98 protein-coding genes, 3 tRNA genes, 1 pseudogene and 2 riboswitches (2 of these 104 running past the window's edge) are annotated in these 112759 nt (G+C 70.2%); of the genes and pseudogenes, 28 read left to right on the top strand and 74 right to left on the bottom strand.

Features of this window, described 5'->3' with window-relative positions:
- From infB to rimP, 4 genes are all read right to left on the bottom strand, one after another.
- A protein-coding gene (gene infB, locus AB0O44_RS10560) for a translation initiation factor IF-2 (RefSeq protein WP_364137139.1) crosses the window boundary here: on the bottom strand, positions 1-1492 show its 5' portion. The gene continues 1352 nt to the left of window position 1, outside the view; the window shows 1492 of its 2844 coding nt (coding positions 1-1492); its start codon is at positions 1490-1492; its stop codon lies off the left edge, out of view.
- Between the two features lie 152 nt (positions 1493-1644).
- Complete coding sequence (locus AB0O44_RS10555; RefSeq protein ID WP_364137137.1) at positions 1645-1986, bottom strand: YlxR family protein; 342 nt, start codon at positions 1984-1986, stop codon at positions 1645-1647.
- Between the two features lie 214 nt (positions 1987-2200).
- The gene (gene nusA / locus AB0O44_RS10550; RefSeq protein ID WP_290258361.1) at positions 2201-3181 is read right to left on the bottom strand and encodes a transcription termination factor NusA; all 981 of its coding nucleotides are present in this window, start codon (positions 3179-3181) and stop codon (positions 2201-2203) included.
- Entirely contained in the window at positions 3181-3795 is a 615-nt protein-coding gene (rimP, locus tag AB0O44_RS10545; protein WP_290258362.1) for a ribosome maturation factor RimP, read from the bottom strand. The genes nusA and rimP overlap by 1 nt, the downstream gene beginning before the upstream one ends.
- A 157-nt stretch (positions 3796-3952) precedes the next feature.
- Here rimP and AB0O44_RS10540 point away from each other — a divergent pair, with 157 nt between their 5' ends.
- The 3 genes from AB0O44_RS10540 to AB0O44_RS10530 all read left to right on the top strand — a co-directional run bounded on the left by AB0O44_RS10540 (position 3953) and on the right by AB0O44_RS10530 (position 7035).
- Complete coding sequence (locus AB0O44_RS10540) at positions 3953-5128, top strand: DUF4439 domain-containing protein (protein ID WP_364137134.1); 1176 nt, start codon at positions 3953-3955, stop codon at positions 5126-5128.
- Between the two features lie 114 nt (positions 5129-5242).
- Entirely contained in the window at positions 5243-5974 is a 732-nt protein-coding gene (locus AB0O44_RS10535) for a VIT family protein (RefSeq protein WP_364137132.1), read from the top strand.
- A 23-nt stretch (positions 5975-5997) separates the two neighbouring features.
- The gene (locus AB0O44_RS10530) at positions 5998-7035 is read left to right on the top strand and encodes an aminoglycoside phosphotransferase family protein (protein WP_364137130.1); all 1038 of its coding nucleotides are present in this window, start codon (positions 5998-6000) and stop codon (positions 7033-7035) included.
- 36 nt (positions 7036-7071) lie between these two features.
- Here the strand turns inward: AB0O44_RS10530 and AB0O44_RS10525 are convergent, their stop codons facing one another.
- The 10 genes from AB0O44_RS10525 to dxr all read right to left on the bottom strand — a co-directional run bounded on the left by AB0O44_RS10525 (position 7072) and on the right by dxr (position 18044).
- Complete coding sequence (locus tag AB0O44_RS10525) at positions 7072-8520, bottom strand: pyridoxal-dependent decarboxylase (RefSeq protein WP_364137128.1); 1449 nt, start codon at positions 8518-8520, stop codon at positions 7072-7074.
- Positions 8521-8610: 90 nt separating this feature from the next.
- Positions 8611-9405, bottom strand: a complete 795-nt coding sequence (locus AB0O44_RS10520) for a TSUP family transporter (RefSeq protein ID WP_364137126.1) — start codon at positions 9403-9405, stop codon at positions 8611-8613.
- A gap of 12 nt (positions 9406-9417) precedes the next feature.
- Positions 9418-11229: a proline--tRNA ligase gene (locus tag AB0O44_RS10515; RefSeq protein ID WP_364137124.1), complete on the bottom strand. Its 1812-nt coding sequence runs from the start codon at positions 11227-11229 to the stop codon at positions 9418-9420.
- A 475-nt stretch (positions 11230-11704) separates the two neighbouring features.
- On the bottom strand, positions 11705-12592 hold the full coding sequence (locus AB0O44_RS10510) for a GNAT family N-acetyltransferase (protein ID WP_364137325.1): 888 nt from the start codon (positions 12590-12592) through the stop codon (positions 11705-11707).
- Positions 12555-13721 carry a flavodoxin-dependent (E)-4-hydroxy-3-methylbut-2-enyl-diphosphate synthase gene (gene ispG / locus AB0O44_RS10505; RefSeq protein ID WP_290258369.1) on the bottom strand — a complete coding sequence of 389 codons (1167 nt, stop codon included), beginning with the start codon at positions 13719-13721 and terminating at the stop codon, positions 12555-12557. The genes AB0O44_RS10510 and ispG overlap by 38 nt, the downstream gene beginning before the upstream one ends.
- Before the next feature lie 48 nt (positions 13722-13769).
- Positions 13770-14063 carry a YciI family protein gene (locus tag AB0O44_RS10500; RefSeq protein WP_290258370.1) on the bottom strand — a complete coding sequence of 98 codons (294 nt, stop codon included), beginning with the start codon at positions 14061-14063 and terminating at the stop codon, positions 13770-13772.
- Positions 14064-14113: 50 nt separating this feature from the next.
- Positions 14114-14656, bottom strand: coding sequence for a hypothetical protein (locus AB0O44_RS10495; protein WP_364137121.1), 543 nt, complete (start codon positions 14654-14656; stop codon positions 14114-14116).
- Positions 14653-15399: a MarR family transcriptional regulator gene (locus AB0O44_RS10490; RefSeq protein WP_364137119.1), complete on the bottom strand. Its 747-nt coding sequence runs from the start codon at positions 15397-15399 to the stop codon at positions 14653-14655. The genes AB0O44_RS10495 and AB0O44_RS10490 overlap by 4 nt, the downstream gene beginning before the upstream one ends.
- An 87-nt stretch (positions 15400-15486) precedes the next feature.
- Positions 15487-16818: a site-2 protease family protein gene (locus AB0O44_RS10485; RefSeq protein ID WP_364137117.1), complete on the bottom strand. Its 1332-nt coding sequence runs from the start codon at positions 16816-16818 to the stop codon at positions 15487-15489.
- 11 nt (positions 16819-16829) lie between these two features.
- On the bottom strand, positions 16830-18044 hold the full coding sequence (dxr, locus tag AB0O44_RS10480; RefSeq protein WP_364137115.1) for a 1-deoxy-D-xylulose-5-phosphate reductoisomerase: 1215 nt from the start codon (positions 18042-18044) through the stop codon (positions 16830-16832).
- Between the two features lie 74 nt (positions 18045-18118).
- Here dxr and AB0O44_RS10475 point away from each other — a divergent pair, with 74 nt between their 5' ends.
- Positions 18119-19615 (top strand): lipase maturation factor family protein, encoded by a 1497-nt coding sequence (locus AB0O44_RS10475; RefSeq protein WP_364137113.1) that lies wholly within the window; start codon positions 18119-18121, stop codon positions 19613-19615.
- 105 nt (positions 19616-19720) lie between these two features.
- On the opposite strand, the gene AB0O44_RS10470 is transcribed toward AB0O44_RS10475, so the two are convergent.
- The 3 genes from AB0O44_RS10470 to AB0O44_RS10460 are packed head-to-tail and all read right to left on the bottom strand — an operon-like array spanning position 19721 to position 22807.
- Entirely contained in the window at positions 19721-21253 is a 1533-nt protein-coding gene (locus AB0O44_RS10470; RefSeq protein WP_290258377.1) for a tripartite tricarboxylate transporter permease, read from the bottom strand.
- Positions 21246-21785: a tripartite tricarboxylate transporter TctB family protein gene (locus AB0O44_RS10465; RefSeq protein WP_290258378.1), complete on the bottom strand. Its 540-nt coding sequence runs from the start codon at positions 21783-21785 to the stop codon at positions 21246-21248. The genes AB0O44_RS10470 and AB0O44_RS10465 overlap by 8 nt, the downstream gene beginning before the upstream one ends.
- 2 nt (positions 21786-21787) lie before the next feature.
- A complete protein-coding gene (locus tag AB0O44_RS10460; RefSeq protein ID WP_364137110.1) occupies positions 21788-22807 on the bottom strand; it encodes a tripartite tricarboxylate transporter substrate-binding protein in 1020 nt (339 codons plus the stop codon).
- A gap of 172 nt (positions 22808-22979) precedes the next feature.
- Between AB0O44_RS10460 and AB0O44_RS10455 the strand changes: the two genes are divergently transcribed.
- Positions 22980-24650, top strand: a complete 1671-nt coding sequence (locus AB0O44_RS10455; RefSeq protein WP_364137108.1) for a sensor histidine kinase — start codon at positions 22980-22982, stop codon at positions 24648-24650.
- Positions 24647-25438 carry a response regulator gene (locus AB0O44_RS10450; protein WP_364137106.1) on the top strand — a complete coding sequence of 264 codons (792 nt, stop codon included), beginning with the start codon at positions 24647-24649 and terminating at the stop codon, positions 25436-25438. The genes AB0O44_RS10455 and AB0O44_RS10450 overlap by 4 nt, the downstream gene beginning before the upstream one ends.
- A gap of 400 nt (positions 25439-25838) precedes the next feature.
- Here AB0O44_RS10450 and AB0O44_RS10445 read toward each other — a convergent pair whose 3' ends face one another.
- From AB0O44_RS10445 to AB0O44_RS10415, 7 genes are read right to left on the bottom strand one after another with little or no spacing between them, the layout of a single operon-like run.
- Positions 25839-26672 carry a CoA ester lyase gene (locus AB0O44_RS10445; protein WP_364137104.1) on the bottom strand — a complete coding sequence of 278 codons (834 nt, stop codon included), beginning with the start codon at positions 26670-26672 and terminating at the stop codon, positions 25839-25841.
- Positions 26669-27262 carry a MaoC family dehydratase gene (locus tag AB0O44_RS10440; RefSeq protein ID WP_364137323.1) on the bottom strand — a complete coding sequence of 198 codons (594 nt, stop codon included), beginning with the start codon at positions 27260-27262 and terminating at the stop codon, positions 26669-26671. Before AB0O44_RS10440 ends, AB0O44_RS10445 begins: the two co-directional genes overlap by 4 nt.
- Before the next feature lie 17 nt (positions 27263-27279).
- A complete protein-coding gene (locus AB0O44_RS10435; protein WP_364137102.1) occupies positions 27280-28062 on the bottom strand; it encodes a CoA transferase subunit B in 783 nt (260 codons plus the stop codon).
- Positions 28063-28064: 2 nt separating this feature from the next.
- Positions 28065-28847, bottom strand: a complete 783-nt coding sequence (locus tag AB0O44_RS10430) for a CoA transferase subunit A (RefSeq protein WP_364137100.1) — start codon at positions 28845-28847, stop codon at positions 28065-28067.
- 20 nt (positions 28848-28867) lie between these two features.
- Positions 28868-30043: an acyl-CoA dehydrogenase family protein gene (locus tag AB0O44_RS10425; RefSeq protein ID WP_364137098.1), complete on the bottom strand. Its 1176-nt coding sequence runs from the start codon at positions 30041-30043 to the stop codon at positions 28868-28870.
- 5 nt (positions 30044-30048) lie between these two features.
- Positions 30049-32214 carry a biotin carboxylase N-terminal domain-containing protein gene (locus tag AB0O44_RS10420; RefSeq protein ID WP_364137096.1) on the bottom strand — a complete coding sequence of 722 codons (2166 nt, stop codon included), beginning with the start codon at positions 32212-32214 and terminating at the stop codon, positions 30049-30051.
- Positions 32215-32222: 8 nt separating this feature from the next.
- Positions 32223-33830: a carboxyl transferase domain-containing protein gene (locus AB0O44_RS10415; protein WP_364137094.1), complete on the bottom strand. Its 1608-nt coding sequence runs from the start codon at positions 33828-33830 to the stop codon at positions 32223-32225.
- Between the two features lie 205 nt (positions 33831-34035).
- Here AB0O44_RS10415 and AB0O44_RS10410 point away from each other — a divergent pair, with 205 nt between their 5' ends.
- Complete coding sequence (locus AB0O44_RS10410; protein WP_364137092.1) at positions 34036-34656, top strand: TetR/AcrR family transcriptional regulator; 621 nt, start codon at positions 34036-34038, stop codon at positions 34654-34656.
- Between the two features lie 108 nt (positions 34657-34764).
- Here the strand turns inward: AB0O44_RS10410 and AB0O44_RS10405 are convergent, their stop codons facing one another.
- The 3 genes from AB0O44_RS10405 to pdhA are packed head-to-tail and all read right to left on the bottom strand — an operon-like array spanning position 34765 to position 38347.
- Positions 34765-36162: a dihydrolipoamide acetyltransferase family protein gene (locus AB0O44_RS10405; RefSeq protein ID WP_364137090.1), complete on the bottom strand. Its 1398-nt coding sequence runs from the start codon at positions 36160-36162 to the stop codon at positions 34765-34767.
- The gene (locus tag AB0O44_RS10400; RefSeq protein WP_364137088.1) at positions 36159-37169 is read right to left on the bottom strand and encodes an alpha-ketoacid dehydrogenase subunit beta; all 1011 of its coding nucleotides are present in this window, start codon (positions 37167-37169) and stop codon (positions 36159-36161) included. Before AB0O44_RS10400 ends, AB0O44_RS10405 begins: the two co-directional genes overlap by 4 nt.
- Complete coding sequence (pdhA, locus tag AB0O44_RS10395) at positions 37169-38347, bottom strand: pyruvate dehydrogenase (acetyl-transferring) E1 component subunit alpha (RefSeq protein WP_364137086.1); 1179 nt, start codon at positions 38345-38347, stop codon at positions 37169-37171. Before pdhA ends, AB0O44_RS10400 begins: the two co-directional genes overlap by 1 nt.
- Positions 38348-38544: 197 nt before the next feature.
- Between pdhA and AB0O44_RS10390 the strand changes: the two genes are divergently transcribed.
- Entirely contained in the window at positions 38545-39018 is a 474-nt protein-coding gene (locus tag AB0O44_RS10390; protein WP_290258394.1) for an Lrp/AsnC family transcriptional regulator, read from the top strand.
- A 78-nt stretch (positions 39019-39096) separates the two neighbouring features.
- On the opposite strand, the gene AB0O44_RS10385 is transcribed toward AB0O44_RS10390, so the two are convergent.
- Together AB0O44_RS10385 and AB0O44_RS10380 are read right to left on the bottom strand one after the other, a co-directional pair.
- Positions 39097-40725, bottom strand: coding sequence for a cation acetate symporter (locus AB0O44_RS10385; protein ID WP_290258395.1), 1629 nt, complete (start codon positions 40723-40725; stop codon positions 39097-39099).
- Complete coding sequence (locus tag AB0O44_RS10380; RefSeq protein WP_364137321.1) at positions 40722-41102, bottom strand: DUF485 domain-containing protein; 381 nt, start codon at positions 41100-41102, stop codon at positions 40722-40724. Before AB0O44_RS10380 ends, AB0O44_RS10385 begins: the two co-directional genes overlap by 4 nt.
- 197 nt (positions 41103-41299) lie before the next feature.
- Here AB0O44_RS10380 and AB0O44_RS10375 point away from each other — a divergent pair, with 197 nt between their 5' ends.
- The 4 genes from AB0O44_RS10375 (at position 41300) to AB0O44_RS10360 (ending at position 45141) form a co-directional block, all read left to right on the top strand.
- Entirely contained in the window at positions 41300-42511 is a 1212-nt protein-coding gene (locus tag AB0O44_RS10375) for a histidine kinase (RefSeq protein ID WP_364137083.1), read from the top strand.
- Positions 42512-42576: 65 nt separating this feature from the next.
- Positions 42577-43296, top strand: coding sequence for a LytTR family DNA-binding domain-containing protein (locus AB0O44_RS10370; RefSeq protein ID WP_364137081.1), 720 nt, complete (start codon positions 42577-42579; stop codon positions 43294-43296).
- Positions 43293-43667, top strand: coding sequence for a hypothetical protein (locus tag AB0O44_RS10365; RefSeq protein ID WP_364137079.1), 375 nt, complete (start codon positions 43293-43295; stop codon positions 43665-43667). Before AB0O44_RS10370 ends, AB0O44_RS10365 begins: the two co-directional genes overlap by 4 nt.
- Positions 43668-43674: 7 nt before the next feature.
- Positions 43675-45141: a cation acetate symporter gene (locus AB0O44_RS10360; protein WP_364137077.1), complete on the top strand. Its 1467-nt coding sequence runs from the start codon at positions 43675-43677 to the stop codon at positions 45139-45141.
- A gap of 36 nt (positions 45142-45177) precedes the next feature.
- On the opposite strand, the gene AB0O44_RS10355 is transcribed toward AB0O44_RS10360, so the two are convergent.
- The 6 genes from AB0O44_RS10355 to rpsB all read right to left on the bottom strand — a co-directional run bounded on the left by AB0O44_RS10355 (position 45178) and on the right by rpsB (position 50180).
- A complete protein-coding gene (locus AB0O44_RS10355) occupies positions 45178-45756 on the bottom strand; it encodes a DivIVA domain-containing protein (protein ID WP_290258577.1) in 579 nt (192 codons plus the stop codon).
- 144 nt (positions 45757-45900) lie between these two features.
- Positions 45901-46821: a phosphatidate cytidylyltransferase gene (locus AB0O44_RS10350; protein ID WP_364137075.1), complete on the bottom strand. Its 921-nt coding sequence runs from the start codon at positions 46819-46821 to the stop codon at positions 45901-45903.
- Positions 46821-47378 carry a ribosome recycling factor gene (gene frr / locus AB0O44_RS10345; RefSeq protein WP_290258401.1) on the bottom strand — a complete coding sequence of 186 codons (558 nt, stop codon included), beginning with the start codon at positions 47376-47378 and terminating at the stop codon, positions 46821-46823. Before frr ends, AB0O44_RS10350 begins: the two co-directional genes overlap by 1 nt.
- 75 nt (positions 47379-47453) lie before the next feature.
- A complete protein-coding gene (pyrH, locus tag AB0O44_RS10340; protein ID WP_290258402.1) occupies positions 47454-48191 on the bottom strand; it encodes a UMP kinase in 738 nt (245 codons plus the stop codon).
- A gap of 153 nt (positions 48192-48344) precedes the next feature.
- Positions 48345-49181, bottom strand: a complete 837-nt coding sequence (gene tsf, locus AB0O44_RS10335) for a translation elongation factor Ts (protein ID WP_364137073.1) — start codon at positions 49179-49181, stop codon at positions 48345-48347.
- Positions 49182-49319: 138 nt separating this feature from the next.
- Complete coding sequence (gene rpsB, locus AB0O44_RS10330) at positions 49320-50180, bottom strand: 30S ribosomal protein S2 (protein ID WP_290258404.1); 861 nt, start codon at positions 50178-50180, stop codon at positions 49320-49322.
- A 644-nt stretch (positions 50181-50824) separates the two neighbouring features.
- Here rpsB and AB0O44_RS10325 point away from each other — a divergent pair.
- Positions 50825-51325: pseudogene (locus tag AB0O44_RS10325) on the top strand (M23 family metallopeptidase); the annotation flags it as partial.
- Between the two features lie 24 nt (positions 51326-51349).
- On the opposite strand, the gene AB0O44_RS10320 reads toward AB0O44_RS10325, so the two are convergent.
- The 6 genes from AB0O44_RS10320 to AB0O44_RS10295 all read right to left on the bottom strand — a co-directional run bounded on the left by AB0O44_RS10320 (position 51350) and on the right by AB0O44_RS10295 (position 56768).
- On the bottom strand, positions 51350-52540 hold the full coding sequence (locus AB0O44_RS10320) for an acyl-CoA dehydrogenase family protein (protein ID WP_364137071.1): 1191 nt from the start codon (positions 52538-52540) through the stop codon (positions 51350-51352).
- A 235-nt stretch (positions 52541-52775) separates the two neighbouring features.
- Positions 52776-52852, bottom strand: a tRNA-Ile gene (locus tag AB0O44_RS10315).
- Positions 52853-52952: 100 nt separating this feature from the next.
- Complete coding sequence (locus tag AB0O44_RS10310) at positions 52953-54152, bottom strand: glycosyltransferase (protein ID WP_364137319.1); 1200 nt, start codon at positions 54150-54152, stop codon at positions 52953-52955.
- Positions 54153-54252: 100 nt separating this feature from the next.
- Positions 54253-55158 carry a DMT family transporter gene (locus AB0O44_RS10305; RefSeq protein ID WP_364137069.1) on the bottom strand — a complete coding sequence of 302 codons (906 nt, stop codon included), beginning with the start codon at positions 55156-55158 and terminating at the stop codon, positions 54253-54255.
- Positions 55158-55826: a CDP-alcohol phosphatidyltransferase family protein gene (locus AB0O44_RS10300; RefSeq protein WP_364137067.1), complete on the bottom strand. Its 669-nt coding sequence runs from the start codon at positions 55824-55826 to the stop codon at positions 55158-55160. Before AB0O44_RS10300 ends, AB0O44_RS10305 begins: the two co-directional genes overlap by 1 nt.
- A 54-nt stretch (positions 55827-55880) precedes the next feature.
- Entirely contained in the window at positions 55881-56768 is an 888-nt protein-coding gene (locus AB0O44_RS10295; protein ID WP_364137065.1) for a phage holin family protein, read from the bottom strand.
- 261 nt (positions 56769-57029) lie between these two features.
- On the opposite strand from AB0O44_RS10295, the gene AB0O44_RS10290 reads away from it, so the two are divergent.
- Together AB0O44_RS10290 and AB0O44_RS10285 are read left to right on the top strand one after the other, a co-directional pair.
- The gene (locus AB0O44_RS10290) at positions 57030-58253 is read left to right on the top strand and encodes a multidrug effflux MFS transporter (protein ID WP_364137063.1); all 1224 of its coding nucleotides are present in this window, start codon (positions 57030-57032) and stop codon (positions 58251-58253) included.
- A gap of 154 nt (positions 58254-58407) precedes the next feature.
- Complete coding sequence (locus AB0O44_RS10285; RefSeq protein ID WP_364137061.1) at positions 58408-58815, top strand: hypothetical protein; 408 nt, start codon at positions 58408-58410, stop codon at positions 58813-58815.
- Positions 58816-58869: 54 nt separating this feature from the next.
- Here the strand turns inward: AB0O44_RS10285 and AB0O44_RS10280 are convergent.
- From AB0O44_RS10280 to AB0O44_RS10255, 6 genes are all read right to left on the bottom strand, one after another.
- Positions 58870-58942, bottom strand: a tRNA-Asn gene (locus tag AB0O44_RS10280).
- A 125-nt stretch (positions 58943-59067) separates the two neighbouring features.
- A tRNA-Asn gene (locus AB0O44_RS10275) sits at positions 59068-59140 on the bottom strand.
- 82 nt (positions 59141-59222) lie between these two features.
- On the bottom strand, positions 59223-61250 hold the full coding sequence (dnaG, locus tag AB0O44_RS10270) for a DNA primase (protein ID WP_364137059.1): 2028 nt from the start codon (positions 61248-61250) through the stop codon (positions 59223-59225).
- A gap of 25 nt (positions 61251-61275) precedes the next feature.
- On the bottom strand, positions 61276-62565 hold the full coding sequence (locus tag AB0O44_RS10265) for a deoxyguanosinetriphosphate triphosphohydrolase (RefSeq protein ID WP_364137057.1): 1290 nt from the start codon (positions 62563-62565) through the stop codon (positions 61276-61278).
- Positions 62558-63736, bottom strand: a complete 1179-nt coding sequence (gene dusB, locus AB0O44_RS10260; RefSeq protein WP_290258413.1) for a tRNA dihydrouridine synthase DusB — start codon at positions 63734-63736, stop codon at positions 62558-62560. Before dusB ends, AB0O44_RS10265 begins: the two co-directional genes overlap by 8 nt.
- A gap of 47 nt (positions 63737-63783) precedes the next feature.
- Positions 63784-65244: a YibE/F family protein gene (locus tag AB0O44_RS10255; RefSeq protein WP_364137055.1), complete on the bottom strand. Its 1461-nt coding sequence runs from the start codon at positions 65242-65244 to the stop codon at positions 63784-63786.
- A 187-nt stretch (positions 65245-65431) separates the two neighbouring features.
- On the opposite strand from AB0O44_RS10255, the gene AB0O44_RS10250 reads away from it, so the two are divergent.
- The 4 genes from AB0O44_RS10250 to AB0O44_RS10235 all read left to right on the top strand — a co-directional run bounded on the left by AB0O44_RS10250 (position 65432) and on the right by AB0O44_RS10235 (position 69484).
- Positions 65432-66178, top strand: coding sequence for an alpha/beta fold hydrolase (locus tag AB0O44_RS10250; RefSeq protein ID WP_364137053.1), 747 nt, complete (start codon positions 65432-65434; stop codon positions 66176-66178).
- On the top strand, positions 66178-67029 hold the full coding sequence (locus tag AB0O44_RS10245) for a DUF1295 domain-containing protein (RefSeq protein ID WP_364137051.1): 852 nt from the start codon (positions 66178-66180) through the stop codon (positions 67027-67029). The genes AB0O44_RS10250 and AB0O44_RS10245 overlap by 1 nt, the downstream gene beginning before the upstream one ends.
- On the top strand, positions 67029-67859 hold the full coding sequence (locus AB0O44_RS10240) for a lysophospholipid acyltransferase family protein (protein ID WP_364137049.1): 831 nt from the start codon (positions 67029-67031) through the stop codon (positions 67857-67859). Before AB0O44_RS10245 ends, AB0O44_RS10240 begins: the two co-directional genes overlap by 1 nt.
- 176 nt (positions 67860-68035) lie before the next feature.
- Positions 68036-69484, top strand: coding sequence for a TIGR00366 family protein (locus tag AB0O44_RS10235; protein WP_364137047.1), 1449 nt, complete (start codon positions 68036-68038; stop codon positions 69482-69484).
- 82 nt (positions 69485-69566) lie between these two features.
- On the opposite strand, the gene AB0O44_RS10230 is transcribed toward AB0O44_RS10235, so the two are convergent.
- The 3 genes from AB0O44_RS10230 to AB0O44_RS10220 all read right to left on the bottom strand — a co-directional run bounded on the left by AB0O44_RS10230 (position 69567) and on the right by AB0O44_RS10220 (position 73080).
- Entirely contained in the window at positions 69567-70592 is a 1026-nt protein-coding gene (locus tag AB0O44_RS10230; protein WP_364137045.1) for a GNAT family N-acetyltransferase, read from the bottom strand.
- Positions 70593-70594: 2 nt separating this feature from the next.
- The gene (locus tag AB0O44_RS10225; protein WP_364137043.1) at positions 70595-71980 is read right to left on the bottom strand and encodes a glycine--tRNA ligase; all 1386 of its coding nucleotides are present in this window, start codon (positions 71978-71980) and stop codon (positions 70595-70597) included.
- A 125-nt stretch (positions 71981-72105) separates the two neighbouring features.
- A complete protein-coding gene (locus AB0O44_RS10220; protein ID WP_364137041.1) occupies positions 72106-73080 on the bottom strand; it encodes a DMT family transporter in 975 nt (324 codons plus the stop codon).
- 33 nt (positions 73081-73113) lie between these two features.
- On the opposite strand from AB0O44_RS10220, the gene AB0O44_RS10215 reads away from it, so the two are divergent.
- On the top strand, positions 73114-73350 hold the full coding sequence (locus AB0O44_RS10215; RefSeq protein WP_290258422.1) for an RNA-binding S4 domain-containing protein: 237 nt from the start codon (positions 73114-73116) through the stop codon (positions 73348-73350).
- Between the two features lie 20 nt (positions 73351-73370).
- Here AB0O44_RS10215 and AB0O44_RS10210 read toward each other — a convergent pair whose 3' ends face one another.
- Positions 73371-74033 carry a phospholipase gene (locus AB0O44_RS10210; protein ID WP_364137039.1) on the bottom strand — a complete coding sequence of 221 codons (663 nt, stop codon included), beginning with the start codon at positions 74031-74033 and terminating at the stop codon, positions 73371-73373.
- A 148-nt stretch (positions 74034-74181) separates the two neighbouring features.
- Here AB0O44_RS10210 and AB0O44_RS10205 point away from each other — a divergent pair, with 148 nt between their 5' ends.
- Together AB0O44_RS10205 and AB0O44_RS10200 are read left to right on the top strand one after the other, a co-directional pair.
- Entirely contained in the window at positions 74182-75021 is an 840-nt protein-coding gene (locus tag AB0O44_RS10205; protein ID WP_364137317.1) for an SGNH/GDSL hydrolase family protein, read from the top strand.
- 65 nt (positions 75022-75086) lie between these two features.
- Entirely contained in the window at positions 75087-75671 is a 585-nt protein-coding gene (locus AB0O44_RS10200; RefSeq protein WP_364137037.1) for a hypothetical protein, read from the top strand.
- A gap of 19 nt (positions 75672-75690) precedes the next feature.
- Here AB0O44_RS10200 and AB0O44_RS10195 read toward each other — a convergent pair whose 3' ends face one another.
- The gene (locus tag AB0O44_RS10195; protein ID WP_364137035.1) at positions 75691-77175 is read right to left on the bottom strand and encodes a CoA-acylating methylmalonate-semialdehyde dehydrogenase; all 1485 of its coding nucleotides are present in this window, start codon (positions 77173-77175) and stop codon (positions 75691-75693) included.
- 30 nt (positions 77176-77205) lie between these two features.
- Positions 77206-78108 carry a 3-hydroxyisobutyrate dehydrogenase gene (gene mmsB, locus AB0O44_RS10190; RefSeq protein WP_364137033.1) on the bottom strand — a complete coding sequence of 301 codons (903 nt, stop codon included), beginning with the start codon at positions 78106-78108 and terminating at the stop codon, positions 77206-77208.
- A 171-nt stretch (positions 78109-78279) separates the two neighbouring features.
- Here mmsB and AB0O44_RS10185 point away from each other — a divergent pair, with 171 nt between their 5' ends.
- Positions 78280-79179, top strand: coding sequence for a LysR family transcriptional regulator (locus AB0O44_RS10185; RefSeq protein WP_364137031.1), 900 nt, complete (start codon positions 78280-78282; stop codon positions 79177-79179).
- Positions 79180-79260: 81 nt separating this feature from the next.
- On the opposite strand, the gene AB0O44_RS10180 is transcribed toward AB0O44_RS10185, so the two are convergent.
- From AB0O44_RS10180 to AB0O44_RS10170, 3 genes are all read right to left on the bottom strand, one after another.
- Positions 79261-80643, bottom strand: coding sequence for an MFS transporter (locus AB0O44_RS10180; RefSeq protein ID WP_364137029.1), 1383 nt, complete (start codon positions 80641-80643; stop codon positions 79261-79263).
- A 191-nt stretch (positions 80644-80834) separates the two neighbouring features.
- A complete protein-coding gene (locus tag AB0O44_RS10175; protein WP_364137027.1) occupies positions 80835-81983 on the bottom strand; it encodes a homoserine O-acetyltransferase in 1149 nt (382 codons plus the stop codon).
- Positions 81984-81996: 13 nt separating this feature from the next.
- Positions 81997-82112: riboswitch (SAM riboswitch) on the bottom strand.
- 183 nt (positions 82113-82295) lie between these two features.
- Entirely contained in the window at positions 82296-83612 is a 1317-nt protein-coding gene (locus AB0O44_RS10170) for a bifunctional o-acetylhomoserine/o-acetylserine sulfhydrylase (protein WP_364137025.1), read from the bottom strand.
- Between the two features lie 85 nt (positions 83613-83697).
- A riboswitch (SAM riboswitch) is annotated at positions 83698-83814 on the bottom strand.
- 192 nt (positions 83815-84006) lie between these two features.
- Here AB0O44_RS10170 and AB0O44_RS10165 point away from each other — a divergent pair.
- Positions 84007-84645, top strand: coding sequence for a VOC family protein (locus AB0O44_RS10165; RefSeq protein ID WP_290258432.1), 639 nt, complete (start codon positions 84007-84009; stop codon positions 84643-84645).
- A gap of 148 nt (positions 84646-84793) precedes the next feature.
- Here AB0O44_RS10165 and AB0O44_RS10160 read toward each other — a convergent pair whose 3' ends face one another.
- A complete protein-coding gene (locus AB0O44_RS10160) occupies positions 84794-85561 on the bottom strand; it encodes a type II CAAX endopeptidase family protein (protein ID WP_290258433.1) in 768 nt (255 codons plus the stop codon).
- Positions 85562-85641: 80 nt separating this feature from the next.
- Between AB0O44_RS10160 and AB0O44_RS10155 the strand changes: the two genes are divergently transcribed.
- Complete coding sequence (locus AB0O44_RS10155; RefSeq protein WP_364137315.1) at positions 85642-86298, top strand: histidine phosphatase family protein; 657 nt, start codon at positions 85642-85644, stop codon at positions 86296-86298.
- Between the two features lie 5 nt (positions 86299-86303).
- Here the strand turns inward: AB0O44_RS10155 and hutI are convergent, their stop codons facing one another.
- Genes hutI through tdh form a run of 4 tightly spaced genes read right to left on the bottom strand, consistent with a single transcriptional unit; the run spans position 86304 to position 91016 of the window.
- Positions 86304-87515 carry an imidazolonepropionase gene (gene hutI, locus AB0O44_RS10150; RefSeq protein WP_364137023.1) on the bottom strand — a complete coding sequence of 404 codons (1212 nt, stop codon included), beginning with the start codon at positions 87513-87515 and terminating at the stop codon, positions 86304-86306.
- A gap of 11 nt (positions 87516-87526) precedes the next feature.
- A complete protein-coding gene (locus AB0O44_RS10145) occupies positions 87527-88642 on the bottom strand; it encodes an FAD-dependent oxidoreductase (RefSeq protein ID WP_364137021.1) in 1116 nt (371 codons plus the stop codon).
- Positions 88643-88700: 58 nt separating this feature from the next.
- Positions 88701-89912 carry a glycine C-acetyltransferase gene (locus AB0O44_RS10140; RefSeq protein WP_364137020.1) on the bottom strand — a complete coding sequence of 404 codons (1212 nt, stop codon included), beginning with the start codon at positions 89910-89912 and terminating at the stop codon, positions 88701-88703.
- Positions 89913-89969: 57 nt separating this feature from the next.
- On the bottom strand, positions 89970-91016 hold the full coding sequence (tdh, locus tag AB0O44_RS10135; protein WP_364137019.1) for an L-threonine 3-dehydrogenase: 1047 nt from the start codon (positions 91014-91016) through the stop codon (positions 89970-89972).
- Between the two features lie 144 nt (positions 91017-91160).
- On the opposite strand from tdh, the gene AB0O44_RS10130 reads away from it, so the two are divergent.
- Entirely contained in the window at positions 91161-92069 is a 909-nt protein-coding gene (locus AB0O44_RS10130; RefSeq protein ID WP_290258438.1) for a LysR family transcriptional regulator, read from the top strand.
- A 3-nt stretch (positions 92070-92072) separates the two neighbouring features.
- Here AB0O44_RS10130 and gatB read toward each other — a convergent pair whose 3' ends face one another.
- From gatB to AB0O44_RS10110, 4 genes are all read right to left on the bottom strand, one after another.
- Positions 92073-93578: an Asp-tRNA(Asn)/Glu-tRNA(Gln) amidotransferase subunit GatB gene (gene gatB / locus AB0O44_RS10125; RefSeq protein ID WP_364137017.1), complete on the bottom strand. Its 1506-nt coding sequence runs from the start codon at positions 93576-93578 to the stop codon at positions 92073-92075.
- A complete protein-coding gene (gatA, locus tag AB0O44_RS10120) occupies positions 93578-95158 on the bottom strand; it encodes an Asp-tRNA(Asn)/Glu-tRNA(Gln) amidotransferase subunit GatA (RefSeq protein WP_364137015.1) in 1581 nt (526 codons plus the stop codon). Before gatA ends, gatB begins: the two co-directional genes overlap by 1 nt.
- Before the next feature lie 3 nt (positions 95159-95161).
- Positions 95162-95458 (bottom strand): Asp-tRNA(Asn)/Glu-tRNA(Gln) amidotransferase subunit GatC, encoded by a 297-nt coding sequence (gene gatC, locus AB0O44_RS10115; RefSeq protein ID WP_364137013.1) that lies wholly within the window; start codon positions 95456-95458, stop codon positions 95162-95164.
- A gap of 412 nt (positions 95459-95870) precedes the next feature.
- Complete coding sequence (locus AB0O44_RS10110) at positions 95871-97394, bottom strand: CitMHS family transporter (protein ID WP_364137011.1); 1524 nt, start codon at positions 97392-97394, stop codon at positions 95871-95873.
- A gap of 132 nt (positions 97395-97526) precedes the next feature.
- On the opposite strand from AB0O44_RS10110, the gene AB0O44_RS10105 reads away from it, so the two are divergent.
- A complete protein-coding gene (locus tag AB0O44_RS10105) occupies positions 97527-99263 on the top strand; it encodes an ATP-binding protein (RefSeq protein WP_364137009.1) in 1737 nt (578 codons plus the stop codon).
- Complete coding sequence (locus AB0O44_RS10100; RefSeq protein WP_364137007.1) at positions 99256-99921, top strand: response regulator; 666 nt, start codon at positions 99256-99258, stop codon at positions 99919-99921. The genes AB0O44_RS10105 and AB0O44_RS10100 overlap by 8 nt, the downstream gene beginning before the upstream one ends.
- Here AB0O44_RS10100 and AB0O44_RS10095 read toward each other — a convergent pair.
- From AB0O44_RS10095 to AB0O44_RS10055, 9 genes are all read right to left on the bottom strand, one after another.
- Complete coding sequence (locus tag AB0O44_RS10095) at positions 99911-100432, bottom strand: hypothetical protein (protein ID WP_364137005.1); 522 nt, start codon at positions 100430-100432, stop codon at positions 99911-99913. The two genes, AB0O44_RS10100 and AB0O44_RS10095, sit on opposite strands and share 11 nt — an antisense overlap.
- 55 nt (positions 100433-100487) lie before the next feature.
- Positions 100488-100991: a GNAT family N-acetyltransferase gene (locus tag AB0O44_RS10090; RefSeq protein ID WP_364137003.1), complete on the bottom strand. Its 504-nt coding sequence runs from the start codon at positions 100989-100991 to the stop codon at positions 100488-100490.
- Between the two features lie 64 nt (positions 100992-101055).
- Positions 101056-101886, bottom strand: coding sequence for an inositol monophosphatase family protein (locus AB0O44_RS10085; protein ID WP_364137001.1), 831 nt, complete (start codon positions 101884-101886; stop codon positions 101056-101058).
- Complete coding sequence (ligA, locus tag AB0O44_RS10080; RefSeq protein ID WP_364136999.1) at positions 101883-104168, bottom strand: NAD-dependent DNA ligase LigA; 2286 nt, start codon at positions 104166-104168, stop codon at positions 101883-101885. The genes AB0O44_RS10085 and ligA overlap by 4 nt, the downstream gene beginning before the upstream one ends.
- Positions 104169-104320: 152 nt before the next feature.
- Positions 104321-104587, bottom strand: a complete 267-nt coding sequence (locus AB0O44_RS10075; RefSeq protein ID WP_290257160.1) for a hypothetical protein — start codon at positions 104585-104587, stop codon at positions 104321-104323.
- An 87-nt stretch (positions 104588-104674) separates the two neighbouring features.
- Entirely contained in the window at positions 104675-105952 is a 1278-nt protein-coding gene (locus AB0O44_RS10070; protein WP_364136997.1) for an LssY C-terminal domain-containing protein, read from the bottom strand.
- A 79-nt stretch (positions 105953-106031) separates the two neighbouring features.
- Positions 106032-110489 (bottom strand): FtsK/SpoIIIE domain-containing protein, encoded by a 4458-nt coding sequence (locus AB0O44_RS10065; protein WP_364136995.1) that lies wholly within the window; start codon positions 110487-110489, stop codon positions 106032-106034.
- Entirely contained in the window at positions 110486-111190 is a 705-nt protein-coding gene (locus tag AB0O44_RS10060) for a hypothetical protein (protein WP_290258450.1), read from the bottom strand. The genes AB0O44_RS10065 and AB0O44_RS10060 overlap by 4 nt, the downstream gene beginning before the upstream one ends.
- A gap of 25 nt (positions 111191-111215) precedes the next feature.
- Positions 111216-112759, bottom strand: the 3' portion of a protein-coding gene (locus AB0O44_RS10055) for a serine/threonine-protein kinase (RefSeq protein ID WP_364136992.1). The gene runs 166 nt beyond the window's last position; the window shows 1544 of its 1710 coding nt (coding positions 167-1710); the start codon falls outside the window, past its right edge; it ends in the stop codon at positions 111216-111218.

The following is a 112759-nucleotide window of genomic DNA, read 5'->3' as shown; positions in this document are numbered from 1 at the left end:
TGAAGGTGATCTTCCGGTCGGTGCCCTCGTGGTTGTGGGTGACCTGGTAGGCACCGATGTGCTGGGTGATGCCGCCGTGTTCGCCCGCCATGACGTCGGACTTGCGGATGGCATCGAGCAGCCGGGTCTTACCGTGGTCGACGTGGCCCATGACGGTGACAACCGGAGGACGTGCCTCGAGTTCCTCATCGCCCTCGGCCTCAAGCTCCGCGTCGAAGTCGATGTCGAAGCCGGAGAGCAGCTCGCGCTCCTCGTCTTCCGGCGAGACGACCTGCAGCTTGTAGCCCAGCTCCTCGCCGAGCAGCGCGAAGGTCTCTTCGTCCAGGGACTGCGTGGCCGTAGCCATCTCGCCCAGGTGGAAGAGGACCGTCACCAGTGCGGCGGGGTTTGCCTCGATCTTGTCGGCGAAGTCCGTGATGGACGAGCCGCGGCGCAGGCGCACCACGGTGTTGCCGTCGCCGCGGGGTACGCTCACGCCACCCAGCGACGGAGCGCTCATCTGCTCAAGTTCCTGGCGCTTGGCGCGCTTCGACTTGCGCTGCTTGCCGCGGCCTGCGCCGCCCTTACCGAAGGCACCCTGGGTGCCACCGCGTCCGCGGCCACCCTTGCCGAAGCCGCCGCCGGCCGGGGCGCCGCCGCCACCGGGACCGCCGGTGCCGGGAGCACCCGGACGGCCCGGGCCGCGACCGCCGCCGGGACGGCCTGCACCGGCGGGTGCGGGACGCTCGGTGCGGTTGGGCATCATGCCCGGGGTCGGACGGTTTCCGCCGGCACCCGGACGGGCGCCGGGGGCACCAGCCGGACGCGGTGCGCCCGGACGGGGACCGGCAGCACCGGCGGGACGCGGAGCACCCGGACGGGGTCCACCGGCACCGGCTGCGGGGCGGGGGCCGCCGGGGCGGTCGCCCTGGCTGCCACCCGGACGCGGCATCCCCTGGGACGGCGCGAACGGGTTGTTACCCGGACGGGAGGTACGTTCGGAGTCGCCGCCACGGCCGCGGGGCATGCCCTGCGAGGTGGCGAACGGGTTGTTACCCGGGCGGGGACCGCCGGGTCGCGGCGCGGAGCCACCCTGGCGGGCCGGAGCGGCGGGCGCTTCAGCCTTGGGGGCCGGGCGTGCGCCGGGCTTGGCAGCGGTGGACGGCGCGGCGGGTGCCTCGGCGGCCGGAGCGGCAGCGGGGGCTGCCGGGGCGGGAGCCGACGGCGCCGGAGCGGCGGGGGCTGCGGGAGCTTCGGCCTTGGGCGCGGCCGGAGCCGGCGCGGGGGCCGGGCGGTTGGCGGCGGGGCTGGCCTTGGGGGCGGACGCGGGCGCTTCGGTCTTGGAAGCGGCGGGAGCGTCGGGGAAGGCGTTGCGGAGTTTCCGCACCACCGGTGCCTCAATTGTGGAAGAGGCGGAGCGAACAAATTCGCCCAGTTCCTGCAGTTTTGTCACTGCATCTTTGGAAGTAATACCGAGCTCTTTGGCGAGCTCATGTACGCGGACCTTGGCCACATTTCTCCTGTCTCGGTCCGCACCGAGCCAGGCACGAACCGTCTACTTCTTACTGCGGGCCTCCGCCGCGGGTGCAGCTGAAAGGCCCATTGCAGAGCGCAACAAAGTTGTCATCGTTGCGTACTCATCGCTGGGAACTCATCGGGTTTCCATCAGTTTTCTGACCCGCTTTCAGGTTGGACGGTTGTTGCTGCGGCCACCGGGGTGTCTGCAGCGTGCGTGCCTGCCAGGATCCGGCGTTCGACGTCGTCCGTTCCGGCGACGCCGTTGAGGGCGCGTCCGAACGCACGGCGTTTGACCGCCAGTGCCAGGCACTTTTCGCTGGGGTGCAACCATGCTCCCCTGCCTGCCATCCGGCGTCGTTCGTCGACCACGACGGCGGTTGACCCGCCGGCGCCGGCGACCAGCCGGAGCAGTTCCGACCGCGTTCCCTTCTTGCGGCACCCGATGCAGGTACGTTGCGGCTGATTCCCGAGCTGCTGAGTTTCTGCCACTGCGAGTATCTTCCTGCCGTAACCACCTGCCGGCCCGGCACGTCCGCTGGGAAAGCCGCACGCGCCGAGGGCACAAGGATGCCGGCCCGAAGGCGCGGTCACTGTCTATTCTAGCCCTCCGGCGCCCCGGTCCCGAAACGGGCAGGTCCGGGGAAACGGCGTTCGGCCCCGGGCAGGGGCTGCGCCGGGGCCGAACGTGGAGATGAGGGAGGGACTACTTGTCCTTGTTCTCCGCCGCGTCCGAGACGATGTCGATCCGCCAGCCGGTGAGCTTGGCGGCCAGGCGGGCGTTCTGGCCCTCCTTGCCGATGGCGAGGGAGAGCTGGTAGTCCGGGACCACCACGCGGGCGGACCGGGTGGCCTCGTCCGTGATGGTGACCGAATTCACCCGCGAGGGCGAGAGCGCACTGGCGATGAAGGTGGCCGGATCGTCGCTGTAGTCGACGATGTCGATCTTTTCCTCGTTCAGCTCGGTCATGACGGCGCGGACGCGGGAGCCCATCTCGCCGATGCAGGCACCCTTGGCGTTGACGCCCGGGATGTTGGCCTTGACCGCGATCTTGGTGCGGTGTCCGGCTTCACGGGCCAGCGCGACGATTTCGACCGAGTGGTCCGCGATTTCCGGGACCTCGAGTTCGAAGAGCTTGCGGACCAGGCCGGGGTGGGACCGGGACAGCGTGATGGACGGGCCCTTGGTGCCGCGGTGCACGTCGATGACGAAGGCGCGGAGCCGGTTGCCGTGGATGTACTTCTCGCCGGGGACCTGTTCGGGCGGCGGCAGCAGCGCCTCCACCGTGCCGAGGTTCACCTGGATCATGTGCGGGTTGTTGCCCTGCTGGATGGTGCCGGCGACGAGTTCGCCCTCGCGGCCCTTGAACTGGCCCAGGACGTTGTCGTCCTCGGCGTCGCGCAGGCGCTGCAGGATGATCTGCCGGGCGGTGCTCGCGGCGATCCGGCCGAAGCCGGCCGGGGTGTCCTCGAACTCCCCGACGGGTTCGCCGTCGTCGTCGATCTCGGTGGCCCAGATGGTCACGTGGCCGCTCTTGCGGTCCAGCTCGGCGCGGGCCTTCTCGAAGGCGCCAGGCGTCTTGTGGTAGGCCACCAGGAGGGCCTGTTCGATGGTGGGGATCAGGAGATCCAGCGGGATTTCACGCTCACGCTCCAGGAGTCTCAGCGCGCTCATGTCAATATCCATTAGGCCTCCTCGGAAGGTCCATTGTCGTTCTCCAGCGGCGCCTCTTCGAGGTGGCTGAACTCTATCTCGACTTTTCCACTGCGGATCCTGTCGAAAGGAAGCTTCACGGGGTCGCCCTGCTTGGGCTTCATCCCCTTCTTGACGGCCAGTTCGGGCACCAGCGTAACGCCGGAGCTGTCCACGGACTGGATCCGGCCGGTGACGTTGTCACCCTGGATGACGTTGACGGTGACCATCCGGCCGCGGGCGCGGTGCCAGTGCCGCTCTTCGGTGAGCGGGCGGCCGACGCCGGGCGAGGACACCTCGAGCTCGTACGGCCGGGAATCCGTGCTGGGGTCCTCGTCCAGGATGTCCGAAAGGGTCTTGGAGATCTCCGCGATCACGTCGAGGCTGACGCCGCCGGTTTCCTCCTGGGGCAGGTCGACGACGACGTGGACCACCCGGTTGGCGCCGGCAATGTGAATGGAGACATCTTCCAGGTACAGCCGGTTGGCCTGGACCGCGGGGGCGAGGAGCGCGTAGAGCCGCTCGGCCTCCAGGTTGTGTGCGGGGGCGGCGTCAGCCTTCCCCGATCCGGTCCGGCCTGTCGAAGTCGTGGCTTCTGCGTTGGTCATGATGCCGCCCGCCTCCTGCTAGATGATGTTGTGAGTACTAGCGTAGCGACAATCGCGGCCGGTGGCGCACTCCAGTTCCGGCCGCCGCACCGCCGCCGGGCCTCTCCAGACCCCCACCGCGGTGGCTCGCGTGCGGGCCGTGCCAAAATGGTCTGTTGTGAATGAGGAGACCAGCGGAGAACGACGGCGGGCCCGGCTGCCCCGCAACCTTCCCCGGCTGGCGTTGATCGTCGTCCTCGCCGTGGTGGTGCTGACTTTGGGGCTGGTGGTACGCCCCGGCAAGCCCGCGGAACCGGCTCCGCCGACCACGTCGGAGAAGGCCCTGGCCGCCGCCCTTACCGACACCCTGGAGCTCCGTTCCGACGCGGAACGGCTCACCGGCGCGGGGACCGCCGCGTACGGCACTGTGAGTTTCCTGACAACCCAGGCCAGGGCGCTCTGGCGGCCCGGGTCGGCCACCGCTTCGGCGTCCCCGTCTCTGGCGCCCTCCGGCGCGGCGTCCCCGTCCCCGTCCACCGCGTCCCCGTCCCCGTCCACCGCGTCGGCGTCCCCGGGCCAATCCCCCGCGTCTGCGTCCCCGTCAGCCGCGCCCGTGACGGCCGCGTCGCTCGTCACCGCACTGGACGCCAGCGGGCGGCAACGCCTGGCCGACGCCGCCTCCGCGGACCCGGGGACAGCCCGCCTGCTCGCCTCGATCGGCACCGGCCAGCTGCTGCAGGCCTCCGCGGTGGCCGCCGCGACCGGCACGCCGGACCCGGCATCGACGGGCGCCGCAGCGTCGGCCCCCGCCAGCGCCGCCCCGGCCCCCGGGTCCGCGACACCGGCCCCTTCGGCCTGCCCGTCCGCGACGGTTTCCTCCTCAGCCACCCCCTCCGCGTCGGCGTCACCGGCGCGCGCGGACCTGGCGAACGCCCTCGCCGAGGTGATCAGCACCGAAAGGGAAACCGTTTACGCCTACCAAGTGGCCCTGACGCGTCTGGACGGCCCCGGGGCCGCCGCGGCCGCCACGCGGCTAACCCGCCACGAGGCCCTCGCCGCGGCCGCCGAGTCGCTGGCCCGGCAGCACTGCGCCGCCGCTCCCCCGCGGCAGGCCGGCTATGCACTGGACCCCGCGTTCCTGGTCTCGCCGGCGGCCGGGCTGCGCGGGCTGGAATCCGGCTCGCTGGCGGCCTATGCCGACCTGGTGGGCCTCAGCGACGGGGCCACCCGCCAATGGGCCGTGTCCGGGCTGCTGGAAACCGGCCGCCGCGCCGCCGCCTGGGGCGCCGCGCCGGAGCCGACCCCGGGCCTGTCGGTGGACCCCGCGGAACTGCCCACGCTGCCTGCAAAATAGGCTGGCCGGGCGGGAAATAAGCCTGGATGTGCCACGAATCAGGGTAGGCGCTGCTTACTTTACTTAGCCTCCGAATACTGGCGGCGGTTGCGGCGCTGATGGTTGGCTGTTCGCATGGAAACCAGCCAGGCACCCGTCTTTCAAGAAAATGAACCGCACCGCAACGACCTCGCGCACCGGCTGAACTGGTTGCGCGCCGGCGTCCTCGGCGCCAACGACGGGATCGTCTCGGTCGCCGCGATCGTGGTGGGCGTCGCTGGCGTGACGACCGACTCCGGCCCCATCCTGATCGCCGGTGCCGCCGGCGTCGTCGGCGGTGCCATCTCCATGGCCCTGGGTGAATACGTGTCTGTCAGCAGCCAAAAGGACAGCCAGGAGGCGCTGATCGAGAAGGAACGCCGCGAACTGGCCGAACAGCCCGAGGAGGAGCTCGCCGAGCTCACCGCCATCTACCAGGCGAAGGGCCTCAGCCCGGAAACCGCCGGCGCCGTGGCCCGGGAACTGACCGCCCACGACGCGCTCGGCGCACACCTCGCGGCCGAACTGAACATCGACGAAACCGACATCGTCAGCCCCTGGCACGCCGCCCTCGCGTCCGCCATCGCCTTCCTGGCCGGTGCCATCCTGCCGATGCTGGCGATCCTGCTGCCGCCGGAAAACATCCGCGTGCCGCTCACCTTCGCCGCGGTGCTGGTCGCGCTGGCCGTGACGGGAGCCGTCGGCGCCTGGATCGGCGGCGGCTCAAAGGCCAAGGCCGCCATCCGGGTCGTGATCGGCGGCGCCGCGGCTCTGCTGGCCACCTTCCTGATCGGCAACTGGCTGGGCACCAGCGGCTTCGCCGGCTGAATCGCCGACACTACGCTGGGACGGTGACTTCGCCCAGCCCCGTCCCGATCCCCGCCGCCCTCACCCGCAGATACTCCCGGACCGCCGAGGGCCGCGCCTGGCTGGCGTCCCTACCGGGCGTGATCGCGGACGCCCTTGAGGCGTTTTCGCTGGTCCTTGACCTGGCGCCCGGCGCGGAACCGTGGAGCGGGCACGGCGCCGTGGTCGTCCCGGTGCGGCTGAACGACGGCACGCCGGGTGTACTGAAGGCCGCCTACCCGCACGAGGAATCCCGGACCGAACACGTCGCCCTCGGGCTCTGGGAGGGCCGGGGCGCGGTCCGGCTGATCGCCGCCGACCCGGAGGCGGGCGTGCTGGTGCTGGAGCGCCTGAAGGCTACCCGTTCGCTGCAGGAGGTGCCCCTTGCGGCGGCCGCCGCGGTCTGGGGCGGCCTGGTCCGCCGGCTCTCGATCGCCCCGGACGGCCGCCCCGCCTGGCGCGGCTTTGAACAGGTCGCCGCCGTGGCCGAGCGGTGGAGCGACGAGTTTCCCGAGCGCTGGGAGGCCCTGGGCCGGCCCTTCCCCCGCTGGCTCCTGGAGGCCGCCCTGGAGGTCTGCCAGACCCGGGGCGTGGTGGGCCGGCGCTCCGGCGTCGACGTCCTGGTTCACGCCGACCTGCACTTCCTGAACATCCTGGCCCGTCCCGGGACAGCGGCCGGGTCCGGGGATCCGGACGATTACCGTGCCATCGACCCGCACCCGCTGGTGGGTGAGGCGGAGTTCGCGGTGGCGCCGCTGCTCTGGAACCGGCTGGCCGAATTGTCCGCCGCCGATCCGGCCGCGGCGCTGCTGGAACGCTGCCAGGAGTTCAGCGCGGCCGCGGGCCTCGACGGCGACGTTGCCCGGCAATGGGCCCTGGCGCGGGAAGTCGAGAATGCGCTCTGGTACACGGAGGAACGGAACGACGGCGGCCGGACTCGGTCGCTCTGGGTCGCCAGCACCCTCGCCGGGCGGACCCTCGACGGGCTGCCCATGCCCGCCGACCTGCCGGTCCCGGGCGCCTCCGGCCCCTCCCGCGGCTAGGCAACAACGACGAGGTTGCCGCGCCAGGCGTCCGCGCTAGGTGCCCGCCTGCTCAGTCGCCTGCTCACCGGCGTCCCGGACGGCGGCAAGCGCGTCCCGGACCGCCGCCACCGCTGTGGCCACGTCGCCGTCGTCGGTGCTCCAGTTGCTCACCGAGATCCGCAGGATGTCCCTGCCCCGCCAGCGCGAACCGGACATCCAGACCCGGCCGTCGGCGATGATCCGGTCCGTTACCGCCCGGGTGGTGGCGTCATCACCGAAGGCCAGGGAGACCTGGGTGTAGACGACGTCGTTGAGCACCTCGACGCCCTCGAGCGCGGCCAGCGCCTCGGCCAGTTGGCGGGCACGGAGCACCAGCCCGCGGACCTGCCCGGCGACGCCGTCGCGGCCGAGGGACTTCAGCGCGGCCCAGACCGGCACGCCGCGGGCCCGCCGGGACAGCTCCGGCACGGTCTCGAACGGATCGGCGGCCCCGTCGGCGGCCTGGATGAGGTAGCTGGTGTGCAGGCCCATCGCCGCCCGGAGCGCGGTGACGTCCCGGACCACCGCGATCCCGCAGTCGTAGGGCACGTTGAGGGTCTTGTGCGCATCGGTCCCCCAGGAGTCTGCCCTGTCCAGCCCGTCGGTCAGGGCGGCCAGTTCCGGCACGGCGGCGGCCCAGAGGCCGAAGGCCCCGTCCACGTGCACCCACGCGCCGTGGGACTTGGCGACGGCGATGGCCTCCCGGAACGGGTCGAAGGCACCCGAATGCAGGTTGCCGGCCTGCAGGCAGACCAGCAGCGGCACGGATCCGGTACCCGGACCACCCTCGGCAACCGCCGCCCCGAGGGCGCGGTCCAGGGCCGCCGGGTCGATCCGGCCCTCCGCGTCCGCCCGCACGGCGGTGGGCCGGCCGAGCCCGAGGTAGCGGAGCCCCAGGTCAATGGTGTCGTGGCGCTCGGCACCCGCGAAGCAGCGGATCCGCGGCGCGCCGGAGAGGCCGTCGGCGTCGGAGTCCCAACCGGCGTCCTGCAGCAGGCGCCAGCGCGCGGCGGCCAGGCCGGTGAAGTTGGCCATGGTGGCGCCGGTGGCGAACCCCACCCCCGACTCCTGGGGCAGGCCCAGCAGCTCGAGCAGCCACCGGCCCGCGGCCTCCTCGATGGCGGCGGTGGCGGGGGTGGCGAAACGGAGCCCGGCGTTCTGGTCCCAGGCACTGACCAGCCAGTCCGCGGCCAGGGCGGCGGGCAGCGTCCCGCCGATCACCCAGCCGAAGAACCGGCCGGAGGGCATGGCCATCAGCCCGGGTTCGGCCTTTTCCGCGAGGTAGTCCACCACCTCGGCAGCGGGGGTGCCGCCGGACGGGAGCGGGCCGCCGAAGTCGGCCGCGAGTTCGGCGGCGCTCCGGGCGGGGCCGATGGGACGGGACTGCTGGCTCTCCAGCCACCGCCGGGCGTGCCCGGCCGCGGCGGCCAGGGCGTCGCGGTAGCGCTCACCGGGTGCTGACATAGCTGCATGCTACGCCCGGCCCCGACACCGCGGCAGGGCCCTGCGGTCCCCGGGAGCCCGGCGCCCGGCACGGAGCCCTTAGCCGAAGTCTCAGCCGAGGGTGTCGTGCCAGACGTCGGAGCCGAGCTTGATGATGAGCACGCCCACGACCACCAGGAACACGATCCGGATGAACTTGCTGCCCCGGCTGACGGCGGTCCGGGCACCGAGGTAGCCGCCGGCCATGTTGGCCCCGCCGAGGACCAGGCCCAGGCCCCAGAGCAGGGAGCCGTGCGGCAGGAAGAACAGCAGCGCCCCGGCGTTGGTGGCCATGTTGACGATCTTCGCCTTGGCGCTGGCCTCGAGGAAGGCGTAGCCCATGGCGGACACCAGCGCGATGATCAGGAAGGACCCCGTTCCGGGGCCGATCATGCCGTCGTAGAAACCGATGACGCCGCCGATCAGGCAGGCGATGACGTAGTGGCGGTGCCCGTTGTGGCGGAGCTTGGTCAGCTCGCCAACGTTGGGCTGCAGCGCCGTAAACAGGGCCACGGCCACCAGCGCGGCCACGATGATCGGTTTGAAGACGCTCGCCGGCAGGGTGGCGGCCAGGATAGCCCCGCCGAAGCTGCCGGCCAAGGCGATCACCGCCATGGGGATGGCGGTGCGCAGGTCCGGCCGCACCCGTCGGTAGTAGGTCACCGCGCTGGTGGTGGTGCCGAAGATGGAGCCCATCTTGTTGGTCGCCAGCGCCTGCACCGGGCTGATGCCCGGCACCAGGAGCATGACCGGCAGCTGGATCAGTCCCCCGCCGCCCACGACGGCGTCGATCCAGCCGGCCGCGAAACCGGCCACCACCACCAGGATCAGGGTGGTGAGCTGGATTGATTCAAGACCCGAAAGCATCCCCGGGCCGGGTCAGGCGTTGCGGACGGCGTTGACCACGTGGTCGACGGCCCGATCCACGGCGATGTTCTCGGCGTTGCCGCTGCGGCGGTCCTTGATCTCGACGACGCCGTCCACCAGGCCGCGGCCGACGGCCAGGATGGTGGGCACGCCGACGAGTTCGGCGTCGCCGAACTTGACGCCCGGGGAGACCTTGGGACGGTCGTCGTAGATGACCTCGAGGCCGGCGGCCTCCAGTTCGAGCGCGAGCTTCTCGGCGGCGGCGAAGATCTCCTCGCCGCGTCCGACGGCGACGACGTGTACGTCGGCGGGGGCGACGGCGCGGGGCCAGACCAGGCCCTTCTCGTCGTGGTTGGACTCGGCCAGGGCGGCCACCGCGCGGGTGACGCCGACGCCGTAGGAGCCCATGGTGACGACGACCTGCTTGCCGTTCTGGTCCAGGACCTTCAGGTCCAGGGCCTCGGCGTACTTGCGGCCGAGCTGGAAGATGTGGCCCATTTCGATGCCGCGGGCGGTTTCCAGCGGGCCGGAGCCGTCCGGGGCGGGGTCGCCGGCGCGGACTTCGGTGGCCTCGATGACGCCGTCCCAGCCGAAGTCGCGTCCGGCCACCAGGCCGAAGACGTGCTTGCCGGCCTCGTTGGCGCCGGTGATCCAGGCGGAGCCGCTGACCACGCGGGGGTCCACCAGGTAGAGCAGCTTCGACGCGCCCTCGGAGCCCAGCAGCGGGGCGTCCGGGGACAGGCCCGGCCCGATGTAGCCCTTGACCAGCAGGGGCTGCTTCTTGAGGTCCTCCTCGTTGGCGGCCTCCAGGGTGATCTCACCGGCGATCGGCAGGAAGGATCCGATGGTGGCCTCGACGCGCTTGAGGTCCACGCCGCGGTCGCCGGGGACGCCGATGACGACGAGCTGGCGCTCACCGGTGGGCAGGGTGACGGCGAGCACGACGTTCTTCAGCGTGTCCGCGGCGGTCCAGGCGCCGCCGTCGGCCTCGCTGCGGGGCGCCAGGGCGTTGGCGGCCGCCACGAGGGTGTCGATGGTGGGGGTGTCCGGGGTGTCGCGCACCTCGGCGGCGGGGGCGTTGGTGAAATCGATGTCCGCGGGAACCACGGTGGTGACGGCCTCGACGTTCGCCGCGTAGCCGCCGGCGGACCGGACGAAGGTGTCCTCGCCGATCTCGGTGGGGTGCAGGAACTCCTCGCTCTTGGACCCGCCCATGGCGCCGGCCGTCGCGGTGACCGGGACGACCTCGAGGCCGAGGCGCTCGAAGATCTTCAGGTAGGCGCTGCGGTGGGCGGCGTAGCTGGCGTCCAGGCCGGCGTCGTCGACGTCGAAGGAGTAGGAGTCCTTCATGATGAACTCGCGGCCGCGGAGCAGGCCAGCCCGGGGGCGTGCCTCGTCGCGGTACTTGTTCTGGATCTGGTAGATACTCAGCGGCAGGTCCTTGTACGAGGAGTACAGGTCCTTGACCAGCAGGGTGAACATTTCCTCGTGCGTGGGGGCCAGCAGGTAGTCGTTGCCCTTGCGGTCCTTGAGCCGGAAGATGCCCTCGCCGTACTCGGTCCAGCGGTTGGTCGCCTCGTAGGGTTCCTTCGGCAGCAGCGCCGGGAAGTGGACCTCCTGGGCGCCGATCGCCGTCATCTCCTCGCGGATGATCTGCTCCACCCGGCGCAGGACGCTCAGGCCCAGCGGCAGCCAGGTGTAGATACCGGGGGCCGCGCGGCGGATGTAACCTGCTCGGACCAGCAGCCGGTGGCTGGCCACCTCGGCGTCGGCGGGGTCTTCACGCAGGGTGCGCAGGAACAGCTGGGAGAGTCGAAGGACCACTGGAGGGGTATCCGTTTCTGAGAAATGCGGGGCCTCCGGGGAGGCACGAAATGTCCAGCTACCAATCTACCGCCTCGCCGCGGCGCGGGTTCCCGGGCGACGCGGGTTGTGCGGGTGGCATGTGTCCGGGCGGGAGGCGTCAGGGAATGGGACGGGCCGCGCCCCGGCGTGGAAGCCCCTGGCCGTTTCCGGCTGGTCATCCGTCGTGGCGCGGCCCCGCGACCCCAGTGCCGCTTTTATCAAGGCTGTTAACCCTGGCCCGAGCCTGCCCTTCCGGGCGGCTGCGGGGCCAGTTGGTGGTTCCCCCTGAGACCGCTCGCGCCTTCTCGGCGCGGCTAGCTAGAACCTATGTGATCCCCGTCGCCAAAACAAGAGTGTGCCCTTATATTTTTGTCACAAGTCGGTGACATGACGTGTCTCGGGCGGGGTGGAACGGCGCCGTCCTTGGACAGCGCCGTCCTAGAAGAGCGCGGTTTTAGAAGAGCACCGTCGCGAAGCTGCCGGCCTGTTCGAAGCCCACCCGCTCGTAGCTGGCCCGGGCACGGACATTGAAGTCGTTGACGTAGAGGCTGGTCACCGGAGCGAGCCGCTGGGCCAGGAGCACGACGGCAGCCATGTACCCGGCGCTAAGGCCGAGCCCGCGGTGGGTGGGGTTCATCCACACGCCCTGGACCTGCGTGACGGCGGATGTGACGGCGCCGAGTTCGGCCTTGAAGATGACCTCGCCGTCGGGCCCGAGGTGGACCATGGAGTGCCCGGCCCGGATCAGCCCCTTGACCCGCCGGCTGTAGAACTCGCGGCCGCCGAGGTAGGGCGAGTAGCCCACCTCCTCCTCGAACATAGCGGCGCAGGCGGGGAGGATGCGGTCGAAGTCGGCCATCTGCCCGAAGCCTAACGCCGGATTGGGCTCGATCAGCGGCGTGCCGCTGATGGTCATGAGCGGTTGGTCCGCCCTGATCTCCTGGGCGGTGTGCCCGAGGTCCTCCATGGCCGCGTGCAGCGCCAGTACGGCCTCGGCGGGGCCGAAGATGGAGGCGTAGCGGCGACCGGCGCGGTGTGCCGCGGCCGCGATGAGGGGTGCGAGGTCGGCATCCAGTTCGACCGGCACCAGGTTGGCCCCGGCCCAGCAGGCCGAGACGAGGGCCCCGCCGTCGAACACGCCGAGGATGCTGGCGCCGCCGGCGGTTGGCGCGGCGGTGCCGGCGGATTCGAGGTGGGACAGGATGAAGACGTTCGCGACGGGGTCGCGCCGCGCGAGATCGCGGAGGGTGCCGGTGTCGCCGGCGCCGAGGAGGCGGACGGCGGCACCGGCCTGGGTACCGTCCTTACGAAACGCTAACCACGGGGCCACCCTTGACAGCATCTTCGCCATCGGCTTCCCCCATCTCTTCGGCGAGGCGCATAGCCTCTTCGATCAGTGTTTCGACGATCTGGTTCTCGGGGACGGTTTTGATGACCTCGCCCTTGACGAAGATCTGGCCCTTGCCGTTGCCGGACGCCACGCCGAGGTCAGCCTCGCGGGCCTCGCCGGGTCCGTTCACCACGCAGCCCATGACGGCCACTCGCAGCGGCACCTCCATGCCCTCCAGGCCGGCGGTGACTTCCTCGGCGAGGGTGTAGACATCCACCTGGGCGCGTCCGCAGGACGGGCAGGAGACGATCTCGAGCTTGCGGGGGCGCAGGTTCAGCGACTGCAGGATCTGGTTGCCCACCTTGACCTCCTCCACCGGCGGGGCGGAGAGGGACACGCGGATGGTGTCGCCGATACCGCGGGAGAGCAGCGCGCCGAAGGCGGTGGCGGACTTGATGGTCCCCTGGAAGGCGGGGCCAGCCTCGGTCACGCCGAGGTGCAGGGGCCAGTCACCCTTTTCCGCGAGCATCTCGTAGGCGGCCACCATGACGACGGGGTCGTTGTGCTTGACCGAGATCTTGAAGTCGTGGAAGCCGTGCTCCTCGAACAGCGAGGCTTCCCAGACGGCGGACTCGACGAGCGCCTCCGGGGTGGCCTTGCCGTACTTCTTCATGATGCCGGGCTCCAGCGAGCCGGCGTTGACGCCGATCCGGATGGAGGTGCCGTGGTCCTTGGCGGCGCGGGCGATTTCCTTGACCTGGTCATCGAACTTGCGGATGTTGCCGGGGTTGACCCGGACCGCTGCGCAGCCGGCCTCGATCGCGGCGAAGACGTACTTCGGCTGGAAGTGGATGTCCGCGATCACCGGGATCTGCGACTTCTTCGCGATGATGGGCAGCGCCTCCGCGTCGTCGGCGGAGGGGCAGGCCACGCGGACGATGTCACAGCCGGAGGCGGTGAGTTCGGCGATCTGCTGCAGGGTGGCGTTGATGTCCGTGGTCGGCGTGGTCGTCATGGACTGCACGCTGATCGGGAAGTCGGAGCCGACGCCGACCGAGCCGACCTTGATCTGGCGGGTTTTCCGGCGCGGGGCAAGAACGGGGGGCGGTGCCGACGGCATTCCGAGGCTGACCGAGGTCACGGGGACTCCTCTGGGATCGAAGCGTAGTGCGAAGGGTGGGCGGGCCGCTTAGGCGGAGTGGCCGGCCAGCAGGCCGGTCACCGGCGCCCAGGCCGTGGTGCGGATACCGGAGATGGCGCTGGCGGCGGCGAACGGGTCCTGCTTGAGCAGCTCGCTCAGGGCCTGCTCGTCGGCTGCCTTGAGGATCAGCAACGCGCCGGCGCCGTCGGAGTACGGGCCACTGGCCAGCAGGGTGCCGTCCTCGGCCAGGCCGGCGGTCCATTCCCGGTGGGCGGGGCGGGCGGCGGCGCGGGATTCGGCGGACTCGGCGTCGTAAACGTACTCAACAGCAAAAACAGTCATACGGCTACCCTATCCCCCAGTCCGCCGGGTTCCCATCCATCGGCCCGGTTTCAGGCCTGCAGCAGAACCCTCGCCAGCGCGGCCACGCCGGCGGCCCACAGCATCGAGGTGAGGGTGCCGATGATGAACCTCTCGGCCGCGACCGGGGTTTCCTTCAGTTCGGCGAACCGGCCCAAGCCCTTGATGGCGACCACGTAGGCGATGGCCACGGGCTGCCCGGCCAGAATGGCGAGGGCGACGGCGAGGCGTTCCAGCACGCCGATGATCGCCCCGCCGCGCAGGATGCGGGTGCCGACGGCGGCCGCCGGGACGGGCGCGGGGGCTGGGGTCTCGGGGGTTGGAGTCTCAGTGCTTGGTGCTGCCGGTACTTCCGGGGTTCCGGCCGCCGTGGTTGCCGCCCCGTCCGTGGGATCGTCGCTCCAGCCGGGACCGGCGTCGGAGTCGCTGCCCGTGGTGCCGTCAACCGCGTCGGCCGCCTGCCCGGCGTCGGCCCTGTCGTCGATGGTGCGGGCCAGGCGGAAGACCAGGGCGGTGACCGGCCAGCCGGCAAAGCCTGCCGTCACCAGCGCCAGTGTGATCCAGAGGGCGTTCACCGGTCTCCTTCGCTCGGGGTGCGCGCGGCGTGGCCGTCCGCGCCGGCGGTCTGGCCGTCGGCCAGGGCCAGCAGCATTTCTGCCGCTGGCCGTGCCGCCCATTCTTCCTGCCAGCCGGAGCGAAGCAGGGCACGGCTCACCGACTGCTCCGTGATTCCCAGCGCGGCGGCGGCGGCCTTCTGGCTGCCGTGGGTGCCGGCGCGCCCGTCGCGGACGTTTCGGAGGGCGTCCACCACCTTCCACTGGGCCGCGGTCCGGTCCTGGACCAGGCGGCCGATCAGCCGCAGGACCGCCTCGGCGTTGGCAGCCTCCCGCTCCCCCGGCGGCGCGGCCGGTGTCCCGGAGGCGCCGTCCCCGGCGCCGGCCGGGCGGGAGGCCGCCCCTCGGCGCGGGGTCCCCTCGGTGCCGGCTTCGACGGCGAGGGGAACATGCCCGGCGGCCTTGGCCCGCTCCACCGCGAGCCGGGCCGCCACGAACGCCGGCCCGGAGCCTTCACGGGGGCTGGCCGGCAGCGGTTGGTCCACGGCCCCGACGCCGATTCCGACGTACCAGTGGCCGTCCCGGAGGGCGTGCAGGGCGGTGTCCACCACCTCGGCAGGCGACTGCAGCACCCCCTGCAGCTCGTCGCCCACGGAGCGTTCGAAGGTGGCTCCGGGGACCAGTCTGGCCAGCTCCGCCAGCAGGCCGGGGACCCGGTCCACATCAGTGCTGCTGCCGCGCTGGTCGATCGTCAGGACGTACATACCGCAACCCTAGGCGGCTGATTCATAAAGATCAACCATCTAAAGCTGATTATCAAAAATCAGTTCAAAATGGCTTAGTAGCGGGAATCAACCGAAAAGGTTCACCGGTTTGACGATGTCCGCGTAAATCAGCAGCGCTGACATGCCCATCAGCAGCGCCGCCACCACGTACGTCACGGGCAGCATCTTGGCGATGTCGAACGCCCCCGGATCCGGCCGGCCGAAGAGCTTGGCGATCCGGCGCCGGGCACCCTCGTACAGCGCGCCCGCCACGTGGCCGCCGTCGAGCGGCAGCAGCGGGACGAGGTTGAAGACGGCCAGGGCGAAGTTCAGCCCGGCGAGCAAGCCCACCAAGGTGGCGAGCCGGCTCTGAAGCGGCACCTGTTCCATGGCGGCGACCTCGCCGGCCACCCGGCCGACGCCCACCACGCTGATGGGGCCGTTGGGGTCCCGGGGCTCCGAACTGAAGGCCGCCTGCGCCACGCCCACCACGCGCGCCGGGAGGTTCAGGACGACGCCGGCGATCTGCTTGATGTTCTCCCCGGCCATCGGGAGCACCGCCGACGCCGGCTGCTGCACCAGCGCCGACTGCGGGCCGATGCCGAGGAAACCGACGTCCTGGTAGCGGAGCTTGCCGTCCGCGTCCTTGGCCTGGCGTCCGTCGGCGCCGACCACCGGGCGGGAGGAGAGCACCGGGGTCACCGTGGTGGTGACGGGGGCGCCGTCGCGCTGGACCGTGACGCTCACGGTCTTGCCGGCCGAGGCCCGGATCCAGCCGGTGAGCTCGTCCCAGTTGGTGACCTGCCTGCCGTCGAAGGAGGTGATCGTGTCGCCCGGCTTCAGTCCGGCGGCGGCCGCGGGGGTGAGCTTGCAGTCCTGCGAGTTCGGGTCCACGGTTTCCCCGGCCTTGACCTGGCACTTGGAGACGTCGGCAATGGTGGTGGTGGAGCCCGCCACGCCGAAGCCCATCAGCAGCACGGCCGTCAGCACGAGGCCGATCAGCAGGTTCATGGCCGGGCCGCCGAGCATGATGATGATCTTCTTCCAGACCGGCAGCCGGTAGAACACCCGGTCCCGGTCTTCGGGGCCGATCTCCTCGTGCGCCAGCGACCGCGCGTCGGCGGCCAGGGACTGGAACATGCCGGTGCTGGAGGCCCGGACGGTGCCGTCCTCCGGGTTGGGCGGGTACATGCCGATCATCGAGACGAAGCCGCCGAGGGGGATGGCCTTGACGCCGTATTCGGTCTCGCCGCGGCGCCGCGACCAGAGAGTGGGACCGAAGCCGATCATGTATTTGGTGACGCGGACCTTGAACAGCTTGGCCGGCACCAGGTGGCCCACCTCGTGCAGGGCGATGGACACGGCGATGCCGATCACGACAAAGACGACGCCGAGGATGAAGAGGAGAACGGGGCTCATGCTGGGTCTGGCTACTTCCTGGGCACGGACTGGCTGGGGGTGGCGGGGGTTCCTACGGCCAAACGCTCGAGGGTCCGCGCGCGTGCCCACTTTTCAGCATCCAGCACGGCCTCGACCGTCAGCCCGGAGGATCCTGTGTGCTCGCTGAGGACGGCCTCGACGGTGTCCACGATGTCGGGGAAGCGGATCCGGCCGGCGTGGAAGGCCATCACGGCTTCCTCGTTGGCGGCGTTGAAGACCGCCGGGTAGGTGCTGCCGCGGCGGGCGGCGTCCTTGGCCAGGCCGACGGCGGGGAACGCGCCGGCGTCCAGCGGTTCGAACGTCCAGCTGGTGGCCCGGGTCCAGTCGCACGGGGACGCGGCGCCGGGAACCCGGTCCGGCCAGCCGAGGCCCAGGGCGATCGGCAGGCGCATGTCCGGCGGGGAGGCCTGGGCGATGGTGGATCCGTCGGTGAACTGCACCATCGAGTGCACCACGGACTGCGGGTGGACCACGACGTCGATCTTCTCCAGTGGGATGTCGAAGAGCAGGTGCGCCTCGATCACTTCAAGGCCCTTGTTGACCAGGGTGGCGGAGTTGGTGGTGACCATCAGGCCCATGTCCCAGGTGGGGTGGGCCAGGGCGTCCTGCGGGGTTACGTCCAGCAGCTCGGCCCGGGTCCGGCCGCGGAACGGACCGCCGGAGGCCGTCAGGACCAGGCGGTCCACCTCGGCGGCGGTGCCGGAGCGCAGGCACTGGGCGATGGCGGAGTGTTCGGAGTCCACCGGGACGATTTGGCCCTCGCGGGCGGCGGCCTTGACCAGGGCGCCGCCGACGATCAGGGATTCCTTGTTCGCCAGGGCGAGCGTGGCGCCGGACTTCAGGGCGGCGAGGGTGGGTGCCAGGCCGATCGAGCCGGTGATGCCGTTGAGGACGACGTCGGCGGGGATCTCCGCGATCCGGGTGGCGGCGTCCGGGCCGGCGAGGATCTCCGGACGGTACCCGGTCACCCCGGCAGCGCGCGCGGCGTCGTCAATCAGGCGCTGCAGCCCGGCCGGGTCGCCGGCGGCGATGCCGACGGCGCGGGCCCGGGTGTGGACCGCCTGCCGGGCCAGGAGTTCAAGGTTGCCGCCGCCCGCGCTGAGCGCCACGATCTCGAACCGGTCGGGCGCCCCGTCGACGACGTCGAGGGCCTGGGTACCGATGGACCCGGTGGATCCGAGGAGGACAATGCTGCGCGGCTTCATGCCTCCAGTATCCCGCACCGGCACTGCCCCGGCCGCGCCTTGACGCCCTCCGGCGGCGGCGTACCGTGGGAATCGTGGAGTGGACGGCCTGGTTTGACGCGCCGGACTACGGATTCGCCCGGCAGGTACTGCAGCGCGGCGTCGCGGCCGTTTTTGTGGTCGCGTTCCTCTCCTCGCTGAACCAGTTTCCGGCGCTCCTCGGCGAGCGCGGACTACTCCCGGTCCCCTCGCTCCTGGCCCGCGCCCGGCGCCCGCTTCGACCCACCCTGTTCGCCTGGCACTATTCGGACCGTTTGCTGCGCGCGGTCTGCGCCGTCGGGATGCTGATCGGCGCCGCCCTGGTACTGGGCCTGCCGCAGCAGGGGCCGCCGTGGCTGCCGCTGCTGGCTTTCCTGGCGCTCTGGTTGCTGTACATGTCGATCGTGAACGTGGGCCAGACGTTCTACGGGTTCGGCTGGGAGATGCTGCTGCTGGAGGCTGGGTTCACCGTGGGGTTCCTCGGCTCGGAGCAGACTCTCCCGCCGCGGACCGTCCTGCTCCTGCTGGTGTGGCTGCTGTTCCGGCTGGAATTCGGGGCGGGGATGATCAAGATCCGCGGCGGCCGGGAGTGGCGGGACCTCACCGCGCTGTACTACCACCACGAAACCCAGCCGATGCCCGGGCCCCTGAGCCGCCAGGCCCACCTGATGCCGAAGGCCTGGCACCGGCTGGAGGTCCTGGGCAACCATGGCGCCCAGCTGGTCGTGCCGTTCTTCCTGTTCGCCCCGCAGCCGCTGGCGTCCGTGGCCGCGGGGATCGTGGTGTTCACCCAGCTGTGGCTGGTGGCCAGCGGCAACTTCGCGTGGCTGAACTGGATGGCGATTCTGCTGGCTTTCGCGGCGGTGAGCGATCCGGTGCTGCACGCCCTGTTCCCCGGCCTGCCGTCCGGCTGGCGGCCCCCGGGTGCGGCGGAGGGAGCAGTGCCGGCGGGAGGTGTCGTGTCAACGGAGGGCTCGCAGGCGCCGCTGCCCTGGCTGGTGCTGGTAAGCCTGGCCACCGTGTTGCTGCTGGTGCTCAGCTACCGCCCGGCGGCGAACCTGGTCTCGTCGTACCAGCTGATGAATGCCGCGTTCAACCGGTGGCAGCTGGTCAATGCCTACGGGGCGTTCGGCTCGGTGACCAAGCAGCGGATCGAGATCGTGGTGGAGGGGACCCTGGACCCCGAGCCGGACGAGGCGGCGGACTGGCGGGAGTACGGGTTCCGCGGCAAGCCCGGTGATGTCCGGCGCGTGCCGCGGCAGTGGGCGCCGTACCACCTGCGGCTGGACTGGCTGATGTGGTTCCTGCCGCTGCGCAGCGTGCACGAGCAATGGTTCTACGCGTTCCTGGCGAAGCTGCTGGAGGCAGACCGGCCCACGCTGCGGCTGCTGCGGGAGGACCCGTTCGACGGCGCCCGGCCGCGCTGGGTGCGGGCCCGGAGTTTCCACTACCGCTTCGCCACCCGGGCGGAGTTCCGCGCCACCGGCCAGCGCTGGGTCCGGATCCTGCTGGAGGAGTCCATCCCGCCGCTGTCCCTGCCGCCGGAGGACTGAGTGCCCGCCGGGACCGCAGCGATCTGACACGAATGGCCGGAATGGTGGGTACCATTCCGGCCATTCGTGGCAAACAGGCGCGGTGGCCTGGCTAATGCTCCCGCCCTAGACGGACACGGATTCCTTCTCGGTGACCGCCTCCAGGGCGGCCTGCCGGCGGCGCAGCCACCAGGAACCCAGGAAGATCAGCGCCATGGTCGCGTAGACCACGACTGCGAACGGGGTGGAGAACAGCGCGGTGGGGTCGTTCTGGGAGAGCTGCAGCGAGCGCCGCAGCTGCACCTCGAACATCGGCCCCAGGATCATCGCCACCACCATGGGCGCCACGGGGTAGCCGTAGCGGCGCATGAAGTAGCCCAGGATGCCCACCACCAGCAGCACCCCGACGTCGATCGGCGAGAAGTTCACCGAGAACGCCCCGAGGGCCGCGAAGACCAGGATGCCGGCGTAGAGGAACGGCCTCGGGATCTGCAGGATCTTCACCCAGAGGCCCACCAGCGGCAGGTTCAGCACCAGCAGCATCAGGTTGCCCACGTACAGGGAGGCGATCAGGGTCCAGACCAGGGCGCCCTGGTTTTCGAACAGGAGCGGCCCGGGCTGGATCTGGTAGCGCTGGAACGCGGTCAGCATCATCGCCGCGGTGGCGGTGGTGGGGATGCCGAGGGTCAGCAGCGGCACCAGGACACCGGCGGCGGCGGCGTTGTTGGCCGCCTCGGGACCGGCGACGCCCTCAATCGCGCCCTTGCCGAACTGGCGCCGGTTCTCGCCCTTGGCCAGCCGCCGTTCCGCCGCGTAGGACAGGAACGTGGAGACGTCCGCACCGCCGGCGGGGACCGTGCCGATCGGGAAGCCGATGAACGTTCCGCGCAGCCACGGCTTCCAGGACCGCTTCCAGTCCTCCTTGGACAGCCAGGCGTTCTTGCCCTTGCTGACCGGGATGACCTCCACCGGACCGTGCCGGAGCTTGGAGGCGACGTAGAGCGCCTCGCCCAGGGCGAAAAGGCCCACGGCCACCAGCACCATGTCGATGCCGTCCACCAGGTTGGGGTTGTCGAAGGTGAAGCGCTGCTGGGCGGTGCTGTCGTCGATGCCGATCAGGCCGATGAACAGGCCCAGGGCCAGGGACGCGAGCCCGCGGAGCACCGAGGCGCCCAGCAGCGCGCCGACGGTGAGGAAGGCCACCACCATGAGTGCCACGTAGTCCACCGGGCCGAGGCCGACGGCGAATTCCGCCACGACGGGGGCCAAAAAGGACAGCAGCACAGTGGCGATGGTGCCGGCGATAAACGAACCGATCGCCGCCGTCGCCAGCGCCGCCGCTCCCCTGCCGGCCTTGGCCATCTTGTTGCCCTCGAGGGCGGTGACGATCGAGGCGGATTCACCGGGGGTGTTGAGCAGGATCGACGTCGTCGACCCGCCGTACATGCCGCCGTAGTAGATGCCGGCGAACACGATCAGCGCCGCGGCCGGATCCAGGGCATAGGTGATGGGCATCAGCAGTGCCACGGTCATGGCCGGGCCGATGCCCGGGAGGACACCGACGGCGGTGCCGACGAAGACGCCGCCCAGGGCGTAGAGCAGGTAGACCGGCTGGAGGGCGTTGGCGAAGCCGTCAAGCAGGAACGTAATGCTATCCATGGAAGAACGGCACCCCCTCGAACAGCGGGCCCGGGGGCAGGGACACGCCCAGCAGGCCGCCGAAGACGTACTGCAGGAGCAGTGCCATGATCACGGCGACGACGATCGCCTTCCAGAGCGGCTTGGCCTCAAGGGTCCAGGCCGCCCCGCTGAACAGGACCGCCGCGGCCACGGGCCAGCCGGCGGGTTCGATCAGGACGATGTGCAGCACCACGAAGCCGACCAGCTTGGCCAGGGCCACCCAGTCTGTGGAGGCATCTGCGTCGAGGTCCTCGCCCTCCTCGGCCTGGCCCACCTTGCCGCGCAGGACCTGGATGACGATGCCGGTGCCGACGGCCACGAGGGTGCCGCAGACGATGTAGGGGAAGGCACGGGGGCCGATGCCGGTCTCCGACGGCGGGATCGGGATGGATCCCGCCGTCAGGAGTCCCGCCGCGCCGATGCTGACGAACAGGAGGGCGAAGAGAATCTCCCCGAGAGGCCGCTTGGCGGGCGCCTCCACGTGGGTGGACTCTGTTGTTGGGGCGGACACTGTTACTTGACCAGGCCGATTTCGGTCAGCGTGGTCTTGACCTTCGTGATGTCCTCGCCCAGGAAGGTCTTGAAGCCGTCGCCGGCCAGGAATGCGTCGTCCCAGTTGTTCTTCTTCAGGGTGGACTTCCAGGCCTCGGTCTCGTGCAGCCTGGTGACGAGTTCGGTCAGCTTGGTCTTCTGGGCGTCGTCGATGGAGCCGGGGGCCACCACGCCGCGCCAGTTGGTCAGCACGACGTCGATGCCCTGCTCGGTGAGCGGCTTGATGCCGGGCAGCGCCGGGACCTCGCCCTTGCCGGAGACGGCGAGCGCGCGGACCTTGCCGGCCTTGACCTGTTCGGCGTATTCGCCGATGCCGGAGATACCGGCCTGGACCTTGTTGCCCAGCAGCGCGGCAATGGACTCGCCGCCGCCGGAGTAGCCGATGTAGTTCAGCTTGTCCGAGCCGACGCCCTGGGACTTGAGGATCTGCCCGGCCAGGATGTGGTCCGCGCCGCCGGCCGAGCCGCCGGTGATGGCGACGCCCTTGCCGTTGGCCTTGATGTCGTCCACCAGGTCCTTGACGGACTGGTACTTCGAGGACGCCGGGACCACCAGGACCAGGGGCTCCTCGGTGAGGCGGGCGATCGGGGTGGTGTCCTCCAGGCGGGACTTGGCGCCGTTGGTCTCGACGGCCCCGACCATGACGTAGCCCATCACCATCAGGGTGTTGGCGTCCTTTTCGGTGGCCAGCTTGGCCAGGCCGTTGGTGCCGCCGCCGCCGCCGATGTTGGTGACCTGGGCGGAGCTGACGAGCTTGTTGGACTGCAGGTCCGCCTGAATGGCCCGGCCGGTCTGGTCCCAGCCGCCGCCGGGGTTGGCAGGGACGATGATGCTGAGCTTCTTGACCGGTTCGGCGGCGGATCCGTTGCCGGCGGCGCTGCCGGTGCCGGTGCCGCCGCCGCAAGCCGCGAGGGTGAGGGCGAGGCCTGCCGCTCCGGCGGTGAGGGCGGCGCGGCGGGTGAAGGTGTGGTGGAACGTCATGATCTCTCCTTGGACACATGTGATGCACATCATTGGAATCACTTCCCCGACCCTAGGAGCGGCCACGGTGGCGGGACAGTATTAGGACGTAGAGGTAGTAGTGGTCATATTGGTCACGGATCGTGGCCGGCTTCCGGCACCGGGCGGCGGTCCCGGGTGGCAGACTTGTGAGGTGTTTCACAGCGTCCCGCTCCGCTTCCAGCTGGTGGCCCTCCAGCTGGCCATCGTCCTGGCCGTGCTCACCGCCGTCGGCGTCGTGACAATCCGCATGCAGGAGGCGCAGCTGCGCGACGCGTACAAGAGCCGGCTGATCGGCGTGGCCGAGAGTGTGGCCCGGCTGCCGTCGGTCATCAACGCCTTCGGCACGCCCGCCCCCGCGGAGACCATCCAGCCGATCGCCGAGGTGATCCGGCAGGCCTCCAACGTCACCTATGTGGTGGTGACGGACAAGTTCGGCGTGCGGCAGTCCCACCCGAACCCGGAGGAGATCGGCAAGCACGTCTCCACGGACCCGTCCGTCCCGCTCGCCGGGGACATCTACGTGGGAACCCAGACCGGCACGCTGGGCGAGTCCTGGCGGGTCAAGGTGCCCATCTTCGACCGGAACGGGGCGGTGATCGGGTCGGCCTCCGTGGGGGTCCTGGAGAGCACCCTCGCCGCCGACCTCTACGAGGACCTGCCGCAGCTCTTCGGCTGGCTGGTGGGCGCCGCGCTGCTGGGGTCCCTCGGCGCGATGTACATCTCCAAGCTGGTCTGGCGGCAGATCTACAAGCTGGAACCGGAGGACATCGCTGCGCTGCTCGAGACCCGGGACGCCATGCTGCACGGCCTGGGTGAGGGGCTGGTGGCGGTGGACGCCGACGGCACCGTGGTGCTGGTCAACGACGAGGCCCGGCGGCTGCTGGGCGTGGGCGAGGAGATCCTCGGCTCCCCCGCCACCGCCTCCCTGGAGCCGGGCATCCACCGGCTCCTCGCGGCCGGGTCCAGCACCGAGGAACTGGTCCTCTCCGGCGAGCGGATCCTCCTGGGCAAGGTGAACGCCGCCACGGTGGACGGCCGGGAGGTGGGCAAGGTGCTGATCCTGCGGGACCGGACCGAGCTGCACGCCATGCTGCGGGACCGGGACGGCGCCCTGGACGTGACGCTGGCGCTCCGGGCCCAGGCGCACGAGTTCGCGAACAAGCTGCACGTCGTCTCCGGGCTGCTGGAACTGGGCCAACAGTCGAAGGCGGTAGAGTTCCTGGGCCGCAGCGCCGCCGATGCCGGCTTCGTGAACCGTCCGCTGGCGGCCGGCATCACCGACGACGGCGTCCGGGCCCTGCTGATCGCCAAGTCCACGGTGTGCGCCGAGCGCGGGATCGACATCGAGGTCGCGGAGGACTCGGTCTGCGCCCCGGACGGGACCGACGACGTCATCACCGTGCTGGGGAACCTGATTGACAACGCCGTCGACGCCGCCGGCTACGACAGCACCGTGGCCGTCGCCCTGGCCGAGACCCCGGCCGGCGGCCGCGTGCTCACCGTCGAGGACGACGGCCCGGGCGTGCCGGACGCGGACCGGCAGGCGGTGTTCGAACCCGGGGTCACGAGCAAGGATGCCGACGGCGTGAACACCCGCGGATTCGGGCTGGCCCTGGTCCAGCGCGTTGCCCGGCGGCGCGGCGGGACGGCGGCGGTGACCCGTTCGGACCTGGGCGGGGCGCGGTTTACGGTCACGTTCAGCACAATTACTTCACACACGGTTACTTCACACACAGTTACTTCAAACACGGCGGGGAGCGCCGCGGCGGCTTCCCCGGCGGGGCCGGACGCCCCACGGAAGGCGGCACTGGAACGGCTATGAGCGGCATACGCACCCTCATCATCGACGATGACGTGGCGGTTGCGGGGATCCATCACGGGTTCCTGCTGGCCCGCGGCGGCTTCGACGTCGTCGGCACCGCCCACTCGGGACGGCAGGGACTGGACCTCGCCGCGGAGCTGCTGCCGGACCTGGTCCTGCTGGACATCCACCTTCCCGACATGTCCGGGCTGGAGGTGCTGCGGCAGCTGCGGAACCGGCCGCACCAGCCCACGGACGTCCTGGTGATCACCGCGTCCCGGGAGTTGGAGACGGTCCGCGCGGCGATGGCCGGAGGGGTGCTGCACTACCTGGTCAAGCCGTTCACCTCGCAGGCCCTGAACGAGCGCCTGGACGAGTACGTGGCGCTGCGCGACGAGCTGGCCGCAGGGTCCTCGGCCGGGCCGCTGGACCAGGACCGGATCGACCGGTTGGTGGCACCCTCCCGGCGTGCTACCGCGGCGGCCGGGGCCGGGCAGGCTGCCGAGGGTCACGCGGCAGGTCAGGCGTCAGAGGCCGACGGCGGCGGGACCGGCGCGGGGGTCAGTGCCGGTGCGGACGGGGTGCGACTGCCCAAGGGGTTGTCCCGGCCCACCCTGGACGCGGTGATCGAGGCGCTGCGGGCCAGTCCCGAGGACGTGTCCGCGGCCGGGCTCGCTCTGAGGCTGGGCCTCTCCCGGGTCAGCGCCCGGCGCTACCTCGAGTATCTGGTGGTCAACGGCTTCGCCCGGCTCACCCCGCGGTACGGCGCCGCCGGCCGGCCGGAGAACCGCTACCTCTGGCGCCGCTGAGCACGCCCATACCCCACCAGCTGCGACGAGCATGCCCATTCTTCGCGCCAGCCGCCATGCGGATGCCCATACCCCACCAGCAGCGATGAGCATGCCCATTCTTCGGGTGGATCGGGGCAGGTTTCGTCCGTAACCTGCCCCATTTGCCGGAGTTGGCCGCTATAGACCCTCGCATTTCGGCCATCTGTGGCGAATCGATGAGAATTCAGGCGTGGCCGGGAGGGCACCATGGCTTTCCGCGCGGTCGGGCCGGGCCACGCCAGCAGCAACGCCGGTGACACCCGCCTACGCCCATTTGACGGAGTTGGCCGCTATGGACCCTCGCATTTCGGCCATCTGTGGCGAATCGATGAGAATTCAGGGCGAGGCCAGCAGGTCCCGCCCCCAGCGGGCCTGAAGGCTAGTGCCCGGCGCGGCGGAGCGTGGCCTCGGCGTGCTTGAGGATAGGCCCGTCGATCATGCTGCCCTTGTGCTGGAAGACGCCCGTTCCGGCGGCTGCGGCGGCGTCGAGCAGCTCGCGCGCCGTGGCCACTTCTTCCTCGGACGGGGCGTACGCCTCCCGGACCACGGCCACCTGGTTCGGGTGGATGCAGGCCTTGGAGCCGAAGCCGGAGGCGACGGCGTCGCGGCTCTCGGCGGCCAGGCCGTCCAGGTCCGGAATGTTGACGTAGACCGAGTCCACCGCTTCCTTGCCGGCGGCGCGGGCGGCCAGCAGCACCGTGGAGCGGGCGTGCAGGGCGACGGCCCGGTAGCCGCCGTCGTCGTTCCGGCTGGACGTCCCGCCGAGGGAGGCGATCAGGTCCTCGGCGCCCCACATCAGGCCCACCACGTTGGGTTCGGCCGCGATGGCCGCGGCGTTGACGATCCCGGCCGCCGTCTCGCACAGGGCGATCACGCTGAAGCCCTCTAGCTCGCGGAGCTGGGCGGCGCTTTCGGCCTTGGCGAGCATCACGTGCCGGTAGGGGGTGTGCTTGAGGCAGTGCAGATCCTTCCCGAACTCCTCGGTCCCGGCCGGGTTGATCCGGATGATGGTCCGGCTGGGATCCAGTTCGGGCACGTCACCGGCCGAGCCGAGCTGGGCCAGGATGGCCCCGCGGGCGCGCTGCTTGTCCGCGGGGGCGACGGCGTCCTCGAGGTCCACGATCACCGTGTCCGCGCGGTCGGCGGCCTTTTGGTAGCGCTCGGGCCGGTCGGCGGGGCAGAAGAGCAGGGCGGGGCCCATCAGGAAGGTCATGCCTCGATTCTCCCCTTTTCGGCGGCTTCCGGTGACGCGGCTTCCCGCGACCCATTCTGCTGCGTCGCCGGCTGCGATCCCGCCTGCTGCGAAGTGTGCGCGTCGCGGGTCCACATCAGGCAGCTGCGGGTGGCGCGGGCCACCACGGTGCCGTCCTGGTTCCGGCCGGTGTGCTCCATGGTCACGATGCCCTGGCCCGGCCGGGACGAGGAGAGCCGCTTCCCTGTTACCACCGTCTCCGTGTAGAGCGTGTCCCCGTGGAAGAGCGGGTGCGGGAAGGACACATCCGTCAGGCCCAGCTGGGCGATGATGGTCCCCTGGGTCAGCTGCGGCACGGACTGGCCCACCATGGTGGCCAGGGTGAACATGGAGTTCATCAGCCGCTGGCCGAAGGGCTGCCCGGCGCTCCAGGCGGCGTCCAGGTGCAGCGACTGGGTGTTCATGGTCATGGTGGTGAACAGGACGTTATCCGTCTCGGTCACGGTCCGGCCGGGCCGGTGCGCATAGGCGACGCCTTCCTCAAGCTCGTCGAAGTAGAGGCCGCGCTGTTCGATAACGCGGCGGCCCGCGCCGCCGGCGTCGGCGTCCATGTGGGAGTGGCTGGTGGTCATACGGAGAGTTCCTGGTCTTCCTCGAAAAGTTCGGCGCCGGTGGCCGCGGCCACCTCTTCCGCGGTCACGTCCGGAGCCAGTTCCCGCAGCACCAGCCGCGAGGTCCCGCCCTCGGTCACGACGTCGATGACGGCGAGGTCGGTGATGATCCGGTCCACGCAGCCCTTGCCCGTAAGCGGCAGGGAGCAGCGCTCCACGATCTTCGGGTTGCCGTTGCGGTCCACGTGCTCCATCATCACGATCACCTTCTTGGCCCCGAAGACCAGGTCCATTGCCCCGCCCATGCCCTTGACCATCTTGCCCGGGATCATCCAGTTGGCGAGGTCCCCGTTCTGCGCCACCTCCATGGCGCCGAGGACGGCGACGTCGACGTGGCCGCCGCGGATCATCCCGAAGGATGCGGCGGAGTCGAAGAAGGCGGCGCCCTTGTTGACCGTGACGGTCTCCTTGCCGGCGTTGATCAGGTCGGGGTCGACGTTGTCCTCGGCCGGGTAGGGCCCGACGCCGAGGATCCCGTTCTCCGAGTGCAGCACCACCTCGACGCCGTCCGGAATGTAGTTCGGGATCAGCGTGGGCATGCCGATGCCGAGGTTGACGTACTGGCCGTTGTGCAGCTCCCGCGCCACGCGGGCGGCGAGCTCGTTCCGGGTCCAGCCCTTGGCCGGCGCGGCAAAGTCGGCGCCGCCGGGAACGGCGCCGTGTTCGACGGCGGGCGGCCGGTATTCGTGCCGGACGGTTTCGGGCCGGGCGGGGCCGTCCGGGGTCTGGGTGCTCTCCACGGTCAGGCTCCTGTCGTTCCGGCGGGCCCGGCGGATGCGGCGGCCACGGTCCGTTTCTCGATGCGTTTCTCCGCCTCTGGGGCCAGGACCACGCGCTGGACGAAGATGCCCGGGACGTGGATCTGTCCCGGATCCAGCTCCCCCGGTTCCACGAGCTCCTCCACCTCGGCGATGGTGATCTTCCCGGCCATGGCGCAGAGCGGGTTGAAGTTCATCGCGGCGGCATGGAAGACCAGGTTGCCGTGCCGGTCCCCCTTCCAGGCGTGGACCAGGCCGAAGTCCGGCGTCAACGCCTCCTCCAGCACGTAGTCGGCGCCGTGGAAGCTCCGGACCTCCTTGGCCGCGGAAGCCACCGCGACGTTGCCGTCGGCGTCGTACTTCTGCGGCAGGCCGCCCTCGGCGACCTGGGTGCCGACGCCGGCGGGCGTGTAGAACGCGGGGATGCCGGCCCCGCCGGCGCGCAGCTTTTCGGCCAGGGTGCCCTGCGGGGTGAGGACCACCTCGAGTTCGCCGGACAGGTACTGCCTGGCAAACTCCTTGTTCTCCCCCACGTAGGAGCTGATGGTCCGGCGGATCCGGCCGTCCTTGAGCAGGATGCCCAGGCCCCAGTCGTCCACGCCGCAGTTGTTGCTGACGGTCTCCAGGTCCGTCGCGCCGCGCTCATGCAGTGCCGCGATCAGCGCCACGGGGATGCCGCAGAGGCCGAAGCCCCCGACGGCAAGCGAGGCGCCGTCGGAAATGTCCGCCACGGCCTCGGCGGCGCTGGCAACAACTTTGTCGATCATCGAAAGGTCCTTCCGTGCGGCTACAGGCCCAGTTCGCGGGCGATCAGCATCAGCTGGACCTCCGTGGTGCCCTCGCCGACCTCCAGGATCTTGGAGTCGCGGTAGTGGCGTGCCACGGTGAACTCGTTGATGAAGCCATAGCCGCCGAACACCTGGGTGGCGTCCCGCGCGTTGTCCATGGCTGCCTCGCCTGCGATCATCTTAGCGATGGCCGCCTGGGTCTTGAACGGCTTGCCGGCGAGCATCCGGGCGGCGGCGTCGTAGTAGGCCAGGCGGGCGGTGTGGGCCCGGGCCTCCATGCGGGCGATCTTGAACGCGACGGCCTGGTACTTGCCGATGTTCTGGCCGAAGGCGCTGCGTTCCTTGGCGTACTTCACCGACTGGTCCACACAACCCTGGGCGGCGCCGACGGCGAGCGCGGCGATGGCGATGCGGCCCTCGTCGAGGATGGAGAGGAAGTTGGCGTAGCCGCGGCCGCGGGTGCCGAGGAGGTTCTCCTCCGGGACCCGGACGTTGTCCAGCGTCAGCGGGTGGGTGTCCGAGGCGTTCCAGCCGACCTTATTGTAGGCCTTCTCCGCCGTGAACCCGAGCGTGCTGGTGGGCACCAGAATGGTGGAGATTTCCTTCTTGATGCTGCCGTCCGGGCGTTCCTGCTGGCCGGTGACCGCGGTGACGGTAACAAGTTTGGTGATGTCGGTGCCGGAGTTGGTGATGAACGCCTTGTTGCCGTTGATTACCCAATTTTTTGCGTCTCCGACGCCTTCCAGCCTGGCGGTGGTCTTGGTTCCGCCGGCGTCGGAGCCGGCCTCGGGTTCGGTCAGGCCGAACCCGGCGAGCGCCTTGCCGGAGGCCAGCAGCGGCAGCCACTCCTCCTTCTGCGCGTCGGTGCCGAAGCGGTGGATCGGCATGGCGCCGAGCGAGACGCCGGCCTCCAGGGTGATCGCGACCGACTGGTCCACCCGGCCAAGCTGCTCCAGGGCCAGGGCCAGGGCGAAGTAGTCCCCGCCCATGCCGCCGGCTTCCTCCGGGAAGGGCAGGCCGAAGAGGCCCATGTCGGCCATCTGGGAGACGACCTCGTAGGGGAAGCTGTGTTCCTCGTCGTGCTTGGCGGAGACCGGGGCAACCACCTGGTCGGCGAAGTCGCGGACGGTGTCGGAGAGGTCCTGGTAGTCCTCGCTGAGTTCAAAATCGGGCATGGGGATCACTCCTGTGGGTGGATGGTGGCGAGGACCTGGTCTGCCTTGACCAGGTCGCCGGTGGTGATGCTGAGGTGGACGGTGCCGTCCAGGGGTGCGGTGAGCTGGTGCTCCATCTTCATGGCCTCCACGGCCACCAGGGCCTGGCCCGCGGTGACGGCGTCGCCGTGGGCCACGGAGACGGACACCACGGTGCCGGGCATCGGCGAGCGCACCGCGGGGTCCGCGGCGCCCTCTTCGCGTTCGACGGCGGCGAGCACCCGGGCGAGCCGGGCTTCCCGGGTCAGCGGCTCGAGCCGGCAGGACCAGCCCTCGTTGCCGACGAAGAGGAACTCGGGCGGGTCTTCCCGAAGGAAGTCGTGCCCGGACTGCGCGAGCGCGAACCGGTGCTCCACGCTGTCGATGTCGAAGAGGATGTTGTCGTCGGAGAGGCCGATCACGGCCACGTCATGCTCGGTGCCGCCGTCGACCCGGACCCGGGCGCGGCCGAGGTCGATGTTCTCCACGAACGTGACCGCCACGGTGGCGAGCCCGCCCCCGGGAATGCCGAAGCTCATGGTCCACGCCGCCGGTGCCCCGATCCGCCAGCCGCGGACGCTGTCCCAGGGCGAGCCCAGGCCCGCGGGACCCTCGGCGAGGACCCAGAACGGCAGGGCCGCCGCCATCAGCTCCGCGTCGCCGGCCCGGCGGAAGGTGAAACCCGGCATTTTGCGTTCGATCAGGCCGGTGTCGAGCCGGCCGGCTCGGACGTCCTCGTCGTTGATCAGCATCCGCAGGTATTCGACGTTGGTCTCAGGACCCAGCACCGTGTACCGGGAGAGGGCCGTGTCCAGCTTCGCGAGGGCCGCGGCCCGGTCCGGACCGCGGGCGATAACCTTGGCGATCATCGGGTCGTAGTCGCTGGAGATCTCGGCGCCGGGCCGCAGCGAGGAGTCGATCCGGATGTCCGGGTCCGCCGCTGCCGGGACCCCGGCGTCCAAAACGGCGGCGTCCGCGTCCTCGAGCGCGGTGAAGATCTCCCCGCGCTCATCCAGCAGCAGCACCTCTCCCCCGGAGGGCAGGAAGTTCTTCTCAGGCACCTCGGCGTAGACCCGGGCCTCCACGGAGTGGCCGGTGAGGACAACGTCGTCCTGGGCCACGGTGAGTTCCTCCCCGGCGGCGATGCGGACCTGCCATTCGACCAGGTCGATGCCGGTGACCATCTCGGTGACCGGGTGCTCGACCTGCAGGCGGGTGTTCATCTCCATGAAGAAGAATTCGTCCGGGGCGTCGTCGGAGACCAGGAACTCCACGGTGCCGGCACCGGAGTAGTTGACGCTGCGGGCGGCGTTGCAGGCGGCCTCGCCGAGCCGTGCGCGGATGGCGGCGCCGTCGGGAAGGCCCTCCAGCAGCGGGGACGGGGCCTCTTCGATCACCTTCTGATGCCGGCGCTGCAGGGAGCATTCGCGCTCTCCTAGGTGGATGACGTTGCCGTGGTTGTCGGCGAGGACCTGGACCTCGATGTGCCGCGGGGTGGTGACCAGCCGCTCCAGGAACAGGGTGTCGTCGCCGAAGGCGCTGGCCGCGACCCGGCGGGCCGTCGCGAGGGTGGCTTCGAGGTCCTCGGGCCGCTCGACCACGTGCATGCCCTTCCCGCCGCCGCCGGCGGAGGGCTTGATCAGCAACGGGTACCCGACGCCGGCAGCGGCCTCGATCAGCTGGGCGTCGCTCATGCCGGGTTCGGCGACGCCGGGGACCACGGGGACGCCGTAGCCGGTGACGTGGTTTTTGGAGCGGATCTTGTCGCCCATGATGTTCAGGGATTCGACGCCGGGGCCGATGAAGGTGATGCCTGCCCGCTCCAGGGCGCGGGCGAAGTCGGCGTTCTCGCTGAGGAAGCCGTAGCCGGGGTGCACGGCCTCGGCGCCGCTGCGGCGGCAGGCATCGATGATGGCCTCGATCTTGAGGTAGCTCTCGGTGGCGGCTGCAGGCCCGATCCGGACGGCGGCGTCGGCCTCCCGCACGTGGCGGGCGCCGGCGTCGGCGTCGGAGTAGACGGCGACCGAGCGGATGCCGAGGGCGCGGAGGGTGCGGATCACGCGGCAGGCGATCTCGCCGCGGTTGGCGACCAGGACGGCGCCGAAGAGCGGCGCGGAGGTCGAAACGGCGGGGGTGCTGGTGGTTGCTGTCACGGCGGGGCTCACATCCGGAAGAGGCCGAAGGAGGTCTCCGGCAGCTGGGTGCGGGAGACGACGTCGAGCGCCAGTCCCAGGACGGTGCGGGTGTCCGCGGGGTCGATGATGCCGTCGTCCCACAGGCGGGCGGTCGAGTAGTAGGGGCTGCCCTGGTCCTCGTACTGCTGCTTGATCGGGGCCTTGAAGGCCTCCTCGTCCTCGGCAGACCATTCCTCGCCGCGGGCCTCGTACTGGTCGCGCTTCACCGTGGCGAGGACGCTGGAGGCCTGGTTGCCGCCCATGACGGAGATCCGGGAGGCCGGCCACATCCACAGGAAGCGCGGCGAGTAGGCCCGGCCGCACATCGAGTAGTTGCCGGCGCCGAACGAGCCGCCGATCACCACGGTGAGCTTGGGCACCCGGGCGGTGGCGACGGCGGTGACCATCTTGGCGCCGTTCTTGGCGATGCCGCCCTGTTCGTAATCCTTGCCGACCATAAAGCCGGAGAGGTTCTGCAGGAAGATCAGCGGGATCCCGCGCTGGTCGCAGAGTTCGATGAAATGTGCACCCTTGAGGGAGGACTCGCTGAACAGGACGCCGTTGTTGGCCACGATGCCCACGGGGTGGCCGTGCAGCTTGGCGAAGCCGGTGACCAGGGTGGTGCCGTAGTTCTTCTTGAACTCGTGGAAGCGGCTGCCGTCCACCAGCCGGGCGATGACCTCGCGGACGTCGTACTGGGCGTTGACGTCGGTGGGGACGGCGCCGTAGAGCTCGACCGGGTCCGCTTCGGGTTCGACAACCGTGTCGATCTCCCAGGCGGGGGCGGCCGGCCGCGGCAGGGTGGAGACGATGTCGCGGACGATCTGCAGGGCGTGCTCGTCGTTCTCGGCCAGGTGGTCGGTGACGCCGGAGATCTTCGAGTGCACGTCGCCGCCGCCGAGTTCCTCGGCCGTGACGATCTCGCCGATCGCCGCCTTCACCAGCGGCGGGCCACCGAGGAAGATGGTGCCCTGGTTGCGGACAATCACGGTCTCATCGCTCATCGCGGGCACGTAGGCGCCGCCGGCGGTGCAGGAGCCCATGACGGAGGCGATCTGCGGGATCTTCGCCGCGGACATCTGCGCCTGGTTGTAGAAGATCCGGCCGAAGTGCTCCTTGTCCGGAAAGACCTCGTCCTGGCGGGGCAGGAACGCCCCGCCGGAGTCCACCAGGTAGATGCAGGGCAGGCGGTTCTCCAGCGCGATCTCCTGGGCGCGGAGGTGCTTCTTGACCGTCATCGGGTAGTAGGTGCCGCCCTTGACGGTGGCGTCGTTGGAGATGACCAGCACCTGGCGGCCGTGGACCAGGCCGATGCCGGCGATCACACCGGCGCCGGGCGAATCACCGTCGTACATGCCGTCCGCGGCGAGCGGGGCGATTTCCAGGAAGGGGCTGCCGTCATCGAGCAGCCGGTCGATGCGTTCGCGCGGCAGCAGCTTGCCGCGGGCGACGTGGCGTTCGCGGGACTTTTCCGGCCCGCCGAGCGCGGAGGCGGCCAGGCGCTCCTTCAGTTCCCGGGCCAGGCCAAGCTGGGCCTCCCGGTTGGCGGCGAAGCCTGCGCTGCCGGGATCCACCCGGCTGGCGATTGTCTCCATTGACTGCTTCCATCCCCGGCCGGACCGGGGCCCTGGGGCTGCCGGTCCGGCCATTTCGGTTAGTAACGCATAACTGAGTTTTAGGTTAGTCTCTACTAACTGTGATGTCCAACACAGGATCGCCGGTGCGGCGGGTTGCAGCCCGCTGTACGGAGCCCGTACAGCACAGTTAATACCCAGACCAGCCGAGAAGAAGGGTGAGCCGGTGACCGAGTCCAGCCAGCCAACCCAGCGCAGCCGGGCCAAGGAGAGCCGCCGGCAGGCGCTGCTGCAGGCCGCGGCCGCCCTCTTCGCCGCCGAGGGCTTCAACCGCGTCTCCCTGGAGGATCTCGGCGCCGCGGCCGGAGTCAGCGGCCCCGCCGTCTACCGGCACTTCGCCGGCAAGCAGGCGGTGCTGGGGGCAATGCTGCTCAGCGTCAGCCAGGACCTGCTCGACGGCGGCCGCGCCGTGGTGGCCGGCGCCGGGACCGCGGAGACCGCCCTCGCCGGGCTGGTGGAGTTCCACGTGGACTTCGCCCTCAGCCACCCGGACGTGATCCGGGTCCAGGATCAGGACTTCAGCAACCTCGCCGACGAGGACCAGGCCGAGGTCCGGACCCTGCAGCGGAACTACGTAGAGCTGTGGGTGGACGTGCTCTCCGGACTGCACCCGGACACGGACCCGGCCGAACTGCGGATGCGCGCCCACGCCACCTTCGGCCTGATCAACTCCACCCCGCACTCGGTCCGCACCCAGGGCCGCCGGATGGCACTCAAGCGTGCCCGGCCGCTGCTGGAGGGCATGGCCCTGGCCGCCCTTACGGCCCCGGGCAACGGCACGCGCTAGGCGAACTCCCCTGGGCGGGTCTCCCCCGGACGGCCCTGCCCCCCGAACGACAAAGGGCCGGGCGCCCCTCCGGCAAAGGAGGGATGCCCGGCCCCGTGGGCTGGGAACCTAGGCCATGGCGAGTGCCATGCCGGGGTCGGACAGCAGCGCACCTACGTCCTGCAGGAAGCGGGAGCCCTGTTCGCCGTCGACCAGCCGGTGGTCGAAGGAGAGGCTGAGGGTCATGACCTGGCGCAGCGCCACCTCGTCCCGGTACTCCCACGGCATCTTCCGCACCGCGCCGACGGCCAGGATGGCGGCCTCGCCCGGGTTGAGGATGGGGGTCCCGGCGTCGATGCCGAAGACGCCGATGTTCGTGATCGAAATGGTCCCGCCGGAGAGGTCCGCGGGGGCGGTCTTGCCCGCGCGGGCGCTCTCGGTCAGCCCGGTGAGCGCGGTGGAGAGCTGGGTCAGCGACATCCGGTCCGCGTCCTTGATGTTCGGCACGGTCAGCCCGCGCGGCGTGGCGGCCGCGATGCCGAGGTTGACGTAGTTGAACTGGACGATCTCCTGGTTGGCCTCGTCCCACCGGGCGTTGAGCGTGGGGTGGCTGCGCAGGGCGATCAACACGGCCTTGGACACCAGGGTCAGCGGGGTGAGCTTGTACCCGGAGAAGGCCCGGCTGTCCTTGAGCCTGGCAAGCAGTTCCATGGTGGGCGTGACGTCCAGGGTCAGGAACTCGGTCACGTGCGGCGCGGTGAAAGCGCTGGAGACCATGGCCGCGGCGGTGAACTTCCGGACGCCCTTGATCGGGGTCCGGGTTTCCCGTTCGCCGGCCGCCGGGGCAGTAGCCGGCCGCGCGCCGGCCAGTTCCTGCGGGGCGACCGGGAGGTCCCCGCCGCCGACGAAGTTCCGCACGTCCTCCCGGGTGATCAGGCCGTGCTCCCCCGTGCCGGTGACGGCGGCGAGGTCGACGCCGAGGTCCTTGGCCAGCTTGCGGACCGGCGGGGTGGAGCGGGGCCGCTCGGCAGCAGGGGCGCCACTCGGCGGGACGGCGACGGCGGCGGGTGACGGTGCCGGGGCAGGTGTGGAAGCGGCAGCAGGAGCCGGAGCGGGTGCGGCCGCCGAAGCAGCCGGTGCAGCCGCGGCGGAAAAGGTCCGTGCCCGGCGGGCCGGCCGGCCGGAGCCCTCCGGCATGGCGCCGTAGCCCACCAGCGTCGGTTCCCGCTTGGCGGGCGCCTCGCCCGAATTCGCACTGGCGCCGCCGTCGTCGTCGCCCTCGATCTCGAAGGAGACAATCGGCTTGCCGACCTCCACCACGGTGCCGGGCTGTTCGTGCAGCGCGGTGACGACGCCGGCGAACGGCGAGGGCAGCTCGACGACGGCCTTCGCGGTCTCCACCTCGGCGATGATCTGGTTCAGGGTGACGGTGTCCCCCACGCCGACCTTCCAGGCGACGATTTCAGATTCCGTCAGGCCTTCGCCGAGGTCCGGGAGGCGGAATTCCTTGATCATGGTTGCGCTCATCCTTCCAGCCCGCTCAAAGAGTTGGGGCGGCCCAAGGCCCGGTCCACGCCGTCGAGGATCCGGTCCAGTCCGGGCAGGTGGTGCATTTCCAGCTTGGAGTAGGGGTACGGGACGTCGAAGCCGGTGACCCGGACGGGGGCGGCCTCGAGGTGGTAGAAGCAGCGTTCGGTGATGCTCGCGGCGACCTCGGCGCCGAGGCCGCCGGACTGGCTGGCCTCGTGCGTGATGACCAGGCGGCCGGTCTTGCGGACCGAGGCCTCCAGCGTGGCGAAGTCCACCGGGGCGAGGGAGCGCAGGTCGATGACCTCGACGAAGACGCCCTCGTCGGCGGCGGCGAGCGCGGCGTCACGTGCGGTCTTGACCAGCGGGCCGTAGGCCACCAGGGTCACGTCGGTGCCCTCGGTGACCACCCGGGCCTTTTCCATCGACGGGGCAGCGGAGAGGTCCAGGGACTCGTCCACCTCGCCCTTGTCGTGGTAGCGGCGCTTGGGCTCGAAGTAGAGGACCGGATCGTCCCAGGCGATGGCCTGCTGGATCATCGTGTACGCGTCCTGCGGGTTGGAGACGCTGACCACGCGCAGGCCGGAGGTGTGGGTGAAGTACGCCTCGGGCGACTCGGAGTGGTGTTCGGGTGAACCGATGCCGCCGCCGAAGGGCACGCGAATGGTGATGGGCATCTTCACGGCACCCATGGTCCGGTAGTGCATCTTGGCGACCTGGCTGACGATCTGGTCGAAGGCCGGGTAGATGAAGCCGTCGAACTGGATCTCCACCACCGGGCGGTAGCCGCGGTAGGCGAGGCCGACGGCGGTGCCGAGGATGCCGGATTCGGCGAGCGGGGTGTCCACGACGCGGTGCTTGCCGAAGTCCTTCTGCAGCCCGTCGGTGACGCGGAAGACGCCGCCGAGGGTGCCGATGTCCTCGCCCATGAGGATCACCTTGGGATCGTTGTCGAGGGATTTGCGCAGGCCGGAGTTAATCGCCCGGGCAAAGGTCATCTGCGTCATCAGCGAGCACCTTCTTCGGAGGGGGCACCTGCGGGATCGCCGAAGGAGGCCAGGTAACGGGTGTAGTGGTCCTGCTGGCGGTCCAGCCAGGAGTGCGGGGTGCTGTAGACGTGCTCGAAGATCTGCAGCGGCTGCGGTTCGGGCATGTTGATGGTGCCGGAGCGCAGTTCCTTGGCCACGGCGTCGGCCGTGGCGGCGACGGCGGTTTCCACGTCTGCGGTCAGCAGGCCCTTGCGCTCCAGGAGCACCTTGAGGCGGTGGATCGGGTCCTTGGCGGCCCAGTCCTCGAGCTCGTTGGCGTCCCGGTACCGGGTGGGATCGTCCGCCGTCGTGTGCGGGCCCATGCGGTAGGTGACGGCCTCGATGAAGGTGGGGCCGCCGCCTCGCCGGGCCCGGTCCAGGGCGATCCGGGTGGCGGCCAGCACGGCGAGGACGTCGTTGCCGTCCACCCGCATGCTGGGGATGCCGAAGCCGGAGGCCCGGTCCGCGATCTGGATGTGGGACTGCAGCATCACGGGCTCGGAGATGGCCCAGTGGTTGTTCTGGCAGAAGAAGATGACGGGGGCCTGGAAGCTGGCCGCGAAGACCATCGCCTCGTTGACGTCGCCCTCGCTGGTGGCGCCGTCGCCGAAGTAGGCCACGGCCGCGGAGTCGGCGCCGTCGTTCTGGATGCCCATGGCGTAGCCGGTGGCGTGGAGGCTCTGCGCGCCGATGATGATCTGCTGGGTGGCGACGTTCACGGTGTACGGGTCCCAGCCGGCGAGGGCGTTGCCGCGCCAGGCCTTGACGATGTCCGCCGGCTTGACCCCGCGGACGTAGGCGACGCCGTTGTCCCGGTAGCTGGGGAAGACGAAGTCGTCCTCGCGCAGGGCCCTCGCCGAGCCGATCTGGGAGGCTTCCTGGCCCAGCAGCGGCGGCCAGAGGGCGAGTTCGCCCTGGCGCTGGAGGGCGGTGGCCTCGGCGTCGATCCTCCGGATGGCCACCATGTCCTCGTAGAGGGAGGTCAGCACGTCATCGCCGATGTCCTGGACCCAGGGGTCGAACTCGGGATGGCTGACGCGTTCACCCCCCGGGGTGATGAGCTGGACGAGATCCCCGCCCGTGCGCCTGTTCGATCCTGCACTGTTTCCGGGGCCGCCGGGGGCTGCGCCGCCCTGGCCCGCGTCGTCGGTAAACACAGTTTGTCCGCAACCTTCTGACGTCGTCTGACCCCTGCCCGCGGGACTCGTGATCCCAGCGCGCGGCGGCCACCCGGGCGCCGTTGCCCCGGATAATTGTGACCCTACTCACAAGTGCCATTGGGTACAACCACCCACTGATATTTTGAGCATCCTGCCCGGTTCAGACGTTCCGGACCGTGCTAACCTTGCGCACTATGCAACCCTTGGATGGCACCGACACCCGCTTGCTTTCGGCCATGGCGCGGGACCCGCGCGGCACCGTCGTGGCCCTCGCACAGAAGCTGGGACTCTCCCGCAACACGGTGCAGGCCCGGATGGCCCAGCTGGAGAAGAAACACGTATTCCTCTCCTTCGAGCGCCGGATCAATCCGGCCACGCTGGGCTACCCGCTGATGGCCTTCATCTCGGTCCACGTCCAGCAGCAGAAGCTGGGCAGGCTGGCGGTGGAGCTGGCCGCGGTCCCGGAGATCCTGGAGGGCTATGGCCTGACCGGCTCGGCCGACCTGCTGCTGCGCGTGGTGGCGCGCGACGCCGAGGACCTGTTCCGGATCAACGGCAAGATCCTCTCCTGCGACGGGGTGGACCGGACGGACACGGCTCTGGCGATGAGCGAGATGATCCCGTTCCGGATCCAACCGCTGCTCGAACGCGGCCCGGCCGAGGGCTGACCCGGAACGCACAGGACCCCCGCGCCGGGCGGCGCGGGGGTCCTGTGTCGTTCGGTGATGCAGCTACGCGGTGATGCGTTAGTGGTTGGTGGCCTTCTCGGCGCCCACCCCGGTCAGGGAGCGGACCTCCATCTCGGCCTGCTTGGTGGTGTCCTCGCGCCGCTTGTCCAGCACGGTGCCCAGCCAGCCCAAGAAGAACGCGAGCGGGATGGAGACGATGCCGGGGTTGCTGAGCGGGAAGATCGCGAAGTTCGCGCCGGCGATCATCGAGGTCTTGGTGCCGGAGACCACCGGGGAGAGGGCGATCAGGATGATGGCGGCGGCGAGGCCGCCGTACATGCTCCAGATCGCGCCCTGGGTGGTGAACCGGCGCCAGAACAGCGAGTACACGATGGTGGGCAGGTTCGCGGAGGCGGCGACGGCGAAGGCCAAGGCCACCAGGAAGGCGACGTTCTGGCCGTTGGCGAAGATGCCGCCGGCGATGGCGAGGATGCCGATGACGATCACCGTGCGGCGCGCCACCTTGACCTCGGTCTCGGCGTCGGCCTTGCCCTTGGCGATCACGTTGGCGTAGATGTCGTGGGCGAAGGATGCCGCCGCGGTGATGGTGAGGCCGGCGACGACGGCGAGGATCGTGGCGAACGCCACCGCCGAGATGAAGCCCAGCAGCAGCGGGCCGCCGAGGTGGAAGGCCAGCAGCGGGGCGGCGGAGTTCACGCCGCCGGGGGCGCCCTTGATGGTGTCGGCGCCCACGAGGGCCGCGGCACCGTAGCCCAGGACCAGGGTGAACAGGTAGAAGATGCCGATCAGCCAAATGGACCAGACCACGGACTTGCGGGCTTCCTTGGCGGTGGGAACCGTGTAGAAGCGCATCAGCACGTGCGGCAGGGCAGCGGTGCCGAGCACCAGGGCCAGGCCCAGGGACATGAAGTCCAGCTTGGACGTGTCCGACTTGCCGTACTGCAGTCCCGGGTTCAGGACGGCCGGGTTCTTGGCCGTCTCCGCGGCGCCGCCAAGCAGGTCCGAGAGGTTGAAGCCGTAGATCGCGAGGACCCAGAAGGTCATCACGGCGGCACCGGCGATCAGCAGCATGGCCTTGATGATCTGCACCCAGGTGGTGCCCTTCATGCCGCCGATCAGGACGTACATGATCATCAGGGCGCCGACGACGATGATCACCAGCGCCTGTCCGCCCCAGTCGCTGATGCCCAGCAGCAGGGAGATCAGGCTGCCGGCGCCGGCCATCTGGGCGAGCAGGTAGAAGAAGCAGACGGCCAGGGTGGAGATGGCCGCGGCGATCCGGACCGGACGCTGCCGGAGCCGGAAGGAGAGCACGTCGGCCATGGTGAACTTGCCCGTGTTGCGGAGCAGTTCGGCCACCAGCAGCAGCGCCACCAGCCAGGCGACGAGGAAGCCGATGGAGTACATGAAGCCGTCGTAGCCGTTGACCGCGATCGCGCCGGTGATGCCCAGGAAGGACGCGGCGGAGAGGTAGTCGCCGGCGATGGCGGTGCCGTTCTGCGAACCGGTGAAGGACCGGCCGGCGGCGTAGTAGTCGGCGGCGGTTTTGTTGTTCCGGCTGGCGCGGAACACGATCACCATGGTGACCGCGACGAAGAGGGCGAAGATGCCCATGTTCAGGAGGGTGGTGTCCTTGAGCGCGGCGACGTTGACCGCGGGGACCGTCAGGGATGCGTGCAGTGTCATTGGGCCGTTCCGCTCACTCGGTTGCCGTGCTTGTCGAACTCGTGGCCTTCGATCTCCTGGCGGATCTCGGAGGCGATGGGGTCCAGCTTCCGGTTCGAGTAGCTGACGTACCAGCCCGTGATCGCGAACGTGGACGCGAACTGCAGCAGGCCCAGGATCAGGCCGACGTTGATGTTGCCCCAGACCTTGGTGGACATGAAGCCCACCGCATAGTCGGCCAGCAGGACGTAGGCGAAGTACCACAGCAGGAACGCGATGGCCATCGGAAAGACGAAGCTGCGGTGACGTTTGCGCAGTTCCTGGAACTGCTCCGTCGACTGGACTTGCTTGAAGTCCACGGACGCCGCTGCGTCCGTATGCTGGGCGTCGTGACCCATCATTCCTCCTCATTGAGACTGGCGAGTCACCGCCGGGCATTCCGGCCTCCGGACAACACTCCCCCGGGATTGTGTGACTGGAATCACTGTGCAACGTGACGTGGGCTACATTCCAGCACCGGCGCGGGCGGCGTCGCCCAGCGGTCGCCGCGCTGCGACAAACGGCGGACCGCACGGCCGGGCGCTACGCTGGCAGCATGCCGGACTCCCCCCTGGTCAGCGCCGCGGCCATCGCCGTGATCGCGCTGGCGATCGCCGTCGTCATCGCCGTCGGGCTCAAGGTCCTGCGCTCCTTCCGCGACCTTGGCACCGACGCCGAGCGCGCGACCTATAAGACCCTGCACGCCGCGTCCCGGGCCGGCCAGCACCTGCGGACCGGCCTGAACCCCGCCGGCGCGGGCAAGGCCAGCCGGCAGCTGCGCGGGCTGCTCGGCTGCGACGGGTTCGCCATCACGGACACCACGGGCGTCCTGGCCTGGGACGGCGCGGCCGAGGAACTCCGCCCGGTCCTGATGGAGGTGGCCGCGACGGTGCTGGCGGGCGGCCATACCGCCGTGATCCCAGCCGGGGAGCTGCGGGCCCCGGGCGGCCGCTCCCCCGCCGGCTCTCCCGGAGCCGGCTACGCGGCTGTCATCGCGCCCATCCGGGTGGGGTCCGGGGTGGCCGGAGTGGTGGCCGCATTCGCACCCGAGGCGGGGTCCGGCCTGGTCCGGGCAACCGGCGAGGTGGCGGACTGGGTGGCCACCCAGGTGGAACTGGCCGAACTCGATGCCTCCCGGACGCTGCTGATGGAGGCGGAGGTCCGGGCGCTGCGGGCCCAGATCAGCCCACACTTCATCTACAACTCACTGAACGCGATCGCATCCTTCATCAATACGGACCCGGTCCGGGCCCGGGAGCTGGTGGTGGAGTTCGCCGACTTCACCCGCTATTCGTTCCGCCGGCACGGGGACTTCACCACCCTGGCCGAGGAGCTGCGCTGCATTGACCGGTACCTGCTGCTGGAGCGCGCCCGCTTCGGCGAGCGGGTGCAGGTCAGCCTCCGGATCGCGCCGGAGGTGCTAAGCACCGTGATCCCGTTCCTGAGCCTGCAGCCGCTGGTGGAGAACGCCGTCCGGCATGGCCTGGAGGCCAAGGAGGGGCCCGGGCACATCAGCATCACGGCCAACGATTCGGGCGCGTTCGCCGAGGTGACGATCGAGGACGACGGCGTCGGCATGGACCCGGATCAGCTGCGCTCGGTCCTGGCCGGGCACAGCGGCGGCGACCACGTGGGCCTGCACAACGTGGACGCGCGGCTGCGGCAGGTCTACGGCGAGGACAACGGCCTGGTGATCGAGACGGCGCCCGGCGAGGGCACGCTGATCACCCTGCGCGTCCCGAAGTCCCAGCCCCGCCACGACGCCTGAGCCAACGCCCGGCCCACGCCGCCATGGCGCCCGTCGGGGCTCCGGCACGGCGGTACCCTAGGACCATGATTAACGTCCTCGTCGCCGACGACGAGCTGCCCGCCGTGGAGGAGCTGGCGTTCCTGCTGGGCCGGGACGACCGGATCGGCACCATCCACCGCGCCTCCTCCGGCGCCGAGGCGCTCCGCACCCTGGAGAGCGCCGACGTCGACGCCGTCTTCCTCGACATCCACATGCCCGCCCTCTCCGGCCTGGACATCGCCCGGGTGATCGCCCGCAGCGCCCGGCCGCCCGCCGTCGTCTTCGTCACCGCGGACGAGGACTGCGCCCTCGAGGCCTTCGAGCTCGCCGCCGTGGACTACCTGCTCAAGCCCGTCCGCGCCGAGCGGCTGGCCCGCTCTGTGGGCCGGATCAGTGAGCTGCTGCGCGACGGCGGACCGGCCCCGGAGATGATCACCGTGGACCTGGGCGGCACCACCAAGATGATCCGCCGCGACGACGTCACCTACGTTCAGGCCCAGGGCGACTACGCCCGGCTGCATACCGCCGATGCCAGCTACCTGATCCGGGTGCCACTGGCGGACCTGGAGCAGCAGTGGGCCGGGGCCGGTTTCCTGCGCATCCACCGCTCCTACCTGGTGTCGCTGGCCCACGTCGGTCACCTGAAGCTGGCGGCGGGCCGGCCCAGCGTGGCGGTGGCTGGCGCCGAACTGCCGATCAGCCGCCGGCACCTGCCCCCGGTCCGCGAAAAGCTGGAGGCCACCCGGATCCGGCCGCAGGCATGACCCGGGTCAGGGTCACCGCCCCGCGCCGCGTCACCACGGGCGCCGGTTCCGGGCGTGGCAGAGCCGCGGCTGAGGCACGGAAGGCGGCGGAAGAGACCGACGCCGGTCAGGTGTTCGTCCGCGCGCTGATCCGGTCCCAGCTCCGGCTCGGGATCGTGGTGGCCGCCGGGTTCCTGCTAATCATGCTGGGCTTCGCGCTGCTGCTCGGCCTGGTGCCGGGACTCGCCGAACTGCGGATCGCCGGCCTGCCCTTCGACTGGGTGCTGCTGGGCGCCGGGATCTATCCGGTGATCGGGCTGAGCGCCTGGCTCTACGTCCGGACCGCGGCACGCAACGAGGCCCGCTACCGCGACCTCGCCGGCGAGCGGTGAGGCGGCCATGAACCCGGTGGTCGGCGTCGCCGCCTTCGCCGCCGTCACCCTCGCCACCGCCGTGATCGGTTTCTACGGCCTGCGGATCTCCCGCACCACCGGGGACTTCTACGTCGCGTCCCGCACCGTCCGGCCGTGGTGGAACGCCTCGGCCATCGGCGGCGAATACCTCTCCGCGGCCAGCTTCCTGGGCGTGGCCGGCCTGATCCTGCTCTCGGGTACCGACGCCCTCTGGTATCCGGTGGGCTACACCGCCGGTTACCTGATGCTGCTGCTGTTCGTGGCGGCCCCGCTGCGCCGCTCCGGCGCGTACACCATCCCGGACTTCACCGAGGCGAGGCTGGAATCCCGGGCCGTCCGCCGGGTCACCAGCCTGGTGGTGGTGATGGTGGGCTGGCTGTACATCGTCCCGCAGCTGCACGGCGCGGCGCTGGCCATCCGGATCACCACCGGGCTGCCGGCCTGGGTGGGCCAGGTGGCCGTGATCGCCGTCGTCTGCGTCACCGTGATGGCCGGCGGGATGCGCTCCATCACCTTCGTTCAGGCCTTCCAGTACTGGCTGAAGCTCACCGCGCTGGCCGTGCCGCTGCTGTTCCTGCTGCTGGTGCTCGCCGGCACCGGCACCCCCGCCGTGGCCGAGGCGCCGGTGAACCCCACCGGGATGCCGCCGGCCGGCCCGTACCAGAACATCTCGCTGCTGGTGGCGCTGCTCTTCGGGACGCTGGGCCTGCCGCACGTGCTGGTGCGCTTCTACACCAACCCGGACGGCCAGTCGGCGCGGCGGACCACCCTGATCGTGCTGGGGCTGCTGTCCGTCTTCTACCTCTTCCCCACCGCGTACGGGCTGATCGGGCGGGTCTTCGCCCCCGGCGCCGCGGGGGCGGGGCAGGCCGACGCGCTGGTGCTGCTGCTGCCGGGCCGGATGATCGGCGGCCTCGCCGGGGACCTGCTCTCCGCGCTGGTGGTGGCCGGGGCGTTCGCGGCGTTCCTGTCCACCACCTCCGGGCTGGTGGTCTCGCTGGCCGGCGTGATCAGCCAGGACATCCTGGGCGGCAGCGTCCGCGGCTTCCGGCTCGCGGCGCTGTTCTCGGCCGTGGTGCCGCTGGGGATCGCCGCGACGACGGATTCGACGGCGCTGGCCGGGAGCGTGGGGCTGGTGTTCGCCTTCACCGCCTCGACCATCTGCCCGGTGCTGCTGCTGGGGATCTGGTGGCGCGGTTTGACCGATGCCGGGGCGATCGCGGGGATGCTGACCGGGGCGCTGGCGTGCGGCGGTTCGATGCTGGCCGGCGCGGTGCTGGGCGCGGCGGGGACGCCGTCGTGGCTGGCGCAGCCGGCGGCGTGGACGGTGCCGGCCGCGTTCGCCGTCATGGTCCTGGTGTCCCGGGCCACCCGGGGCCGGGTGCCGAGCAGCATCACCCGGCTCATGACCCGGCTGCACACCCCCGAGCGGCCGCTCGTGACGGAGCGCTAGCTGCGGGTCAGTTGGCGGCCGGTCGCTAGGGCCGCGTCAGTCGATGGCGGCCATGAGTTCGACGACTTTGTCCAGGAACGCATCCACCTGGGTTTCCTCGTAGCCGTCGCGGCCGACGGCAGGCCGGAAGGTGGCGCGGCGGACGTTGTCCACGCTGAGCGGCTGGTCCTCGTCCAGGTAGCCGATCAGCTCGTGGCAGAGGCCGTCGACGTCGGCGATGTTGTAGCTGCGGACTTTGGCCTTCGCCGGCCGCCGGAAGCGCTGCCCGTCCGGGCGGTGCAGCCGGCCGCGGAGCAGCCCGGCCAGCCGGCCGATCTCACGCAGCCAAGCGTCCTCACCGCGTTCGCCGACCAGTTCGTCGCGTTCCCGGCGGGCCAGGGCGTCCTCGAGCCGGTCCAGGGCCGCGTCCACGGCCGCGGCCGCGTAGCCGCCCTTGACCGGGTCGAAGGTGACGGCGCGGACATCGGCGCTCTTGACCACGCGCTCGGCCGCCTGCGGGGTCTCGAAGGAGACCCTGGCCTGCCGCAGGAACTGGTCCACCTGCTTGGCGTTGTAGCCGTACTGGTTGCGCTGGACGCGGTCAAAGGAGGCAGGGATCTGCCGGTTGAGGTCCACTCGGTTGCTGTCCACTGTTTACTTCTTATCCTTCGAGGCCGTGCGGCTCTTGTTGTTCGGCGCTGGTTGTCCGGCTCTGGCCGATCCGGTACGGCGCTTTTTACGGGCACCATTGTAGGCGCCGGGGCCGGGTTGTCCGCCCGCTCAGCCGCCCGCGGCGGCAGAGAAAATCATGAAGGCCACCGGCGAGGCGAAGACGATGGAGTCCAGCCGGTCCATCACTCCCCCGTGGCCCGGCAGGCTGTTGCCCATGTCCTTGATGCCAAGCTCACGCTTGACCATGGACTCGGCAAGGTCACCGGCGGTCGCCGCTCCCACCATGCCCACGGCGAGGGCGGCACCAAACCACCACGGCTCACCGAGGACAAAGATCGAGGCCAGGACGCCGACGACGACGGCCCCGCCCACAGACCCGGCGAAGCCCTCCCAGGACTTCTTCGGGCTGATCTTGGGGGCCATCGGGTGTTTGCCGAGGGACGCGCCGACGAGGTAGCCGAAGGTGTCGTTGGAGACCACCAAGAGCAGCAGGGTGCCGATCTGCCAGGCCCCGACGGGCACCACGCCGTTTGGCCAGAAGCCGACCGGAGTGATCCCGCCGGAGGCGTGCAGCGGCAGGACCGCGAAGCTGATCAGGAAGGGTACCCACGCCATGGTGAAGACGCCGGCGAAGATGCTGCGGGCCGAGCCCGCGGCGCCCTCCAGCGACCGCCACAGCAGCACCGCGACGCTGCTGAGCAGGAACGCGAACATGAGGCTTTCCGGGCCGCCGAAGTAGGCGGAGACCGGCATCGCCACGGTGCCGGTCATCGCGGGGATGATCGGCAGCCGGGTGCCGGAGGCCTCCAGGGCCCGGTAGACCTCCCAGACGCCGAAGACGGCGAAGGCGGTGACGATCAGGACGAAGGCCAGGGGCAGGAACAGCAGGCCGCCGAGCACCGCAAAGAGCATGGCGAGGCCGACGGCCGTCGCGGCGGGAAGATTCCTGCCCGCCTTGGGCGTCGGGTTCTTCCGCTCTTTCCCCCTCACCCGGACGCGCGGCCCGGGTGCCTGCTGTTCGCCTGTCATCAGACCTCGAGCAGCTCGGCTTCCTTGCGCTTGAGCAGCTCGTCGATGCCGTCGACGTGAGACTTGGTCAGGGCGTCCAGTTCCTTCTCGGCACGGGTTCCCTCGTCCTCGCCGGCCTCGCCGTCCTTGACCAGCTTGTCCAGGGTTTCCTTGGCCTTGCGGCGGATGTTGCGGATGGACACCTTGGCGTCCTCGCCCTTGGACTTGACGATCTTGACGTATTCCTTGCGGCGTTCCTTGGTCAGTTCCGGGATGGTGACCCGGATGACGTTGCCGTCGTTGGAGGGGTTGGCGCCCACCTCGGAGTCACTCAGGGCGCGTTCGATGTCGCGCAGCGCGGTCTTGTCGAACGGGGTGATGAGGATGGTGCGGGCGTCCGGCACGGCGAAGGACGCCAGCTGCTGCAGCGGGGTCGGCGAGCCGTAGTACTCCACCATGACCTTGTTGTACAGGCCCGGGGTGGCGCGCCCTGTGCGGATCGAGGCGAAGTCTTCCTTGGCAACCTCGACCGCCTTGTCCATCTTGTCGCCGGCTTCGAGCAAGGTCTCTTCGATCACGTTCTCTCCTCAGAAATTTGGTGCGCGCCCCAGAGCCCGGGGAGCTGAACTGTCCTCAAACCATCCTAGCCGGAGCTAGGGGGTGACCACGGTGCCCAGGTCCTCGCCGCGGATGGCGCGGGTGACGTTGCCCTCGCCCTCCATGCCGAAGACGACCATGGTGAGGTTGTTGTCCTTGCACATGGTCATGGCGGTCTGGTCCATGACGCGGATGTCGCGGCGCAGGGCCTCGTCGTAGCTGAGCTTGTGCAGCTTCTCCGCGGTGGGGTCCTTCTTCGGGTCGGCGGTGTAGACGCCGTCCACGCCGCTCTTGGCCATCAGGACGACGTCGGCGTGTACCTCCATGGCGCGCTGCGCGGCGACGGTGTCGGTGGAGAAGTAAGGCAGGCCTGCGCCGGCGCCGAAGATCACGACGCGGCCCTTCTCCATGTGGCGGATGGCGCGGCGCGGGATGTACGCCTCGGCGACCTGGCCCATGGTGATGGCGCTCTGCACGCGGGTCTCGACGCCGGCCTGCTCCAGGAAGTCCTGCAGCGCCAGGCAGTTCATGACCGTGCCGAGCATGCCCATGTAGTCGGCGCGGGAGCGGTCCATGCCGCTCTGCGAGAGCTCGGCGCCGCGGAAGAAGTTTCCGCCGCCGACGACGATCGCGACCTCGACGTCCGGGACGGCCGCGGCGATCTGCTTGGCGACCCCGCGGACGGTATCCGGGTCGACGCCCAGCTTGCCGCCGCCGAAGACCTCGCCGGAGAGCTTGAGGAGGACGCGGCGCCGCGTCTTCGTTGGCTGGGCGGAATTGTTGACGGTATCCATGGTGCCTTCCCGTTGGTGAGCTCTCAAAAGGTTATCGTGCCGGGGCCCGGCGGCGGCATTCCCTGCCGACCGGGGCCCGGCGCAGGCGCCCGGGGGTCTCCTGCGCATGCAAAAGGGGTGGCCACCGAAGTGACCACCCCCTGGCGTTGCCGGTTAGGAACCGACGCGGAAGCGTGCGAAGCCGGTAGCCTTCACGCCGGCCTCTTCGAGGACGGCGGCGACGGACTTCTTGGCGTCCTTGGCGAATGCCTGGTCAACCAGGACCTCGCCCTTGTAGAAGCCGGTGACGCGGCCTTCGACGATCTTGGTCATCGCGGCTTCGGGCTTGCCCTCGGCCTTTGCGGTTTCCTCGGCGATGCGGCGCTCGGACTCGACCAGCTCGGACGGGACGTCCTCGCGGGTCAGGTAGTTCGGGGCCATGGCGGCGATGTGGACGGCGACGTCGTGGGCGGCGGCGGCGGCGGCTTCGCCTTCACCGTCGACGGCGAACAGGACGCCGACCTGGGCCGGGAGGTCCTTGGACGTCTTGTGCAGGTACGCGTCGACGGTCGGGGCCTCGATGCGGGCGATGCGGCGGACGACGACCTTCTCGCCCAGGATGGCGCCTTCTTCGACGACAACCTCGGAGAGCGGCTTGCCGTCAACGTCGGTAGCCAGGAGGGCCTCGAGGTCGGCGGCACCGGACTCGACGGCGACGGTCAGGACCTTGTCGGCCAGCTGGATGAACTTGTCAGCCTTGGCAACGAAGTCGGTCTCGCAGTTGACTTCGACCATCACGCCGACGCCGTTGGCGACCTTGGCGGCAACCAGGCCCTCGGCCGTGGAGCGGCCTTCGCGCTTGGTGGCACCCTTGAGGCCCTTGATGCGGATGATCTCGATGGCCTTCTCGGCGTCGCCGTTGGCCTCGTCGAGAGCCTTCTTGACGTCCATCATGCCGGCGCCGGTGCGCTCGCGCAGGGCCTTGATGTCAGCAGCAGTGTAGTTCGCCATGTGAACCCCTCTGTCTAGAAAATTTTGTCTGGTGTACGGACCGACAGGACGGCTGCTCACGCTAGGTGAGCGGCCATCCTGTCGGTACCCCCGCACGCTGCGGGCAGCGCGCGGGGAAGTGCGGCTAAGCCGGGGTGACTACTTGGCGTCGTCCGCGGCCGGGGCCTCGGCGGCTTCCGGAGCAGCCTCGGCTTCCGGTGCAGCTTCGGCGGCCGGGGCAGCCTCTTCGGCCTTGTTGCCTTCGAGGAGCTCACGCTCCCACTCGGCCAGCGGCTCTTCCGGGGCTTCCGTGGTGCCCGTGGCGCGCTGGTTGCGGGCGATCAGGCCCTCGGCAACGGCGTCGGCAACGACGCGGGTCAGCAGGTTCACGGAGCGGATAGCGTCGTCGTTACCCGGGATCGGGAAGTCAACTTCGTCCGGATCGCAGTTGGTGTCCAGGATGGCCACAACCGGGATGTTCAGCTTCTTGGCTTCGTCGACGGCGAGGTGTTCCTTCTTGGTGTCGACAACCCACAGGAGCGAAGGCGCCTTGGTCAGGTTGCGGATACCGCCGAGGTTGGTCTCCAGCTTGGTCAGCTCGCGACGCAAAAGCAGCAGTTCCTTCTTGGTGTAAGCGGAACCGGCGACGTCGTCGAAGTCGATCTCTTCGAGTTCCTTCATGCGCTGGATGCGCTTGGAAACCGTCTGGAAGTTGGTCAGCATACCGCCGAGCCAACGCTGGTTGACGTACGGCTGGCCGACGCGGGTGGCCTGCTCGGCGATGGCTTCCTGTGCCTGCTTCTTGGTACCGACGAAGAGGACGGTGCCGCCGTGTGCAACGGTGGCCTTCACGAACTCGTAGGCACGGTCGATGTAGGACAGCGACTGCTGCAGGTCGATGATGTAGATGCCGTTGCGCTCCGTGAAGATGAAGCGCTTCATCTTCGGGTTCCAACGACGGGTCTGGTGTCCAAAGTGGACGCCGCTGTCAAGCAGCTGGCGCATGGTTACGACGGGCATGCCGACGCTCCTTCCGGCAGGTCATTCATGAGAGAGCCGTGAGGCCCTCTTACCCTGCCAATAGTTGACGGTTGATTAGCAGCACCCGGTTCCGGGGGCTCCTCCTGGTATCCACCGCGCTCCTCATCCGGGCCATGGGGTCCGGACCGCAAGGGGCGCAGTCCTCGTCGTCCGGAGCGGGGCTTCGGCTGCAGAGGGCTGGATACGCGTAGTCAGCAAGCGTTCCCGCACTCCTGAATGAGATGTGCTGCCTTCCGCGGCACGTCCGGGAAGGACAGCGCAACGAATCGGGGCATGAGGGAACAGCAAACTGCTCCACTTAGTGTACTACAGCGGGCCCCGCCCGACGGACGCGTTCGGGGCGCCGGGCTGGGGTGCTTCGGGGCGCCGACGGGGCGCCGACTGCGGTGTCTTGAAGGGCGAATCCGGGGGCCTCGGTGGGGTTGTCCACATGGCGTCCCGGGCGCCTGTTCCGGCGCGGCCCGGGTCCCCATGCTGAAACCATGACCCTGTTCCCTGTGCTCCCGCTGCTGCTCGCCGTTGCGCTGGCCCAGTCCCTAGCGCCGACGGCACCGCCGCGCCCTTCGGCAGCGTTTTCCGGCCAGGCGGCCGTCCGTGCCGCGGCCATCGGAGCCGCGACGGCGTTGGCTTCTGGCCCCAAGTCGACGGCGGGCGGCGGGGCTTCGACCCGCGGGGCGCGGGCGGTGCCGGCACGCGCGGCGCCGGCACGGGGCTGGGCCTGGCCGCTCTCCCCCAGGCCCGCGGTGGTGCGCGGCTTCGATCCGCCGGACCGGCCATGGCTCAGCGGCCACCGCGGGGTGGACCTGCGGGCCGAGGCCGGGGCTGTGGTCAGCGCACCGGCTCCGGGACGGGTCAGTTTCGCCGGCATCGTGGTTGACCGCCCGGTGCTGACCATCGATCACGGGGACGGTCTCCGGAGCAGCTTCGAACCCGTCGAGACGAGCCTGCGGGCCGGGGACCCGGTGGCGGCCGGATCCCCGGTGGGTGCGGTGGCAGCCGCGCAGCCCGGACCGCCCGGCCACTGCAGCGGCACGCCCTGCCTGCACTGGGGCGTCCGCCGCGGCGAGGAGTATCTGAACCCCCTCGGGTTCGTCCTGGACCTGCGGCCCTCGGTGCTGCTGCCGCCGGTCCGGGCGGCGGCGTCGGGTTTAGACGATCGCAGAGATTCCGGTGATGGCCCGGCCAGTGACCAGGGTGTTGATCTCGTGGGTGCCCTCGTAGGAGTAGATGGCCTCGGCGTCGGAGAAGACCTTCGCCATCTCGTAGTCGGAGACAATGCCGTTGCCGCCCAGGAGGCTGCGGCCAATCGCCACAGTCTCCCGCATCCGGGCCGTGGTGAAGGCCTTGGCCAGGGCGGACTGTTCGTCCTTGGCCTGGCCGGCGTCCTCGAGCTGGGAGAGCCGGACCATCATGCCCATCGAGCTGACGGTGTTGCCGAGCATCTGGACCAGCTGGTTCTGCACGAGCTGGAAGGAGGCGATCGGCCGGCCGAACTGGCTGCGTTCGACGGCATAGCGGCGGGCGACGTCGAACGCGGCCAGCTGCTGGCCGACGGCCTGCCAGGCCACGGAGAGGCGGGTGACCTTCAGGACCTTGTTGGTGTCGCGGAAGCTGTTGGCGTTCGCGAGCTTGAAGAAGTCGGGAACCACGACGTTTTCCAACGTGATGTCCGCGTTCTGGACCGTGCGCAGCGAGATCTTGTTCTCGATCTTGGTGGCGCCGTAGCCCTCGGTCTTCGTGTCCACCAGGAAGCCCTTGACCTGGTTGTCCTCGACGTCGCGGGCGTAGATGACCACCCAGTCGGAGAAGGTGGCGTTGCCGATCCAGCGCTTGGCGCCGTTGAGGACCCAGTGGTCACCCTCGCGCCGGGCGGTGGTGCGCGTGCCACCGGCGACGTCGGAGCCGCCCAGCGGTTCGGTCAGGCCGAAGGCGCCGATCTTCTTCATCGAGTAGATCTCCGGCAGCCAGGCCTCCTGCTGCTCCTCGGAGGCCAGCGCCTCGATGGAGCCGGTGAACAGTCCGTCGTGGACGCCCATGAAGGTGGCGATCGAGGTGTCGGCGCGGGTCGTCTCGGCGTGCAGGATGCCGGCGAAGAGGTTCGAGTAACCCTGGCGCTTGACCGGGCTGACCAGGTCGATTTCGGCCAGCTTGGGGATCAGGTCCATCGGAAACTCGGCGCGGTTCCAGCAGTCGACGGCGATCGGCTTGACCTCGCGGGCCAGGAACTCGCGGACCTCGGCCAGCCGGTCGCGCTCCTTGTCGCTGAGCAGTTGCTCGAAGGCGAAGAAGTCGCCGTCGGCGTACGGGAGGTTGTTGAAGTCGATTGCAGCCTTGGACATGGTGTTCCCTCACTTATGATCAGCGGCGACCAGAAGGGCGCGGGGAGGCCCGCGCCGATATGTTACTGGGCAGTAACTTACCGTGCGCGCAGGGGTGCCGCAAGTGACCTGGCCCACCCGCGGGGACCACGGCATACAAAAAGAGCCGCGTCCGGGAGGCGGGCTTCCGGACGCGGCCTGGGAAATGAAGCGTCTGATGGTGGGAGGTGATGCGGACCGGCCGGGAGACCGGCGATGGTAGGGCTACTCGGACTTGAACCGAGGACCTTAGGATTATGAGTCCCGCGCTCTAACCAGCTGAGCTATAGCCCCGTGGGACCCGGGGCACCGGCCGTAGCACGGCGGGCCCCGGGGCAAAACACTCTAGCAATAGTAGTCGCACCGGCCGGGCGCTCAGGCCCGTGCCGGAGTGCTAGACCACCAGGTCGTCGTAGCTGGCGCCGCGGTAGATGTCCTCGAACGTCTGGAGGGTCCGCTCGATGCTGTGGTTCTCCACCATGCTGCGGCTGACCTTGCCCATGGCGGCGCGCTCGTCGGCCGGCAGGGACAGCACCGCGGTGATCTTGGCGGCCAGGTCGTCGCTGTCGTTCGGGGTGAACAGGTAGCCGTTCTCGCCGTCGCGCACCAGGTGCGGCAGGGCCATCGCGTCGGCCAGGACCACGGGCGTGGAGGCAGACATGGCCTCAAGGGTCACCAGGGACTGCAGCTCCGCGGTGCCCGGCATGCAGAACAGGTCGGCGCCGAGGTAGGCGCGGCGCAGTTCCTCGTCGCTGGCCAGGCCCAGGAAGCGCACCCGGTCCCCCAGGCCCAGGCGCTTGACCTGGGCCTCCAGGGCCGGTCGGACCTCACCGCCGCCGACCACCTGCAGGTGGACGTCGAGGTTGGCCGGGGTCTTGGAGATGGCGTCGATCAGGACGTCGATGTGCTTTTCCTCGGCGAGGCGGCCCACGAAGAGCACGGTGGGGCTGGCGTTGACGGGAACCTCCTCCCCCGGCTTCAGCTCGTAGGCGGCGGCGTCGATGCCGTTGGAGAGCGGCAGCACCTTGCGCAGGAAGGCGTGGTCGTGCATCGCCTTGGCCGCGAGCGGAGTGGGGGTGGTCACGACGTCGGCCTGGCCCATGACCTTGCCCATGTCGCGCCAGGAGACGCGGCCAACGATGTCCTTGAACCACTGCGGGAACGGCAGGAAGGGGTTGAGATTCTCCGGCATAAAGTGGTTGGTCGCCACGATCCGGACGCCGCGGCGCACCGCCTCGTAGAGGACGTGCTCACCGATCATGTAGTGGCTCTGGATGTGCACAACGTCAGGCTTGACCCGGTCGAAGAGCAGCGCGATCTCCTTCTTGATCTCCCAGGGGAAGGTGATCCGGAAGCTCTCGTGCGTGGGCACGGAGTGGGAGCGCACGCGGTGCACGGTGGCCTCGTCGCGGAACTCGCTGTAGCTCTTGCCCTTGCTGGGGCGGGTGGCCAGGACGTGGACGTCGTGGCCGCGCCCGGTCATGCCCTTGGCGAGACGGTAGCCGAACTGGGCGGCTCCGTTGACGTCCGGCGGGTAGGTTTCGGCGGCGATCAGGATCGTCAGTTTCCTGCCGGGGTTGTCGGTCTGGGGCATGGTCACGGGGATGGCTCCTGGTGGTCACGGTGGGTAGCGGCGGCCGGCCGGCCGCCGGCGCAGGCGCGGCCAGTCGGCGCCTGAAGTCTGTGGCGTCGCCCTAGGGTCTCCGCGCCGCGGCCTTTCGCGCGTCTTTCTTGCGCTTGGTGACCTCGGGGTGGTGCCTGGACAGGGCGATCACTCCCACGATAGCAAGGAGAGCCGCGGCACCCATGGCGATCGCGGTCACGGCGTGGACATCGGGGCGCAGTTCGCCAAGGACCACGACGCCGATCGCGATGCCGATCATGGGATCGATCACGGTCAGGCCCGCGATGACCAGGTCCGGCGGACCGCCCGAGTAAGCGCTCTGCACGAACCACGACCCGAGGCCGCCGGCGGCGAGGATCGCCAGCAGGGTGTACCACTGCACGTTGAGCAGGAACAGCCCGTTGGGGTCCAGCAGGTGCCGGCCGATGATGCGGGTCAGGACGGCAACGAAGCCAAACAGCATGCCGGCGCCAATGATGTAAACGAAGGCGCTCATCCGGTGCTTGAAGAGCAGGGCCAGGGTGCCGAACAGGGCCACGACGAGGGCCAGCAGCAGCACCACCGTGAGCTCGTCCGCGGCGCTGACGTGGTGGTTCTCCTGGGTGACCGTGACGGCCAGGATCACAAACAGGGCGGAGCCGGTGACGCAGCAGCTGATCGCCACCACGGTGGCCCGGTTCATGCTCAGGCCCTGGTCCTTGGCGTTGATGACCGTGGTGATGACCAGCGCGATGGCGCCGATCGGCTGCACGACCGTCAGCGGCGCGGACACGAGGGCGATGGCGTTCATGGCCGTGCCGACGCACAGCAGCAGGAGCCCGAGGATCCAGCGCCGGTTGCGGATCAGCCGCAGCAGGCCGTTGGAGCTCAGAGCCAGGCCCCCGGTGTCTGCCTTGACCGCACTGCCCTGCCGTTGCGCGCCGAAAGCGAGGAAGAAGGCGCCGGCGACGGCCAGCACGACTGCCAGCCAGACCATCAGCGGGGCCCGCCGTCGTCGTTGGAACGTTCCTGCGGGTTCACGGCGGTGCTGCTTTCTGCGGCGGGCCGCTGTCCACGGCCCTTGCGGATGATGGCCCAGAAGTAGTTGTAAGCGGCGATCCAGTGCCCGATCAGGCCGAGGCCTAGGCAGACCCAGGCCGCCACGAAGTAGCTCTCGGCGCCGGGCAGCTGCAGCTTCGAGAGCACCAGCAAGGGTGTGCCGAGGAGCAGCAGCGCGGTCCGGATCTTGCCGACCCGGCTGACCGGGAGGTCGGGGTGGCTGTGGAAGTAGTAGAGCGAGATGGCCATCAGGATCAGGTCGGGCACGAGGAGGGCGGTCAGGTACCACCACTCGACGACGCCGGCGATCACGAGGGTGACCGCGACGGCGATCAGGGCCAGCCGGTCCGCGATCGGGTCCATGATCCGGCCGAGGTTGGACATCTGGTTGAAGCGGCGTGCGATGTAGCCGTCCACCCAGTCGGTGCTGCCCATGAGGGCCAGGACCAGGGCTGCGGCGCCGTACTCCTGTTTCGCGAGAACCAGCCAGATGAACAGCGGAACGCCGAGGAACCGCACCACGGTGAGGAGATTGGGGACGGTGAAGACCACATCCGAATGGATTGGGGGTTGGCCGGGCCGCGCGCCAGCGCCGATGAACCTCATTCGGCCTCCCTTTCCGCTGCCGGTGTCCATTCGTTGTCGGGGTTTACGGTCCTGTCAGCCCTTGAGCAGGCGGCGCAGCAGGACGACGAAGGTGGTGGCGGCCGCCGCGAAGGCTGCCAGCGGCTTCCAGCGCTTGGCCAGTTCCGCGGCCGGAGCCGTGCCGGAGCTGCCGGTGGAGGGCCGGGCGCCGGGAGTGGTGGCGGAGGGGCCGCGAAGGGCGGCGATCCGGTCGTCGACCAGTTCCTTGCCCTCTTCGACGCGCTGCTGGCCGGCGGAGAGGAGGATCTGCGCCTGGGCCTTGAGGTCCAGTTCTTCGCCGAGTTCGTCGCGGACGCCGGTGAGGTGGCGGCGGCGCTGGTCCAGCCGGCGGCGCAGCTCATCTTCGGAGGGAGCGGGGCCGAGGTCGGGCTGTTCGGCCGCCTTCTTGGCTTCTTTCTCCGCCTTGGCTCGGGCTGCGGCCGCTTCCTTGGCGGCCTTCGCTGCCTTGGCCTGCGGGGTGTTCGGGTCCAGCACGGCCGGGTCGAAGGAGGAGCCCTCCTTGGCGATGCCGAGATCGTACTTCAGCCCGCGGATGGTCTCCTCGGGGACCAGCGGCATGGCCTTCTTGAAGCGGCTGACGCCGATCAGTCCCACGATCAGGGCGATGACCAGGAACAGGGCGCAGACCAGCAGGGCCGCGAGCCAGGCCGGCATGATCGTGGCGAGGCCCATGATGGCCGCCACGACGAGCCCGATGACCAGCAGCAGGACGAAGATCAGGGCGACGACGGCGAAGGCCGCCGCGATGCCGAGCTGGATGCCCTTGCGCTTGAGTTCGGCCTTGGCGAAGGCAATCTCATCGTTGAGTTGCCGCGGTGCCAGCTTAAAGATCAGTTTCAAGGTCGTGGGCAACGCGGAAAGGCGCAGCCCCCCGCCGGTCCTGCCGGTGTGCCGTCCGCTCATCGGTTCCGCCTAACTGGTGCCATCTGTCGTTCTGCTTCCGCTGAAATGCCCGGGGCTGCGCGGCTGATTGCACGCCCAGGTGTCAAAACTATCATTCGGGGCGCCGACGGCGGCCAGCGGAGGGCGCGGGCGCCTGCGCGTCGGGTTTAGGCGACGCGCGCCGCGTCCTGCGCGGCGCCCGGCGTCGTGCCGCGCGTCATGCCGGCGGCGGCGGCCGGAGGCGCTGTCCGTGCCGCCGCCCCGGCCCTAGGATTGACCTCTGTGCAGACACCCAGCAATCCGGGCGATTCCCTGACCCGCCGCCGCAAGCTTCTCTACATCCTCATGCTGGGTGCCCTGACGGCGCTGGGACCCTTCACGGTGGACCTGTACCTGCCGGCCTTCCCGGCTCTGGAGGCCAGCCTCGGCGTCAGCGAGGCGGCGGTCCAGCTGACCCTGACCGGTACCACCGTGGGCTTCGCGCTCGGCCAGCTGGTGGTGGGACCGCTCAGCGACCGGTTCGGCCGCCGGATGCCGCTGATCCTCGCCACCGCCCTGCACATCGGCGCGTCCCTGGGGGCGGCGTCGGCCACGGACATCGGGACCCTCGGCCTGTTCCGGGTGCTAATGGGCATCGGCGCGGCGGGCGGCGGCGTCGTCGCCATGGCCATGGTTCGCGACCTGTTCAGCGGCTACGCCATGGTGCGGATGTTCTCCCGGATGGCACTGGTCAACGGTCTGGCCCCGATCCTGGCGCCGGTGATCGGCTCGCAGCTGCTCCTGCTGACGGCGTGGCCGGGCATCTTCCTTTTCCTGGCCGGCTACGGCAGCTGCGTGATCATCGCGGCGCTGTTCCTGGTCCGCGAGACGCTGCCGGCGCACCTGCGCGGCGCATCGGGCATGACGATGCGCCAGCGCTACCGGGTGTTGTTCGCGGACCGCATCTTCGTGGGCACCCTGTTGCTGGGCGGCATGAACTTCGGTGGCCTCTTCACCTACCTCTCGGCCTCGCCCTTCCTCTTCCAGGACGTCTTCGGCTTCTCGGCCCAGCAGTACGGCCTGCTCTTCGGCATCAACTCCTTGGGGATCGTGGCCGGGGTGCAGACCAGCGCCCGGCTGATCAAGCGCGTCCCGCCGCAGTGGATCGTGGCCTGCTCCACGGCCTGGATGTTCCTGATGGCCCTGCTGATCGTCGTCTTCGACCGGGCCGGCCTGGGGCTGTGGGGCGTGATGGTGCCGCTGTGGTTCTACATCCTGGGGGCCGGCTTTACCTTCCCGTGCGTCCAGGTCCTGGCGCTGGCCAACCACGGCGCCCAGGCCGGCACGGCGGCGTCCCTGTTGGGTGCCGCGACCTTCCTCATGGCCGGGATCATCTCCCCCGTCGTGGGCTGGCTGGGCGTCGAGTCGGCGACGCCGATGGGCGCCGTGCAGGCCGGCTGCATTCTGCTGGCGGCGGCCGCGCTCTGGTTCGTGGTCCGGCCGCGGACGGTACCCTCCATCCACTGATCCGGCGCTCCGCGGGGGACTCTCCGGCTACGCGAGAGTGTCCGGCCCGACGGCCCGCCGGGTCCGGCCCTGGTGTTCGCCGGGACGCTCCGGCTGCCCCTCGGGGCCGGTCCCGGCCCTGTTCCCGCCCGGCGGCGGGCGATAAGGTTGTGGTGTGCCCGAACGGCAGGATCTCCCTCCCCTCCCGGCCACGTGGCAGCGGTGCGATGACGGCATCCTGCCCCTGTGGTGGGAGCGGCTGTGTTCGCAGACAAGCCCCCAATCGGCGGCGCTCTACGCGGCAGGGCTCTTTACCGAGGATCGCCGTCGGCCGATCGCGCAGTGGTACAACCCCGCCTTCGACGCCGCCCTTCTGGTGGCTCCCGAGACGTCCCCGGAATGGCCGGTGCAGCGCTTCGGCATCTTCTACGCCCCGCCGCGCGGCGGGTTCACCCGGGTCCACTCCGGCGCCCACGAATGGCACCCCCGCGAACCCCGGCAGTCCCCCACCGAGGAAGAGGCCTTCCAAGCCGCCGTCGGCGAGGCGGAACGCTTCCTGCAGGTGGAAATGTTCTTCGTCTGAGCGCAAGAAAAAAGGCCCCGCGGCCGGCTGTTCGCCGGCCGCGGGGCCTGTCCGCTCCTCCTGCTGGACTTGAACCAGCAACCCTTCGATTAACAGTCGAATGCTCTGCCAATTGAGCTAAGGAGGAATGAAGCAGGTATGACATTAGCAAAGGTTTTACCACTAAGGAAATCGGCCCCCGGCGCCCCGACAGATACCCCCGCCGGGTATAAAAAAGTCCCCGCTCCGGCGGACCGGAACGGGGACTGTGCGCTCCTCCTGCTGGACTTGAACCAGCAACCCTTCGATTAACAGTCGAATGCTCTGCCAATTGAGCTAAGGAGGAATGAAGCGGGTACTAGCCTAGCAAACCCGCGGCCCGGAAGCGAAATCGGGGCCGGTCGGTCCGCCGGCCGCGGGGCGAAACCTCAGGAATCGGCGCGCAGCGACCGCCGCTGCATCTCCAGTTCCATCAGCTCGCGGTTGAGCCGTTGGAACTCCTCCGGGTTCGCCGCGGCGTCGAGGCGCTGCAGCTGGCCCATCTTGTCCGCCTTGACCCGCGTGATCTGCAGTTCGAACAGCCGCGCCAGGATGTCCCGGCAGTAGCGCTGCACGGCTTCCTCGGTGCTGGCCGGCAACGGCACCACCGAGAGCTCGGAGACGAGCGGACGGAGCGGTTCCGGAACCTCCTGGAGCAGCTCGGCGACCCAGCGGGCCGGATCCGCGGCCGAGGCCAGGCCCGTGGCGCGGATGGCCTCGTGGATTGCGAGGTAGGCGGGGGTGGAGAACCGCGCCTCTGAGAAGCGCTCCCAGGTGGTTCCCTCCAGCATTGACGGCTGCTGCAGCACCACTTCCAGCGCCTGCCGTTCCATCGCCGCGACGGGGTCCCGGGGATCGGGCCGGTTGAACGCCGGCAGCGCGGCCGACGGCGGCAGCGGCGCCACGCCGGGCGCTCCCGCGCCGGGGTTCTGGCCTTGCTGCGGGTAGCCGCCCTGGTTCTGGTAGCCGCCCTGGTTCTGGTAGCCCTGCTGGTTCTGCTGGTACCCACCCTGCTGACCGATGGAACCGAAGCCGTTGCCCTGGCCCGCTCCCCCGCGGCCGCCCTGCTGACCGGGACCGCCCTGGGTGCCGCGCTTCATGGCCGCGCCTACTGCCCGGCTGACGTCCTCCACGGGCATGCCGAGCCAGCCGGCGAGCTCGCGGGCGTAGGCCGGGCGCATGCCGGCGTCGCGGATCTGCGCCACGACGGGCGCGGACTCGCGCAGCGCCGAGATCCGTCCCTCCACGGTATCCAGGTTGTGCCGGCGCAGGGTGGCCCGGATGGCGAACTCAAAGAGCGGGCGCCGGGTGCCGATCAGGTCGCGCACGGCGGCGTCGCCCTTGGCCTGGCGCAGTTCGCAGGGGTCGGCCCCGGTGGGCTCAACCGCCACGTACGTCTGGGCCACGAACCTCTGGTCCTCCTCGAAGGCGCGCAGGGCGGCCTTCTGGCCGGCGGCGTCGCCGTCGAAGGTGAAGATGACCTCGCCGCCGCTGCCGTCGTCGGAGAGCAGCCGGCGGGCGATCTTGATGTGGTCCGTGCCGAAGGCGGTGCCGCAGGTGGCCACCGCCGTCGTCACCCCGGCCAGGTGGCAGGCCATGACATCGGTGTAGCCCTCCACCACCACCAGTTGCCGGTCCTTGGCGATGGTGCGCTTGGCCAGGTCGATCCCGTAGAGGACCTGGGACTTCTTGTAGAGCGCCGTCTCCGGGGTGTTGAGGTACTTCGGGCCCTGGTCGTCCTCGTAGAGCTTCCGGGCGCCGAAGCCGATGGTGTCCCCCGCGATGTCGCGGATGGGCCAGATCAGCCGGCCGCGGAAGCGGTCATAGATACCCCGGTTGCCTTCGGAAAACATCCCGGTCAGCTTGAGTTCAGCATCGGTGAAGCCGCGGCCGCGGAGGTGCTTCAGCAGCGAGTCCCAGCCCTGCGGGGCGTAGCCGACGCCGAACTGCTCGGAGGCCGCCCGGTCGAAGCCGCGGCCGTAGAGGAAGTTCCGGCCCTCGGCGGCACCCGGGGTCAGGAGCTGGGTGCGGAAGAATTCGTCGGCGATCTTGTGCGCATCCAGGAGCCGCTGGCGGCGGCCGATCTCCTCGCGGTTGGGGCCGGAGCCGCCGTCCTCGTAGCGGAGCTCGTAGCCGATCCGGGCGGCGAGCTTCTCGACCGCCTCGTGGAAGGTGGTGTGGTCCAGCTTCTGCACGAAGGAGATCACGTCCCCGTCCTCGCCGCAGCCGAAGCAGTGGTACCGGCCCACTTGGGGGCGGACGGTGAAGGAGGGGGAACGCTCGTCGTGAAATGGGCAGAGGCCCTTGTAGGAGCCGAGGCCGGCGCCCTTGAGCGTGACGTAGCCGTCGACGACTTCCTTGATGTCAGTGCGCTGGCGCACCTCGTCGATGTCTTCGCGTTTGATCAGGCCGGCCACGGAGCCATCCTAGTCACTCCCGCTGTCACCACAGTGACGGTAGGCTGCCGACCAGCCGTTCATACATGGCCAGCGCGGAGCCATCGGTGAGCGAGGCTACCTGGTCGATGACGACGCGCAGCCGCGCCCCGTCGTCGGCGGCGGCGCGCCAGTCCGCGGCGAACATCGGCTCGAGGTGCCGGTCGCCGGTGGCGTTCAACGCGGTCACCAGGGCGTGCAGGACCTCGCGCTGGCGTTCGTAGATCGGCTGCCGGTGTTCGGTGGTCATCACGAAGGTGGTGGCCAGGCCCTTCATCACCGCGATCTCCATCACGGTCTCGTCCGGGACGATCAGTTCGGCGTTGTAGCGGGTGAGGTTCTCCGGCCCGTACACGGCGCGGGTGGTCTCCAGGGCGCTCTGGCAGAACCTGCCGATTAGCTGGCTGGTCATGTCCTTTAGGGCCGCCATGGACTTGCGGCTGCCGTCGGCCTCGCGGACCCAGACGCTGGTGGCCTCGAGGCGGGCCAGGGCGGCGTCGATCGCGGCGGGGTCGTTGTGCGGCAGGTACCACTGCTTGGCGTAGCCGACGACGCGGGCGCGGTGGTCCGGATTGTCCATCCAGCGCAGCTGGAAGTGCCCCGCGACGATCGCGTCCTCGACGTCGTGCACCGAGTACGAGATGTCGTCGGCCAGGTCCATGACCTGGGCCTCGAGGCAGGAGCGCCGCTCCGGGGCCCCCTCCCGGATCCAGTCGAAAATGGGCAGGTCGTCCTCGTAGGCGCCGAACTTGCTGGTGCGCTGGCCGTGGATGACGGGCGCGTTTTCCGCCGACCAGGGGTACTTCGCGGCGGCGTCGAGGCTGGCCCGGGTCAGGTTCAGCCCGGCCGGGCGGCCGTCCGCGGCGAGGACCTTCGGTTCCAGCCGGGTCAGCAGGCGCAGGGTCTGGGCATTGCCCTCGAAGCCGCCGATGGCGTGCGCCACCTCGTTCAGGGCGGACTCGCCGTTGTGCCCGAAGGGCGGGTGGCCCAGGTCGTGGCTGAGGCAGGCGGTGTCCACGACGTCGGGATCGCAGCCCAGGGCGCGGCCCAGTTCGCGGCCCACCTGGGCGACCTCGAGGCTGTGCGTGAGCCGGGTGCGGACGAAGTCGTCGGTATCCGGGGCGACCACCTGGGTCTTGGCGCCGAGCCGGCGCAGCGCCGAGGAGTGCAGCACCCGGGCACGGTCCCGTTCGAAGTCGGACCGGTAGGTGCTCTTGGGCGGCTCCTCGACCCAGCGGGCGGTGTCGCTCTCCACGTAGCCGTCCAGCACGGGGGCGGCGGTCCGGGTCTCAGCCACCGGAGACGTCCAGTTCGGCGGCGGCGATCTCCTGGGACTGCTCCGCGTTCAGGCGGCGGTCCAGTAGCCAGTCCTTGGGCAGGGCGGGTTTCTTCGGCGAGCCAGCACGGCCGCGGGGCCCCTCGGCGTCGACGCCCGGGTAGGGCGAGTCGAGGTCCAGCTCGTCCAGGGTGCCGCGGAGCACCTCCAGGCTGGTGACGAGGGCCAGCCGGTGGCGCAGGTCGCTGCCCACCACGTAGCCCTTGAGGTACCAGGCCATGTGCTTGCGGATCTCGCGCAGGGCCTTCCCCTCGTCACCGAAGGTCTCGACCATCAGTTCGGCGTGCCGGTAGATACCCTCGGCGACCTGCCGCAGTCCCGGCTTGTGCCGGACGTCGCTGCCCTCGAAGGCGGCCATCAGGTCGCCGAAGAGCCAGGGCCGGCCCTGGCACCCGCGGCCGACGACGACGCCGTCGACGCCGGTTTCCCGGACCATGCGGACGGCGTCCTCCGCGGACCAGATGTCGCCGTTGCCCAGGACGGGGATGTCCGGGAGGGCCTCGCGCAGCCGGGCGATGGCGGACCAGTCGGCCTGGCCGGAGTAGAACTGGGCGGCGGTGCGCCCGTGCAGGGCGACGGCGGCGACGCCCGAATCGCGGGCGATCCGGCCGGCGTCGAGGTAGGTCAGGTGGTCATCGTCGATGCCCTTGCGCATCTTGATGGTCAGCGGGATGTTGCCCTTGGAGGCTTCCTTGACGGCGGTCTGGACGATCGAGGTGAACAGGTCGATCTTCCAGGGCAGGGCGGAGCCGCCGCCGCGCCGGGTCACCTTGGGCACCGGGCAGCCGAAGTTGAGGTCGATGTGGTCCGCGCGGTCCTCCTCGACGAGCATCCGCACGGCCGCGCCGACGGTGACCGGGTCCACGCCGTAGAGCTGGACGGAGCGGACCTTTTCGTCGTCGTCGTGGGAGATGATGCGCAGCGATTCGGGGGTGCGCTCGACGAGGGCACGGGAGGTGACCATCTCCGCGACGTAGAGGCCGCCGCCGTATTCACGGCAGAGCCTGCGGAAGGCGGAGTTGGTGATGCCTGCCATCGGGGCGAGGATCACGGGCGTGTCCACCGTGATCGGGCCCAGCTTCAGGGGCGGCAGTTCCAGCTTGGGGGCGGGAGGGGTTGCTACAACAGTCACCCCTCCATTGTCTCAAAGCCGGACAAATCGAGGCCGCGCCGTGCCCGCTATGTGGAAACCGGGGCCGCGCGCCGGCCCCGGCGCTTCTCCGGCGGGGCATCCGGACCGGCGTCGACGGCCGGGGCCGGTTCCCGGCCGGCGGCGGGGCGCGGGTCCCGGTTGTCGGCGGGTCCCGGACTGCCGGCAACCGGCGCCGCGGGCCCGCCCGAACGGAGCCCGGTGGCCTTGACCACCAGCACGGCGATCAGGGTGGTCACGGGGATCGCCAGGACGAGCCCGATCGACCCGACCAGGGTGCGGACCACCTCTTCGGAGAGTTCGGCGCTGGTCAGTGCGTCCCCCAGCGGGCGCTCGTAGAGCATCACGATGATCAGGATGGGCAGCGCCGCGCCCGCATAGGCGAACGCGATGGTGTAGACGGTGGAGGCGATGTGGTCGCGGCCGATCCGCATGGCCGAGGCGAAGAGCTTCCGTGCCGAGGTCTCCGGTGCCAGTTCCCAGAGCTCCCAGACGGCGGAGGACTGGGTGATGGTGACGTCGTTGAGGACGCCGAGGCCGGAGATGATCAGCCCGCAGAGGATGATTCCGGAGATCGAGATGTGGTCCGAGACGTTGGCGAGCGTGGCGGCGTCGTGGTTCCCGACGCCGGCCAGGTTCGCCGCGTCCGTGGCCCAGGCTGCGAGCGCGGCGGTGATCGCCAGGCCGAACATGGTGCCCAGCAGCGCCGTCGAGGTCCGGGCGGTGAACCCGTGCGCGAAGTAGAGCACCCCGATCATGATCACGGTGGATCCGACCAGGGCCAGCAGCAGCGGCGGTTTGCCCTCCACGAGGCCGGGCAGCATGAAGGAGACCAGCACCGCATAGGCACCCACGAGGCCGATGAGCGCCCGCAGTCCGCGCCAGCGGGCGACGGCGATCACGACGACGGCGTAGAGCACCGCGAGCAGGATGATCGGCAGGGTCCGGACGAAGTCGACGAAGACGAACGCCGGGGAGCCGCCGGCGTCGGCGCCCTGGACCCGGGAGAGGTTGAGGTAGCGAATGTTGTCGCCGACCTTGACGCCGTGGGACTTGGCGACGTCGGGGTTGATCACCACCTTGACCGGGTTGCCGCCCTGGTCCGGATCCGTCCAGGCGAAGGTGCACTGCGAGCCCGTTCCCGGAGCTTGGGGCTGGGCGGACTGCCCGTCGGCGGGCTGGCCCTGCTGGGCCGGCTGCTGCCCCTGCGCTGGCGTTTGACCCTGTGTGGTGTCCATGCAGCTGCCGGTCACGACGCGCTGGATCTTGCCGGTGTCGAAGGTGACGCCCGGGGCGGCGGCGTAGGGGCTGGCGAGGGTGAGGCCTTCCTTGCTGCCCGAGGGCCAGAGGAGGATCATCGCCACAATGGTCAGGACGGTCAAAGGCGCCAGGACCGCCGCCAGGATCCAGTTGGCTTTGCGGCGGGCCGCGAGGGCACGGGGCGACGGCGGTTCGGCCGGGTGCGGGGCGTGCGAGTGTCCGGCGCCCATCAGCAGGTGATCTCCATGCCGAAAATCCTACGGGGAGAACGTTGCCGCCCGGGCACGGTGGCACGGCGCACCCATCCCCGCCGTGGCGGGTTCCGAATCACCGCGGGACATAAACTCGGCGTGCGGGAACTTCGCCCGCGGGCCCGGTGTTGGTATGGGCAGGACAAGCAGGGTGGAGGACACTATCGTGGCCAGGCGAATTGCAGACGAGCGCGAACACACGGGCCCGGGCCCGGAGGCCCGGGCGGAGCTGAGCGTCGCCGACGCCGAGGGGCAGACCCGCGGCGTCGCACTGGTGCTGCACGGTGGACGGGCGGACAGCTTCGACCAGGTCCGTGCCCGGCACCTCAGCCCGGCCCGGATGCTGCCCTTCGCCCAGGCCCTGCGCAGCCAGGGCGGACCGCATGGCCTGGCGGTCTGGACCATGCGGAACCGGTACCGCGGCTGGAACGGCCCGGACATGTCCCCCGTGCAGGACGCCCGCTGGGCCCTGTCGCAGATCGCGCGCGAACACCCGGGCGTCCCGGTGTTCCTGCTGGGCCACTCCATGGGCGGCCTCACGGCCCTCTGCGTCGCCGACGATCCGCAGGTTGCCGCCGTCGTCGCCCTCGCCCCCTGGCTGACCGCCGCGACGCCGGTGGAGCGCGTGGCGGGCCGCCGCGTCCTGATCGTCCACGGGGACGAGGACCGCTGGACCAGCCCGGTGAACTCCCTGGCCTACGCCCGCCGTGCGGAGGGGATCGCCGCCTCGATTGACTACGTCTCGCTCACCGGCGCCGGGCACTTTATGTTCCGCCGGGTGGGGCTCTGGAACTCCCTGGCCAATGGCTTCATCCTGGACTCGTTTGCCGCCAGCACCGGCGCCAGGCCTGCCGGAACCGATGCTCTCCGCCAGGTGCTGCCGGCCGCGGCTGCGCTGCCGGTGGTTCTCTAATGCAGGCTTTCCCGCCGCTGGACTTCCCGCTGGAGGCCTTCCTGGCCAGCCTTCCCTGGGCCGCACTGGCCGTGGCGGCACTGCTGGCCGTGACCTTCGCAGTCGCCGTCCGGCAGCGCCGGCACTCGGTGATGGACGTCGTGTGGGGGCCCGGCTTCGTGGTCGTGGCGGCGGTGTCCTGGCTGCTCTCAGCCGGGCACGGCGACGGCGGCCGGCGCCTCCTGCTGCTGGTGCTCGTGGCAGTCTGGGGCCTGCGGCTGGGAGCGCACATCGGCGTCCGGGCGCGCGGCGGGCACGAGGACCCGCGCTACACCGCCATGCTCGACGGCGCGCCCGGCTCCCGGGATGTCTACGCCCTGCGCCGCGTCTACCTGCCCCAAGGCATCGTGCTCTTTTTCGTCTCCCTAACGCTGCAGGTGGGGATGTTCGCCACCGCTCCGCTGGGCTGGCTGGCGCTGGCCGGGGCTCTGCTGTGGGCCGTCGGCTTTGTCTTCGAAACCGTCGGCGACCGGCAGCTGGCGCAGTTCAAGGCCGATCCCGCCCGGCGCGGGACCGTTTTGGACACCGGCCTCTGGCGCTACACCCGGCACCCGAACTACTTCGGTGACGCGGCCGTCTGGGCCGGCCTGTTCCTGGTGGCGGCGGACTCCTGGCCGGGCATCCTCACCGTCCTCTCCCCCGCCCTGATGATCTGGACCCTGTCCGGCAAGACCGGCAAACCGCTGACCGAGAAGGCCATGGCCGGCCGGCCGGGCTACCGGGAATACGTTGAGGCGACCTCGGGCTTCCTGCCGTGGCCGCCGCGGACCCGCCGCGCCGCAACGGGCACGGGCACGGGTAGGGGGCAATAATGGGACGGTTCCCGCACTGGCGTCCGGCGCCTAACGACCGCTTCTACCGCTCGATCGTGCGCACCGGGCAGGCCCTCCGCTGGTTGTTCCAGATCCGGATCATCGTCACGGGCCAGGAGCACCTGCCGGCCCCGGACCACCGCGGCACCGCCTCCCGCACCCCGGTTCCCGGCTCCGGGGCCGTCGTCGCGATCACCCACTTCGGGTACCTCGACTTCGCCGCCGCCGAACTGCTGCTCTGGGCCCGCAACAGGGCGCAGATGCGCTTCCTCATCACCCAGGGCGCGGCTGACCACTGGTTCGCCGGCCCCGCCGTGAGCGCCGCCGGGCACGTCGTCGTCGGCTACGAGACCGGCTCCCACGCCTACGACGCCGCCGTGCAGAAACTCCGCGCCGGCGAGTACGTGGCGATCCTGCCCGAGGCCGGCGTCAGCCGCAGCTTCAAGGTCCGCGAGTGCAAGACCGGCGCGGTGCGGATGGCCGCCGAGGCGGGTGTCCCGGTCATCCCGGTCTCGGTCTGGGGCGCGCACCGGATCATGACCCGGCACCACGGCTTCTCGCCGCTGCGGGCCTGGCGCGCCCCCGTTCGGGTCCATGTGGGCGAACCCCTCGCTCCCGGGCCGGGGGTGGACGTCGCCGCCGCCACCGAGGCGCTGCGGACGGCACTCCAGGACGGGATCGACGTCGCCATGGCCGATTTCCCCCTGCGCCCCGCGCCCGGGGCCTGGTGGATGCCCGCTGACCACGGCGGCGGCGCTCCCACGGAGGAACAGCGGCGCCGGCTGGACGAGGCCGAGGGCCCCCGCCGCGCCCGCGCCCGCCGCCGCTGAGCTCCAACGCTGTGCTTCGCCGCCGCTGACCGCGGCAGATCGACCGCTCGGCGCTCCGCCGCCCGCCTGAGAGCCTAGGCCGGGGCCAACACGCGCCGATGAACCCGGGCCGGGGCGGGGCGCTGGCTAAACTCCATCGGGTAGAAAAACGCACTCAATGGAGAGGTACACCCCCGGTGGCAAACACAGCCCTGACCACAAGCACGATCGGCGAGGAACGCGGTCTCGCCCGGATCGCCCAACGGATGGCCGCCTGGACGGAGAAGTGGTTCCCGGACGCCTACATCTTCGCCCTCGCCGGGGTCATCATCATCGCCCTCGCCGCACTGGCCATCGGCGCCTCCCCGCAGTCGATCGCCGACTCGTTCGGCAACGGCTTCTGGGACCTGACCGCCTTCACCCTGCAGATGGCCATGGTGGTCCTCACCGGCTACGTCGTGGCAACGTCCCCGCCGGTGGCGCGCCTGATCAGCCGCCTGGCCATGGTCCCGGCCACCGCGCGCACCGCCGTCAGCTTCGTGGCCCTGATGTCCATGTCCGTGTCCTTCCTCAACTGGGGCCTGAGCCTGATCTTCGGCGGCCTGCTGGCCCGCGCCATCGCCCGCCGCAAGGACCTCACCGTCGACTACCGGGCCCTCGGCGCGGCAGCGTTCATGGGCCTCGGCGCCGTCTGGGCCCTCGGCTTGTCCTCCTCCGCCGCCCAGCTGCAGGCCACCCCGGCCTCGCTGCCGCCGGCGCTGCTGAAGATCACCGGCGTCCTGGACTTCGGCACCACCATCTTCACCTGGCAGTCGCTGCTGACCCTGGCCATCCTGATGCTGCTGACCACCGTGATCGCGCACTTCTCCGCCCCGCAGGGCGGCTCGATCCGCACCGCGCAGGACCTGGGCGTGGACCTCGACGACGCCCCGACCGAGCCGGCGCCCCGGTCCCGTCCGGGTGAATGGCTCGAATACAGCCGGATCCTGCCGATCCTGGCCGGGCTCCTGACCCTGGGTTGGCTGGTCTCCCAGTTCCTGACCAAGCCGTTCCTGTCCGTGGTCAGCAGCCTCAACGGCTACCTGCTGGTCTTCCTCATCCTGGGCCTGGTGCTGCACGGCACGCCGCGGAACTTCCTGCAGGCAGTCACCAAGGCTGTCCCGGCCACCGCCGGCATCCTGGTCCAGTTCCCGCTCTACGCCGCGATGGCCGCGATCCTGACCAAGGCCACCGGCGCCGGCGGCATGTCCATCTCCGGGCACCTGGCCGAATTCTTCGCCCAGATCGGCAGCGGCGGCGGCTTCGCCGTCGTTATTGCCCTCTACACCGCGGTGCTGGGCCTGCTGGTCCCCTCCGGCGGCGGCAAGTGGCTGGTGGAGGCCCCGTACGTGATGCAGTCCGCCACGGACGTGCAGATGAACCTGGGCTGGACGGTGCAGATCTACAACATCGCCGAGGCGCTGCCGAACCTGGTCAACCCGTTCTTCATGCTGCCGTTGCTCGCGGTGCTGAAGCTGCGGGCCCGCGACCTGGTGGGCTTCACCTTCCTGCAGTTCCTCTTCCACCTCCCGGTGGTGCTCCTGCTGGTCTGGCTGCTGGGCATGACCTTCGACTTCGTCCCGCCGGTAATTCCTTCGGGAAAGTAGCGGGTAAGTAGCCCTTAACCCTACTGACCCGCAGCCGTTGTCATCATGACAACAGCTGCGGGTCAGTGTATTTTAAGGCGGCTTAGGCGGGGTCCGAGAGGATCAGCGTATCCGCCTCGGCCAGCCGGGCGGTGCCTGCCGCCAGCAGGGGTTCGACGACGGCGGTCAGCGCCTCCATCGAGTCGTCAAGTTCCAGCAGCACGGGGTACTGGTAGGCGATCAGAGCCAGCAGGTCCCGGACGGCGGCCCGCGCGTCCTCCGCGGACAGCTCCGGGTCGTGGCCCAGGAACACGTCCGAGGGCTCGGCCCCGCCCGCACCGGCCGCGCCGGCATCGGGGGTGCCCGTCTCCAGTGCACCCGTCTCCAGAGCGCCCTGCGCGTAGCTGACGGCGAAGGCCTGCAGCTTTCCCTTCCTGCTGGCCGGAACGCCTGCGCCGAAGGCACTGGCCTTCGGTGCGCGCAGCACGATCGCCCCGCGGGCCCCCGTCAGGTCATCGAGGAACAGCCGCTGAACCGTGGCGACGCTGAGCTCCCCCGGGCTGTCCCAGTGGTGCACGGCAGTGTAGTACCGGCCCACGACGTCGCTCAGTTCCACCGAACCGGTGGCCAGGTCCTCAACCCGCTCGGAAGCCGCGGCCTCTGAGCCGTCGCCGAAGACGGGCAGCTTCAGGGCGCCGGGTTCGACCACCACCAGGCGGGACCGCTGGATGGGTGTCAGGCCGGCGGCCTCGGCGAAGCCGGCGCCGGGGGTGCCGGGTTCAACCTTGGTCCGCAGCCGGGTCACGCCGGAGGGCGACTGCTGGGCCTCGTGCCGGAGCATGGCCAGCAACGTCGAGCCGATGCCGGCCCGGCGGTGGTCCCGCGCCACCTCGACGTACACCCAGAGGCGTTCCGGGTGCAGCGTGGCCTCGTGCACGACGCCGGCCGCGACCGGGATGGCCACGCCGTCGACGACGTCCTCGGCCACGATGCAGCGGCGCCACGGGGTGTTGCTGGAGGGCGCCAGGGCGGCGCGGAACTGCCGGGCCTGGTCCGTTTCCGGGCCGCCCCAGATTTCCAGCAGCGCCAGGTCGTCGCCGTCGCGCCAGGGGCGGTACTCGATCGCCATGCTCAGGCGCCGATCAGCCGCGCGGCGAGGTAGCCCTCCACCTTGTCCAGGGCGACGCGCTCCTGGCTCATGGTGTCGCGCTCACGGATGGTGACGGCCTGGTCCTCGAGGGTGTCGAAGTCCACGGTGATGCAGAACGGGGTGCCGATTTCGTCCTGGCGGCGGTAGCGGCGGCCGATCGCGCCGGCGTCGTCGAAGTCGATGTTCCAGTTCTTGCGCAGCTGCGCGGCGAGGTCCTTGGCCTTGGGCGAGAGGTCCTCGTTCCGGCTCAGCGGCAGGACGGCGGCCTTGACCGGGGCCAGGCGCGGGTCCAGCTTGAGCACGGTGCGGATGTCGACGCCGCCCTTGGCGTTGGGGGCCTCGTCCTCGACGTACGCGTCGATCATGAACGCCATGAAGGACCGGGTCAGGCCGGCGGCGGGCTCGATCACGTACGGGGTGTAGCGCTCGTTGGTCGCCTGGTTGAAGTAGCTCAGGTCCTGGCCGGAGGCCTTCGAGTGGGTGGAGAGGTCGAAGTCGGTGCGGTTGGCGATGCCCTCGAGCTCGCCCCACTCGGAGCCGGAGAAGCCGAAGCGGTACTCGATGTCCGTGGTGCCCTTGGAGTAGTGGCTGAGCTTTTCCTTGGGGTGTTCGAAGAAGCGCAGGTTTTCCTCGCGGATGCCCAGGCCGGTGTACCAGGCCATGCGCTCCTTCATCCAGTACTCGTGCCACTGCTCGTCGGTGCCCGGCTCGACGAAGAATTCCATTTCCATCTGCTCAAACTCGCGGGTGCGGAAGATGAAGTTGCCCGGCGTGATCTCGTTGCGGAAGGACTTGCCGATCTGGCCGATGCCGAACGGCGGCTTCTTCCGGGAGGTGGTGAGCACGTTGTTGAAGTTCACGAAGATGCCCTGGGCGGTTTCGGGGCGCAGGTAGTGCAGCCCCTCTTCGCTGGCCACCGGGCCAAGGTAGGTCTTGAGCAGGCCGGAGAATTCCTGCGGCTCGGTCCACTGGCCGCGGGTGCCGCAGTTGGCGCAGACGATGTCCTTGAGGCCGTTCTCGGCCGGGCGGCCCTTCTTCTCCTCGTACTCTTCCTCGAGGTGGTCGGCGCGGTAGCGCTTGTGGCAGGAGAGGCATTCGACCAGCGGGTCGGAGAAGACCTCGACGTGGCCGGAGGCTTCCCAGACCTGGCGGGGCAGGATGACCGAGGAGTCCAGGCCGACGACGTCCTCGCGGCCGCGGACGACCGACTGCCACCACTGCCGCTTGATGTTTTCCTTCAGCTCGGCACCGAGGGGACCGTAGTCCCAGGCAGAGCGTGAGCCTCCGTAGATTTCGCCGGCCTGGAAGACGAATCCCCGTCGCTTGGCGAGGGAGATGATCTGGTCGAGTACGGATTTTGCTGCCATGGGAACTCCATTTTCTACAGGGCCGCTGGGTGCGGTCCGCGCTGTTGGCCCCGGGTCACCGGCTGGTTGCCGGGCGGGGTGGTACGAACGGGGTGATTCAAGGTCCTAGCCTACCCGTGTGGCCCCTACCGTTTCAGCGCGTTCCGGGACCAGGGCAGGCTGGCCAGGACGATCGCGGCGAGGGTGAGCAGGGTGCCCAGCACGGTGGGGAGGGCGACGACGGTGCCGGGGGCCGGCAGCGCGAGGTCCAGGCCGAGCGAGCCGAGGAGCTGCCCGGCGATCATGCCGAGGCCGGTGACCAGCACGCCCAGGCTGCGGACCAGGAACGCGGCGACGGCGATGAAGATGCAGCCCATCGGGCCGCCGAGGTAGTACCACCACTGTCCGGGCAGGCCGTTGCCAGCCCCGGCGATGGCCAATTTGATAGCCCAGGCCAGCCACAGCAGCACGCTGCCGGCGATGAAGTTCACCAGGGTGGCGGTGATGGGGGTGCCGTAGTGGACGGTGGCGGTGCCGTTCATCGCCTGCTGGAAACTCATCAGGAAACCGGCCAGCACGGGCAGCAGCACCGGGAGGATGAGCTGCAGCGGGTCGAGGGCGCCGTCGCCCCCGGAGAACCGGGGTGAGACGGCCCAGGCGACGGCGGCGACGGTGAGGACGCTGCCGAGGACTCGGATGCCGGTGATGGGCCGCTTGCCCGCCGGGCCGATGCCCATCCGGTCCACCAGCAGGCCGCTGAGGGTCTGGCCGGTGACGGCGGCGACGGTGAACAGCGCCACGCCGAGCAGGCCCACGGTGAAGGACTGGGCGAAGACGAAGAGTCCGCCGATGGCACCAGCCAGCACGTAGTAGCGGGGGAAGCGGCGTTCCCGCAGGGCCGGCAGCACCTCCGCCAGCCCTGCCCTGCCCCTGGGCAGCGCCAGGGAGATGGCGATCATCAGGATCAGGCCGGTGGTGAAGCTCACCACAGCGGCGGCGAGGCCGTCGGCGAGCGCCGTGCCGAGGGCGCCGTTGACGCGGGCCTGGACGGGGACCAGGAGGCCGGCGGTGACGGCGGCGAGGAGTCCGAGCGGCAGCGGCAGCCGGGGCGTGTGGGTCATTGGTGGCACCTTTGGTCAGGCATTATTGCTTGTATGAGCAACCCGGAAATTGATGAGGTCCCGATCCGCGACGAGATGATCCGGCTGGGGCAGCTGTTGAAGCTGGCCAGCCTGGTCGAGGACGGGGTGGAAGCGGCGGAGCTGATCAAGAACGGGCTTGTGAAGGTCAACGGGGAGATCGAGGAGCGCCGCGGCCGGCAGTTGCACCACGGCGACGTGGTCACGGTCAACGGCGAGTCGGTCCGGATCAGCACCCCCGCGGGAGCCTAGCGCGGCGTCACGGCAGTCCCCTAGGCGGTGAGCACCTCGTGGGTGAGGAACTCCCCCACATGGCCCACCTCCTGCTGGTTGATGCCGTGCCACATGCCCGTATAGAGCACCTTGGTGAGCTTGACGTGCCTGCGCACCCAGCCCATGGTGAATTCGATCTTGTCCGGGGTGATCACCGGGTCCTGCTGGTCCCGCCCCCAGAACATCGGAACGGTGCCATCCAGATCGGCGTCGTGGAAGGTGGGGTCACCGGCGGCGTCCACGGCGAAGCCGGAGAGGCCGACGACGGCGGCGTAGGCCCCGGGGCGGCGGCGCAGCAGCGTGGTGGCCAGGGCCATCCCCATCGAGAAGCCCAGCAGCGTCACCGACGGGTGTTCCCCGCTGACCGAGTCGATCCAGTGCTCGGCGTAGGCGGCGGCTTCCTTGACCGCGTCGAGGGAGTACTCGATGGACGCCGTCAGCGGGAACCACGTGAAGCCGGGGCCGGTGGGCAGCGGTGCCCGCAGCGCGGCCACGACGAACTCCTGCGGCAGCATGTCCGCGAGGCTCATCAGGTCCTGTTCGTTGGCGCCGTAGCCGTGCAGCAGCACCAGCAGGGGCCGCCCGGCCCGCTCGGATTCGGGCCGGGACCAGAGGACGACGGGTTCGGGAAAGGTTGCCGGGTAGCCGGCGGCGTCAGTCATGGCTCCATTCTTGCAGTTACCAATCAGTAACATGCGACGGTGGCGCGATTTGCGGGGCAGGGGGCAGGATGGAACGGTGAGCGAAACAAAAGCAACGGAGAACGATCCGGACCGCACGGTCAACCACCCCTGGACCCGCTACGTGGCGATGGGCGATTCCTTCACCGAGGGGATCGGCGATCCGGAACCCGCAAGCCCCGGCGGCCACCGCGGCTGGGCGGACCGAGTGGCCGAGGAACTCAGCCGGGGGCACGACGACTTCGCCTACGCCAACCTGGCGGTGCGCGGCCGGTTGCTGCAGCAGATCGTGGACCAGCAGCTCGCCAACTGCCTCTCGCTGAAGCCGGACCTGGTCACCCTCTCCGCCGGCGGCAACGACCTGATCCGCCCCGGCGGCGACCCCGACGTGCTGGCCGAGCGGCTGGACTCGGTGGTGCAGATCCTGAGCCTGAACGGCGCCACGGTGGTGCTGTTCAACGGCCCCGACACGGGGTCCTCGGTGCTGGGCCGGATCCGGAGCAAGGTGGCGATCTACAACGAGAACCTCCGGACGGTGGCGGCCCGGCACGACGCGGTCATCGCGGACATGTGGTCCCTCCGGCAGCTGAGCGACCCTCAGATGTGGGATGCGGACCGGCTGCACTTCTCCCCGCTGGGCCACCACACGATCGCCGCGATGGTGCTCGATTCCCTGAACGTCCGGCACACCCTGGAACCTCTCTCCCCCAAGCCGCTGCCGCCGCAGACGTGGCGCGAGGCGCGCACCGGGGACCTGATCTGGGCCCGGGAGCACTTCGTGCCGTGGGTGGTGCGCCGGCTGCGGCACCGCTCCTCCGGCGACGGCATCACCGCCAAGCGTCCGCTGGCGGGGCCGGTGTTCGGTCCCGGCGTGCCGCTGGGCTCCGGTGAGGGCCCCAAGGGCACCGGGACCGGTGCCGCCGGGGGTTCGGTCGGCAGCGCGGACGCCGCCGACGCCCTGCGGTCCTGAGTCCGGCACCGGCCGCGGGTGCCGGGCGTTAAGCTGGGAGATCATCTTCTGAGAGGCCCGGTACCGTGAGTATTTTCTTCTGGATCATCATCCTGTCCCTCGTGATTCCTGCCGCCATGCGCTACTACCGGCGCTCGGTGCAGAACAAGAACCGGGACCAGGGCCCGTACCAGGGCATGCCGGGCGGCTTCGGAGGTTTCCCCGGCACCGGCCCGGGGCCCGGCGAGAGCAACCAGCCGCGGGACGGCTTCACCCAGCGGGACTACTACGGCGGCTTCGGCCAGCTCAATCCCCCGCAGCCGCCCGCCGGCCAGCCCTACCCTGAGCAGTACCCGGGAAACCAGTACCCCGCCGGCCAGCAGTACCCCGGAAATCCTGCCCAGGGTAGCCAGTACCCGGGCAGCCCGTACCCCGCCAACCAGTCCCCCGCGCCGCAGCCGCCGGTCCCCTACGAGGACAGCGAACAGTACCGGAACAACCCGCCCCGGCCCGCCCCGCAGCCGCAGGACGTGCCCCCGGTCCTGCCGCCGTCGTCGAACGCGCAGGGCTACCGCGCCCGCAAGCTCGCCGAGCTGGACCAGATGTACAGCAACGGCGAGCTTGCCATGGAGGATTACATGGCCCGGCGCGCGGAGATCATGAAGGGCTGATCGCGACGGGTCCGCTGCCCTAGTCGACCTGAGGGAAGCCCAGGTCGATCACCGAGGTGGAGGGGTCGGGCCAGCGGGTGGTGACCACCTTGCCGCGGGTGTAGAAGCGGATGCTTTCGGGCCCGTACATGTGGGTGTCGCCGAAGAGCGAGTTCTTCCAGCCGCCGAAGGAGAAGGTCCCTACCGGCACCGGGATCGGGACGTTGACGCCCACCATGCCGGCCTCGACGTCGAACTCGAACTGGCGCGCCGCTCCGCCGTCGCGGGTGAAGATCGCCACACCGTTGCCGAACTCGTTGTCGTTGACCAACTGCACCGCGTCGGCGTAGGTCTCGACCCGGACGACGGAGAGCACGGGGCCAAAGATCTCGTCGTCGTAGACCTTCATGCCGGGCTTGACGTGGTCGATCAGGCTGACGCCGATGAAGAAGCCGTTGGAGTCGAACTCCTGCTCGCGGCCGTCCACCACCACGGAGGCGCCCTCGTCCGCGGCGCCCGCCACGTACGATGCGACCTTGTCGCGGTGCTCGGCGGTGATCAGCGGCCCCATCTGCGAGGCCGGGTCGGTGCCGGGACCGATCTTCAGGGTGGCCATCCGGGTCTTGATCGCGCCGACCAGGTCGTCGGCAATGTTGCCGACGGCCACCAGCACGCTGACGGCCATGCAGCGCTCACCGGCCGAGCCGTAGGCGGCGGAAACCGCGGCGTCGGCGGCCATGTCCAGGTCTGCGTCCGGGAGGACCACCATGTGGTTCTTGGCGCCGCCGAGGGCCTGGACGCGCTTGCCGTGGTCGGCGGCGCGCTTGTAGATGGACTGGGCGATCGGCGTCGACCCGACGAAGCTGACGGCCTTCACGTGCGGGTGTTCCAGCAGCACGTCCACGGCCTCCTTATCGCCGTGCACCACATTCAGGACGCCGGCGGGCAGCCCCGCCTCGGCGAAGACCTGCGCGATGAAGACGGCGGAGGACGGGTCCTTCTCGCTGGGCTTGAGCAGCACGGTGTTGCCGCAGGCCAGGGCGCTGCCAATCATCCACAGCGGCACCATGGCGGGGAAGTTGAACGGGGTGATGCAGGCGACGACGCCGACGGGTTGGCGGACGGAATGGACGTCGACGCCGCCGGAAACCTGCTCGGAGCGTTCGCCCTTGAGGGCATGGGAGAGCCCGGTGGCGAACTCGATGTTCTCGAGGCCGCGGGTGATCTCGCCCTCCGCGTCGGAGAGGACCTTGCCGTGCTCGCTGGTCAGCAACGCGGCCAGCTCCGGCCGGCGCTGCATCAGCAGCTCGCGGACCCGGAAGAAGATGGCGGTGCGGCGGGCCAGGCTGGTGGCGCGCCAGCCGGGCAGGGCGGCGCGGGCGGCCGCGATGGCTTCCTCGACCCGGGCGGCGGAGGCGAGGGCGACTTCCTTCTTCTGCTCGCCGGTGGCCGGGTTGAAGACGGGGCCGTAGCGCTCGGCGTCGGAGACCAGTTCGCCGTTGATGACGTGGGGAATGCGTTCCATGGTGGTTCTCTTTCTTGGGGGGTTCCGGCGCTACTTGGCGGCTTCGAAGGAGCCGTCGACCAGCTTCACGATCGCGGAGCAGTCGGTGCCGGACTGGCCGCCGTCGATCAGCCGCTGGAAGAGCTGCTGGACGTGCTGGCCGATCTCCAGCGGGGTGCCGGTGTCCTGGGCGGCGCTGATGGCCAGTCCGATGTCCTTATTGGCCAGTTCCGCGGTGAAGGTGGGGGCGAAGTCGTTGTTGGATGCGGCGGTCGAAACGACGCCGGCCACCGGGTACCAGGTGCGCAGCGCCCAGCTGTCGCCGGAGGAGACGGAGGCGATGTCCCAGAAGACCTGCTTGTCCAGGCCCAGCCGGTCGGCCAGGACGGCGCCCTCGGCGGTGGAGGCGAGGTTGATGAAGAGCATCAGGTTGTTGCAGATCTTGGCGGCCTGGCCGGTGGTGGCGCCGCCGGTGGGGATGATGTTCGCGGCCATCGGCCGGATGAACTCGGTGGCGTCGGCGACGGCGTCGGGCTTGCCGCCGATCATGAAGGTCAGGGTGGCGGCCTTGGCGCCGCTGATGCCGCCGGAAACCGGGGCGTCGACGAAGCGGAAGCCGGCCTCGGCCGCGGCGTCGTGCAGGGCCTGCGCGGAGGCGATGTCAATCGTGGAGGAATCCACCAGCAGGGTTGTGGCGTCCGCATGGGCCAGGACGCCGTCCTCGCCGAGGTAGACGGCGCGGGCGTGCTCGCCCTTGGGCAGCATGGTGAAGACGACGTCGGCGCCCTTGACGGCCTCGGCGATGCTGCCGGCGGGGGTCACTCCCCCGGCCTCGGCGGCGGCGACGGCGTCCGGGTTGAGGTCGAATCCGCGGACCTCGTGTCCGGCCTTGGCGAGGTTGACGGACATGAATCCGCCCATGTTTCCCAGTCCGATCCAGGCGACAACTGCCATGGCTAAAGCTCCTTTGCTTGGTGTGGCTGATGGTTCCGTGCGGAACTCCCCGCGCTTCGGCGGGGCACTGTGTCCACCATCACACCCTGTTACAGTGCAATCAAGACAAAAAAGTGAAGATGCCATGTGCAGCCATGCACATAGCATCCGAAGCACCGAGAGGCCCGGACCGTGAACCGCCTGCCCAGCCCCGATGACCTGCTGATCCTGCTGACCGTGGCGCGGCTGGGCCGTTTCAACGCCGTCGCGGAGACCCTGGGCACCACGCACACCACCATCTCCCGCCGGATCCTGGCGCTGGACAAACAGCTGGGCGGCCGGACCCTCGAGCGCACCCCGCAGGGCTGGGAACTGACCGAACTCGGCGGCCAGGCGGTGGCGGCGGCGGAGGCGATCGAGGGCACCCTGGGCGCGCTCAGCGGCCGGATCGCCCGGCGGGATGACGTGCTGGCCGGGCTGGTCCGGATCAGCACCCCCGACGGTTTCGGCGCCGAGTTCGTCACGCCGGCTCTGGTCCGGCTGCAGCGCGAGCACCCGCAGCTGAACGTGGAGGTGCTCAGCGCCACCCGCAAGGTCAGCCAGAACCGCTCGGGTGTGGACCTGGAGGTGGTGGTGGGCAATCTGGAGGTCAGCAGCGCCCAGACGATCTTCCTGGCCAACTACTTCCTGCGGCTGTACGCCAGCCCGCAGTACGTCCGCGAACACGGGACGCCGGAGACGCTCGACGACGTGCGCCGGCACGGCTTCGTCTCCTACGTGGAGTCCGCCCTGCAGGTGGCCGAGCTGGGCCACCGCTCAACGCAGCTGCCGTTGCCACGGTCAAGCTTCCAGGCCACCAGCATTTTCGCCCAGCTGGAGGCGGTCCGGCGGGCGGCCGGGATCGGGCTGCTGCCGAACTTCCTGGTGGCGGGCAAGGAGGGCTTCGTCCCGGTCCTGCCGGCCGACTTCCAGCGCCAGCTCCCCATCTGGGCCGCCGCGCGGGCCGAGTCGCTCCGCTCGGCACCGGTGCAGGCCGTGCTGGCCGCCCTCCGGGCCGAGATCGCCGAGCGGCAGGACGTGCTGACGGGATAGCCCCGAACAGCGGCAGCCCCCGTCCCGCGGTGCGGGGACGGGGGCTGCCGGTGAAGCTGGTCGTTCGTTACGTCTTGCCTGCTATTTTTTGCCTGCGGCAAGGAGGTCGGCCGTGCCCTGGGCGTCGGCGGCGTCGACGTCGTGCAGGGAGATGCCGCGGGTTTCCTTCAGGAAGAGCACCGCGACGGCGGTGATCGCGCAGGCGATCGCCAGGTAGATGGCAACCGGGACGGAGGACTTGTACTCGCCCAGCAACGCCACTGCGATGATCGGGGCGAGCGAACCGGCCACGATCGAGGTCACCTGGTAGCCGAGGGAGACGCCGGAGTAGCGCATCCGGGTCGGGAACATCTCGGCCATGATGGCCGGCTGGCCGGCGTACATCAGGGCGTGGAACAGCAGGCCGATGATGACCGAGGCAAGGATGATGAAGTCGTTGCCGGTGTCCATCATCGGGAAGGCGAAGAAGCCCCAGGTGGCACCGAGGACGGCGCCGGCCATGTAGACCGGGCGGCGGCCCAGGCGGTCGGACAGCCGGCCCACCATCGGAACCACAGAGAAGTGAATGGCGTGGGCGATCAGCAGCAGCATGAGGATGCGGGTGGTGTCGGCGTGGACCACGGTCTTCAGGTAGGTGATGGAGAAGGTGACCACGAGGTAGTAGAGGATGTTCTCCGCGAAGCGCAGGCCCATGGCGGTGAAGACGCCGCGGGGGTAGCGGCGGAAGACCTCGGCAACGCCGTAGCCCTTGTGGCCGGCTTCGACTTCCTTGCGGGCCTCGAGGAAGATCGGCGCATCGTTGACCTTGGTGCGGATGTAGTAGCCGATCAGGACGATCACGGCGGAGAGCCAGAAGGCCACACGCCAACCCCAGCCGAGGAAGTCGGCGGAGGACAGGACCGAGGAGAGGATGAACAGCACCGCGGTGGCGAAGAGGTTACCCAGCGGCACGGCGGACTGCGGCCAGCTGGCCCAGAAGCCGCGGGACTTGCTGGGGCTGTGCTCGGCCACCAGCAGGACGGCGCCGCCCCACTCACCGCCGACGGCGAAGCCCTGGGCGAAGCGCAGGAAGACCAGCAGGGCCGGAGCCCAGTAGCCGATCTGGGCGAAGGTGGGCAGGCAGCCCATCAGGAAGGTGGAGACACCCACCAGGATGATGCTCAGCTGCAGCAGCTGCTTGCGCCCGAACTTGTCACCGAAGTGGCCGAAGACGATGCCGCCGATGGGGCGGGCGACGAAGCCGACCGCGTAGGTCAGGAAGGCGGCCAGGATGCCGTCCAGTTCGGTCTGGGAATTGGGGAAGAAGGCCTTGCCGAAGACCAGGGTTGCGGCGGAGGCGTAGAGGAAGAATTCGTACCACTCCACCACCGTGCCGGCCATGGAGGCGGCGACGACTTTCTTGAGGCCGGACGCCTTGACGTCGGTTTCCTCTGCGCGCCTCGCGGCGGCGTTTTCCGTGCTCATAAGAACTCCTTCGGTGTCGCCATCGACACCCTGCGGCTTACTGGGCTGACTCCGTGTGAGTTGGACCACACGCGGTCATTCTCCACGAGTATGGAGTGTCACCGCCGCAGCCTCAACGACCAATCGCGCAGAGCCTATCTGCAAAATTGCACACCAGTCCCCGGCAAGAGCCAGCGAAGAAGCCTTGATGCTCAGGCGAAGAACGCCTCCCGGAGGACGCCGCCGAGCTGGCCGATCTCGGTCAGGAACCCGTCGTGGCCGATCGGGGCCGAGATGACGTGCATGGGCACCTCCCCCGGCAGGGCCGCCGCGAGCTCCCGGGACTGTTCGGGAAAGTACAGCCGGTCCGAGTCCACGGCGGCGATGAAGAACTCGGCGGTAGCCCCGGCGAGCGCCTGCTGCAGGTTTCCGCGGCCACGGGCGACGTCGTGGCTCATCAGCGCTTCGGTGATCGCGATGTAGCTGTTGGCGTCGAAGCGCTGCACCAGTTTATTGCCCTGGTGGTCCAGGTAGCTCTCCACCTGGTAGCGGCCGCGGCCGGACAGCGGCCCGGGCGCGAGCGGTGTCTCGCCGTCCTGACCGGTCCGGCCGAAGCGGCCCTCCAGTTCGGCGGCCGAGCGGTAGGTGATGTGCGCGATCCGCCGGGCCAGCGCCAGGCCCTCATGCGGCTCGGGGCCGCCGTAGTAGTCGCCGCCATTGAAGCGCGGGTCCTGACGGATCGCGAGGGTCTGGGCCTGGGCGAAGGCGATCTGTTCGGCGGTGCTGTAGGCGCCGACGGCGATCACGGCGCAGCGGCGCACGCGTTCCGGGTAGCTGACGGCCCACTCCAGGGCCCGGGCGCCGCCGAGGGAGCCGCCGAGCACGGCGTGCCATCGGTGGATGCCCAGCGCGTCGGCCAGCCGGGCCTCGGCGGCGGTGCTGTCGCGCAGGGTGACGAGGGGGAAGCGGGATCCCCAGGGCCGGCCGTCGGGCGCCGGCGTGGACGGGCCGGTGGAGCCGTAGCAGCCGCCGAGGATGTTGATGGACACCACGAAGTACCGGTCCGTGTCCACGGGCGCGCCGGGGCCGGCGAGCTGTTCCCACCAGCCAGGCTCCCCGCCGGCGCCGCGGGTGACGTGGGTGTCCCCGGTCAGGGCGTGCTCGATCAGAACGGCGTTGGAGGCGTCCGCGTTCAGGGTGCCCCAGGTCTCGTAGGCCAGCACCACGTCCGGCAGGACGGCGCCGGATTCGAGTTCCAGGGCGCCGACGGACAGGTACCGCACGGTGCCTTCGGGGGCGGCGGCGTTTCCTGCTGCGGGGCTGGTGGCGGGTACACCCGTTCGGGTGACGGCAATCGTCATGTTAAAAGACCTCACTTCGCGCTTGCCTGCCGTCAATTGACCGGCAGGCCAGGTCTTCACCCGGGGCACCCCGCCGCAAAAGGAGGGTTGCCGGCCAGCAAGCCGGGGCTGTCGCTGGCACTCATGACCTGCACCGAGTCTACGAAAGAGGGCGGCGTCGTGGCGAAGATTGTGACTTCCATGTGACAGCCGCCCGCCCCGCCGCCCCGTTTCCCCACCTTTGAAGGCCAAGGCGGGCGGGTCGCCGCGGACACGCCGCGCCGGCCGCCGTCGGGCCCGCAAAGGTGGGGAAATCCGGCAGGGGTCCCGGACCTAGCCGGTCTTCGCGGCGCGGAAGCCGGCGTCGAGGTCCGCCAGGATGTCGTCGATGTGCTCCAGGCCCACCGAGAGCCGGACCAGGCCCGGGTGGACGCCCGCCACCGCCTGCTGCTCCGGGCTGAGCTGGCTGTGCGTGGTCGACGCCGGGTGGATCACCAGCGAGCGCACGTCGCCGATGTTCGCCACGTGCGAGTGCAGCTCCAGGGCATCGACGAAGCGCTTGCCGGCCTCCACTCCCCCGGCGATGACGAAGGAGACGACGGCGCCCGTACCGCGGGGACCGTACTTCCGGCCGCGCTCGTACCAGGGGCTCGAGGGCAGCCCCGCGTAGGCGACCGATTCGACGTCCTCCCGGCCCTCCAGCCATTCGGCCACCCGGGTGGCGTTGGCGACGTGCCGCTCCACCCGCAGGCTCAGCGTCTCGATGCCCTGGGCGATCAGGAAGGCGTTGAAGGGCGCGACGGCGGAGCCGAGGTCGCGCAGCAGCTGGACCCGGGCCTTGAGGATGTAGGAGAGGTTGGCCCCCAGTGCGCCGTCCGCGCCCAGGTCCCGGGCGTAGACCAGGCCGTTGTAGCTGGGGTCGGGGGTGTTGAAGCCGGGGTACCGCTCCGGGTCCGCGCCGAAGTCGAACTTCCCGGAGTCCACGATCACACCGGCGATCGCCGAGCCGTGGCCGCCCAGGTACTTCGTGGCCGAGTGCACCACGATGTCCGCGCCCCACTCCAGCGGCCGGATCAGGTACGGGGTGGCGAGGGTGTTGTCCACGATCAGCGGCACCCCTGCCTGGTGGGCCACGTCCGAGATTCCCTCGATGTCCAGGACGTCCTGGCGCGGATTGGAGACCACCTCCCCGAAGAACAGCTTGGTGTTCGGCTGCACCGCCTCGCGCCACTGGTCCAGGTTGTCCGGGTCCGCCACGAAGGTCACGGAGATGCCGAACTTCTTCAGAGTGTGGGCCAGCAGGTTGTAGGTGCCGCCATAGAGGCTGGGGCTGGCCACCACGTGGTCCCCGGCCTCGGCGATGTTGAGGATGGCGAAGGTTTCCGCCGCCTGCCCGGAACTGAGCAGCAGCGCGCCGAGGCCGCCCTCCAGGCTGGCGATGCGCTGTTCGACCGCGTCCTGGGTGGGGTTGCCGATTCGGGTGTAGATGGGGGCGAGCTCGGCCAGGGCGAACCGGTTGGCGGCGCTCTCGGCGCTCGGGAAGACGAACGACGTCGTCTGGTAGATCGGCAGCGCACGGGCGCCGGTGGCGGCGTCCGGCTGCTGGCCGGCGTGAATCTGACGGGTTTCAAAGGACCAGGCGTTGGACATGGTGTCTCCTGTGACTGGGCTCAGGACGGCACCGCCTCCCGGGTCCTGCGCCGCTGGCAGGTCCCGGAATATCGTCACGGCCCTGGCGCCGCGCTTGCCCCGCCGGCGGTCGCCGGAGGGCCAGGTCTTCACCCGGGGCACCCCACCGCGCAAGGAGGGTTGCCGGCCAGCGAGCCGGGGCTTGGCGCTGGCACTCATGACCTGCTCCCAGTGTAGGAAGCCGGAAACCGGTCCGGATAGCTTTGTGACAAAGATGAAGAAACCGGTCCCCGGGACGGCTTCTCCGGCGGATTTCCCCGGCCGCGCCGGGCGGCACGGGGACCCTCCGGGCGGCGCCGGCGAGGTTAGGACAGCCTAAGCTGAGAGGTCCATCACAAAGTGCCAAGATGAGGGCATGCGCATGGATCACGTCTCTTACGCCTGTGAAAAGGATGGCCTCGCGGCCACCACCGACCGTATCGCCACGGCCCTCGGGGTCGAGGCCGTCAAGGGCGGCGTGCACCCCCGATTCGGCACCCGCAACATGATCATCCCCCTCGCCGGGCACAAGTACCTGGAGGTCGTGGAGGTCCTGGACCACCCGGCGTCGGACAAGGCACCGTTCGGCCAGGCGGTCCGCGCCCGCTCCGCCGCCGGCGGCGGCTGGATGGGCTGGTGCGTTGAGGTCGACGACCTGGCACCCTTCGAGGAACGCCTGGGCCGCGCCGCGGTCAACGGCAACCGCAAGTTCCCCGATGGCCGTGAACTGGTCTGGAAGCAGATCGGCATCCTGGGCCTGATCGCGGATCCGCAGGTGCCCTACATGCTCAAGTGGGAGGGCGACCCGGCCCTGCACCCGTCCAACGCCTACGAGAGCTCGGTGAAGATGTCCGAGCTGACCATCGCGGGCTCCGCGCAGCGGGTCACCGAGTGGCTGGGCGAACCGGTGGAGAAGCCGCTGGAGGACGTGGCCGTGAACTGGCAGGCCCCGCACGGCACGCCGGGCATCCTCTCGGTCACCTTCGAGACCGCTTCCGGAGCCGTCACCATCTAGGGCTTCGGCCCGCCACAACTTCGGCCGCCGGCCGCGGGTGTCAATGACGCCACCCGCCGCCGGGGGCCGAAACTCTTTAAGCCGCTCCCCGCCTCGTCGTGCGGGTCAGGGCACCGCAGGACACGTCTCCGCAGGAATCCCAGAAGCCTCAGCCCAGGCCGACCGCCTTGCCGAACAGGCTGAAGCCCACGAACGCCACGATGTCCAGCAGCGCGTGCGCGATCACCAGCGGCATCACCCGCCGGGTCCGGGTGTAGACCAGGGCGAAGATGACGCCCATGATGGCGTTGCCGATGAACGGCCCGAACCCCTGGTACAGGTGGTAGCTGCCGCGCAGGATTGAGCTCGCGGCGATGGCCGCCGGCAGCCGCCAGCCGAGTTTACCGAACCGGTCCAGCAGGTATCCCACCACGATCACCTCCTCGACGATCCCGTGCCGGATGGCGGAGAGGACCAGGACGGGCACGGTCCACCAGTAGGTGCCCAGCGCGCTCGGGATGATCGCCGTCGTGATGCCCAGGGCCCGGCCGGCGGCATAGAGGCCCAGCGACGGGATGCCGATCAGCAGGAACAGGCCCACACCCTGCAGCAGGTCCTTTCCGGGGCGTGCGAAATCGAACCCGAGCTTCCGGAATGCCGAGCCGCCGGGGGTCCCCGGCTCGCGGGGACCGGTGAGGAAGTAGAGCACCAGCAGCACGGGGACGAGCGCGAAGGCGATGTCCAGCAGCTGGTAGGTCAGGTCGAAGTACTCGCGGCTGCTCTGGGAGCGGTTCAGCGTTGAGGTCCCCTGGGCCAGCGGCGCCTGCGAGAGCTTGTCCAGCAACTGCACCACCGAGTACACCGCCGACTGCCCCAGCGAGAGTCCCAGCACAATCCATACTTCGAACCGCACACGGCGGCGGGAGGTAACCAGCATGGTCCTATCTTGCCTGCCGTTGCCGGGAGTTGGCCGGACGCGCCTAAGCTGGGGCTGTGAGCGCGCCCGGGAAAATCCTGATGATCCGGCACGGCCAGTCCGCCGCCAATGCCGACACCTCCATCTACAACCGGGTGCCCGATTACCGCATCCCGCTGACCGATCTGGGCGTCGAGCAGGCCCGGGCCGCCGGCGTCGAACTCCGCCGCCAGCTGGACGGGCAGCAGGTCTGCGTCTACGTCTCCCCCTATCTGCGTGCCTACCAGACCCTCGAAGCGCTGGACCTGGGCAACCTGACCGAGCGGGTCATCGAGGAGCCCCGGCTGCGGGAGCAGGACTGGGCGAACTTCCAGATCGCCGGTGACATCGAGGACCAGAAGGAGCTCCGGAACGCCTACGGGCACTTCTTCTACCGGTTCCGCGAGGGCGAGTCCGGGTCCGATGTCTACGACCGGATCTCCTCGTTCATGGAGACCCTGTACCGGCACTGGTCCAAACCGGACTACGCGCCCAACGCCCTGTTCGTTACGCACGGGCTGACCATGCGGCTGTTCTGCATGCGCTGGTTCCACTGGTCCGTGGAGTACTTCGAGTCGTTGAACAACCCGGACAACGCCGAGCTGCGCACCCTGCACCGCACCGGGGACGGGAAGTACGAACTCGACAAGCCGTTCAGCCAGTGGGTGGAGCGGCGCGTGGACGAGACCGTGCTGCACGCCCCGCCCATGGTCTTCTAGAAGGTTTAGCGGGCGCGGACCCCGGCGCGCCAGACGGCGTGGGTCAGCGGCATGCCCGGCCGGTAGGCCAGGTGGGTGGCCGAGGGGGCGTTGAGCAGGTGCAGGTCCGCGCGGTGGCCGACGGCGATCGACCCCACAGCGCGTTCGCCGTCGACGTCGTTCCCCGACTCCCGGCCCAGCGCCAGCGCCCCGCCGTAGGTCGCGGCGCGGACCGCCTCGTGCACGCTGAGCCGCATCTGCAGCACCGCGGTGGTGACGCAGAAGGCCATGGAGCTGGTGTAGGAGGTGCCGGGGTTGGCGTTGGAGGCGAGGGCCAGCTGGACGCCGGCGTCCAGCAGTTCGCGGCCGGGGGCCAGCGGCTGCCGGGTGGAGAGGTCGCAGGCCGGCAGGCAGGTGGCCACCGTGCCGCGCTCCCCGGCGCCGGCCGCGGCTTCCCAGCCGGACCAGCTGTCCGCGAGGTCGCGCACGTCCTCCCGGGACAGGTAATTCACGTGGTCCACGCTGGCGGCCCCGAACTCCACCGCCAGCCGCACGCCCGGGCCCTCGCCGAGCTGGTTGCCGTGCAGCCGCAGGCCCAGGCCAGCCTCCCGGCAGGCCGCCAGCACGCGGCGGGACTGCTCCTCGGTGAAGGCGCCGCGTTCGCAGAAGACGTCGGCCCAGCGCACGTAGGGCCGGACCGCTGCAAGTATCGGACCGCAGACCAGGTCCGTGTACTCCTCGGCGTCCATGCCAGCCGGGACCAGGTGGGCGCCGAGGTAGGTGACCTCGTCGGCGACCGTGGAGGCGATCCGGGCGCTGCGGGCCTCGTTGTCCACGTCAAGCCCGTAGCCGGTCTTGGTCTCCAGGTACGTGGTGCCCTGCGAGACGGCCTCCGCCACCCGGCCCAGCGCCAGGCGGGTGAGGTCGAAGTCACCGGTCGCCCGGGTCGCGCCCATGGTCACGGCGATGCCGCCGGCGCTGTACTCCTCCCCCGCCATCCGCGCCTCGAACTCCGCGGTTCGGTCGCCGGCGAAGACCAGGTGCGTGTGCGAGTCCACCCAGCCGGGCAGCAGCGCACGCCCCGCGGCGTCGATGGCGTCGTCCGCGGCCGGGGCGTCCCCGGCGGGGCCCAGCCAGGCGATGCGTTCGCCCTCGATGACCACGGCGGCGTCGTGCAGGACCCGGTACTCGAGGTCCTGCGTCATCAGTTCGCCGATATTGGTGATCAGGGTGCTCATGGGTCCATTCTTCAGGCCCGGATGGACATCCGCGTCGCCGCCAGCGCCGCCGCTGTCCGGGATGCCGGACTGTCGGCCGGGAACGGCGCCCCGGCCGCCTGACCGGCGAGGATCAGTCCGGCGGCGAGTTCGGCGATCCCGGAGGAGGTCTGGAAGCCATAGCCGCCCTGGCCGGCGAGCCAGAAGAAGCCCGGCGCCTCGGCGTCGAACCCCACCACCGGGATGCCGTCGGAGGCCTCGGTGCGCAGCCCGGTCCAGGCCCGGCTGACGGCGTTGATGCCGAGGGTGGTCACCTCGTTCAAGCGGGCGATCAGGGCCTCGACGTCGCCGGGGTACGGCCGGGCGTCCTCGGGTCCGCTGGGGACCTTCTCCGAGGGCGAGATCAGCACCTGGTGCCTGCCGTCCGGGCGGAAGTAGAAGCTGTCCGTGGCGGCCACCATCGGGCAGCCGGGCGGAAGCGGATTCTCGACGTCGACGATCGCCGCGGTGCGGCGGAAGGGCTGCAGGCCGAGCTTCTCGACGCCGGCAAGGACGGCGAGCTCATCCGCCCAGGCGCCCGCGGCGTTGACCACGACGGCGGTGGAGAGCGCCTCCTGCCCGGCGCCCAGTTCCCAGCCCGAGCCCGTGCGCTGCGCGGAGTGGATGCGGGCGCCGGTGATGATGTCCACGCCGCCGGCGACGGCCCGCTCCCGGTGGTCCTCCAGCAGCAGGGAGGCGTTGCAGGCGAAGGAGCCGGAGTCCAGCCCGGCGGAGGTGAAGCTCTCCGGTTTCAGCGCCGGGCAGAGCTTGAGCGCCTCGTCGTGGCCGATCAGGTGCATGAAGCCGCTGGCCTGCTCGCGGACCGCGTCCTCGTCGCCGATCAGCATAAACCGCCGGGGCGAGAGGACGGGTTCGGGGCGGGTGCCCTCGTGCGTGCCGATCAGTTCCAGCGTGCGCAGCGTCAGGTCCCGGACCACGGGCGGGCCGTAACTGGGGATGAGCTGCCGGGCCGAGCGCGCCGAGGTGTGGTAGCCCAGCGTCTGCTCGGCCTCGACCAGCGCCACGCTGCACTTGCCGGCCAGCGCCGAGGCCAGGGACAGTCCGGCAATGCCGCCGCCGGCAATCACAACATCGTAATGAGCTGACATGTGACCCATCCTCGCACCCGGCGGGGACATCCGTCAGCAGGTCTTGCGGACCGGGTTGCTACGCGGCGGCGACCTCCGCGCGGCTGGCCACGAACGCTTGGACGCAGCGTTCGACGTCGTCGGTGCTGTGCGCGGCCGAGAGCTGGACGCGGATCCGGGCGGCACCCTTGGGGACCACGGGGTAGCTGAAGGCGGTGACGAAGACGCCGTGGCCGAGCATGGCGTCGGCGACCTTGGCGGCCATGACGGCGTCGCCGAACATCACCGGGACGATCGCGTGTTCGCCGTCGAGCAGCTCGAAGCCCTCCTCGGCCATCCGGCGGCGGAACAGCCCGGCGTTGGCGAAGAGCTTTCCGCGCAGCTCCGCGGAGTTCTCCACCAGGTCCAGGGCCTTCAGGGTGGCGGCGACGATCGCGGGGGCCAGGGAGTTCGAGAACAGGTAGGGGCGGGCCTTCTGCCGGAGCATGGCGACGACCTCGCGGCGGCCGGAGACGTAGCCGCCGGAGGCACCGCCGAGGGCCTTGCCGAAGGTGCCGGTGTAGATGTCCACCCGGTCCGAGACGCCCGCGTGTTCGGGGGTGCCGGCGCCGGTGGGACCCATGAAGCCGACGGCGTGCGAGTCGTCCACCATGACCATGGCGTCGTACTTGTCGGCCAGGTCGCAGATCGCCTCGAGCGGGGCGAGGTAACCGTCCATGGAGAATACGCCATCGGTGACGATGATCTTGCGGCGGGCCGGATTCTCCTGGTTGTCCGCCTCGATCAGGCGGGCCTCGAGGTCGGCCATGTCCCGGTTGGCGTAGCGGAAGCGGCGGGCCTTGCAGAGCCGGATCCCGTCGATGATGGAGGCGTGGTTCAGGGCGTCGGAGATGACCGCGTCCTCCGGGCCGAAGAGGGACTCGAAGACCCCGCCGTTGGCGTCGAAGCAGGAGGAGAACAGGATGGTGTCCTCGGTGCCGAGGAACGCCGAGACGCGCTTCTCCAGGGCCAGGTGAAGGTCCTGGGTGCCGCAGATGAAGCGGACGCTGGCCATGCCGAAGCCGCGGGAGTCCATGGCGTCCTTGGCGGCGGCGATGATCTCCGCGTGGTCGGCCAGGCCCAGGTAGTTGTTGGCACAGAAGTTCAGCACGTCCGTGCCGGGCTGGCCGAGCTGGCCGGCCGTGATGTGGTTGGCCTGCGGCGAATCGATGTGCCGCTCGGTCTTGAACAGGCCGGCGCTGCGGATCTCATCGAGTTCGTGCTGCAGCTGGTCCTTGATGGCTGAATACATGGTCGGTGCGCTCCTGGGCTGGGTGGGTGGTTGTACGGTACCGGAATGGGCCGGGGCCTAGAAGCCGGTCCAGTCGAGGACGACCTTGCCGCCGACGCCGGCACGGGCGATCTCGAAGCCCTTCTCCCACTCGGAGGCGGGCAGGGTGTCGGTGACGACGGCAGAGATGTTCGCGTGCAGCACCGGGTTGGAGGAGAGCATGGCGCTCATGGCGTACCAGGTCTCGAACATCTCGCGGCCGTAGATGCCCTTCATGGTGAGCATGTGGGTGACGACCTTGCCCCAGTCGATGTCGATGGACTGGCTGGGCAGGCCGAGCATGGCGATCCGGCCGCCGTGGTTCATGTTCTCGATCATTTCCGGCAGGGCGGTGGGGTGGCCGGACATTTCCATGCCGACGTCGAAGCCCTCGCGCATGCCCAGTTCGCGCTGGGCGTCCTTGACCCGGGTGGTGGAGACGTCGATCGCGAGGTCGACGCCGAGCGTGCGGGCCAGGGCCAGGCGCGGGGCGGAGACGTCGGTGATGGCAATCTTGCGGGCGCCGGCGTGGCGGGCGACGGCGATCGCCATCAGGCCGATGGGTCCGGCGCCGGTGATCAGGACGTCCTCGCCGACCAGCGGGAAGCTCAGGGCGGTGTGGACGGCGTTGCCGAACGGGTCGAAGATGGCGCCGAGTTCCGGGGTGACGGACGGGTCGTGGTGGACCCAGACGTTGGTCTCGGGGATCACGACGTATTCGGCGAAGGCGCCGTCGCGCTGGACGCCGACGCTGACGGTATTGATGCACATCTGCTTGCGGCCGGCGCGGCAGTTGCGGCAGATCCCGCAGACGATGTGGCCTTCGCCGGAAACCCGGTCGCCGGCCTTGACGTCCAGGACGTCCTCGCCGACCTCCACCACCTCGCCGTAGAACTCGTGGCCGGCGATCAGCGGGGCGTTGATCATGCCCTGGGCCCAGGCGTCCCAGGACTGGATGTGCAGGTCCGTGCCGCAGATGCCGGTGGTCATCACCCGGATCTTGACGTCCCCGGCCCCGGTCTCCGGTTCCGGCCGGTCGACGAGGTCGAATCCGGCGTGCGCTCCGGACTTGTAGAGAGCCTTCATGGGCCTGCCTTACTGTGCTGGTGCCGCCGGGGAGGTGGCGGGGTGTGGGTCAACTCACCCCATTACAACCGCCCGGATGCATTAGCACAACCGAAAATTTCTCAATCGACGATTTAGATTTTTCTTAGCCGTAGGATGGTGGGCATGGAAATCCACCAGCTCGAAATGCTCCGCGAACTCGGCGCCCTGGGCAGCGTCAAGGCCGTCGCCGAAACCCTGCTGGTTACCCCCTCGGCGGTGTCCCAGCAGCTGGCGGCGCTGCAGCGCTCCGTGGAGGTGCCGCTGACCCGCAAGGAGGGCCGGAACCTGGTACTCACCGAGGCCGGGCAGGTGCTCGCCGACGCCGGGGCCGCCGTCGTCAGCGCCATGGCCGAGGCCCGCGCCGCGATCGGCGAATACCACGGCTCCCCCGCCGCGCCGGTGACCCTCAGCGGGTTCCACAGCGCGGGGCAGGCGTTGTTCGCGCCGCTGGCCCGGCTGCTGGCGGGGCCGGGCCGGCCGGAGGTGCGGCTCTCCGACGAAGACGTCGCACAGCAGGACTTCCCGGCCCTGACCGCCCGCTACGACCTGGTCCTGGCCCACCGGATGGACCACAGCCCGCGCTGGCCCGAGGAGCGGGTGGCGGTGATTCCGCTGGCGCACGAACCGCTGGACGTGGCGTTGCCGGCGGGCCACCGGCTGGCCGGGCAGCGGGCGGTGAGCGCGGACGACGTCGTCGGCGAGCCCTGGGTGACCAGCCACGCCGGCTACTCCCCCGCGGACGTGCTCTCCGCCGTCGCCGCCGTGGCCAGCCGGGAGCTGAATATCGTGCACCGGATCAACGACTACTCCACGGTGGCGGCGCTGGTGGCCGCGGGGAGCGTGATCGGGCTGCTCCCCCGGCACACCGCCCGGCCGGTGCTGAACCCCTCGATCGTGCTCAAGCCGCTGGAGGGGATCAGCACCCGGCGCCGGATCGACCTGCTGGCGCGGCCGGAGAACCTTAAACGCCGATCGGTCATGATGGTCTGCGAGGCGCTGCAGACGATCATGACCGATCTGGTGGGGGCTTAGGCTCTAGCCTTCGACGCCGAGGCGCTCCAGGATCAGCTCCCGGACACGGCCGGCGTCGGCCTGGCCGCGGGTGGCCTTCATGACGCCGCCGACGATCGCGCCGATCGCCTGGACCTTGCCGCCGCGGATCTTGTCCGCGACGTCCGGCTGCGTGGCGAGGGCAGCGTCGATGGCTTCGAGCAGCGGGCCATCGTCGGAGACCACGGCGAGGCCGCGCTTCTCGACGATTTCCGCCGGGGTGCCCTCGCCGGCGAGGACGCCGTCGAGGACCTCGGAGGCCATCTTGTTGTTGATCTTGCCGGCCTCCACCATGGTATTCAGTTCCACGATGGTGGCCGGGTTGACGCCCAGCTGGCCGGGGTCGACGTCGGCGTTCTTGGCGCGGCCGACGATCTCGCCCATCCACCATTTGCGGGCCACCGTGGGGGTGGCGCCGGCTGCGATGGTTTCCTCGATCTCGTCCATGACGCCGGCGTTGACGACGTCGCGGAACTCCAGGTCGGAGTAGCCCCAGTCGGCCTGTAGGCGCTTGCGGCGGGCGGCCGGCGGCTCGGGCAGGGTGGCCCGGAGCTCCTCGACCCATTCACGGGAGGCGACGACCGGCACCAGGTCCGGTTCCGGGAAGTACCGGTAGTCGTCCGCGTCGGACTTGGGCCGGCCCGAGGTGGTGGAGCGGGTGTCCTCGTGCCAGTGCCGGGTCTCCTGGATGACCGGTTCACCCGCATCCAGGACGGCGGCGTGCCGCTGGATCTCGTAGCGGACGGCGTGTTCGACGGCGCGCAGCGAGTTCACGTTCTTGGTCTCGGAGCGGATGCCGAAGCGTTCGCGGCCGTGCGGGCGGAGCGAGACGTTAGCGTCGCAGCGGACGTTTCCGCGTTCCATCTTCGCGTCCGAGACGCCGAGGTTCTTGACGATCTCGCGGATCGCGGCGACGTAGGCCTTGGCCAGTTCGGGGGCGCGGCTGCCGGCGCCCTCGATCGGCTTGGTGACGATCTCCACCAGCGGCACGCCGGAGCGGTTGTAGTCCACCAGCGAGTAGTCCGCGCCCTGGATGCGTCCGGCGGCGCCGCCCATGTGGGTGAGCTTGCCGGCGTCTTCTTCCATGTGGGCGCGTTCGATCTCGACCCGGAAGACGGTGCCATCGGAGAGCTCGATGTCCAAGTACCCGTCGTAGGCGATGGGTTCGTCGTACTGCGAGGTCTGGAAGTTCTTCGGGGTGTCCGGGTAGAAGTAGTTCTTCCGGGCGAAACGGCAGGACTCGGCGATCGTGCAGTTCAGCGCCAGGCCGATCTTGATCGAGGACTCGATCGCGGTCTTGTTCACCACCGGCAGGACGCCCGGGAGGCCCAGGTCCACCTCATTGACGTTGGTGTTCGGCTCGTCGCCGAAGACGTTCGGCGCGGAGGAGAACATCTTGGTCTTGGTGTTCAGCTCGACGTGGACCTCGAAGCCGAGGACGGGGTCGTACTTCTCCATCGCCTCTTCGAAGCTGAGGGTTGCGTCAGTCATTAGTGTGAACCTCCGTGGCTCAGGGCGGCGGCAGCCGCAGAAGAAGCAGCCGTAGAAGAATCAGTGAGTGAAGGGGCCTTCGCCAGCAGGGGACCGCCCCACTGTTCCTCGAGCAGCGACTCGAGCACGGCGCCGACACGGTAGAGGCGGGCGTCCTGCCGGGCCGGGGCCAGCAGCTGGACACCGACGGGCAGGCCGTCCTCGTCCGCCAGGCCGCCGGGCAGGGACAGGCCGGGGACACCGGCCATGTTCGCCGGGATGGTGGCGACGTCGTTGAGGTACATCGCCAGCGGGTCGTCCAGCTTCTCGCCGAGCTTGAACGCCGTGGTGGGCGCCGTCGGGGAGATCAGCACGTCGGCCTGGGCGAACGCGGCGTCGAAGTCGCGCTGGATCAGGGTGCGCACCTTCTGGGCCGAACCGTAGTATGCGTCATAGTAGCCGGCGCTCAGGGCGTAGGTGCCCAGGATGATGCGGCGCTTGACCTCGTCGCCGAAGCCGGCCGCGCGGGTGGCGCCCATGACGCGTTCGATGGTCAGCGGACCCTCTTCGGGCAGCACGCGCAGGCCGAACCGGACGCCGTCGAACTTTGCCAGGTTGGAGGAGGCCTCCGAGGGCATGATCAGGTAGTAGGCGCCCAGGGCGTACTTGAAGTTCGGGCAGGAGACCTCGACGATCTCGGCGCCGGCGCCCTTGAGCAGCTCGAGTGCCTCGTTGAAGCGGTTCTCGACGCCGGCCTGGTAGCCCTCGCCGTGGAGTTCCTTGATGATGCCGATCTTCATGCCCTCGACGTTGCCGGTGCGGGCGGCGGCCACCAGGTCCTCCAGCGGGTCCGGCAGCGAGGTGGAGTCGCGCGGGTCGTGGCCGCCGATCACCTGGTGCAGCAGCGCGGAGTCCAGCACGGTGCGGGAGACCGGGCCGATCTGGTCCAGCGAGGAGGCCATGGCGATCGCGCCGTAGCGGGAGACGCCGCCGTAGGTGGGCTTGACGCCGACGGTGCCGGTGACGGCGCCGGGCTGGCGGATGGAGCCGCCGGTGTCCGTGCCGAGGGCCAGCGGGGCCTCGAACGCGGCCACCGCCGCGGCGGACCCGCCGCCGGACCCGCCGGGGATGCGGTCCAGGTCCCACGGGTTGCGGGTGGGGCCGTAGGCGGAGTGCTCGGTGGAGGAGCCCATGGCGAATTCGTCCAGGTTGGTCTTGCCCAGGATCGGCATCCTGGCCGCGCGCAGGCGCTCGACGACGGTGGCGTCGTAGGGGCTGTGCCAGCCCTCGAGGATCTTCGAGCCGGCCGTGGTGGGCTGGCCGACGGTGACGATCAGGTCCTTGACGGCGATCGGGACGCCGGCCAGGACGTGCAGGGCCTCGGCTTCGGCGCCGCCGGCGGCGCGGATGGCGTCCACCTCGGCGGCGACGGCGAGGGCTTCCTCGCCGTTGACGTGCAGGAAGGCGTTGACTTGGCCGTCGACGGCGGCGATGCGGTCCAGGTAGGCCTGGGTGACCTCGACGGCGGTGACCTCGCGGGCGGCCAGCTTCTCGGCGAGCGCGGCGGCGGAGAGGCGGATCAGTTCGTTGGTGTCAGTCATGTCTTAGTCCTCATCCAGGATGGCCGGGACCTTGAAGCGGCCCTCGTACGCGTCGGGGGCGCCGGAGAGCGACTGCTCGGCCGTGAACGTGTGGCCGACGACGTCCTCGCGGAAGACGTTGGTCAGCGGGATCGGGTGGGACGTGGCGGGGACGTCTTCCCCGGCGGCTTCACTGACGGACTTGACCGATTCGACGATGACGGCGAGCTCGCCGGCCATCCTGTCCAGCTCTTCAGCACTCATCTCGATGTGCGCGAGACGCGCGAGATGCGCGACGTCGTCGCGGTTGATCGCAGCCATGGATCTCCCCTGCAAGGTTCGGATTATTTTCCGTCCCAGTCTACGTGGGTTGAACTACGCTTACCGCCCGGCGTGGCCGCCGTGGGACGGCCTGCTGCCTTTCGGCGGCGGGCCGGACGATCCTCCGCGTGCTCGCTCGTCCACCCCCACCGTCCCCCTCCCCTCGCAAGTCCCCACCGGCTCCCAGCCTTCGCAAGCTCAGGCCGGGTCCCGCGCCGGCGTGGCCCCTCGGGCAGGGAACCCTGACGGCGGGGGCCCTCGCTTAGACGCACGCTGGCGGATGTCCGTCCCGTCGCCGATGTGCCTACCTCACCTCACGGCCCCTGTCCGGGGCTCGGGGCCCGGACAACGCAAAGGAGGCAGGGGCGGAAAAACTTCCGCCCCTGCCTCCTTTTGTTTTTCTCTTTCGTTGTCAGCCGATGCCGATGGCTCCGGTGGCCAGGCCTACTCCGAGCATGACCAGGGAGATGACGGCGGTGCGCCAGAGGACCTTCTTGTGGTGGTCGCCCAGGTCCACCTTGGCCAGGGAGACCAGCAGGAGGATGGCCGGGACCAACGGGCTCTGCAGGTGGAAGGGCTGGCCGGTGATGGAGGCGCGGGCCATGTCCGCCGCGCCGACGCCGTAGTGGGCGGCGGTTTCGCTCAGGACCGGAAGGACGCCGAAGTAGAAGGCGTCGTTGCTCATGAAGAACGTCATCGGGATGCTCAGGATGCCGGTGATGACGGCCATCAGCGGGCCCATGTCGGACGGGATGATCTGCACCAGCCACTCGGACATGGCCTTGACCATGCCGGTGCCGTTGAGGACGCCGGTGAGGACAGCGGCGGCCATGACCATGCTGACGACGGCGACGATCGAGGGTGCGTGGGCGATCAGCTGCGCGCTCTGCTCCTTGATCTTCGGGAAGTTGACCAGCAAGGCCACTGCCGAGCCGACCATGAACACGAAGGGCAGCGGCATGATGTTGGCCACGAGGGTCACCATGACGGCCACGGTCAGGGCCAGGTTGAACCAGAACAGCTTCGGCCGCAGGGTGGCGCGGTCCGGATCCAGGGCGGTGTCCGCCATGGCGGAGTCGCGATCGTCCACGAGGTTTTCGGTGCGTTCCAGGACTGCGACGCCGGAGCCACCCGCGGGGGCGCCGCCGGCCGGGGTGCCGGTGCGGCCGGCGCGGCGGCCGGAGGTGCTGGAGGTGCCGGAACCACTGGTGCCCGTGCCGCCGTCGGCCGTTCCGCCGAACTCAACGCCCTCGGCCCAGATCTCCGGGGCGGTGGCGCGGAGGCGGTTGCGTTCCTGCAGGCCCAGCAGCCAGGCGAAGACCATGACCACGGCCAGGCCGACCACCAGCGAGGGGATCATCGGGACGAACACGTCGTTCACGTCGAGCTTCAGCGCGGTGGCGGCGCGGGCGGTGGGACCGCCCCAGGGCAGGATGTTCATGGTGCCGTTGGCCAGGCCGGCCACGCAGGTGAGGACCACCGGGCTCATCTTCAGCCGTAGGTACACCGGCAGCATCGCCGCGGTGGTGAGGATGAAGGTGGTGGAACCGTCGCCGTCGAGCGAGACGGCCGCGGCGAGGACCGCGGTGCCCAGGACCACCTTGGCGGGGTCGTTGCCGAGCTTGCGCAGGATGAACCGCACCAGCGGGTCGAAGAGCCCGACGTCGATCATCAGGCCGAAGTAGATGATGGCGAACATCAGCAGCGCGGCCGTGGAGGTCATCGACTTCATCGAGTCGAGCACCATGGGACCGATGCCCAGGCCCGCGCCGGCAAAGAGTCCAAAAACGGTGGGGACGATGATCAGCGCCAGCACCGGCGTCAGCTTCTTCGTCATGATCAGCACCATGAACACCGCGATCATGGCGAATCCGAGTATTACCAGCACAGCCGGCTCCTTCTTCAGTGGTCCGCACCACTCCGCTGTGATGCGCACTACAGACGTTAGGGTGGCGTGCGTCACGGTGGTGCCTTTGCCTCATTTGATTGGCATACTGCTTGTTGGACGCATTGTGCTCATTTTGCTCACCACCCGATCGACGACGCCGGACCGCCCCAGGAGGCAGCCATGGGACCCCTCACGGGCCGCACTCCCCTGCGTTTCAGCACCCAGACGCTGCTGCTCCAACTCGCCGTCGTGGCGCTGGTGGTACTGCTCAGCGGCGCCGTCCACGCCTGGCTGACCTACGACCGGCTGGGCCGTGAGGCGGAGAACCAGGCCCTGACCCTGGCCCGCACGGTCGCCTCCGACCCCGGAGTCCGGTCCGAGGTGCAGCAGATCAGCGCCCAGGCCGGCACCCCGCCGCCGGCCGAACTGCTCACCGGGCCGCTGATGGCCGCCGCGGAGGGCGCCCGTGCCCGGACCGGGGCGCTGTTCGTGGTCATCACCGACGAGACCGGGCTCCGGCTGGCCCACCCCGACGCCGACCGGCTGGGCGAGCGGGTCAGCACCGACCCGTCCGAGGCGCTCTCCGGCAAGGAGGTCACCACCCGTAACACCGGTACCCTGGGCCCCTCCGCCGGCGCCAAGGTCCCCGTCTACGCCCCCGGCGCCGGGGCGCCAACGGGCCAGGTGGTGGGCGAGGTCAGCGTGGGCTACTCCACCGAATCGATCGGCCAGAGCCTGGGCCGGGACATCGCCCCGATCCTCCTCACCGCCGCCGGCGCCCTGCTGGCCGGTGTGCTGGCCTCCTTCCTGCTGCGGCACCGGCTGCGCCGGCTGACCCTGGGCCTGGAGCCGGAGGAAATCAGCACCCTGGTCCATGACCAGGTGGCGGTACTGCAGGGCGTGGACGACGGCGTGATCGGCATCTCCGCCGACGGCCGGATCAGCGTGTTCAACGCGGCGGCCCGGCGGATGCTGGACCAGCCGGACCTGGCCGGGACCGCCTGGGCGGACGCCCCCGTCCCCGGTGCCCTGCACGCCCTGACCCGGGCGGACGCGGCCGAGGCGGACGCCGTCGAGGTGGTGGCCGGGGGCCGTGCCCTCGTGGCCAGCGCCCGCAAGGCCCTGCACGGGCGCGAGGACCTGGGCTGGGTGGTCATGCTCCGGGACCGCACCGAGCTCCAGCACCTGACCCGGCAGCTGGACGCCGTCGGCACCCTCTCCACCGCGCTCCGGGCGCAGCGGCACGAGTTCGCCAACCAGCTGCACACCATCGCCGGGTTCATGAGCATCGGGCAGCACCAGCAGGCCCGCGACTACCTGGCCAGACTTGCGGCGACCGGCCCGCTGAAGTTCCCGGTGGACCAGGCCGAGCTGCTGCAGGATCCCTACCTGCAGGCCTTCCTGGGCGCCAAGGGCGTGGAGGCGGACGAGCGCGGGGTCAGCTTGCGCCTCGGCCCGGAGACCCTGGTCCGCGGCCAGGTGGTGGAGCCGCAGGACGTCACCACGGTGCTGGGGAACCTGATCGACAACGCCGTGAACGCCGCCGTCGCCGGCTCCGGCCCGGACCGCTGGGTGGAGGTGGAGGTGCTGGACGCCCCCGGCGCGGACGGCGCCGCCGGAACCCTGCACATCATCGTGGGCGACTCCGGCGACGGGCTCCCCACATCCGACGGCGGGTCCGATGCCGGGCCGGACGGGGTCTTCGCCGAGGGTTTCACCACCGCCAGGACCCCGGCACGCGCCGGGGCCGGGCAGGGGCTGGGGCTCGCCCTGGCCCGGCAGCTGGCCCGCCGCCGCGGCGGGGACGTCACCGTGCTGGACCGCGGCAGCCCGGGCGGTCCGGGCGCCGTCTTCCTCGCCACCCTGCCCGGCACCACCGCCATGACCCCGAACCCCGAAGGAGGGGACAATGCCTGAGGACTTCCGCGTCCTGATCGTCGACGACGACTTCCACGTCGCGAAACTGCACGCCGCCTACGTGGACTCCGTGGCCGGCTTCCTGGCCCTGCCGCCGGCCGGTTCCGCGGCCCAGGCGCTGCAGGCCATCCATAGCCTCCGCCCGGACCTGGTGCTGCTGGATGTGTATCTCCCGGACGCCTCCGGCCTGGACCTGCTGCACCAGCTGGATGTGGACACGATCATGCTGACCGCCGCCGCGGACACCGCCTCGCTGCGGGTGGCATTCCGGCGCGGGGCGCTGGGCTACCTGCTCAAGCCGTTCACGTCCGAGTCGCTCTCCCAGCAGCTGCGCTCCTACGCCCGGTACCGCCGGATCCTCACCCAGCCGGGCGCCGTGACGCAGGAAACCGTGGAGCGGGCCAAGCGGTCCCTCATGCCCGGGGACGTCACCGCCTCGGCCCGGCCGCGGTCCGCCACGGAGGCCGCCGTGCTGGAATCCCTGGACCCCGGCGAGCAGTATTCGGCGGCGGAGGTGGCCGCCCGGGTGGGTGTCTCCCGGGCCACGGCGCAGCGCTACCTTTCCTCGCTGGCGGACGACGGCGCCGTCGAGATCCAGCTCCGCTACGGCAGCACGGGCCGCCCGGAGCACCGCTATGGGGTGGCCGTCAGCCGCTGATGCTGCCGCCGGCGCGGAAGGCGTTCCTCCGCGCGTGTTCGTGGATGCGGCCCAGGATCTCCATTTGGGCGTGGCCATCCTCGATCAGCCGCTCGTAGGTGGCCGGGTCGAGGCCGAGCTCGGCGGCGTGTTCCAGGATGGTCTGCCAGCCGCCGATCTTGCCCAGGACGGCAGCGCGCATGAGTTCGGACTCGAGCACCAGGGTCAGCGGGGAGCGGCTCACGATCCGGCCGTTGAGTTTCAGCCGGCCGGCGTGTTCGGCCAGCCAGGCCGCCGCCTGCCGGTGCGGGCGCTGCGGGACGCCGAGCTCGTGGATGAGGTTCCGGAGCAGCTCCCGCTCGCGGGTGAGTTCCTCCACCAGCCGGGCCAGCTCGGCCCGGAACGGGGTGTCGGTGAAGTCCTTGGCCATCCGCTCCACCCGGCCCAGTCCCGCCGTCGAGCCGGTGAGATGGTCCGAGAGGTAGATGCCGAGCAGCTTCCGGTCGATGGTCTCGGGGATGCGGGGTGCCATGCTGGCCACCCTACCCGAGGGCAGCCGTCAGAGAACCGGTACTAGAGGGCCGGCGCTAGAGGTCGAGGCGGTAGACCAGCAGCTTGATCTGGGTGTTAGGGACGAACCAGTCCCGTTCCGGGACCCGCTGGAAGCCGGTCTTTTGGTAGAGGCCGTGGGCGCTTTCCCAGGTCAGGCCGGTGGTGAGGGCCACGCCGGTGACGCCGGGCAGGGTCCGTGCATGGTTGATGATGGCTTCGACCATAGCCTTTCCGGCGCCGCTGCGCTGCACGGCCGGGTCCACCACGAGCATCCGGAATTCCAGTTCGTCGGGCAGGGCGATGTCCGCGTACGGCTCCCCCGCGACGGCCAAGGTGACGGAGCCGATGACCTCGCCGGCGCGTTCGGCCACCCAGATGACGGCGTTGTCGTTGCGCTCGGCGACCTTCCGGATCTGGCGCATGTAGGGGTGGTCGGCGTCGTCGAAGTACCCGGCGGCGAGGTAGGCGTCGGTGGTGATGCGGGCGACGGCGTCGAAGTCGGCCGGGACGGCGGGCCGGATGAGGATCTGCGAAGGCACCTGTCAATGGTACGGGCAGCCGTGCGGGCCACCCGGCCAAAAGGCCCATTCCGTGACTGAGGTATCAGAGCGGGAAGGTGCCGGAGAGCTCCAGCGGCCCGGCGCAGGTCCAGGCGCCCAGGCGCTCCTCGTCCGAGGGCCCGCCGTTCAGCACGCTGGTCAGCCGCGGCCGGCGGACCCAGCAGCCGGCCTCCTCCGCGATCAGGGCGCCGGCGGCGAAGTCATGCTCGTTCAGGCCGCGTTCGCCGTAGGCGTCGTGGGTGCCATCGGCCACCAGGCAGAGGTCCAGCGCGGCGGAGCCCAGCCGGCGGACGTCGGCGAAGCCGCCCATCAGCTGCGCCAGCCCCGCGGCCTGCTCGGCGCGGACCGCCGGGTCGTAGCTGAAGCCGGTGGCCAGGATCTGGCCGGTCCTGCCCTGGACGGGTCCGTTGAGCGCGGTCCGGCGGCCGTTCTCGTCGAGCCAGGCGCCCTGGCCGCGGGAGGCGTAGTAGACCCGGCCCAGTGCCGGGGCATGGACGACGCCGGCCAGCCAGGCCCCGTCGGGCCCGGCGACCGCCACCGAGGTGGCGTAGTAGACGATGTTGCGGATGAAGTTGGTGGTGCCGTCCAGCGGGTCGACGGACCAGCGGTAGCCGCTGGAGTCGTCGGGCAGCACGGTGCCGCCCTCCTCGCCGGTGATGGTGTCCGTGGGCCGGGCGCCGGTGATGACGCCCCGGACGGCGGCCTCGGCGGCGAGATCGAAGTCGGTGACCCAGTCCCCCGCGTCGCCCTTATTGCTGACACCCAGGTCCGCCGAGCTGCGCCCGGCCAGGACGGCGGCGCCGGCGGCGGCCGCCTCCCGGGCCAGCGCGAGGAACGCCTCCGGGGCAGGGAAGGCCGCGTCCGTCCCGCTCATTCGGCGTCGGCCCCGGCGTCGACGACTGTCCCGGCCTCGGTATCGGCCGCACTCCCGCCGCCCACGCCTGCCGGCCCCTCGGCCAGCAGTGCCCGGAAGCCGTCCTCGTCCAGCACCGGCAGGCCCAGCTGTTCGGCCTTGTCCAGCTTGGTGCCCGCGTTCTCCCCGGCCACCACGTAGTCGGTGTTCTTGGAGACCGAGCCGGCGGCCTTGCCGCCGCGGATCAGGATGGCCTCCTTCGCCTCGTCCCGGCTGAAGCCCTCCAGGCTGCCGGTGACCACCACGGTCAGGCCTTCCAGGGTGCGCGGGGTGGAGTCGTCGACCTCGTCCTCCATCCGCACGCCGTCGGCGGCCCAGCTGTCCACGATCTCGCGGTGCCAGTCCTCGGCGAACCATTCCTTCAGCGCCACGGCGATCACGGGGCCCACGCCGTCCACCCCGGCCAGTTCCTCCTCGGAGGCCTGGCGGATCGCGTCCATGCTGCCGAAGGCGGTGGCGAGCGCGCGCGAGGCGCGGGGCCCCACGTGCCGGATGGAGAGGGCCACCAGCACGCGCCAGAGCGGCTGGGATTTGGCCTTCTCCAGCTCGGCGAAGAGCTTGACCGTGCTGGCGGTGGGCTTGGACGGGTTCTTGGCCGTGCCCTTGGTGTAAAAGTACGGGACCAGTTCGTACTCGCCGGTGCCCACGCCCTTGCTGCGCTTTTCGCGCCGGATCCGGACGTCCGCGAGGTCCTCGGGGGTGAGGCGGAACAGGGCCGCCTCGCTGGTCAGCGGCGGGGTCTCGGGCACGGTGGGCTGGGTGAGGGCGACGGCGGCCTCCCAGCCGAGCGCCTCGATGTCGAAGGCGCCGCGGCTGGCCACGTGGAAGACGCGTTCGCGCAGCTGTGAGGGGCAGGACCTGGCGTTGGGGCAACGGATGTCCACGTCGCCCTCCTTGCCCGGGGCCAGCGGCGTGCCGCAGGACGGGCATTCGGTGGGCATGACGAAGTCCCGGACCGGCGGGTCCTGCTGATCCCGGAGCGCCAGGACCGGGCCGACGATCTCCGGGATCACGTCGCCCGCTTTGCGCAGAATGACGATGTCACCGATCTTGACGCCCTTGGCCTTGACGACGTCCTGGTTGTGCAGGGTGGCCATGCTGACGGTGGAGCCGGCGACCTTGACCGGCTCCATGATGCCGAACGGGGTGACCCGGCCGGTGCGGCCGACGTTGACGGCGATGTCCAGCAGCTTGGTGTTGACCTCTTCGGGCGGGTACTTGTACGCCACCGCCCAGCGGGGCACGCGGCTGGTGTAGCCGAGGGCCCGCTGGGTGGCGAGGTCGTCGACCTTGACGACGATGCCGTCGATCTCGTGGCTGAGGCTGTGCCGCTTGTCCCCGTAGCGTTTGATGAAGTCCAGCACCTCGGCCAGGCCGGGCAGCACCTCGAAGTAGGGGCTGGTGGGCAGGCCCCAGTCGGCGAGCTGGCGGTAGGTGTCCGACTGGCTCCGGGTCTGCAGGCCCTCGCGGGCGCCGATGCCGTGGACGTACATCTTCAGCGGCCGTTTGGCGGTCTCGGCCGGGTCCTTTTGCCGCAGCGACCCGGCGGCGGCGTTGCGCGGGTTGGCCAGCGGGGCCTTGCCCTCGTTGATCAGGGCCTCGTTGAAGGCGGCGAAATCCTTGGACGGGATGAACACCTCGCCGCGGATCTCCATCTCGGCGGGGAAGTCCGTGCCGGTGAGCCGCTGCGGGATTTCCTTGATGGTCAGGACGTTGTGGGTGATGTCCTCGCCGGTGGTGCCGTCGCCGCGGGTGGCGGCGCGGACCAGGACGCCGTCGCGGTAGAGCAGGTTGACGGCCAGGCCGTCGATTTTCAGTTCGGTGAGCCACTGCGGCGGGGTGCCGCCGTTGCCGATTTTGGCGATGCCGGCCTCGGCCTTGGCGATCCAGGCTTCCACCTCCTCGACCGAGAAGACGTCCTCGAGGCTGTACATCCGGGTGAGGTGTTCGACGGCGGTGAACGCGGCGGAGACCTCGCCGCCCACCTCCTGGGTGGGTGAGTCGTTGGCGACCAGCTCGGGGTGGGTGGCCTCGAGCGTCTCCAGCCGCCGGTAGAGTTCGTCGAATTCGGCGTCGGAGATGACCGGGGCGTCCTCCTGGTAGTACGCGAAGCGGTGCTTGCGGACCTCCTCGACCAGCTGCTCGTACTCCTCGCGGATGGCCTCGGACGGGACGGCGCCGCCGTCGCTGCCGGGGGCGGTGGCCGTGGATTCGCTGTCTGCTGCGGTCTTCGCTGTGCTCACAGACCTATCCTGCCTTAGAACGCTGACATTGTGTCGGCACGGAAAGTTGTCCGGTTCCGGAAAAGCGGTCCGGCGGAGGGATGCGTCAGGCCCGGACGCGGGTGCGTCCGGGCCTGACGGTACTTCCTGCGCGGGCCGTGCTCGCGGAGCTCTTAGCGGGCGGAGGCGCTCTGCTGCTCGGTGGCGTTGCGGACCGCCTGCTGGCCGGCCTGCTGCAACGCCTGGGACACCCGGGTCAGGGCCGCGACGTGCTCGCCGTTCCACTCGCTGCGGAACTTCTCCGCGTCCGGACCCATCCACTGCGTGCCCGCCAGGACCTTGGTCAGCATCGACTTCTGGTTATCGATTTCCTGCGACCCGGCCTGCAGCTTGGACCCCAGCGCCTTCAGCTGATCAACATCTGCACCCCAAATAGCCATGCGAAAAATCTCCTTAGATCGTCGGACCCGAACCTCTCGGCGTCCCCAGCGGCCCCCGGCTGATCCGGAAGTTCCTATGCCAAGAACCTACCCTGCCGCCTCCGCCAGCGTCGATGGGGACCCCTGCCCATCGGCCTTGCGGGCGTAGCTGAGGGAGCGCCGGCTGGTGAGGGCGATGATCAGCAGGATGTCCAGGGACAGGCCCACCAGGTTGGTCTGGAAGGTCACGGCGGGTCCGCCGGTGAGCACGTCGACGGCCTGGGCGATGATGGCCAGGGCGCTCAGCAGCATGGTGGCCACGCGGGCGCGGTTGCCGCCGCGGAGCACGAACCAGCCCAGCGCGAGCTCGGCCAGGCCGAACACGGCGATCACCGCGACGACCACCGGCAGCTGTTCCCCGGCGCGGTCCGCCAGCGGCAGCGAGCCCGGGTCCGAGACAGCCATCAGGGCCGCGAGAGCCAGGGCGGCGAGGCCGCGGAGGGCGGCGAGCCCGACGCCGAAGAGGGTGGGCGCGGGCGGGCGGACGGCCGTCACGGCGGGCGGCGGCACCGCCCCGGCGTCGGCCGTGACCCCGGTGAGGTCGACGACGGGCAGGTGCCCGTCGGTGGAGATGGTGTCTCCCCCGCCGTTGCGCGAGTGGTAGCCGGAGGAGAAGTCGCGCAGGATCCGCACCCCGACGGCGGGGTCGGCGGCGCGCAGGCTGGCCAGGACGAAGTCCCGTTCCCTGTCGATGTCCTCCTCGATCTTGTGGGTGACCTGCAGCGTGAAGAGGGACAGGCCCACGGAGCGGTCGTAGGTGCCGGCGGCCACCCAGTCCACGGCGGCACCGCCGGGCAGCACCCAGCCGGGCGGGCAGCGCCAAAACCGGATGTGGTGCCGCTTCCCCGGGTTGCCGTCCACCTCCTGCTGGTACGCGAAGTCCTGCTGCCGGCCAAAGAGGAACAGCGGGCTGACCGGCGCCTCGTCATAGCTGCGGCGGGTGAGGGTGGCGGTGATGATGCGCCGGCTGCTGGCCAGGTCGACGGGGTCGGCCAGGGTCCAGCCGGCCCGGTGCATGGCGGTGTGGACCTGTGCCGGGGAGCCGAGCAGCGCCACGTTCACCGGATCCCCCAGCAGGCCGTCGCTGGTCCGGGCGCGGCCGATGAAGTAGTCGGGCAGGTAGATGCGGGTGAGAATCCGGTGCAGCCGGGGCAGCACCAGGTACGCGAGCGCGGCCCAGAAGACGACGGCGAACCAGGCCCGGCTCCAGTCCAGGCTCGCCTCAAACAGGATGCTTGCGAGCCAGAGGGCGGCCACACCGCTGAAGACGAAGAGGGCGTTGTCCAGTGCCGTGTCGCCGCCGGGGGCCACCCTCCGCGCGGCCACCGCCCGATTCCTTACCCGGGTCATGCCCACACCCTACCGCCGGAGACGCCACTGCGTCCCCGGCGGCAGGGCTGGACGCCTAGGCCCGGTTTTCCGGCGGCAGGGCCACCTGGAGCTTGCGGACCTTGCCGCGGCCCACGATGTAGCCGCGGCCGGGGATGAAGTCCCCGCTGACCCGGCCCAGGGAGGTGTTGCGCAGGCTGTCGCCCTCGATGTCCCCGGGGTTGAGCAGCAGGCCGCGGCGGCCGGACTTGAACGGCTGGGCCAGGGACCAGGCGGAGGACCAGGTGGAGGTCTCGGATTCGCCCACCACCCACTGCTCGGCCTTGATCGAGGCGGTCACCAGGCGGCCCAGGCCGGATTCGGCCAGGGTGTCGGTGAACTCGGTGAGGCCCTCGATGAAGATCGCCAGCTTGCCGGGGGTGCCGGTGCTGTAGTCGACCAGTTCGTCGATCACCTCGTCGACATCGTCGGCGCCCACCACGGACCGGTCCCAGAGCTTCAGGGACGCGGCCGCGGAACGCCGGGAGCCCAGGTAGATCAGCTCCACGCCCGGGTTGGAGCGGCGCAGGGCGTGCGCCAGGGTCACCAGGGCCACGGTGCGGCCGGAACCGGGAGGGCCGGCCAGCAGCAGCGGGCCCTCGGCCAGGATCTCGGCGGGCTGCAGGGTCTCGTCGTCGACGCCGATCACGGGCAGGTCCGGGCTGCCGGCGGGCAGCAGGTCCAGGTCCACCGAGTCGGGCAGGCGCTCGATCTGCGGGGCGCGTTCGACGCCCTGGCGCAGCATGGCCTCCCGGAGCTTGTGCACCTCGCGGGCCTGGACGGCCAGGTTGGAGTTGCCGCCCAGGACGGCCAGTTGCACCTCGAGGCCGCCGAGGAGGCCGCGGCCGGGCGGGCTGCCGGCGCCCAGGACGTCGCGCGGGACGTCCATGGACAGGTAGTCCTCCTCGGAGGACAGCCGCAGCACCAGCCGGCGCTGGATGGAGGCCAGCAGGGAGGCCGGGACGGCGTTGGGCCGGTCACCGGTGACCACCAGGTGGATGCCCAGCGGCCGGCCGTCGGTGGCCAGCTGCAGGAAGATGTCCCAGAGGCCGGAGAGCTTGCTGTATTCGAAGGTCTCCCGGAAGGCGGAGATGCCGTCCACCAGGATGAAGATGCGCTTCTCGTCCGCCATCCCGGAGAGCCTGCGGTACTCGACGATCGTGCTGGCGCGGACCTCGGCGAAGCGGGCGGAGCGGTCGTCGGCCAGGTCGCGGAGCCAGCGCAGCAGGCGGCCGACGCGTTCGACGTCGTCGCCGTCGATCACCTCGCCCACGTGCGGCAGCTCGTCGAGCATCCGCAGTCCGGCGGAGCCGCAGTCGATGCCGTACACGTTTACCGGGCCGCCGCGCGGGGTGACGGCCGCGGCGATCGCGATGCCACGCAGCGCTGCGGACTTGCCGGAGCCGCCGGTGCCGTAGATGGCCATGTTCCCGTCCCGGTCCGGTTCGTAGAACACGGTGGGCTGGTCCTGGTGCGCGGGGTCGTCCGCCACGCCCAGGAGCAGCCGCTCGTCCGTCCGCGGGTTCGGCAGCAGCGAGAAGTCGTAGGTGGTGGCCAGCTCGTCCAGCCACGGCTTGCGGGGAGGCTCGATGGCGAGCACGTCCGCGGCGCGCAGGATGTTCTGCGTCATCCGGGCGATGTCGTTCGGGCCGGCCGGCTGCTCGGCCGCCGGGTCCGCCTCGGCCGGGGCGGCCCAGGCCGGGCCGGAGCCGAACGCCATCTCCACGACGTCGATCCGGGGCCGCTGCGGCTTCTCCGTGGTCCAGCCTCCGGCGTAGCCGGTCTGGAAGCCCTGGATCCGGCCGGGACCGGTCTTGACCGCGCCGCGGCCCGGGATGGACGGGTCGAAGTAGGCGGCGGTGGGGACGCCGAGGATGTCGACGGCGTCGTCCTCGTCCGCCATCCGCAGGGCCACGCGCAGGTTGGTGTTGGCGCGCAGGCTCTCCTTGATCACGCCGGCGGGGCGCTGGGTGGCGAGGATCAGGTGCAGGCCCAGGGAACGGCCGCGGGCGGCGACGTCCACCACGCCGTCGACGAACTCGGGCACCTCGGTGGCGAGGGCGGCGAATTCGTCCACGATGATGATCAGGTACGGCGGCGCCTCCGGGTCGGCCCGGCGCTGGAGTTCCAGCAGGTCCTTGGCCTTCTTGCGGTTCAGCAGCTTCTCGCGGTGGTGCAGCTCGGCCCGGAGCGAGGTCAGGGCCCGGCGGACCAGGTGCGGGGACAGGTCGGTGACCAGGCCCACGGTGTGCGGCAGCTGCAGGCAGTCGGCGAACGCGGCGCCGCCCTTGTAGTCCACGAACAGGAAGCTGACCCGGTCCGGGCTATACGCGGCGGCCATGCCCATCACCCAGGACTGCAGGAACTCGGACTTGCCGGCGCCCGTGGTGCCGCCCACCAGCGCGTGCGGGCCCTCGTTCTTCAGGTCCAAGTAGAGCGGTTCGATGCCCTTGGAGCCCACCAGGGCGCGGAGCGAGCCGTTGTCCTTGCGGTTGGGCGAGGCGGAGGCGTGCACGGAGTTGTTCTCGCTCCAGCGGTCAGCGACGGCCTGCGGGTTGTCCAGGAAGTCATTGCCGATCAGGGTGGCGTAGGAGACGGCGCGGGGCAGGTCGGAGTCGTCCTCGAGCGGCTTGCCGACGTCGACGACGGGGGCCAGCATGCGGGCCAGCTGCGCGGCGAGGCCGGCGTCGAGGCTCTCGCAGGAGACCGGGAAGGTGTGCCGGCCCAGGCGGACCTGGCCGGTGGTGGTGCCGTGTTCGCCGTCGACGGCCATGAAGTCCCGGCAGGCGGCGGGGAGCTGTTCCACCGAGGCGGCCACCCAGATCACGTGGACGCCGGCGTCGGGACCGCGCTCAAGGACGCGGGTGAGCCGGCCGCGGTCCACCGGGGCGTCGTCCTCGACCACCAGCAGCACGGTGGGCAGCTGCGGGGCGGGGACCTCCGCGGCGGTTTCGCCGGGCCGGTCGGTGAAACCGGGGCGCAGCGCCGGGGCGGGTTCGCGGGAGGCGGCCTCGCGCTGGTCGATCAGGTCCTCGAGGCGGGACAGCAGGGCGGTGCCGCCGGCCGGACCGGCGGCCAGGTGGTCCCCGGCGAGCGGGCTGTGGCCGGAGCCGGCGTGCGGGAGCCACTGCAGCCAGTCCCAGCGGTCCCGGGACTGGGCGGAGGTGATCGCGGTGAGGACCACCTCAGCCGGCGAGTGCAGGCCCACCAGCTGCAGAACCATGCCGCGGGCGACGTCGTCCACCAGGCCACGGGCGCCGGCCAGGCCGAAGGAACCGGCGGTGCGCAGCTGCGAGACGATCGGCACGCCCTCAACCTCGGCGAACCGGTGCAGGCAGTCCTGGATCTCGGCCATGAATTCGGGGTCGGTCTCGTTGTTCTGCGGTTCCTCGAACTGGATCCGGGACGGGGCGGTGCCCAGGCCGAAGCGCAGGCCCAGGAAGCCGGTGTGTTCGGGGCGGTGGGTCCACAGCAGCGGGCCCAGCTTGTAGATCGAGTCCACGGTGTCGCTGACGGAGGGGGCCTCCTGCAGCCGGACGGCCCGTTCCACCTTTTGCAGCCCGGTGATGTCGGCCTGGAACGCGGCCATGGCGGCGCGGAAGGACTTGAGCTGTTCCTTGCGTTCGCGCCGGGACTGCATCCTCTGGTCCATGTAGTGACCCACGACGAACAGCGGCATCATCAGCATGAAGATCACGGACATCATGTTCTGCGTGACCGCGAAGACCACGGCGCCCATCATCAGCGGGGCGATCAGCATAATGTACGGGAAGGGCTGGCGTTCCTGGCGGGTGGGCCCGGACGGCACGGTGCGCTTGCGCGGTTCGAACCGGGGCACCACGCGGGGCGAGCGGTTGAAGTCGATCAGCGGGGAGCTCGGGGCGGCGCCCTGGCTGCCGCCGAGCGAGACCACCGAAACCGTGGTGTCGCCCAGGGTCACGGTGTCCGAGGAGGTCAGGGTGGCACGGGTGACCGGCAGCCCGTCCATCAGCAGCCCGTTGGCGGAGTTGGTGTCCACGATCTCGATGCTCTCGCCCACCGTGATCCGGGCGTGCCGCTTGGAGGTCAGCGGGTCGGTCAGCCGGATATCGACGTCGCGGTCCCGGCCCACGTAGCTGGTGCCCGAGGGCAGCGGGAATTCGCGGCCGACGTCGGGCCCGGAGAGGATCCGCAGGGTCGCCGCGGCGGGGCCCCGGTTCGCCCCGGGGACGGCGAACTGCTCGCTGACCTGGGTGAGGGAGATGATCGAGCCGGGCCGGAGGCCGGATTCGAGCAGGCCGTCTTCCCGGTTCAGGACGGTGCCGGTGGAGCCGCCGGCGGCGAAGGCCTCCTCGATCCGGAGCGAGAGGTTCGCCGGCGCGGGGGTGCCGCGCCGGGCCGGGTCGGCGGCCCAGAGTTCGGTGGCGATGTCCGCCACGGTGGCGAGGCCGTCGACGGTGACGGCCAGGTCCTTGGCCTCGGCGGGGTCGCGCCGCAGGGTCAGCCGGATCCTCATGCGTCCCCGCTCCCGCGCTGGGTCTCCAGCAGCCCCAGGTCCGCGGGGGTGACCAGGTGCGAGGTGACGGCGTGCTCGACGAGCCGGGCCCGGCGGTTGGTGGCGAGCTTCCCGCCGCCGCCGCGCAGTCCGGCGACTCCCACCCGGTCAAGTTTGTCGCACACGTTGTCCAGCTTTCTGTTGAATCGGGTCAGGGTCCAGCCCAGGGTCTTGGCCGCCTCCGCGGAGGAGGGGATGGCGCTGAAGCCGGTGCCCTCGCGGCGGAGCATGGGCTCGGCGAGGGCGACGATCAGGGCCTTTTGCGAGTCGGTGAAGACCACGGGGCCGATGGTGGTGTCGCCCCCGCTGTCCTCGCCGCGGGATTCCTGCCGGAAGGACGGGGTGCGCAGGTGCACGGCGAACTCGTACGTGGTGGGGCCGGCGGTGAAGATGACGTTGGTGTGGCTGAAGACCAGCGGGATCCGGGCACCGGGGGCCAGCCAGGCCTGCATGCCCCCGGAGGCATCGGCGATGGTGGCGCAGAGCATGCTGCCGACGTTGCTGAGCCACCAGATGCCGTCGTAGCGGGCGATCTGCAGGAACTGCCGGTGCAGGTACGGGTTGTCATCGACCTCCAGGTCGCCCTCGCGGCCGATGCTGAAGATGTCCTCGTCGGATGGTTCGTGCCATTCGCCGCAGAAATCGATCGCTAGGTCCCCCATGATGCTTCTCCTTCTCGGGTGGTAGTCACGGTTTCTTGGCGCAGCCGATGGAGGGCTGTTCCATCGGTGAGGAGGCACCGTCGGCGCGGACCATCATCACCTGGATGCAGGTTTCCCCCGAGGGATTCGGTTCGACCTGCACCTTGGGTTCGGCGGCCGCCTGGAACTCCCCCGTACCCTGGAGGGAGTAGGTCCGCCATTTGTACTTGTCCCCCGGCTTGGGCTGCGGGTTCTTCCAGGTGAAGGTGACCTTCCCGGCCGCGTCCACGGCTCCGGTGAGGTTCTCCACGTCCGGGACCGTGCCGTTGTCCAGGGCGTCGGCGGGCGGCCGGCTGACCTGTTCGGCGGGTTTGGCGGCGGGCGCCGGGCGGGTGGTTCCGGCCACGACGCCGACGACGCCGGCCACCACCAGGACGGCGCCGGCGACGACGGCGAGCACCAGGTTGCGCCGGCGGTGGTCGGGGGCGGCGGCGCTGTCTCCGACGGCGTCGGCTGCCGCCGCGTCAGTGTCCCCCGAGGCCTGCCGGCTGGAACGGCTGACGGTGGCCGCGACGTCGTCGTCCTCCGCGGGGGCGGCCGGCGTGAAGGAGGGCACCGTACCCGGCTTCCGGACCGTGTCGGCCCCCTGCGGCGCGGCGGGCGCTCCGGCGGGGCGGCGGACGGTGTCGCTGCCGGACCCACCCTGCGGGGCCTGCTGTGGCGCCGTCGTGGGAGCCGTTGTGGCGGTGTTCGGTGCCGTTACCCCGCCGAACCGGGTGGGGAACGTGGGGCCGTGCCCGGTGGCGTCCGGGTCGATCGCCGCGATGCTGCGGACCCGGGTCTCCTCGAAGCTGTCGTCCGGGTGCGGTTCGTCGGCGCGGGGTTCCTCGAGGACCTCGAAGGGGGTCACCGAGAGATTCAGTTCGGCCTGGATGCGCTGCAGCGCCAGGGCGAAGGCATGCGCCGAGGAGTACCGCGACGCCGGGGCCTTGGCCATCGCGGTTGCCAGGGCCAGTTCCAGGGACTCGGGCACGTCGGCGCGGCCCAGCTTGGGCACGGGCATGCTGGTGATCCGGGAAATCAGCTCGCGCTGGGAGTTATCCGCGCCCGGCAGGACGAACGGGGACCGGCCGGCCAGCAGGGTGTAGAGGGTGGCGCCGAGCGCCCAGACGTCCACCAGGACACCGTCGACCTGGCGGTCGCTGAACTGTTCCGGCGGGGACCACGGGATGGACATGCCGGCGTCCTCGTCCTGGTCCCCGGCGAGTGTGCCGGAGATGCCGAAGTCCGTCAGCGCGGGCCGGTTGTAGTCGGTGACCAGGATGTTCGCGGGCTTGATGTCCCGGTGGGCGATCCCGGCCCGGTGCGCGGTTTCGACGGCGGAGGCCACCTGGATGCCGACGGCCAGGACCTCGTCCACGCTGAAGCGCTGGCGGCGGTAGCGGACGTCCAGGCTGGGCCGGGAGCAGTACTCCATGGCCAGGTAGGAGTGGCCGGCGTCGGTGATCTCGGCCTCGAAGATCGTCACGATGTAGGGATGCGAGGAGAGCTGGGCCATCAGGTTGGCCTCGGACTCGAACCGGCGGCGGG

Origin of the sequence: Arthrobacter sp. NPDC080082 (genome assembly GCF_040686595.1) — a bacterium.
Lineage (GTDB): Bacteria > Actinomycetota > Actinomycetes > Actinomycetales > Micrococcaceae > Arthrobacter.
The sequence above is the reverse complement of the archived record's forward strand: the minus strand, read 5'-3'. Positions and strand labels throughout refer to the sequence as shown.

Bases quoted from the DNA above. Each gene is read 5' to 3' on its own strand.
- nusA (WP_290258361.1), bottom strand. From the start codon at position 3,181: ATGGATATTGACATGAGCGCGCTGAGACTCCTGGAGCGTGAGCGTGAA.
- rimP (WP_290258362.1), bottom strand. From the start codon at position 3,795: ATGACCAACGCAGAAGCCACGACTTCGACAGGCCGGACCGGATCGGGG.
- AB0O44_RS10535 (WP_364137132.1), top strand. From the start codon at position 5,243: ATGGAAACCAGCCAGGCACCCGTCTTTCAAGAAAATGAACCGCACCGC.
- AB0O44_RS10525 (WP_364137128.1), bottom strand. From the start codon at position 8,520: ATGTCAGCACCCGGTGAGCGCTACCGCGACGCCCTGGCCGCCGCGGCC.
- AB0O44_RS10520 (WP_364137126.1), bottom strand. From the start codon at position 9,405: ATGCTTTCGGGTCTTGAATCAATCCAGCTCACCACCCTGATCCTGGTG.
- AB0O44_RS10510 (WP_364137325.1), bottom strand. From the start codon at position 12,592: ATGCTGTCAAGGGTGGCCCCGTGGTTAGCGTTTCGTAAGGACGGTACC.
- AB0O44_RS10500 (WP_290258370.1), bottom strand. From the start codon at position 14,063: ATGACTGTTTTTGCTGTTGAGTACGTTTACGACGCCGAGTCCGCCGAA.
- AB0O44_RS10490 (WP_364137119.1), bottom strand. From the start codon at position 15,399: ATGTACGTCCTGACGATCGACCAGCGCGGCAGCAGCACTGATGTGGAC.
- AB0O44_RS10485 (WP_364137117.1), bottom strand. From the start codon at position 16,818: ATGAGCCCCGTTCTCCTCTTCATCCTCGGCGTCGTCTTTGTCGTGATC.
- dxr (WP_364137115.1), bottom strand. From the start codon at position 18,044: ATGAAGCCGCGCAGCATTGTCCTCCTCGGATCCACCGGGTCCATCGGT.
- AB0O44_RS10470 (WP_290258377.1), bottom strand. From the start codon at position 21,253: ATGGATAGCATTACGTTCCTGCTTGACGGCTTCGCCAACGCCCTCCAG.
- AB0O44_RS10460 (WP_364137110.1), bottom strand. From the start codon at position 22,807: ATGACGTTCCACCACACCTTCACCCGCCGCGCCGCCCTCACCGCCGGA.
- AB0O44_RS10450 (WP_364137106.1), top strand. From the start codon at position 24,647: ATGAGCGGCATACGCACCCTCATCATCGACGATGACGTGGCGGTTGCG.
- AB0O44_RS10445 (WP_364137104.1), bottom strand. From the start codon at position 26,672: ATGACCTTCCTGATGGGCCCCGCCCTGCTCTTCTGCCCCGCCGACCGG.
- AB0O44_RS10440 (WP_364137323.1), bottom strand. From the start codon at position 27,262: ATGGACGCCGACGCCGGCGGCGCGGGCCGCCGCGTTATCGAACAGCGC.
- AB0O44_RS10430 (WP_364137100.1), bottom strand. From the start codon at position 28,847: ATGATCGACAAAGTTGTTGCCAGCGCCGCCGAGGCCGTGGCGGACATT.
- AB0O44_RS10425 (WP_364137098.1), bottom strand. From the start codon at position 30,043: ATGCCCGATTTTGAACTCAGCGAGGACTACCAGGACCTCTCCGACACC.
- AB0O44_RS10415 (WP_364137094.1), bottom strand. From the start codon at position 33,830: ATGGAGACAATCGCCAGCCGGGTGGATCCCGGCAGCGCAGGCTTCGCC.
- AB0O44_RS10405 (WP_364137090.1), bottom strand. From the start codon at position 36,162: ATGAGCGCAACCATGATCAAGGAATTCCGCCTCCCGGACCTCGGCGAA.
- AB0O44_RS10400 (WP_364137088.1), bottom strand. From the start codon at position 37,169: ATGACGCAGATGACCTTTGCCCGGGCGATTAACTCCGGCCTGCGCAAA.
- AB0O44_RS10390 (WP_290258394.1), top strand. From the start codon at position 38,545: ATGCAACCCTTGGATGGCACCGACACCCGCTTGCTTTCGGCCATGGCG.
- AB0O44_RS10385 (WP_290258395.1), bottom strand. From the start codon at position 40,725: ATGACACTGCACGCATCCCTGACGGTCCCCGCGGTCAACGTCGCCGCG.
- AB0O44_RS10380 (WP_364137321.1), bottom strand. From the start codon at position 41,102: ATGGGTCACGACGCCCAGCATACGGACGCAGCGGCGTCCGTGGACTTC.
- AB0O44_RS10375 (WP_364137083.1), top strand. From the start codon at position 41,300: ATGCCGGACTCCCCCCTGGTCAGCGCCGCGGCCATCGCCGTGATCGCG.
- AB0O44_RS10370 (WP_364137081.1), top strand. From the start codon at position 42,577: ATGATTAACGTCCTCGTCGCCGACGACGAGCTGCCCGCCGTGGAGGAG.
- AB0O44_RS10365 (WP_364137079.1), top strand. From the start codon at position 43,293: ATGACCCGGGTCAGGGTCACCGCCCCGCGCCGCGTCACCACGGGCGCC.
- AB0O44_RS10360 (WP_364137077.1), top strand. From the start codon at position 43,675: ATGAACCCGGTGGTCGGCGTCGCCGCCTTCGCCGCCGTCACCCTCGCC.
- AB0O44_RS10350 (WP_364137075.1), bottom strand. From the start codon at position 46,821: ATGACAGGCGAACAGCAGGCACCCGGGCCGCGCGTCCGGGTGAGGGGG.
- pyrH (WP_290258402.1), bottom strand. From the start codon at position 48,191: ATGGATACCGTCAACAATTCCGCCCAGCCAACGAAGACGCGGCGCCGC.
- tsf (WP_364137073.1), bottom strand. From the start codon at position 49,181: ATGGCGAACTACACTGCTGCTGACATCAAGGCCCTGCGCGAGCGCACC.
- rpsB (WP_290258404.1), bottom strand. From the start codon at position 50,180: ATGCCCGTCGTAACCATGCGCCAGCTGCTTGACAGCGGCGTCCACTTT.
- AB0O44_RS10320 (WP_364137071.1), bottom strand. From the start codon at position 52,540: ATGTCCAAGGCTGCAATCGACTTCAACAACCTCCCGTACGCCGACGGC.
- AB0O44_RS10310 (WP_364137319.1), bottom strand. From the start codon at position 54,152: ATGCCCCAGACCGACAACCCCGGCAGGAAACTGACGATCCTGATCGCC.
- AB0O44_RS10305 (WP_364137069.1), bottom strand. From the start codon at position 55,158: ATGGTCTGGCTGGCAGTCGTGCTGGCCGTCGCCGGCGCCTTCTTCCTC.
- AB0O44_RS10300 (WP_364137067.1), bottom strand. From the start codon at position 55,826: ATGAGGTTCATCGGCGCTGGCGCGCGGCCCGGCCAACCCCCAATCCAT.
- AB0O44_RS10295 (WP_364137065.1), bottom strand. From the start codon at position 56,768: ATGAGCGGACGGCACACCGGCAGGACCGGCGGGGGGCTGCGCCTTTCC.
- AB0O44_RS10255 (WP_364137055.1), bottom strand. From the start codon at position 65,244: ATGGGCGCCGGACACTCGCACGCCCCGCACCCGGCCGAACCGCCGTCG.
- AB0O44_RS10245 (WP_364137051.1), top strand. From the start codon at position 66,178: ATGCAGGCTTTCCCGCCGCTGGACTTCCCGCTGGAGGCCTTCCTGGCC.
- AB0O44_RS10240 (WP_364137049.1), top strand. From the start codon at position 67,029: ATGGGACGGTTCCCGCACTGGCGTCCGGCGCCTAACGACCGCTTCTAC.
- AB0O44_RS10230 (WP_364137045.1), bottom strand. From the start codon at position 70,592: ATGGCGATCGAGTACCGCCCCTGGCGCGACGGCGACGACCTGGCGCTG.
- AB0O44_RS10225 (WP_364137043.1), bottom strand. From the start codon at position 71,980: ATGGCAGCAAAATCCGTACTCGACCAGATCATCTCCCTCGCCAAGCGA.
- AB0O44_RS10220 (WP_364137041.1), bottom strand. From the start codon at position 73,080: ATGACCCACACGCCCCGGCTGCCGCTGCCGCTCGGACTCCTCGCCGCC.
- AB0O44_RS10215 (WP_290258422.1), top strand. From the start codon at position 73,114: ATGAGCAACCCGGAAATTGATGAGGTCCCGATCCGCGACGAGATGATC.
- AB0O44_RS10210 (WP_364137039.1), bottom strand. From the start codon at position 74,033: ATGACTGACGCCGCCGGCTACCCGGCAACCTTTCCCGAACCCGTCGTC.
- AB0O44_RS10205 (WP_364137317.1), top strand. From the start codon at position 74,182: ATGGGCGATTCCTTCACCGAGGGGATCGGCGATCCGGAACCCGCAAGC.
- AB0O44_RS10195 (WP_364137035.1), bottom strand. From the start codon at position 77,175: ATGGAACGCATTCCCCACGTCATCAACGGCGAACTGGTCTCCGACGCC.
- mmsB (WP_364137033.1), bottom strand. From the start codon at position 78,108: ATGGCAGTTGTCGCCTGGATCGGACTGGGAAACATGGGCGGATTCATG.
- AB0O44_RS10180 (WP_364137029.1), bottom strand. From the start codon at position 80,643: ATGAGCACGGAAAACGCCGCCGCGAGGCGCGCAGAGGAAACCGACGTC.
- AB0O44_RS10175 (WP_364137027.1), bottom strand. From the start codon at position 81,983: ATGACGATTGCCGTCACCCGAACGGGTGTACCCGCCACCAGCCCCGCA.
- AB0O44_RS10170 (WP_364137025.1), bottom strand. From the start codon at position 83,612: ATGTCCAACGCCTGGTCCTTTGAAACCCGTCAGATTCACGCCGGCCAG.
- AB0O44_RS10165 (WP_290258432.1), top strand. From the start codon at position 84,007: ATGCGCATGGATCACGTCTCTTACGCCTGTGAAAAGGATGGCCTCGCG.
- AB0O44_RS10160 (WP_290258433.1), bottom strand. From the start codon at position 85,561: ATGCTGGTTACCTCCCGCCGCCGTGTGCGGTTCGAAGTATGGATTGTG.
- AB0O44_RS10155 (WP_364137315.1), top strand. From the start codon at position 85,642: ATGATCCGGCACGGCCAGTCCGCCGCCAATGCCGACACCTCCATCTAC.
- hutI (WP_364137023.1), bottom strand. From the start codon at position 87,515: ATGAGCACCCTGATCACCAATATCGGCGAACTGATGACGCAGGACCTC.
- AB0O44_RS10145 (WP_364137021.1), bottom strand. From the start codon at position 88,642: ATGTCAGCTCATTACGATGTTGTGATTGCCGGCGGCGGCATTGCCGGA.
- AB0O44_RS10140 (WP_364137020.1), bottom strand. From the start codon at position 89,912: ATGTATTCAGCCATCAAGGACCAGCTGCAGCACGAACTCGATGAGATC.
- tdh (WP_364137019.1), bottom strand. From the start codon at position 91,016: ATGAAGGCTCTCTACAAGTCCGGAGCGCACGCCGGATTCGACCTCGTC.
- AB0O44_RS10130 (WP_290258438.1), top strand. From the start codon at position 91,161: ATGGAAATCCACCAGCTCGAAATGCTCCGCGAACTCGGCGCCCTGGGC.
- gatB (WP_364137017.1), bottom strand. From the start codon at position 93,578: ATGACTGACGCAACCCTCAGCTTCGAAGAGGCGATGGAGAAGTACGAC.
- gatA (WP_364137015.1), bottom strand. From the start codon at position 95,158: ATGACTGACACCAACGAACTGATCCGCCTCTCCGCCGCCGCGCTCGCC.
- gatC (WP_364137013.1), bottom strand. From the start codon at position 95,458: ATGGCTGCGATCAACCGCGACGACGTCGCGCATCTCGCGCGTCTCGCG.
- AB0O44_RS10105 (WP_364137009.1), top strand. From the start codon at position 97,527: ATGGGACCCCTCACGGGCCGCACTCCCCTGCGTTTCAGCACCCAGACG.
- AB0O44_RS10100 (WP_364137007.1), top strand. From the start codon at position 99,256: ATGCCTGAGGACTTCCGCGTCCTGATCGTCGACGACGACTTCCACGTC.
- AB0O44_RS10095 (WP_364137005.1), bottom strand. From the start codon at position 100,432: ATGGCACCCCGCATCCCCGAGACCATCGACCGGAAGCTGCTCGGCATC.
- AB0O44_RS10085 (WP_364137001.1), bottom strand. From the start codon at position 101,886: ATGAGCGGGACGGACGCGGCCTTCCCTGCCCCGGAGGCGTTCCTCGCG.
- AB0O44_RS10075 (WP_290257160.1), bottom strand. From the start codon at position 104,587: ATGGCTATTTGGGGTGCAGATGTTGATCAGCTGAAGGCGCTGGGGTCC.
- AB0O44_RS10065 (WP_364136995.1), bottom strand. From the start codon at position 110,489: ATGAGGATCCGGCTGACCCTGCGGCGCGACCCCGCCGAGGCCAAGGAC.
- AB0O44_RS10060 (WP_290258450.1), bottom strand. From the start codon at position 111,190: ATGGGGGACCTAGCGATCGATTTCTGCGGCGAATGGCACGAACCATCC.